We start from the raw sequence: 115343 nt of genomic DNA on the forward strand, positions 1-115343 counted from the left end.
AGCTTCACCGAGTTGACCGGGAGACCGGCGATGAGGCGGGCGGTCTTCAGGAAGCCGCTCCTGGTTTCGCCGGGGAAGCCGTAGATCAGATGGGTGCAGATCTCGAGGCCGCGTCCGGAGAGCCGCTCGACCGCGTCGAGGTACTCGGCCAGGGTGTGGCCGCGGTTGATCCGGGAGAGGATGGCGTCGTCCATGGACTGCAGGCCGAGCTCCACGCAGACGTAGTGCTCGCGGGCCAGGTCGGTCAGCAGTTCGACTGCGGCCGGGCTCAGCGAATCGGGGCGGGTCCCCACCGAGATGCCCAGGACGTCCGGGTGGGCCAGGGCGCGCCGGTACAGGTCCGCCAGCTTGTCCGCCGGGCCGTAGGTGTTGGTGTACTTCTGGAAGTAGACGATGAACTTCTCGCTCCCCAGCCGCTCGCGGTGGTAGGCCATCCCCGCCGCCATCTGCTCCTCGACCGGGATCAGGGCCTGGGTCTCCTTGGGAGAGAAGGAACTGTTGTCGCAGTAGATGCATCCGCCGGTGCCGCGGCTGCCGTCGCGGTTGGGGCAGGTGAAGCCGCCGTCCACGTTCACCTTGCTGACGCGGCAGCCGAAGCGGCGCCTTACGTACGAGCCGTAGGAATTGATGCGGAGTTCGCTATGGATCGGTTCGCCGAGTGTCATCTAGACGTGGTGCTCCTCGATTGGGGGAAGCAGGGCCAGAAGCCTCTTGGCAGCGTCGCGCGGGTCGGGCGCGGAGAGGATGGCGGAGATGAGGGCGATGCCGCGCGCCTCTCCGGCGATGACTTCGGCGCAGTTGTCCAGGTTCACCCCACCCAGGGCGAACACCGGGATCTGCAGCAGCTGCGCCACACTGTTCAGTTTCTCGACCCCCACCGGACCGCCGTACTCGGCCTTGCTGGGGGTGTAGTAGACCGGGCCGAAGGTGATGAAGTCGGCCCCCATTTCCTGGGCCGTGACCGCCTGGGTCTGGTTATGGCAGGAAACGCCGATCAGCTTGCGCTCGCCCAGAAGCCTCCTCACCTTGTACAGCGGCAGGCTGGAGCTGCCGATATGCACGCCGTCGGCATCGACCGCGAGCGCCACGTCCACCCGGTCGTTCACGAAGAGCTTTGCGCCGTAGCGGGAGGTGAGGCGGCGCAGTTCCTGGGCCGTCTCGTAGAGGTCCTTTGTGCTGGCGGCCCCCTTGTCCCTGAGTTGCACGGCGCGCACGCCCCCCCTCAGGGCCTCCTCGACCACGAACTCCAGGTTGCGCCCGAGGGTCTCGCCGCGCCCGGTGATCAGGTAGAGGTTGAAGTCAATCCAGGGGGAATCGAGGCCTTTCACGCGATCAGCCCCGCCAGCGGAGAGGATGCGGTGGCGTAGAGTTTCCTCGGGATGCGTCCCGCGCGGTAGGCGAGCCTGCCGGCGCGGACCGCGAGATTCATCGCCTCGGCCATGGCGACCGGGTCCTGGGCCCCGGCGATGGCGGTGTTCATGAGCACGCCGTCGCAGCCAAGCTCCATGGCGATGGCCGCGTCGGAGGCGGTGCCTACGCCGGCATCCACGATGACCGGGACCTTGACCGTCTCCAGGATGATCTGGATGTTGTACGGGTTGCGGATGCCCAGGCCGGAACCGATCGGCGCCCCCAGCGGCATCACCGCGGCGCACCCCATGTCCTCCAGCTTCTTGCAGATGATCGGGTCGTCGCTGGTGTAGGGGAGCACGGTGAACCCTTCGGCGATGAGGACCTTGGCGGCTTTGAGCAGTTCCTCGTTGTTGGGAAAGAGCGTCTTCTCGTCGCCGAGCACCTCGAGTTTCACGAAGTCGGAAAGCCCCGCCTCACGCGCGAGCCGGCAGGTGCGGATGGCATCCTCGGCGGTGTAGCAGCCGGCGGTGTTGGGAAGCAGGGTGTATTTCTTCAGGTCGATGTGGTCCAGCAGGGATTCCTTGCTCCGGTCCGAGATGTTCACCCTTCTCACCGCAACGGTGATGATCTGGGCGCCGGAGACCTCGATGGCGCGCACCATCTGCTGGAAATCGGCGTATTTGCCGGTTCCCACCATGAGGCGGGAGTCGAATTCGCGTCCTGCGATGATGAGCTTGTCGTTTGTTACGGGCATCACTGTTCTCCAATCGGTAGCGTCTTGTCAGAATAGGTCGGTTCGATCCGGCTGCCGCGGGGCGGCCAGGTGAGCGGGGGGCGGGCTTTGTCCGCTGCGGGGGTGCTAGCCGCGGCCGGCGCCCCCTCCCACGAAATGGACGATCTCCAGGGCATCCCCATCCTTCAGCAGGGTGGTCTCGTACTGCGCCTTGGGAAGGATGTCCATGTTCAGCTCGACCGCGACACGGCGCGGGTCGATGCCGAGGGAGACCAGGTACTGCTGAACCGTGAGGGGGTCGATCGATACGGCTTCGCCGTTGGTGGTGATGTTCACTGCGGCTCCGGTACTGCGTGACGTTGGGGCTGGCCAGACGGGCTGCGGCACGGCGCGAGCCGGGCGTGACCCGACCGTAAACTAACAATACGGCCCCACGCTGTCAATCGTTTTCTTCCGCGCAGTTGCGCCCGGTAGGGGCCGCCGGGAGGGGGCGGGGCGGCGGGAAACGCCGTCGCGTATACGGCTTACGCTTCTCCCGGTCGGGCATCGAGGTCGAAGCGCCCCGGGTCGGGAAGTCGGGGCGGCGGGGTGTCCTGCTGCGGGATGGGCAGAAAGATGGTGAAGCTGGTTCCCACCCCCTCCTCGCTTTGCACCTCGATGCGCCCGCCGTGCTCCTGGATGATGCCGTAGGAGACGGAGAGCCCGAGGCCGGTCCCCTTGTTGGACTTGGTGGTGAAGAACGGGTCGAAGATGCGGTGCAGGTTGGCTTCGGAGATGCCGCAGCCGTTGTCGCTTATCTTGATGAAGGCCTGCCCCTGCACCGGATCGATGCCGGTAACCACCATGACCATCCCCTCGCCGCGCAGCGCGTGCCCCGCGTTGACCAGCATGTTCACCAGCACCTGCTCGATCTGGTTCGGGTCGAGCAGCAGCGGCGGGATCCGGCCGGTGTAGTTGCGGGCGATGGTGACGTCCTGGAACAGGATCTGGTGCCGGACCAGTTCGAGCGCCGCGTCGGAGATGTCGTTGAGGGAGCATGGGGCCTTCTGCGGCGGTGCGCAGCGGGCGAACTCCAGGAGCCCCTTGACGATGCCTGCGCAGCGCTTGGTTTCCCTGAGCACCGTCTCGATGTCGCTTTTGAGGGCCGGGTCGAGCTTGGGGTTGCTCTGGATCAGGGAGGCGAACACCAGGATGCCGGTGAGCGGGTTGTTGATCTCGTGGGCGATGCCGGCCACCAGCTCCCCCAGCGAGGCGAGCTTCTCGGACCGGATCAGCTGCGCCTGCATCCGCGTGATCTCCTGGGTCCGCTGTTGCACTATCTGCTCGAGGTCGCGCCCCCACCCCTCCAGCTCCTGCCGCGCCTTCTTTAAGTTCAGGGTCATGGTGTTGAAGGAGTCGGCCAACTCCCCCAGCTCGTCGTTGGCGAAGCTGTGCACCAGCCCGTCCAGTTCGCCCCGCGCCAGCATCTGGGTGTGCTCCAAGAGTTCCCGGACCGGACGGTTGACCAGTTTTTGGGTGAAATAGGTGAGGCTCAACGAGGTGAGGGTGATGAGGAGCAGGGTCAGCAGCAGCATGCGGCTGCGGTAGGCGTCCAGCAGGGAGTGCATCCTGTCCAGCGGCACCACCACGTCCAGCACGCCCAGCACCTTGAACTGCTCCGGGTGGAAGTGGCAGCTCGCCGTGTAGCAGCTCTCCTCGTTGTAGATGGCGTTGGTGATGCCGAGGAACTCGGCGCCGGACTTGCCGTAGAAGCGGCGGCTGCGGTTTTTGGAGGGGGCGGTCAAAAGAAGCTCGGGGCCGCCGTGGCAGACCGCGCAGACCTCCGAGTGCTTCCCCAGCACCGTTCCGGTCTCCGCGTCGTCGGTGGAAAAGATGATGCGTCCGGTCTTGTTGATGAGCCGGATCCGCTCCACCCCCTGCTGGTTGCCGATTTCCTCGATGGTCTTGTAGAACAGGGGACGGTCGTCCCTGAGCATCTGGTTGTGGGTGGTGCGGATGATGGTCTCGGTGATGTGGTCGGCCTCGGAAATCGCCTCCTGCAGCAGCAGCCCCTTGAGGCTTCTCAGGTTCAGGTAGGCGAACAGGGCCATGGTGCATAAAAGCACCAGTCCGATGGCCAGGGCAAGCTTGGAAATCAGGTTGAGACGCACCATGGCTCTCCGCCGATTCGCCGGCGCCGATGCCCGGGCGCCAGCCTTCAAGTTCGCTGCGCGCGAACGTGTTGTCGCTTGACTTTTCTAGAACATAATTCTATATTTTGCGTGTATGACACTATCCGGCGCCGCATCGTGCCGACTTTACCCGTAGAAGCTGTTTTACCGCCCGCTCCATGAGAGGGGGATGGCAGGGGTACAGGTAGGGCGAGTTTAAACACATTAAAAGCGTTTATCAAGCGATTTATTTTCTTGACACGGCTTGTCAAATGGCCTAGTTAATATTGTTTGAAATTTTTTTCTGATATTTATAGGTGCAGCCAATGGCGAAAAAAGAGAAATCTGAGTACATCATTCAGGCCGTCTCCCACGCACTCGACCTCCTGGAACAGTTCCACGACGAGGTGGACGAACTGGGCGTTACCGAGCTGAGCAAGAGGCTGAAGCTTCACAAGAACAACGTTTTCCGTCTTCTGGCTACCCTGGAGTCGCGGAACTACATAGAGCAGAACAAGGTAACTGAAAACTACCGGCTGGGGCTCAAGACCCTGGAGCTGGGGCAGACCTTCATCAAGCAGATGGGTCTTTTGCGCCAGTCCCGCCCGGTGCTCGAGGCGCTGGTCAAGGAGTGCAACGAGACCACCTACGTTGCCATCCTCAAGGAGTTCCACATCGTCTACCTCGACGTGGTGGAGACCGACCTTACCGTCAGGGTGGTACCGCGCGTCGGCGCCCGCCTCCCGGCCTACTGCACCGCCGCCGGCAAGGTTCAGATCGCCTACATGACCGACGAGGAGCTGGAGAACTACCTCCCCACCAAGGAAATGAAGCGCTACACCCCGAAGACGGTCACCGACCGCGAGGAGCTCAAGAAGCACCTCAAGGTGATCGCCGAGCAGGGCTACGCCATCGACGACGAGGAGATGGATGTCGGCGTCAAGTGCGTGGGCGCCCCGATCCGCGACTACACCCGTCGCATCATCGGCGCGGTGAGCATCTCGGGCCCCTCGATGCGCTTCACCGACGAGCGGCTGGAGAAGGAACTGATCCCGCTGGTGATCCGCTCCGGCGAGGAGATCTCCCAGAAGCTTGGCTACCACAAATAGTAATGAAAAGGCCCCCGCCGCAAGCGGGGGCCTTTTTCGTTGTACCTTGTCTCCCGTCCCGGCTCATTCCCGCTGCCGGTCCGCTATCTCCTCGCGCCACAGCCTCAGTACCTGCGCCTCCAGTTCCTCCCTGCTGCCGCGGTTGTCGATGACGATCTGCCCCAGCTTCCTCTTTTCTTCCATGGGCATCTGCGACGCTATCCGCGAGAGCGCCGCCTCCCGCGAGAGGCCGTCGCGCGCCATCAGGCGTGCCAGCTGGGTCTCCTGGTCCAGGTAGACCACCCAGACCTCGTGGACCCGGGACACGATCCCCGCCTCGAAGAGAAGCGGAGCCACGTAGAAGGCGGTACCGGTGCCGGCGTCCCTGAGGCGCTGCAGCTTTTCCTCCGCCCTTTTCCTGATGGCGGGGTGGGTGATCCCCTCCAGCGTGCGCCGTGCCGACGCGTCCGCGAATACGATCTCCCCCAGGGCTGCGCGGTTCAGGGTGCCGTCGGGGTTGAGCACCTTGGCTCCGAAGGCCGCCACGATCTGCGCCAGGGCCTCCTCGCCCGGCTGCACCACCTCCCGCGCCAGCTGGTCGGCGTCGATCACCGCCGCCCCCAGTTTCTCGAAGAGGTGCGCCGCGCTGGTCTTGCCCGATGCGATCCCCCCGGTGAGTCCTATGATGCGCATGCCGCTCCCTTGTTTCAGTACGCTACCCCCTGTTCGCCCAGGGTGAAGGTCGGATTGGTGAGGTCCTCCTCGACGAGGAAGGTGCTGGAGCCGATCCTGATCTGCGCCCCCAGGAAGGCGTCGCGTTCCACCTCCACCCGGGCTTGGGCGTTGATCTCCAGACGTTTCTGCAGCCTTTTCTTCTCGCCGGTCAACTCCGCCAGCTCTCCCTGGCACTTGGTGTAGATGCGCTGCTTCAGATTCAAAAGCCCCGCCTCCATGCTGCCGGGGTTTTCCTTGACGTAGGCCAGGGTCTTGGTGAGCTCGTCCAGCTGCCGCTGCTTCTCGGCCAGGTTTTCCTGCACCATCTCGAGTTTGCGGTTCAGTGCCGGGTCGACGCCCACCTCGATGACGGTGGGGACTCCGGCGTGGGAGCCGATCACCACCGCGTGCACCAGGGAAACGGCACGGCAGACCCCCCCGATGATGTGCCCCTTGCGCCCACCTTTTTCGCCGACCAGGATGCTGCCGCCGGAGGTGAGCTCGCTTTGCATGGCGAGTTCGCGGATGACGATGTCGCCGCAAGCGCTGATGGCGGCATTTTCGGCGAACTGCACGGTCACTGTCCCTCCCGCCTCCAGTTGGGCCATTTCCTGCCGGCTCACCATCTTGCCGGGCTGAGTGGCATGGCCGTGGCCGATCACCCCCCCCTGAATCACGATGTTGCCTCCCGCCTTGACCCGGGCGGCCTCAACCACCCCGCCCACGGTGATGTCCTCGGTGGCGGTGACCTCCATCCCCTCGCTGACGTCGCCGGAAATCTCCAGCGACCCCTTGAAGTGCAGGTTCCCGGTTGAGAGGTCGACCCGTTTCAGCTTGAAGACCGGGTCGACGTTGACGCCACGCGGCACGATGGTCGGGTAGCCGGAGATGGCGGCGACCAGCAGATCGCAGTCTTTCAGGTCGCAGGCGATGCCGGTCAGGTTGTCGGCGAAGGGGAGGTCTGTCCCGTCCGTGGTGGGAAGCTCCACGCCGATAAGGTTCACTCCCGGGACCCCGACGGTCGGGTGGGTGCGCCGCAAAAGCGGGTCGCCGAGGCTTACGCTGACGATGTCGCCCAGGTTTCTGTAGTCGGCCGTGTCGTTGTCGGACAGTTGCGGCATCTGGGTCGCCATCTCGGGGATGAGGCTGATGAACTGACTGTCCTCACCCGGGATGGGAGGGGTTCCCTGGGCGATGACCACTTTGCCGGCCTCTCCGGCCTCCACTGCGGCCTTGATCTCGTCATAAAGGATGCCGCACACCACCCCCTCGCGGGCGAGCGCCTGCTCCACCTCTTCGAAGGTGATGCGGCGCCCGCCGTGGGCGGGTTGGATGGTCATGGTCGCCGTCATCATGTCGTCGGAGAGCTGCAGGACGAAGCTTGCGTCGCGCCGCTCGCCGATCTGCAGGGTGAAGCCGACCGGGGAAACGGCGCAGCGCTGCAGTAGCTGCTCCAGGGCGTCCTGGGAGATGAACAGCTCCCCGTACCCCAGCGCCGCAATCGCCTCGCGCAACTGCCCGGCATCCACCGCGCGCCGCTGGGTGACCGGGGTGTACTGCGCCTGCAGGGACTTCTGGTCCGGGCTCAGTTGCAGTTTGAGGCCGGTGCCGTCGAGAATGTCGGTCTCCATGACCCCCTCCGGTACGCCCACAGGATGTTCATGGGCGCTTCCAGATTAAGTATCGGCAGCACCAGCGAAAAGTTGAATTCATCTTTACCGGAGCGCCGGGCCGTGACGGGGCGATGTTAGGGCGTAACGGCGACAAAAACAACCATTAATTGCAGCTATGCGAAGGAGCGCCCGGCGCCGTGGTCGGCACCTGTTGTATACGCCCTACCACAGCGATAATCCGAATGATTTTTAGCTTGATTAGAGCCGAGTGATGTGGTAAAAACTGGATACTGTATACAATGTGCACCGGACAATTTACTTAATAAATGTAAATATTTAGCCGATAATGCGGCCAATTTTACAGCTATTTCGGAGGCCTAAGTGGCAGAGGTAGTTTTTTCCAGCTGGGGCAGAAACATAGTTGACAACCGCAAGGGGGGCGAGAAGAAGGATGTCTCCTTCAAACTGCCCGCCACCTACGACGGCGATCGGCCGCTTTCGGCTTTCATCGGCTGGGATGGCATCATTTTGTACAACAAGGATGTCGATATCCCTGCCATGGTCGCCGAGTACATGAAGCGGGTGCAGACCAAGTACGTCTGCGGGAAGTGCACCCCGGGCAAGAAGGGGACCCGTGTCATCATGGACGCCCTGGCCGGGATCATGGAGGGGCGCGGCAAGGAAGAGGACCTGGACTCGATCCTCGACGTGGGGAGCGTGCTGTCGCACTGCAAGTGCACCCTCTGTCCGAGCTCGGCGGTGCCGGTCATCGACGCCGTCACCCATTTCCGCGACGCCTTCGTGAACTACATTCGCGGCGCCAAGAGCCTCTCCTCGGAGTTCCGCTACATCGAGAAGTACACCGCTCCCTGCATGGACAAGTGCCCGGCCCACATAGACATTCCGGCGTACATCGAGGCGGTCAAGGACTACCGCTTCGGCGACTCCCTGGCCACCATCCGCGAGTCGATGCCGCTGCCGTCGGTCTGCGGCCGCGTCTGCCCGCACCCGTGCGAGACCGCCTGCCGCAGGAAGAACGTGGACGATTCCATCAACATCATGGTGCTCAAGCGCAGCGCCTCCGACTACGAGTGGCAGCACGGCCACCTGCCGCCCATGGCTCCCAAGGCGAAGCAGTCCAAGAAGATCGCCGTGGTGGGTGCCGGCCCGGCCGGTCTCGCCGCCGCTTACTACCTGGCCCTGGAAGGGTACCCGGTCACCATCTACGAGGCGCTTCCCTTGGGCGGCGGCATGGTTGCCGTGGGTATCCCTCCGTACCGCCAGCCGCGCCACCTGCTGCAGCGCGACATCGACATCATCCAGGAACTCGGCGTCGAGATCGTCTACAACACCCGGGTGGGCAAGGACATCACCCTCGACGAGCTGAGGAAGAAGTTCGACGCCGTGCTCCTCGCGCCGGGCGCGCACCGCTCCAAGCCGATGGGCGTCGAAGGTGAGGACAAGGGGTACAAGGGCTTCCTGACCGGCGGTATCGATTTTCTGAGAAACGTCTACCTCGGCCTTCCCACGGGGATGGGCAAGAAGGTATTCGTGGTCGGCGGCGGCAACACCGCCATCGACTGCGTCAGGGTGGCCTTGCGTGAGGGTGCCGAAGAGAGCGTGCTGGTCTACCGCCGCTCCCGTAACGAGATGCCTGCGGACGTCTGGGAGGTCGACGGGGCGGACGAGGAAGGGGTGCGCTTCGAGTTCCAGGTACTCCCGACCAAGGTCATCGCCAACGAGAACAACGAGGTCACCGGGGTCGAGTTGATCAGGATGGCTCTCGGCGAGCCGGATGCCTCCGGGCGCCGTCGTCCGGAACCGGTGCCGGGCTCCGAGTTCGTCATCGAGTGCGACACCATCATCCCGGCCATCGGCCAGGACGCCGACCTCTCCTTCATCCCGGCCGATGCCGGCATCGACACCACCAAATGGAGCACCATCGTCACCAAGTACGTGCCGCTCAAGGGGCACGACGGCAAGGACCTGAAGGACGGCATGGGCAACATGCTCTCCAGGAACCTGATCACCGACTGCGACGGCGTCTTCGCCTCCGGCGACGCCGAGATCGGCCCGCTCACCGTCGTCGCCTGCGTCGGCAACGGCCACCGCGCCGCCAAGGTGATCCAGCGCTACCTCGAAGGGAAGGGCGTCGAGCTCACCGACGACGAGCGGATGGAGGACATCCTCACCTACTTCGGCGTCTACGACAAGAACGAGAACGTGCAGTGGCTGGACAGCGCCGCCCGCGAGCACCAGAAAGAGGTGCACGGCAAGGAGAGGGCGAGCTACAAGAACTACTGCGAGGTGGAACTGGGCTACGCCAACAGCCAGGCGGTGCGGGAGGCCGAAAGGTGCCTGCGCTGCTACCGGGTCGCCATGGTGGCCGTCTAAGGGCAGCCGCACCCGGACCTATTGAATTCAATTACACCGAATACTGAGGTTTTTATATGGTCAGCTTAACCATTGATGGCAAAAGCGTGCAGGTCGAGAAAGGTACCACCATACTGGAGGCCGCAGCCACGGTAGGGATCACGATCCCGACGCTGTGCTGGCTCAAGAAGGTCTCCCCCACCGGCGCCTGTCGCGTCTGTGCGGTAGAGGTCGCGGGTGTGGAGCGTACCATGACCGCCTGCAACACGCCGGTCAAGGAGGGGATCGAGGTTACCACCGACACCCCGGCCCTCAGGGAGGCCCGCCGCAAGATCATGGAGCTCATGCTGGTGAACCACCCGCTGGACTGCCCGGTCTGCGACGCAGGCGGCGAGTGCGACCTGCAGGATTCCTGCTACGCGCTGAACGCGACCAAGCAGGATTACTCGGCGATCCTGGAGCGCAAGCAGATCCGCTACGACTGGCCGCTCATCGAAAGCGATCCCAACCGCTGCATCCTGTGCGAGAAGTGCGTCAAGGTGGATCACGAGATCGTCGGCTGCGACGCCATCGAGGTGGTCAACAAGGGCGAGGACGCCATCATCGACACGGTGGACGGCAAACCGCTCAACTGCGAGTTCTGCGGCAACTGCGTCGCGGCCTGCCCGACCGGCGCGCTGATCACCAAGCCCTTCAAGTTCAAGGGGCGCCCCTGGACCTTCAACCGCATCCCCAGCGTCTGCGCCTTCTGCGGCGCCGGCTGCCAGATCGAGTACCACGCCAAGGACGGGCTCGTCGAGCGCGTCACCAGCGAGGACAGCAGCTACAACAACGGCAACCTCTGCATCAACGGCCGCTTCGGCTACCGCTACCTGCACTCCGCCGAGCGCCTCGCCGATCCGCTTTTGCGCGGCGACTCCGGTGCCCTCGCCAAGACCGACTGGGATACCGCCCTGTCCGCCGCGGCAGCAAAACTGAAGGAAATCGTGGCGCGTGACGGCGGCAAGGCTGTGGCGGGTCTGGGATCCCCGAGGCTCACCAACGAGGAGAGCTTCCTGTTCCGCAAGCTCTTCAGCGATGCACTCGGCAGTTCCAACCTCGATTCCGAGGCAGGCTTGGGCTTCGCCCAGGCGCAGGCCCAGATGCAGCGGCGCTTCGGTTTCACCGGGGCCAGCAAACAACTCGATGCTCTCGACGAGGCCCAGGCGATCCTGGTCTTCGGATGCGACCTGAACGCCGAGGCTACCGGCGCCGAATACCGCGTCATCAAGGCGGCCACCAAGAAGGACGCCCGTCTGGTGCTGGTCAATATGCGCGACGTGAAACTCAGGAAATTCTCCAACGCGCAGCTGAAACACCTCCCCGGCGCCGAACTCCAGGTCATCTACGCCCTGATGAAGGGGCTGGTCGAGGCCGGAGTTGCTGTACCGGCCGGTGCCGAGAGCATCAAGGACGGACTTGCGCAGCTCTCCATGGACGAGCTCTGCAGCCAGGCCGGCATCACCGTAGCCGCAGTCGAGAACGCGGTGCGGCAGCTCACCGGCATGAGCCGCGTCGCCATCGTCTTCGGCGCCGACCTGGTGAGGAGCGCCGACGCCTCCACCAAGATCGCGGCCCTCGCCGACCTCGCCGTACTCACCGGCTCGGCGACGGAGCAGGGTGGCGGCATCTTCCCGATCGACGCTAAGAACAACACCGTGGGCATGCTGGACATGGGGGTCGCTCCTGGCGCCGACGGCAAGGACATCTGGGGCATCGTCGAGGGGATCGAGCAGGGGAGCATCAAGGCCCTCTACCTCCTGGGGTGCGACCTGTCCGGCCTGCCGGACAACCAGCGCATCCGCAAGGCGCTCGGCAAGCTGGAACTGCTGGTGGTCCAGGACGTCTTTCAGGGTGACTCCCTCGACTACGCCCATGTCGTGCTGCCGGCAGGCGCCGCAGCCGAGAAGAGCGGTTCCTTCACCTCGCTGGACAACCGTGTACAGGCCATCTTCAAGGCCGTGGATGCGCCGGGCCAGGCCAAGGAAGACTGGGCCATCCTGGCGGATCTCTACGGCAGGCTGACCGGCAGCACACAGGGGATCACCCCCGCGAGCCTCATGGCCGAGATCAAGGGCGCGGCGAAGGGGTACCAGCCCTTCGACGGTTCCCGCAACGGCGTCATCAAGGGAGGGAGCACGGCGCGCATCGACGCCCCGCTGGCGCCGATCGCCAAGCCCGCGGCACCCGCCCAGGCGAAGTTCCAGCTCCTGGTCGGCCCCATCGGGTTCCACAACGGCACCTCGACCACCCGCTCCGACGCCAACCTGGACGTGGCACCGGCCGGTTTCGTGGAACTGCACCCCGCTGATGCGGCAGCACTCGGCATCGCCGACGGGGGGAGCGTGAAAGTCAGCTCCGGCAACGGCGCCCTAACCGCAGCGGCGAAGATCAGCGCCAAGCTCCAGCCGGGGCTCCTCTTCGCCCCGTCGCACTTCCGCGACCTGAACGCCAACGCGCTCCTCAAGGGGAACTGCAACCTGGTCGAAGTGAAGGTTGAAAAAGCGTAATCCGCCGTGACGGCGTGACTGACGAAGAGGCCCCGTCCCATGACGGGGCCTTTTTTTTATGGCGGCCGGAAGCGGATGATGCTAGTCTTCTGGCTCAGCGGCGGTCCAATACCAGCTACTTCTCAACGGGAGATGCCATGGACGAAAAACTTGCGCAGATAGCGGCGCTGGCGGGAAAGAACGATAAGATCGCCGAAAAACTGGAGCAGATGCTCACCGGCCCCAACGACCGTGCCTACGTGGTCTGCAGCTTCGATGACTGCAAGTTGCACGAGAAGGGGCGCTGCACCATCTACACGGTGCTCGACGTGCCGCGCATGAAGACCGGTCAGCCCTGCAGCGGCTACGAAAAGGTGAGTGCGGCGGAGAACTGAGGCGGGAGGTCAGTCGTAGAGGGTGTCTTCGTCTTCCTCGGGAGGCATCCTGCCGTTTCGCTCCAGGAAGGCGAGCTGTTCGCTGCGCTTGCCGATCTGGTCGCTACAGAAGGTCCAGATGCGGTAGCTTTCCAGGCAGAGGATGGTGAAGCCGGCGCCGAAGACGGCCCAGTAGTTGTCCTGGAGCGCCTCCGCGAAATAGTAGAAGAGGTAGAAGCCGGCCAGGTAGCCGACATGGCAGAAGCTGCTTGGATGGCGCACCCCCCCCATCATGCGGGACAGGCTCAGTATGATGGCGGAGAAGGTGTAGAGCACCAGCACCAGGCTGATCATGAGCGGTTTGGGCGCCGCACCCAGCGCCGCCACCACCTCCTGCGGCCTGGGCAGAAACCAGAAGTCGCGCCAGGCGACGGTGCTCAAAAGCAGAAACAGGGAAAGCGCCCACAGTCCCCGGTTGGAGAACCGTCTCAGGCGCCCTATCTCATCCAGAAGTCCCTGGCGCAACTGTCCCTGCGCGTCGCGCGCCAGTCCCCCCACAGTCCCCGCCTTGTTGTTTTCCGCCTGCTCCATTGCTCGCTCGATTCTCTGAAGGGGACAGGCACCTGTGGAGCCGGTCCTCACTACGAAAAAGGTCACTTGTGCTGGCAGACGGGATCGTGCTCCGTCGCCTGGAAAGGCTTTTGCTCAATTTCGTTTAATTTGGCTCTGATAAAGTAGTAAGATTGTGCGATCTTGTCAAGCTCATAGGGGAGGTGCGGCGGCCGCGTTGTGCCGTTTCCTTCCTCGCTCCTCTCAGTGTACTCCTGCAGCTTCCTCATCGGAACCAGTACGATCATCTTTAATAGCGTGATGACGCCGGCGATGGTGAGGAACAGGGTCAGGATGGAGAAGATCAGCATCTGCATCTTGATCAGTGCGAGAGAGTGCAGCGTCGCTTCCTGTGACAGTCCGATGTCCAGCGTTCCCAGCACCCGCTGCTCGACGGGGTGGAAGTGGCAGGCGGCGTTGGCGCAGTCCGGCTCGTTGTAGATCGGCGCCGTGATGGCCAGAATCTCGTCCCCGGCGGCATTCTTGAAGGTGCGCGCCTTCTGCATGGTCCCGAGCGTGGTAATGGGCGCCGCCTTCTCGTGGCAGACCACGCACCCCTCCGCCTTCTTGTCCACCTGGCGGTTCACCTCTTCGGGTTTGGAGGAAAAGGCGACCACTCCCTTCTTGTTGAAGATGCGCACGTGCTGGACGCCGTTTTGGGCGCTGATGTTGCGGATGATGGCGCTGTTGAGCTCCGAGTCCGACTTCATCATGGCGTAACGGGTCGACTTCAGCACGATGCCGGCCAGGTTGTTTGCCTGCGTGATGGAATCCCGGATCACCACCTGCTTGATGGCCGCGTAGAGGAGCACGAAGCAGACCACCAGAAATCCGGTAACCACTATCCCTACGGGAACCAAGGCCCTTCCTGCGATCTTGTCGAACATGGCTCCATCTCCAATCTGGGTTGCCGGTCTTTAGCCGCCGTCAGCCCCGCTGTGCTGCACGTGCCTCTTTGCAACCATCCCCTACTGAAGGGGACTGGCTCCGCCAGGTGCCTGTCCCCCTTCAAGGCCTAACCGAACACTCTTCCCAGGTGCGCCGGCCCTGCGGCCGGCGCCCATCAGACTTCCTTTCACTATCAATCCAGCTTGGTCATGCTGCTGTAGCTCGCCACCGGTACGCTGCTCGCTTCGCGCCGTCCCAGCGCCGGTACCGGCACCGCCTCGGGCACGGTCTCTTCCTGTTCCTGCCGGCGCCATTTGAACAGGATCGGCAGCCGGTACAGGATGAAGCGGTAGACCACGATGTAGGTGGCGAAGATGGTCAGGCTGATGATCACCTCGCGCCAGGGCGGGATCTCGCGGTGCGGCAGTTTCCAGTTGAAGGTGATCATGGCGGTGTTGACCCGGTTCAGCACCACGCCGAACACGGTCATGAAGGCGCCCAGGCGTACGATGGCCATCTTCCTCGTGTGCACGCCGTAGGTCATCAGGGTGAGCGGCAGCATGAAGCCCACGATGATCTCGAACATGAACCACTGACCCCAGCCGCTGTCCAGGTAGGCCCACTTGTTGTCATGGGCGATGGCGATCAGCTTGATGGTGATGTAGGTGGCTATCCCCATGCAGGCGCCTTTCGCGAGCGACACGGTGACCTTGTCCAGCTTTTCGTGGAAGCGGGTGTCGCCGCGCCATGCCATGGTCTTGGCCGCGATGGTGCTTACCGTGATCACCATGCAGAGGCCGCCCGGCAGCGAGGAGACGAAGAAGTGCAGCCACTGGAAGGAGGAGGAGTACCAAAGCGGGTGCACCTTGCCCGGCGCGTAGGTGAACAGCGCGCCCAGCGCTCCCTGGTGCAGGGTCGACAGGATGATGCCCGAAACGGTGAGCCCCAGGGTGATCTTGCGGACCCCCCTCTTGCCGGCCGGGAACCCGATCCACTCGAAGAAGGCAGTGGAGACCTCGGCGACCTGCACCGAAAGGTAGGTGGCGACGTGCCAGGCGACCAGGAAGAGTACCGCGGCGGGGCCGAAGGAGACCACCATCGGGTAGGGGAGGCGCCAGGGCTGCCCCAGGTCGGCCAGGAGGTACATGACCGCGAAGAAGTAGCCCAAGAGGCCGTTCAAGAGCGCCAGCCGCTCGATCGGCTCCAGGTCGTGCCTGCCGAAGATCTCGCAGGCGGTGCCCAGTTGGAAGCCCGAGGAGGAGAGCGGCACCATGGCGAAGAGACCGAAACCAAGGAACAGCCCCCAGGGGTAGTCGTTGGAACCACTGGTGGCCCAGGCCAACCCGAAGAAGAACCGGCCGATCAGGATGGGGATGCCGATGGCGAAGATGGCAGCCAAGATCCAGTTGAACGGGTTCCGGAAGGCCTGCAGCAGGTACTGGCTCGGGGTGAGCCCCAAGAGGAGCTTGTTGACCAGCGTGCGCTTCTTGCCGTCCTCGTCGTAGGGTGAGTCCACTATTGCCAAACCGTGCTGGATCATTTTTTTCATGGCTTGGTATCCTCCTGGTTGGAATCGGTATCATGCCCATGCCCGTCCTGCTCCTCGTGCTTGCACAGCAGGTGGATGCCGGAGAAGAGCGCCGGCCAGATGGAAAGCACCATCGGCACCATGCCGAGGAAATCCTTCACGTTGGAGATGATCGGGTCGTTGGAGAGCGTCGTGTCGAAGCCCAGCTTGTCGAACCCCACCGGTGCGAGGTAGAGCCAACTGGTCCCGCCGACCTCCTTTTCGCCGTAGACGTGGTCGACGTAGCGCTCGGGGGTGGCGCGGATGCGCTCGTGGGCCAGCTTGATCAGGTCGGCGCGGTGCCCGAAGGTGAGCGCCTCCTGGGGACAGATCTCGACGCATGCCGGCGGCTTGCCGTACTTGAGCCTGGTGTCGTAGCACAGGATGCACTTCTTGACGATCGGGTTGGTCGCGCTGTCGTAGTCGTAGCCCGGCACGTTGAACGGGCAGGCGATCATGCAGTTGCGGCAGCCGACGCAGACCTTGGAGTTGTAAATGACCGCCCCTTCCTGGGTCTTCGTATAGGCGTTCACGAAGCAGGAGGTGAGACAGGCGGGCTCGTTGCAGTGGTTGCACTGCACCTTCCGGTACACGGGGCCCGACGGCTGCTCCTTCTGGTAGCGGTTCACCACCGTGTATGCCTTCGAGGTAGGGCGCCGTTCGTGTTCGAACACCGACGGATCGTCGAAAGAGGTGTCCGGTTCCGGCAGTTTCTGTTCCTTGTTGCAGGCAGCTTCGCAGCTGCGGCAGCCGATGCAGCGGGTGGTGTCGACCAGGACGCCCATCGCTTCGGGGTATCCCTCAAAGGAACCGCTGGCCCAACCCTTGTTGGTCTTGCCCAGCGCTATGGTGGTCCCGCCTATCAGGCACGCCTTCAGGAAGTTTCTTCGTTTCATCAGCGTTCCTCCTCAATTCATGATGAGCTGCTGTAGTTGGTGCATCTCATTCCTCTTCTGCATGGGCGGGTTTGGCTCCCTTGCGGTTCGTGCTGTAGAAGGCTGCGCCTTGCTGAGTGCGCGGATGGCAGTCCTGGCACCCGGTCGGGCCGTTGCCCACCTTGGTATGGCAGCCGATGCAGTTTTGGTGCATGGCCCCCTTGAGCCCCATCTTGTCCAGGTGGTAGCGCTGCTTGTCGGCGCGCTTGGCGGCCAGGGTCTCCGGTGAGAACGGGGTGGCCGAGTGGCATCCCTTGCAGGAGACGACGGCGGTCGGGCTCGAGTTCTGGTGGCAGCGGGCGCAGTTGGGATCAAGTACCAGGGTGCCGGTGGTGTGGTGGTGGCAGTCGGCGCACTCCTTGATTGACTGGATGTGCTTGGCGTGGTTGAAGGTGAACGGGCTGAACAGCTTGCCGTTCGGGTTCAAGGTGATGGAGTCCGGCACCGGTGCGCACTGCAGCGCAGCAGGGGAGGACACCGATATGGCGCCTATGGAAAGCGCGGCAACTATAAGATGTTTGTAAGAGGACATGTCATGTTCTCCTGGCTCTGTAGTAGTGGGGAGGCTCACTCCCTTGCTGCTTTTTCCGATGCTAGTGACGCGCCGCTTCCTTGGTTTCCTGCTCCCTTTTGTGCAGGTAGCGGTAGAACATGGGGAACCCGATGAAGAAGGCAACGCAGATCAGGTACTCCACCCCTTTGATGTACTGGTAGAAATCAACCAGCGTGAAAACTTCCTTTATCTGTCCTACGGCGTCCAGTGTCATGGCTTGGCTCCTTTGCGATCAGGTTGAATTCCGTCGCCCCTAGTGGCTCTTGACGCGGGAGGGGGACTTTTCCTGCTCCTTGCCGATCCCCTTCAGCATGCCGTAGAGGGTGATCAGGGCCGGGATCAGCTGGACCACCAGCACCAGGGCGCAGAAGCCGAGGAAAAGCAGGATGCCGAGCTTGCTGACGAAGACCTTGCTGGTCGAGGCGGCGAAAGCGTTGGCTGTCGTCATGAGAAAGACAATGGCGGTGTTCACTAAAGCTGGCAGACGCATCTTGGTTTTCATAACTTCCTCCTTTTGACGCTTTGATGTGAAAGACTCGTTCTTTTTATCTTCGGGGCTTTAATAGCGCCGGTCACCCAGGCATTAGGGGGACAGGCACCTGGCGGAGCCAGTCCCCTCCCCTTTGTTACGGTTACGCCATCTGCAACTTGAGGCTTTCGAAGGCACACTGCACTGCCTGTCTGATCTCGGCTCGGTCCTCTGCGTTCACCGGCTTGAGCGCATGGTAGAAGATCCCCTCGCTCCTTAGTTTCCTGGAGAGCGGCAGCGAGGTGCCGGCCGCTATGAGAATGATGGAGAGCTTGCGGTTGCATTGTTTCAACAGCGGGATGATCTCTGAGGCCGAAAACTCGTCGAACTTGGTCCCCAGGAGCACCACCTGAGCCGTTCTTTTAAGGATCCCTGAAACTGCGCTTTCTATGGAGTTGGTGACGATCACGTTGTAGCCGGACTCTATGAACATCTCGGCCATCTGTTTTCTGCAGTCCATGTCTTCGTCCACGATGAGAAGTCCTTGCATAGCTTTACCCTCACACGGCTGGGAGCATCGGTTCCGCTGTACGTTGGGCTCGCGCCGCCGACACCGGGGGGCGCACCGGCGGAAGATCCGCCCGCCAGCCGGCCAGCGGTCATAGGCTGGTCCTGTTGTTCTTGGCAACCTCTTTCGCGCGCTGCTCGGCTTCGGTGGAAAAGATCCCTTTCAACATGCGGAGGAACATGGTGAGGCCCGGTACCAGCTGAAACAGGATCACCATGGCTATAAAGGTGATAAAGATGATCGCAGCCAAGCCGAGCCCCCCGTTTCCCGTTGCGGCGGGAGATGCCATAGCCTGGGTTCCGTCCATCACCAGCGAGGCTGTCGTTGCGGATAGAACCTTCATGATAGTCTCCTTTCCTTTGGTGTGTCTGCGAACCTGGGGCAGCTTACCTGTCTGCTGACTTTCCATAGCATCCAGCGTGCCATTCGCGGTCAAAAGTTTTAAGTGCCTGATACTGCATGTATTTTTTGACGCATGTGCGGCCGTATCGGGGCGGCCTGACAGCCGAATGTATAGTGACCCTATACATGCCGCGGAGCGCTTAGAAGGGGGTGTATAGGGGTGGTAAGGAAAAACGTAATCATTCCAGGCTCTAAGCCTGGTCGGCGCGGTGTATTGTTCCGCCATACACCAATAATTTCGAGGAAATCTGCCGGGTTGCCTGCACACCCTGACAGCAGCTAGGGGCGAAACAGCCGCTCTGTCACAGTTGGTGCGGTGAAAGTATTTTCATGTCTTTCTGTTGACAGAGGCATGTTTGTGGGCTATTGATACAGCGGACGGACTCCGTGGAATGCGCCTCACAAAGACAGAGGGGGACGCGTGAGGCCGTCCTGCTTCAGCGGGCTCGAATAACCGATAGGCACGGTGCATCTATAGCTGGATATAACATGGTGATTCTATGCATATTCTAGTGGTCGATGATGAGTCTGTTATCAGGGAAGGCCTGGCACGTATTCTCGAAGGAGATTCCTTCACCGTAGATGCCGCCAAGAACGGGCACGCTGCCATAGAGCTTTTGCAGCAGAAACAGTTCGACCTGATCATCACCGATCTGAAGATGCCTGGCATGAGCGGCTTTGAGGTGCTGAACGCGGTCAAGATACTGCAACCGGACACCCCGGTGATCATGATTACCGGCTTCGCCACCGTGGAGACCGCCGTCGAGGCCATGAAGAACGGCACCGTCGATTACATCGTCAAGCCTTTCACCCCGGAGCAGATCCTGGAGAAGGTGCACCTGGCGCTGGAGCAGAAGAAGACTACGGTAGAAGATATCGTGGTGAAGAAGGAGATCGACTGCCACCACGGCTTCGACGAGTTCGTCGGGGAAAGCCGGGAGATGCAGAAGGTCTACCGCCGCATCATCCAGGTCGCCGCCACCGACAGCACCGTCCTTATCACCGGCGAGAGCGGCACCGGCAAGGAAGTCGCCGCCCGCGCCATCCACAAGCACAGCTCCAGGCGCGACCAGCCCTTCGTCGCCGTCGACTGCACCGCCCTCGCCGAGAACCTCCTGGAGAGTGAACTTTTCGGCCACGTGAAAGGTTCCTTCACCGGCGCGATGCAGACCAAGATGGGCCTTCTGATGGTCGCCGACGGCGGGACGCTCTTCCTCGACGAGGTCTCCAATATCAGCCTCTCCACCCAGGCGAAGCTTCTGCGCGTGCTGCAGGAGCGCCAGGTCACCCCGATCGGCGGCACCCAGCCGGTCTCCTTCAACATCCACCTCGTCGCTGCCACCAATCGCAGCCTGAAGGCCATGGTGGCCGAGGGGAAATTCCGGGAAGACCTCTTCTTCCGCCTCAACATCATCCCGCTGGAACTCCCACCCCTGCGCGAGCGCAAGGGGGACATCCCGCTCCTGATCCGCCACTTCATGAACAAGTTCGTGGAGGAGGTCGGTAAGGACGTGCGCGGCATCTCTCCGGAGGCGATGCACTTTCTGGAGAACTACGCCTACCCCGGCAACGTCCGCGAACTGGTCAACACCATCGAGCGCGCCGTGGTCCTGTGCGAGGGGGACGTGATCCAGAAGGAAAATCTCGAGTTGGGCGAAGCGGCCGAGGTGTGCAGCACCGGGTTTGACGGTTTCGTCCCCACCAACGCCGAGGCCCTCAAGGAGATGAAGCGCCACATCCGCGACCGGTCGGTCGAAAACGTGGAGAAGGCGTTCGTGATCCAAGCCCTGAAGCGCAACAACTGGAACATCTCCCGCGCCGCCGAGGAAACCGGCATGCTGCGCCCCAACTTCCAGACCATGTTGAAGCGCCTGGGCATTTCCGTTAAGGACTACTTCGGCCGGTAAGCCCCCCGCAGCACTCCCCCCGCTGCAGAGCCGGCTCCCTTCCGACAGCTGCCACCGCGGCCGATACTGTCTCTGCGCCACAACCTCATCTCTCTTTCCTCACAGCCGTCTCTCTTTAATTATGCACCGGCTCATGGCGAGCTTTTTCCAATGTGTTAAACTCAATGCGTGTTTCTCTTAGCGGCCGTCACCGGCAGGGGAGAGCGTGCATGAAACAGATCAACAGTGAAAGAAAGCTGACCCCCCTCAATATCTCGATCGTCTATGCCGTAGTCGGTGTCCTCTGGGGCGCCGCGTCCTGTCTGTTCCCCGCAGTGCTGGCACATAAAACCTCCATGTACCTCTCCGTGGAAACCCTGAACCACGCCTTCTTCATACTTGCCACGGCTGCGCTGCTTTACCTTTTGATCAGCCGCAGCGAGGGGGATGTGGTGCGCGGCAGGGAGTCGCTGTTCAGGGTGAACCGGGCGCTGAAGACCTTCAGCGGCTGCAACCAGGCTCTGGTGCGGGCTACCGAGGAGCTGCAGCTGATGAAGGACATCTGTCGCACCATAGTCGAGACCGGGGGCTACCGGCTGGCCTGGGTGGGGATGGCCGAGCATGACGACTGGAAGACGGTGCGCCCCGTGGCGCAGTGGGGCGACCAGGGAGGGTACCTTACCAAGCTGGACATGAGTTGGGCGGATATCGACCGGGGCCGCGGGCCCACCGGCACCGCCATCAGGACCGGCACTACGCGTATTGTCCAGAATATCCGCTACGATGCCAGCTGGGCGCTGTGGCGGGAGGAGGCCTTGAAGCACGGCTTCGCCGCCTCTATTTCACTGCCGCTGGTGAACGAAGGGCGCCCGCTGGGCGCACTGGTGATCTTTGCGGGGGAAAAGCGGGCCTTCGGCAAGCAGGAAGTGAAGCTCCTGGAACAGTTGGCGGATGATCTCTCCTTCGGCATCGCCACCTTGCGCATCGACGCGGAGCGCAAGAAGGCGGAACAGGAGATCATGCTGCTTGCCTCGGTGATCGAACAGTCCAAGGAAGGGCTCATCCTCTTCGACAGCGATGGCACCATAAAGTACGTGAATCCGGCCATAGAGACCATAACCGGACACGACGCACAGTCCGCGGTCGGCCGCAACGTCGCCGCCCTTGGCGACGGCGAAGGCGGTGCCGAGCTCTACCGCTCCGTATGGGACGACCTCACCAAGGGGGAGCGCCGGACGGGCGGGCATTTCATCCAGAAGGGAAAAGAGGGCGACTATTACGAAATCGACATCGCTTTCTGGTCCATCTCCGATGCCGACGGCGCGGTGAAGAACTACGCCGCTTTGGTCCGCGACGTCACCCACGAGCTGCAACTGGAGCGGCAACTGCGACAGGCCCAGAGGATGGAGGCGATCGCGACCCTGGCCGGCGGCATCGCCCACGACTTCAACAACAACCTCGCCTCCATCATCACCTGCACCGAGATGGCGCGGGACGACGTGCCGCCGGAAAGCCCGCTGCGCGAGCTATTGGACGTGGTGCTGAAATCGAGCTACCGGGGGCGCAAACTGGTCAAGCAGATCCTCACCTTCTGCTGCAAAGGGGAGCAGGAACGGCAACCGGTGCAGGTCGAGTCCATCATGAACGAGTGCCTGAACCTGATGCGCCCTTCGATGCCTTCCTCGATAACGGTCCACGCCGAGTTGGAACCGGATCTCGGCATGATCATGGCCGACCCGACCCAGATCCACCAGATCATCATGAACCTCGTGACCAACGCAAGCCATGCCATGCGGGTAAAGGGAGGAACCCTTGATCTCGCTCTGGAAAACATCTCTCTCGACGCCGATTCTCTCGGGGCGCCGGATCTGCCTCCCGGTCCGTACCTCAAGTTGACGGTCAAGGACTCCGGCCACGGCATGGATCAAAAGACCATGGAGCAGATCTTCGACCCCTTCTTCACCACCAAGGGGCACAACGAGGGGACCGGGCTCGGGCTTTCCGTGGTGCACGGCATCGTCAGGAACCACGGCGGGGGGATCACGGTGAGCAGCAGGCAGGGCCTCGGGTCGACCTTCGAGGTCTTCCTCCCCCGCATCGGAGCGGTGCAGAAAGACACCCTGCTGCAAACGGAAGCCCCCTCCTTGCCGGGGAGCGGCAGGATCCTCTTCGTCGATGACGAGGAGGACGTCGTCTTTGCCGGCAAGAAGATGCTGGAGAGGCTTGGGTACCAGGTGGTCACCGGACGGGACGGCGTGGAAGCGCTGGAAATCTTCCGCACCGACCCCGCTGCCGTCGACCTGGTGATCACGGACCAGACCATGCCGCGCATGACCGGTATCGAGTTGTCTCGGGAGCTCGTTGCGGTCCGTTCCGACTTGCCGGTCATACTCTGCACCGGTTTGGGATCGGGCGTGGACCGTACCGCACAGCGCGAGGAGGCGGAGCAGGCAGGGGTCCGGGAAGTCGCCTACAAGCCGCTGGACCGCGAGGAGATGACGGCGATGATACGGCGGGTAATGACCCCGGCCGGGGAGGCGTGAGGGGATGGCGAAAATCCTGATCATCGATGACGAGGAAACCGTGTGCCAGTCGATGTCGCTGGTGGGCAAGCGTGCGGGGCACGAAACGGCTTGTGCCAGGACGCTGGCTGCCGGTTGCCGGATGGCGGCCGACGAGGCGTTCGACCTGGTGTTTCTCGACGTGCGGCTCCCGGACGGCAACGGGCTTGAGATGCTGCCGCGCCTGGCGCAGGCCCCGTCCCATCCCGAGATCGTCATCATGACCGGATACGGAGACCCCGCCGGCGCCGAGCTCGCCATCACCAGCGGCGCCTGGGATTACATCGAAAAGGGGTCCTCGGTCAAGGACATCACCCTTTCCCTGGTGCGAGCCCTGGAGTACCGCAAGCAGAAGCTCTCCCTGTCGGGCCGCCAGGAGGTGATCGCCCTGAAGCGGGAAAACATCATCGGCAACAGCCCGGCCTTGAAAGCCTGCCTCGATGCGGTGGCGCGCGCCGCGGTGAGCGATGCGGGGGTTCTGATCCTGGGAGAAACGGGATCGGGCAAGGAGCTGTTCGCCCGGGCGGTGCACCAGAACAGCAGGCGCTGCGACAAACCCTTCGTCGTGGTGGATTGCGCCAGCCTTCCCGAGACGCTGGTGGAAAGCCTGCTGTTCGGACACGAGAAGGGGGCTTTCACCGGCGCCGAAAAGGCCCGCGACGGACTGGTCAGCCAGGCCCATGGCGGGACCCTTTTCCTGGACGAAGTGGGCGAGCTTCCCTTCACCGCTCAAAAGTCCTTCCTGCGCGTGCTGCAGGAGAAGCGGTACCGTCCGGTGGGGGGCGCGCGAGAGGTGGAGAGCGATTTCCGGCTGGTGGCGGCGACCAACCGCAATCTGAACCAGATGGTGGAGGCCGGGACCTTCCGCGGCGACCTCCTCTTCAGGTTGAGCACCTTTGTTATCGAGCTCCCACCGCTGCGCGAGCGCAAAGAGGACATCAAGGAGCTCGCGCGCTATTACATGGACAAGTTCTGCGAGGACAACGGCCTCTCGCCCAAGGGAAGCTGCCCGGAATTCATGGAGACGCTGCAGGCGTACAGCTGGCCCGGCAACGTGCGCGAGTTCATCAACACCATCGAGCGCACGGTGCTGACCGCACGGGAGCAGCCGGTCCTTTTCGCGCAGCACCTGCCGACGCAGATCCGGGTACAGGTCACTCAGAGTGCGGTGAACCATCATGAAACTGCAGCCGCGCCCCCTTTTCAACTGTCGCCGCCTGCCCAGCTCCCCAAGTTGAATGACTTCCGTGACAGCGTCTATACCCAGGCCGAAAAGCAGTACCTCTGCGACCTGATGGCACTGGCTCAAAACGATATCACTACCGCCTGCAACCTCTCCGGACTTTCCCAGTCCCGCCTGTACGCCCTGCTGAAAATCCACGACCTGCACCGTTCGGCCTAGCCGCCCCGCATTTCCTTCACCCCGCCTGATTCTTTACTGCCGCACAAGAATGTTCCTGCGCCGCAGGAAATCGCCGTCTCTCCCCAGTTGGCCTCTTGGCTTGTCTAAGTGGCCGTGTTGACAGACCTTATTTCCAGGTGCCGTCCTCGAAGCCGCTTTTGCCGATCACTCCCCTCTTTTTAGCTGCTTCGGTGTAAGTGCCCGTCATTAAACGGTTTTCGGTGTTGTTGACCTTTGGGCATTGCGGTTGCTAAGCATGGGTAACCCTTCGGGGAATAATGCGGGAAAAGGAGAGGGCCATGACAAAGGAAATGAAAGAATCATTGTCCGGGAAAGTGACAAGTTGGTCGATCATCGGGGTGGTCGTGGCCGGGACGCTGCTCATCTCCGGCATTGCCGACGTCTCCGAGGGGAGCGGCGTAATGGCTAAGATCTTCCTTCTCTTCATCGGCGCCATCATCGTCGTGCAGGTCATCCCTGGCATCATGCTCTTCAGCGCCATGCTCAAGGGCATCTACAGCCTGTTTGGCAAAAAGGTTAAGGTTCCTCTGGAACAGGACAAAAAGTAGCTGTCGCGAGACGCGAGGTGGCTTATGGACGAACGGGGAATCATCATTGCGGACCGAGACGCGGAATTCCGCAGCCAGGTAGCCGAATACTTCCGCAAGGCGGGGTACGAGGTGGAGACCACTGATTCAACGGTCCACGTGCTCTGCAGCATCCTGCAGAAGAAGACACCGGTGCTGTTGTTGGGAAGTGACTTCGACCAGAAGGTTTCATCGTCGGACCTGATTCACCTTTTGAAGAAGTGCAACCGCCACCTGAACGTCATCATGGTCTCCGACGATCTTCCCCTGGACCAGGCGAGGCAGGTGCGCAAGGCGGGGATCTTTTACCAAGCCATGAAACCGGCGGAAACCGGAGATACCGAGGAGCTTGGTCTGGCCGTGGAATGCGCCTTCAAGACCTATCGCGCCAACCGGCAGCAGGAGCGCATGGAGGCCGCGATGAGGCGGCGAGCCAACCGCCGCGAGTCGGTGAAAAAGCAACCGGTTCCTGCCTCCAGGCGCTTCTCCTGGCTGATAGCCCTCGCCGTGCTCATCTTCGGGACCAGCTTTTTGGCACTGTCGGCGGCGGAGAGCGTCCAGAGGGGGGGCAACCTCGGGATCTGGCTTTTCCTCGGGTTCTGCGCGCTGCTGGTGGTAGCGCAGTTCTTCCCAGTGTTCAGGATCAAGCTGTCGCAGCGCGTGATGGCGCAGCACGCTGCCAAAGAACAGGCGGCCTCATCCGAGAAGAAATCATCCTAAGGACGCGTTCCTAAAAGGAGGGATACGTGAAACCAGCCGACCTACAAAAGATGAGTTTGCTCGCGAAGCTGGCGTTCTGCGCCTGGGCCCTCGCCGGCCTGATCGCGCAAGCCAACGCCTGGGGATTTTCTTATGGAGATCAGACCGGCAGCAACCAGGCCTGTCTGTCCTGTCACGGTAAAACCGGCGAGGTGCCCAAGGGCACCTTCATCGACCCGCAGCGCTTCACCCAGACCGCCCATGCCAACCTCGGGTGTGAAGCCTGTCACGCGACCGTCCCTGCCAACCATCCGGACGGCAACAAGGTGCCCAAGGCCGACTGCCGCGAATGCCACTCGGGCATCAGCGCAGAGTACGACAAAGGGCTGCATGCATCCAAGACAGCCTGCAACGGCTGCCATAACCCGCACCTGGTGCAGAACCCCAAAGACGTCTCCGGGCAGGAGATCAACATGATCTGCTCCAACTGCCACAACTCTTTGGAGATGACGGCGAAGCACGGCGAGTGGCTGCCTCAATCGGAACTGCACCTGCGCATGCTGCCGTGCATCACCTGCCATACCGGTGCCAAGGACTATTACATCAGCATGTACATCGTCAAGAGCAAGGGGGACAGCCGGTTCGGCAAGCAGGAAGTGGCCGAGTACGCCGATCTGAAAGCCATGGCCGGTAACCGCCCCATCGTCTCCCTCATCGATACCAACCGGGACAACTACGTCTCCCTCGAGGAACTGCGCGTGTTCAACCGCACCCAGAAGTCGCTCCGTCTTTACGGGATGATGACCCCCTCGACGGTGTCGCACAAGTTCGAGATCCTGGACAGCCGGCGCAACTGCAGTTTCTGCCACACCTCAGGCTCCGGACTCATGCAGACCAGCTTCATAGCCGTGCCTGACGAGCAAGGGAACTTCCAGAGGGTGCCGGTAGAGAAGGGGGCGGTCCTCGATGCCCTTTACGCCGCTCCGGACTTCTACATGATGGGGTCCACCAAGAACGCCAAGTTGAACAACATCGGGCTCGCCATCATCTGCTGCGGACTCATCATGCCGGTCGGACACGGTTTTGTCCGGTTCCTGACTCGGAAGAACAGGAAACATAAGGAGCACCAGTCATGAGCGAGAAAACAAGAATCTACCTGCAGCCCTGGCCGATACGCATCTGGCACTGGATCAACGCCTCCGGCATCATCATCCTGATTCTGTCCGGCGCCCAGATCCGGTTTCCCGAGACTCTGAGCATCTTCAGCAGCTACAAGAACGCCATCGAGGTGCACAACACAGCCGGGATCATCGTTTCCATCTCCTTCTCGTTCTGGTTCTTCTACTACAAGATGGTGAAGAACACGCTGGACAAGCTGTACATCCCGGACGAGGAGGACATCAAGCACGGCCTGGTACGCCAGCTCCTTTACTACTGCTTCTGGTACTTCCTGGGGCGGCCGAGCCCCTACCATGCCACGCCGGATCACAAGTTCAACCCGATGCAGAAATCGGCGTATCTGGCGGTGATGTTCGTGCTGATGCCGCTGGTGGGGCTCACGGGAATCCTGCTGCTGAACGTTACACCGCTGCGCGTGCTGGTTCTCATGTGGGGCGGGATCAAGTTCATCGTCGCGCTTCATTTCCTCCTGGCGTGCTCGCTGCTCGCTTTCCTCTGCACGCACGTCTACCTGGCGACCCTGGGGGACTACATCAAGCCGATGCTGGTCGGGTGGGAGGACGTGGAAGAACACGAGGAGCCGGAGGCGGCCCCGGGAGTGGCCATTCCCGGCTACCGGCCGGTGCGTCACTATCCGGAGTACGAGCAGGCACTTCTGGAGCAGCGCCACAGCTGATGGGACGGGTTGTTAATTCCGGGAAAGGAGAACGGCCATGTCAGGACATCATCTCATCGAGCATTTGAAGGCGAGACCGATACGGGAAACGGCCCAGGTCGCGACGGGGAACGAGCTTTGCTGGAGCCGGGAACAGGTAACCAAGAACATCGCGCAGCTGCATGTCCTTTCCCGGCGTGGGTTGTGGGGGCTGTTGCTCTTCCTGGGAATGAGCGCCGCGGCCCTCGCTTTGAGCCAGGTAAACGTGTCGTCGGTTGCCCAGGCGGAGCTGGAGGGTGTCATTGGCCCTCTGCCTTCGATCGATTTGCTCAACCTTGTCCTCGGCATCTCGTGGCTGTCCGCAGTGGTGCTGATCGTGGGGCGCAGGGGGAGCGACGGCAGGCCGGGGTACAGCTGGCACAACGTCGGACTTCCCGCGGTTTTCTACCCGCTCTACGCCTTCTGTGACACGACCGGCACCTACTTCCCGATGGTGTTCCTTGCCGGCCTCGTCTTACTACTTTTGGAACACGGCTTCGTGGTCTGCTACACCGCCAAGGCGATCAAGGAGGAAACGGCCCGCCTGGAGCGCCTGCGCGATTGATCTTTCTGTGCAGGAACGGCCCTCCATGCACAACCGGCCACTCGAGTTTCGAGTGGCCGGTTTTTTTGTTTCCAGAGATGGAACAGGAGCCTTGCTAGCCGTGCTGATGGCAGGAGTCGCAGTTGCCGTTCACGGTGAAGGCTGACTTGCCGTCGTGGCAGGCGCCGCACGACTTGGCCTTTTTCATCTCGTCCATGGAGACCGGCCTGCCGCCGCGTTTGGTCGGGAAGGTGCCGCTGTGGCAGTCCTTGCATTTGTACATGCCCAGGTGGTTACTGTGGCTGAACTTGACGTCCCCGACGTCGGCAACCTTAAACTTGATCTCCTGGACCGGGTGGCACTTTTCGCATTGCGAAACGGCGAAGGCGTCCTTGGCGTTGTGGCAGGCGCCGCACGATTTCCCTTTCTCCATGGCTGCCATGGTGACGGGTTTTCCGGAGCCGAGCGGGAACACCTTGGTGTGGCAGGAACTGCAGCTGTAGATCTCAACATGTTTGCTGTGGCTGAAAACGGTCGGGCCGGTCTCCTTCACCTTGAAGACGACCTGCTTGGGTGAGGGGTGGCAGCCGTCGCACTTTGCGACGCTGAACGCCTTCTTGCCGTTGTGGCAGGCGCCGCACGATTTCCCCTTTTCCATCTCGGCCATGGTCACCTGCTTGTTCGGGCCGGTCTTGTAGAGGGAGTTGTGGCAGGCGTTGCACTGCATGGTTTTCAGGTGCTTGTTGTGACTGAAGAGCACCGGGCCGGTCTCTTTGACCTTGAAGGTGACGTTCTTGACCTTGTGGCACGCGGTGCATTTGGCAACGCTGAATGCCTTCTTACCGTTATGGCACTTGCCGCACGATTTCCCTTTGTCCATGTCGGCCATGGTGTACTTGACCTTGGCGGCGCGGGGATTTTCGTGGCACACCTTGCAACTCACGTTCGGGCTTTTCTCCGCTTTCTTCTTCAGGTGCTTGTTGTGGCTGAAGACCACCTTGCCCCCACCATCGGTCTGGTAGGTGATGTCCTTCAGCTCGATGGCGTATGCTGCGGAAGCTGCTACGGCTAGCGCGGCCAGGACAATGAAAGCCGATGTGAATCTCATGGTTTCCTCCTTTGACGGTGTAGTGGATTGGCGTGCTTATAGTTCCTCTCTACGAGATTGGCTGCGGGGAGCGGCAGGACACCAGCCGCCGTGCTGCTACAGCAAGGGATAAACCGGCACGAGTTCTCTTTAGCATTAGCCGTGCCTGATTTTTGAGTGGAGCGTAACGTGCTGTAATTGCAGGGTACTTTCGCGGCGGGGGCGGCGAGCGCGGTGCATGGCTGTATAAAGAAGCTATACACCGGATCAATCCAGGTGATGCCAAGTTGCCGGAATCGAATACGTTTTTTCGGGGTGGCCGGAGCCTCACGCCGGCGGCTGCTGTATAGCAAAGATATACGAAGATGGTCGGTCAGCGGTCTACGGCACTAAAAAAGAAGAGGGCCGCGGCATTGAGCGCGCGGCCCTCATTTTCGGCACCGGGGGGGGGAGGTCATAGCTGGCCGGTGGCGACGAGGATGATGTGCACCAGGATGATCTTCCCGATGGTGGCGAAGGGGAACACGCAGGCGTAGCCCTGGTCGGAGAGGTCGTTCCCGGTCTGCTCCTTGATGTAGCCCAGGCCGGGCGTGGAGGTGTGCATCCCCGCCACGATGCCGACCGCCAGTGTCATCGGGAGCTTCATGATCTTGTGGGCGATGAACAGGCCGAGAAAAGCCGTGACCGAGGTGACGCAGACGCCGGTGATGAAGATGCTGCCGCCCCCCCCGTGGCTCAAGGTGGTAAGCAGGCTGTAGCCGGAACGGGTGCCGATACCGGCCAGAAACAGCACCAGCCCCACCTGCTTCAGCACCATGCTGGCGCTGTAGGGGAGGCTCCAGACCATCTTGCCGGTCCTGCCGAAGGTCCCCAGCAGGATGCCGACGATGAGCGGCCCCCCGGCAAAACCAAGCTGCATGCTCCCTCCGCCGGGGAAGGGGAAGGGGATCAGCCCCAGCACCAACCCGATCACGAGCCCGAGGCTGAAGGTCATCACGTCCACCTCGCTCACCCTGCGATAGGAGTTGCCGAAGAAGGCGGTCACCTCGTCCATGCAGGTCTTGTGAGCCAGCACCCTGACCACGTCGCCGAGCTCCAGGATCATCTCGGCCTCGGGGAGATATTCGTTGTCCCCCCGGCGCACCAGCGTGATCACCTCCCCGAAACGCTGCTCCTGATGCAACTCACCGATGGTGCGCCCGATCGCCATGGGGCTGGAGACGAAGATCCTGCGGTACTCGTATTCGGTGCGGTCCAGTCCCAGGCGCTCCTTGCTTCTCCTCTCCCCGAGCACCGTCGCTATCTTCTCGATCTCGTGCGGCGCCCCTGCCACCATCGCGAGGTCGCCCTGCTGCAGCACGGTGCCTGGACCGGCGTAGAAGAACTCGTCATCCCGCTTGATCCGGCTGAAGATCACCTCGCAGTTGTTGGATTCGTTCAGCTTGGCGACGGTCAGGTCGGGCGGGTCCACCTTCTGAACTTTAATGGTGCAGTGCACCAGCGAGTTGCGGTCCTCGGGCTTGCGCAGCACCTTGAACTCCGCCTGGTAGTCCACCTTCCACATCTTCTGGCAGACGTTGATGGTCAGCATCAGCCCGATGACGCCGATCGGGTAGGCGACGGAGAAGCCGACCACCGGCTCGGCGAGCATCGTTTCCAAAAGATCGGGCGGCGCGGTCTGGCGGATCGATTCCAAGGCGCCACCGAGGGCCGGCGAGGCGGTCATGCTGCCGCAGAAGATGCCGGCGGCGATGCCCGGCTGGATGGCGAAATACTTCTGCAGCGCGACGCAGAGAGCCGCCGAGGCGCACAGGACACCTCCGGCGAGCAGGTTGTTCATGACCCCGTTTCTGCGGAAGGTCGAGATGAAGGAGGGGCCGGCGGAGAGGCCGACGGTGTAGACGAAGAGCGCCTGCCCCATGATGTACACGATGGCCGGGGCCTTCATGTCGGGATGGAGCATGCCGAAGGCGAGCCCGACGAAGAGCACGGCGCCGACGCCTAAGGTGATGCCGTAGACCTTGATCTTGCCTAAGGGATAGCCTAGTGCTGCGACCATGAGCAGAAGCATCAACGGGTTCTCGAGGAGAATCTTGATCATGATTGCCACCTCTGTCGCTGGCGGGACCATCCCCCGCCCTGATAAACCTCACGCTGCCGTTGCTATTCGCTCAGCTTGAACTGCCCCACGAGCTTTTGCTGCTCCTCGGCCAACTGTGACAAAAGCAGTGCCGAGGATGCAGACTCCTGTGCGTTCTTCGCCGTGTCCTGCACCACCTCGTTGATGGACTGGATGTTGTTGCTGATCTCGACGGTGGTGGCGGTCTGCTCCTCCGCCGCCGTGGCGATCTGGTTTACCTGCAGGGTCACCGACCCGATCTGCTGCAGGATCTCCTCCAGGGCGGCACCGGACCTGGCGGCCTCGACGGTTCCCTCCTCCACCCGGTTCACGCCTGATTGCATCACGGCGATGGCGCCTTTGGTCTGCTGCTGCACCGCCTTGATCATCTCTCCGATTTCCCGCGTGGCGCTGGTGGTCCGTTGCGCCAGTGCGCGCACCTCGTCGGCCACCACGGCAAAGCCGCGCCCCTGTTCTCCCGCGCGGGCGGCCTCGATGGCGGCGTTCAGGGCGAGCAGGTTGGTCTGGTCGGCGATGTCGTTGATGGTGTTGACGATGGCGCCTATAAGCTCCGACTTCTGCCCCAGGTCGCCGACGGTGACCGCCGAGGCGCGTACCTGTTCGGCGATCTGGTTCATCCCCCGCACCGTCTCCTTGACGACGTCGGCGCCGGTGACTGCCGCGTCGTTGGCCTGCTTGGAACCGGCCGCAGCCTGCGTGCAGCTCACCGCTATGTCGTGGGAGGTGGCCGCCATCTCCTCGCTGGCCGTCGCTACCGTGGCTGCCTGTCCGGCGACCCGTGCCGCACCGGCGGCCATCTGCTCGGCGGCGCAAGAGAGCTGGGTCGAGGTCGAGGCGACCTGGGTGGTGTTGTGCGACACCCGCGAGATCACCTCGTGGAAGTGCACCACGATGTTGTTGATGCTGTTGCAGATGTCTCCGATCTCGTCGTTCGAGCCGGTCTTGATCCGCCTGGTGAGGTTGCCGTCCGCGATCTCGGCGGTCACCACCTTGGCGTGGGAGAGTGGCCTGGTGATGGAGGCGATGATGCGCAGGCTGATGATCAGTGAGATCGCGACGACGGCGATGGAAACGACGATCATGACGTAGGAGAGGAGGGTGGCGTTGTCCACCGCGCTGCGCACGCCGGTCAGGATCTGTTGCTGGTTTTCACCGATGCTCTTCACCTGTTCCTCGCTTCTTTGCGCCTGCTCGCGCGAGATCCCGCGCGCGGACTCAAGCGCCCTCTGCATGGCGGCGTTGCTCCTGATCACCCCGAGCTTGGTGCTTTCTATTTTCTGGATCGAGGATGCGGCGCGGCGCACGGTTGCCGAGACGTCGGAGATCTTCTGGGCCAATTCCTTCTGCCCCGAATCGAGCAGCACCTTTCTTGCCAGGGCGATGTTCGCCTCGATCCTCTTGCGGCTTTGCGCCAGTGTGCCGACGAGCCTCCCCACCTCGGCGTCCGTGGAGCTCAGCATGATCTGGCGCACGCCGGAGCTGAGCTCCTTGACGTCGACGCTGATGTTGCTCCCGGCCTCCATGACGCTGTTGGCCGAATTTTGGAACCCCAGCGAGGAGACCACCTTGTTGCGGTCCTTTACGATCTGCAGCTCCAGGGTGTCGATGGTGTTGAAGATCTTCTGGCTGTTCTCTTCCAGGGGCTTCGTGATGTCGCGGGCCTTATTCGCGTAGCGCTCGGCGTCCGCCTTCTCGGGGTTGTTCAGCATCTCCAGCTTGAGGGATATCAGTCCTCCCTCCTCGGCACCGATCTGGTTCAGGAGGTCGGTGGCCACCCCCTTGACCTCCTTGATGGCCGGGTTGTCCCCCTGGTCGACCTCGATGTTGCGAGTCAGCTCGACCGTGTTCTTCAGGCGCTCCCGAAGGGGGGCCACCTTGAACCTGTTCTTGACCAGTTCCAGGTCGCTCAGAATGATGTTGATATCCTTGAGCCGGCTTTGCAGGGTGAGGAGCTTCTTGATGGAGCTGTTCACCTGGAGGTTGGCGGCCTGCGAGGAGTTGATGTTGGAAAGGGCGCTGCTTCCCATCTGGCTGATCTGTCTGCGCAGCCCCGCGACGCTTTCCTCAGCCTTTTGCAACTCAAAGTTCACCGTGGCGATCTCGTTCTTGAACAGGGTCATGTCCTTGAGCCGCTGGGAGGCGACCTGCACCACGGTCTTCTCGATGTTGCGCAAGACGGCCGTATCCACGCCGCTGGAGGCGGCGCCCCCTTTGAGGATCTCGTCGTTCAGTTCCTCCATTCTCTTGATGCGGGTGGTGATCGTCCCCGAGAGCTGGGTGACCTCGGCGGGCTCGGTGGTCATCTCGAGCCGCATGAAGTCGGCGGAGACCTTTTCCACCGTCTGCTGCAGTTCCAGCATCTTCAGGTGCAGCGGTGTCGATTTGCCGGTCAGTATCTCGATGCTGGACTTGACCTTGGCGATGGAAAAGAGCCCGATGCCGGACAAGACGGAAATCCCGACGATGGTCAGCGCGATGTTGCCCAAAAGCTTGCTTTTGACGGTCATTGCCACCCCCGCACTAGGTCAGTACCAATAAAACCGGCGCCGCGCAGCACACGGCACCGGTTCTCCGCTCTTCACGGCCCCCCTTCGCCTACTTGAGGGAAATGAGCTTGTCGCCCTTCACCACCTGCAGGTAGACGTTGTCCTGCCCCTGGTGGTTGTCCTGGGAGAAGGTCAGCTCGATCCCCCCCATGTCCGCCCCCTTCATGCTCTCGTAGGCCTGGATGAAGGCGGCCTGGGTGGGCGGGTTGCCCGCTTTCTCCAGGGCCATGACCATCGACTTGGCGGCCATGCACCCCTCCATGCTCACCGAGTTGAAGCCGACGTCCTCCGGGTTCTTCTCGATGGCTTCCTTGCACTCCCTGGTGATGGGGAGCGACAGGTCGTCCAGTTCCGGCACCACCTGGCTCATGATGATCCCCTCGGAGGCGCCAGGCCCCACCGCCTTGACCAGGTTCATCCCGCCGGCAAAGGAGCCGGCGGCCAGGAAGGCGGTGACCCCTTCCTTGCGCAAAAGCTTGATGAACTCCGCTCCCGGCTTGTACACCGCACCGACGATGATGGCGTCGGGCTTACCGGCCAGGATGCTGGCCAGCCCGGTGGTTACCGCCACGGTGTTCCTCTCGAAGGAGCCCTTGGAGACCAGACTCAGGCCCTGGCGCTTGACGGCATTCTCCGTCGAGGCGAGGATGTCGGTGCCCAGGCCATCGTTTTGGTAGAAGACGGCGAAGCGCTTCGCCCCCTGTTTGACCAGTTGGTCTACGATGCGGTCCACTTCCTGCTGGTAGCTCGCCCTGACGTGGAAGACCTCCCTCACCACCGGCGTGCGCAGTTCCGTCGCGCCGGTCCTCGGGTTGATGTAGGGGAGCTTGTATTCCTTGACCACGGGGAGGCTGGCGACGCAGTTGGAGGTGCCCACGGAGCCGACCACCGCGAACACCTTCTGCTCGTCGGCGAGCTTTAGCAGGCAGTCGATGGTCTTGTCGGTCACCATCTGGTCGTCCAGTGAGACCAGCTCGACCTTGCGGCCGTTGATGCCGCCCTTCGCGTTCACCGCCTTGAAATAGGCTTCCACGCCTACCTTCATCCCCCGTCCGGACCCCTTGTTGGCGCCGGTCTGGTCGTTCACCATGCCGATCTTGATCACGTCGCCCACCGGCCCCGCTGCACGTGCCGTCGGAGCAATCATCATCAGCACCACGGTCAGTAACATCACCTTTCTCATGACATCCTCCTTTGTTCGGGTAGGGCCTGCAGGGGGGGCGCGGAAGCGAGCGGCCGGCGGCGAAAAATTCTCCAGCAGGTCTGCGCTCTTATCCGCGGGGGACCCCTGGCCGGGTCCATATTAAAAAAAGCTAAAAAATAATATCCGCTAATGATTGAAAGGCAAGCCGTTCTCTTAGATGGGGTGGGGCATTTTCTTTCCGGTACGATCCGTCGGAGGGGGCGCACCGGGTGCCGGGAGGGAAACAGAAGAGGCGGAAAAAGAAACGGGCCTCATGGATGAGGCCCGGGGCGGTACGGAAACGAGCAGGAGCAGGAAGAGGGGGTCAGCCGAAGATGCGCTTGAAGAGTCCCTTCTTCTCGGCCTCGCGGCGCTCCCTGATGAGGCGCATCCCGCCTTGGGCGTGCGGCTGGTGCGGGTTCAGCTTGATGGCTTTCTGGAATTCACCCTCGGCCAGACCGTCCCTCCCCTCGTCCAAGAGCATCCAGCCGCGGAAGGCGAAGGCATCGGCGTTGCGCTCGGCCTGCAGGCTCTTGGAGAGGAGCATGCGGCATTTCTCCAGGGCCCCCTGCGAGCGCTGGTTGCCGGGGTTCTTATAGATGGACCAGGCGAGGTAGGCGCTGGTCTGGGCGTCGTTGGGGTCGAGGGTATAAGCGTCCTGCAGCGCGCGCTCGGCGTTGGCGAAATCCTCCATCTCCAGGAACACCTTGCCCGACTGGAACTGGATGCGGGCCTGCAGCTCGTCCTCGCGCTTGCCACCCAGGCCGACGGTGTCGGCGTTCAGCATCTCGTCGTAGCGCTCCTTGGCGATGACGCTGGAGAGGGTGTTGTAGGCGTTGGCATAGTGGGAGAGTACGTCCTGGGCGCGTCCCAGCGTGTCACCGGCGAGCTGCATGAACTTCTCGGGTGAGTATTCCCGGGTCTTGGCGAAGTAGGCCTCTTTGAGGGTGGCGAAGCTGAAGGTGCCGGGCGTCATCCCGAAGATCTCGTAGTAGTTCTTGTTCTGGATGGCGGCGTAGTCCCGCTGCACCTCCTGCTCAAAGTCGATCTCGGTGGACGACAGCGGTGCCGCCATCCCCTTTTTGCCGACCACGAGCTCGATCGACTCCGATACCTCGTCCACCAGGTCCTTGAAATTGACTGCATCGGCCCGCCGCTCCGCGACTTCCTCGATGGGGCGGTTGAAGAGGAGCTTTTGCGGGAAATCGGGCTGCTGGTCGGCAACCGGTGCCGAAGACAACGACAGCATGCCCATGCGCACCATGAGGTCGAGCAGGGCCGCGCCCCGGGCCGGGCTGTCGCAGTCGGAGAGGATGCCCTGCACGCTCTTGCCCTGGCCGAGCTGCTGCAACAGGTCGACCTCTTCCGGCCCCATGTTGAGCAGGTTCGCCAGGCGGAAGTATTCCGCCGTGCGCACCGGCAACAGTGAACCGCGGCAGGCGAGGTACGGGGCGAGGTCGAAGTTCGCGGTCCCGGCGGCCTGGTGCAGCAGGCGCGGCAGTGACAGGGGGGTGAGGGGAAGCTCGATCCCTTCGATGACCGGAGTGAACCGGGGGGACTGGTTCTGCAGCAGCGCCTCCACGAGGGAGCGGGACAGGAACAGGCGGGAGTGCTCCAGCAGGTCGTCGTAGCCGATGAGACCCGCTTCCACCAGCGGCAGGCGTCCCGGGCGGGCCGGAGGGAACTGCTCCAGGTCGGAGCGCTGCAGGTGGTTTCCGGAGGCCAGGAACGGGACGAAGCTCGGCGAGGAGAAACTGGCGGGCTCGCCGCCCACCACGAAGATCCTGGTGCCGCCGCGCAGCTCCAGCATGCCGCTTTGACCGCTGCGGTACAGCTCCAGGAGCAGCCGCGAGATCTCCTTGCCTGCCGGCCCGTGGTCCAGGGCGCCCTGGACGGCCTTGAGGAAGTCGTCTTTGCCGAAGGGCTTCTCCAGGTAGGCCTCGACGCCCAGTTTCGCCGCGGCGCGGGCGTACTCTTCGCCGCGGAAGACCCCGGTCATGATCACCACCGGGAGCTCCTTCAAGGCGGCGCTGCGGCGCACCCGCTGCAGTAGCTCCACACCGTTCATCCCCGGCAGCTTCAGGTCCAGTACCAGCAGGTCGAAGCGCTGCCCCTGCAGCAGGGCGAGGGCGGCGTCGCCGCTGGCGGCGCTCTTCACCTGGTGCCCGCGCCCCTCCAGTACGGTGCGCAGCATCGCGGCGAGCTTTTCGTTGTCCTCCACCAGCAGAATGCTGCCCGTCATCTAGCTTCCCCCTTGCGAGGCCGCGGCAGGCGCCTTCAGGTACTTTTGCACCGCCTGGTTGTGGGACGAGAGGTCCTTGGAGAACTGGTGGCTGCCGTCACCGCGCCCCACGAAGTAGAGGTAGGGGACCGCCGCGGGATTGAGCACCGCCTCGATGGCGTCCTTGCCCGGGTTCCCGATCGGCCCCGGCGGGAGGGCGGGGATCAGGTAGGTGTTGTACGGGGTCGGCTTCAGGATATCCTCCCGCCTCACCTTTCCGGCAAACGCCCGTACCCCGTACAGGGCGGTGGGGTCGCTCTGCAGCCGCATGCCGAGTTTCAGGCGGTTTTGAAAGACGGCGGCGATGAGCGGCTTCTCCGCGGGCAGCACAGCCTCCTTCTCCACCATGGAGGCCACGGTCAAAAGCTTCTGCACCGAGACCCCCTTGGCCCGGGCGCGGCCGTCCACCGATTGCTTCAGGTAGGCCTGCTGCCGCTGCACCATCTCGCGGACGACCTCAAGCTCCGTCTTGCCCGGCAGGATGTTGTAGCTCCCGGGGAAGAGGTACCCCTCGGCGCTGGCGGCATCGATGCCGAGCTCCTTGAGCAGCGCCGCGTCGCGGCAGGCGGCCAGGAAGCTTTCCTTGCCGAAGATGCCGCGCTTCTCGAGCATCTCCGCCACCTGGTAACTGGAATATCCCTCGGGGAGGGCGAATATGCGCTGATACACGTCGCCGCTGATCATCTTGGCGAGGATCTGGCTGGGGCGCATGCCGTCGTCGAACTGGTAGTAACCCGCCTTGAGCCGGGCGTCACCACCTTTGATGCGCGCATACAGGGTGAAGAGGCGGGCGCTGGAGAGGATGCGGCGCGCCTCCAAGTCGGCAGCCAACGCTTTGAGCGGGCGCCCTTTGCCTAGCTCGACGATCTCCGAGCGCTTCCCCTCGCCGGCGGGAAACAGCAGGAACCTCGAGAAACGGGTGATGGGTACCAGGGTGACTATCAGCAGCAGGACGAGGCAGAGTTTGCGCTGCCGCCGGAACATATCTTTTAGGCTGGAAGCTAAGATGGCACTATCCTATGCAAAACCGTGCTTTTGCTAACTCAGCACTAGGTTTAGGTGAAATCGGCAACTGTGTCAAGGCCAAATGCCCTGAGCAGAAGGGGGAATGATTGGTAGTTGACTATGTTTAATAATAATTTTTTTAAAGACAGTGGGGCGTTTCCAATGTATCATATCTAGCCGTGCCGCTCGGCCCGGAGCGGTCCACCACTACAGTAGGGCTGACGAGGTGCTTGATGAAGCAGAGGTTTATTAACTCGGACTATTTCCCGTTTCAGATCCAGATCTCCGCCGCTTGCGGCGACCGGATCGCCCTGCGCAGCATGCTCGAGGAGCTGGGCGACGTGCCCGGCATCATCTACGCGCGCCGGGTGGCCACCAAGCTGAACAAGCAGCTGGCGCCGCACGAGGCCGCCATCATGCCGGGCCTGTTACATCTTTATTCCATCCTGAGCCGGGTCTACCGTTACGTGATGGGGCAGTACTGCGCCAACCAGCAGCCCGGCGTGCTGGCCGCGCTCATGGCCCAGGCGGGGTATCCCGACTTCGGCGGTGATGCCGGGAGCGCGCTGCAGCGCTTCATGGAGCTGTTCCCGTCGCAGCAGATGGTGCTCGGCAACGACACGCCGCAAGGGTTCCTCTCCGGTGACGATGAGGAGCGGAACCGTCGCCAGGCGCTCTCGGCGGAACTGCTGCTCATGCTGTTAAACGGCGAGAACCGTGCCCTGGACCAGTTCCGCCGGCTTTTCGACGCCTCGCAACTGGCGGACTCCTCCCCCTACCTCGAGGTCACCTCGGAGCTGGACCGGCGCCTGGCCCAAGCCCCCCCCTTCGAGCCGATGGGCGTTTCCCTGCCGGAGCTGCTGCGGGCGCCGATGAAGGCCTCGCCCGACTCGCTTTCCGGGCAGATCGCCTACATCCGGGAGCATTGGGCTTCCATCCTCCCCTCGGAGCTTCTTACCGAGCTGGTGACCGCGCTGGACATCGTTTCCCAGGAGGGGCGCGCCTTCTTCGGCGGCCCCGGCGAGCCCAAGGTGCTCCGCTTCGGCCGGGGCGCCCGCGGCGGCGACGACTACCCCGAGTACGAGCGCTTTTCCCAGGACGCGGACTGGATGGCCAACGTGGTCATGATCGCCAAGATGGTGTACGTCTGGCTGGGGCAGCTCGCCAAGACCTACCAGACCGAGGTGCGCACCCTGGACCAGATCCCGGACGCGGAGCTGGACCGGCTGGCCGGCTTCGGCTTCAGTGCGCTGTGGCTGATCGGCGTGTGGGAGCGCTCCCCGTCGTCGCAGCAGATCAAGCGCATCGCCGGCAACCAGGAGGCGATTTCCTCGGCGTACTCGCTCTACGACTACATCATCGCCCACGACCTCGGCGGCGAAGGGGCGCTGGACAACCTGCGTCAGCGCTGCGCCGCCCGCGGCATCCGCCTGGCAAGCGACATGGTCCCCAACCACACCGGCCTCTATTCCAAGTGGACCGTCGAGCACCCGGACTGGTTCATCCAGCTTGATTACCCGCCGTACCCCGACTACCAGTTCAACGGCCCCGACCTCTCCCCCGACGGGCGCATCGGCCTGTTCATCGAGGACGGCTACTGGGACAAGCGCGACGCGGCGGTGGTGTTCAAACACCTCGACCGCGGCAACGGGCGGGTGCGCTACATCTACCACGGCAACGACGGCACCTCCACCCCCTGGAACGACACTGCGCAGCTGAACTACCTGATCCCCGAGGTGCGCGAGGCGGTCATCGGCACCATCCTCCACGTGGCGCGCCAGTTCCCCATCATACGCTTCGACGCCGCCATGACCCTGGCCAAGAAGCACTACCAGCGCCTGTGGTACCCGCTGCCGGGCCACGGCTCCGGGGTCCCATCGCGCGCCGAGCACGGCATGGACCGGGCCAGCTTCGACGAGGTCTTCCCCGTCGAATTCTGGCGCGAGGTGGTGGACCGGGTGGCGGTGGAGGCACCGGACACGCTCCTTCTGGCCGAGGCCTTCTGGCTCATGGAAGGGTACTTCGTCAGGACCCTCGGCATGCACCGCGTCTACAACTCCGCCTTCATGAACATGCTGAAGATGGAGGAGAACGCCAAGTATCGGCAGACGGTGAAGAACGTGCTCGAGTTCGAACCGGAGATCCTGAAGCGCTTCGTGAACTTCATGAACAACCCGGACGAGCGCACCGCCGTGGAGCAGTTCGGCAAGGAGGGGAAATACTTCGGCGCCACCGTGCTCCTGGTCACCATGCCCGGTCTCCCCATGTTCGGCCACGGGCAGATCGAGGGGTTCCACGAGAAGTACGGCATGGAGTACCGGCGTGCCTATTGGGACGAACCGGTGGACCAGCATCTGGTGGCCCGCCACGAAAGCGACATCTTCCCGCTCATGCGGCGGCGCCATATCTTCTCTGGTAGCGAGCAGTTCACCCTGTACGACTTCTACGCCGGGCACAGCGTCAACGAAAACGTGTTCGCCTACTCCAACCGCAATGACGGCGACCGCGGCCTGATCCTGTTCCATAACGCCTACGCCTCCACCGCCGGGTGGATCCGCACCTCCTGCGCCGTATTGAGGAAAAACGCCTCGGGGGGGACCTCGCTGGCGCAGACGACCCTGGGGGAGTCGCTGGGGTTCAAGGGCGACGGGCGCCACTACTACAGTTTCCGCGACTACGCCTCAGGGCTTTCCTTCCTGAGAAACGGCCGCGACCTCTGCGACCAGGGCCTCTACGTCGAGATGGGGGCCTACGAGTACCATGCCTTCCTCGACTTCCGGGAACTCTACGATGACGACTACGGCACCTGGGGCGCGCTCTGCTACCGGCTGAACGGCGCCGGGGTCGAGAACCTGGACGACGAGGTCAAGAAGGTGCGTTACGCCGCCGTTCATGAGTCCCTCAGGTTGTTCCTTGCCAAGGCCGCCGCGGTGCTGCAGGAGCCGGGAGTCGCACCGCAGGCACGCATCGCGCCCCTGGAGCCGCTGCTCGCCTCCTTCTACAGGACGTTGGCGCAGGAGGCTCCGGAACAGGAACAGCGCGCCCTGCTCGGGAGTTTCGGGACGGAGGTCCTGCGGGCCCTGCAATCGGCGCAGGAAGGAGAGCTCCTGCCGGCGGAACGGCTTCTTTTGTGCGCTTTCCTGGCGCTGCACCGGACCGGCAGCCTGAAAGAGGCGGAGAGCGCGCAGCTCTTCGAGGAACTGGGACTGGTGCACCCGGTGGTGCAGGTCTTCCAGGGGCTGCCCCCGGCGGACCCCGAGCAGGTGATCGACCTGCCGCCGCGCAGCTTCGGGAAGCTGCTTGGGCTTTTGCTGCAGCACGAAGACTTTTTCTCCACCTGCCGCGCCATCGGGGTGACCCGCTGCAGTACCGCCCTCTTCTCCGAGCCGGCGGTGGCCCGGTTCCTGTTCCTGCACGAAAGCGGCGGGGCGCAGTGGTTCAACAAGGAGCGCTTCGAGTTGCTGGTGGACTGGCTGGCACAGGTGGAGCCGTACGCCGAGGGGGCGGACGCCGGGAAGGCGAAGGCCGGGGGCGAAAAAGCAGGCGCACTCCCGGGCAAGGCCCTGGCAACACTCCTTAAGGAGAGCGCAGCGGCGGCCGGCTACCGGCTCGACCAGCTAATGAACGTTTTGCAGACCGGCTTCTGATTTTTCCGCGTTACCTGTTAGAATCAGAGCTGGCGCTTGATCATCCGGAGCGCCCTTATCTATCGCATAATGAAAGAGAGGGGAGAGCAATGGCGGTCATCAATACGGCACTGCAAGACAACGTAGGGACCATCACCTTCAACGACCCCGAGCACCGCAACATGCTAAGCGGTGCGCTCATCGACGAGATGCTGCAGTCGATCGGCGCTCTGCAGAAGGGGAGGATGAGGGTGCTGGTGATCCGGGCACCCAAGGGGTCGAAAGTCTGGTCGGCCGGGCACGACGTGCACGAGCTGCCGCTGCCGGGGCGCGACCCGCTTTCGTATCACGATCCGCTGGTGACAGTGCTGCGCTCCATCCAGAGCCTTCCCATCCCGGTCATCGCCATGATCGAGGGGAGCGTCTGGGGGGGCGCCTGCGACCTTGCCCTTTCCTGCGACATCCTGATCGGCGCTCCCAGCGCCTCGTTCTGCATGACCCCGGCGAAGATCGGTGTCCCCTACAACGTCTCGGGGATCCTGCACTTCATGAACATCATGGGGGTAAACTTCGCCAAGGAGATGTTCTTCACGGCGGAGCCGCTTTCCGCGGAGCAGGCGAGCAAGGCCGGTCTTTTGAACCACCTGGTCGAGGCGGATGAGCTCGAAGAGTTCACCTACAACATGGCGCACAAGATCACCAGGAACAGCCCGCTCTCCATCGGGGTGATCAAGGAGCAGATCCGGCTTCTGGCCAGCGCCCACCCCCTCTCCCCGCTCACCTTCGAGCGTGTGCAGGGTCTGCGGCGCACCGTCTACGACAGCAAGGATTACGCTGAAGGGATCAAGGCGTTTCTGGAGAAGCGGCCGCCGGTCTTTACCGGTGATTAGTGGCACATCACTTCGCTCACCTCCCCCTCCCGCAAGGGGAGGGGGGACAAAGGCTCTCGGCATGAACAAAAAAAAAGCCCGACCGGTGACACCCGGTCGGGCTTTTCATTTGATCCTGTAGGGGCGAATGATCATTCGCCCTTTTGCAACGCACGGCCTCCGTTATTCCTCAGCCTTCTCGAAGTTCCCCTTCTCCTGGCACTGCGGGCACTTCTGGGGCTTGCAACGACCTTCCTTGGTGTATCCGCAGCTCTTGCACTTCCACGTAGCCATAACTTCCTCCTATTTGTTGTTGTTCAGCTTGATTTCCTGCACCTTTCCGAAGATGGAAAGCGGCTGGTCGAACTTCTTCTCATCCCCCACCACCACGAGTTTCATCGCGTCGGGACGGAGGTATTTCTTGGCCACCCGCAGCACGTCGGCACGGGTGACGCGGGCGATGTTGTCGCGGTAGTTTTCCAGGTATCCCTTGGGATAGCCGTAGAACTCCAGGCGGGCCTGCTGGGCCACCACCGCGCTGGGCCGCTCGAAGGCGAAGATGAAGGAGTTGATGATGGAGTCCTTGGCGAGCTGCAGCTCGGCCTCGGAAACCTCCGCCTGGGTCATGCCGGTGATGATCGATTCCAGGAGCTTGATGGTGCGTGCGGTGGACTCCACCTTGGTCTCGGTCTCCGCGATGAAGGGCCCCTTGAAGCGGCGCCCCGGATCGAAGTAGGCGTCCACGTTGTAGGCGAGCCCCTGGTTGGAGCGGATCTCCTGGGTGAGCCGGGAGGTGAAGCCTCCGCCGAGTATGTAGTCCATCACCTTGATGGCGTAGAGGTCCGGGTTGTTCTTGTCGATGCCGAGGTGCCCCATGCGGATCACCGACTGGTTCACCTCTTTCTGCACGTGCAGCACCGCCGGGGCCATCTCCTCGCTCGGCTTCGGCACCACCGGGAAGGCGGCGCTCTGGTTGGGCCAGTCGCCGAAGAGCCGCTCCAGGCTCTTGAGCAGTTGGTCGCGGTCGAAATCTCCGGACACCGCCAGGATCATGTTGCCCGGGTAGAAGTAGCGCTTGTGGAAGGCGATCAGGTCGTCGCGGGTGATGGCGTTCACGGTGGCGACGGTCGGGATGCGCCCCAGCGGATGACCGGCGTAGATGGCGCGGGTGAGCTCACGCCCCGCCACCCCTTTCGGGTCGTCGTTCTGGCGCCTGATCCCTTCGATGGCGTGGCTTTTGGCCAGCTCGAAGCGGGCAGGATCGAAAGCGGGTTCCTTGACCACCTCGGCAAAAAGGTCGAGGGTGCGCCCCAGGTTTTTGGAGAGCGTCGAGAAGGCGACCGTGGCGTTGTCGGCGTTCATGCTCGACTCGATGGAGGAGGCCATGAACTCGAGTTCGCGGTCCAGTTTGTCGGGCGCGGTCTTCAGGGTGCCGCCGCTTCTCAGGGTGGCGCCGGTGAGGGAGGCGAGGCCGACCTTGTCATCCGGCTCGTAGAGGCTGCCGACGTTCAGGTAGCTGGTCAGGTTCACTATCGGCAGCTCGCGGTCCTGAAGCAGGTAGACCACCATGCCGTTTTTGAGCTGCACGCGCTCCGTCTTGGGGAACTGGAACTTGAGCGGCGGGAAGGTCATGGTGCGCGGGTTGGCCGGGGCGGCTGCCTGTACCCCCGAGACCGCGTCGAGCTTGGCTTCGGCTATGGCGCTGGATCTGAAAGCACCGGCTTCGGGAATGGCGAATGCGAGCAGGAACGCGAAGGCGGCCAGGCGGGCCAGGGTTTTCTTGCTGAACAAGCGATTGCTGATCGAATGCATTAGTTACTGTCCCCCTTCAGCCTTGGTAAGGTAGCCGACGTTGCGGTTTTGGCGCGTGAAGTACTGCTTCGCCACGCGCATCACGTCCTCGGGCGTGATCTTGGCCACCTTCTCGCGGTGTTCGATCAGGTAGCGCCAGGTGCCGGCAATGGCCTCGTACTCGGTGAGGTTACGGGCCAGTCCGCCGTTGGAGGCCATCTGGCGGGACTCCTCGAACTCGAGCTGGTTCAGGATCTGCTGCAGTTCCTCCTTGGTCATCGGCTCGGTCTTCAGGCGCTCCAGTTCCTGATAGATCGCCTCTTCCACTTCGGCCACGGTGTGCGGCGCGCGCGGCGTCGCGTTGATGATGAAGAGGTTGGGGTAGCGGCTCCCTGGCGCCCCGAACGAAGAAACGGAGGTAACCAGTTTCTTCTCCAGCACGAGCTTTTTGTAGAGCCGGGAGGTGCGGCCGTTGGTGAGCAGCATGTCGATCACGTCGAAGACGTAGTCATCGGGCGCGGGGAGGGTCGGCTTGTGGTAGCCGATCATCAGTTCCGGCTCGGCGTCGCCGATCACTTCGGTCCGCTTCTCGCCGGCCTGCTCAGGTTCGGTGACCGCCACCGGCGGCACGGGAGTGCCCGGCTTGATGTCGCCGAAGTACCGCTCCACCAGGGCGATGGTCCGCTTGGGATCGATGTCACCGACGATGGCCACGATGGCGTTGTTGGGGGCGTAGTACTTGTGCAGGAAGTTCTCCGCCTTGGTCCGGGTCAGGTTCTCGATGTCGGACATCCAGCCGATGGTGGGCTGGCCGTTTGGGTGCGCGTTGAAGGCATCGGCCAGGAAGGTCTCCCAGAGTTTCCCTTCCGGCTCCGCGTCATAGGAGCGGCGCCGCTCCTCCATGACCACGTTCCGCTCCGTGTAGAACTCCCTGAGCACCGCGTTCTGCATCCGGTCCGACTCGATGGACGCCCAGAGCTCCAGCTTGTTGGCGGGGATGTTGATCAGGTAGGTGGTGCCGTCCTTGCTGGTGAAGGCGTTGTAGCCGGAGCCGCCGTTTCGGGAGTAGATGTCGGCGAATTCCTCCTTGACCACGTACTTCTCGGCCTCCTTCTCCAGGGTGCCCAGTTCCGCGGTCAGTTTCTCGACCAGCTTCGGATCCGCCTGGTCGCGCTTGGCTTTCTCGGCCATCAGTTGCTGGGCCGTTGCCTCGATCTTGTCGAGGATCGGCTTCTCTGCCGCGTAGTTCCTGGTCCCCAGGGTCTTGGTCCCCTTGAAGAGCATGTGTTCCAGGAGATGGGCGAGACCGCGCTCGTCGCTGCGCTCGTCCACGCTTCCCACCTTGAAGCGGATCCAGGCCGCCACCGTGGGGGAGTTGTGCCGCTCGACCATCAAAAGCTTCATCCCGTTTTTCAGGGTGTGCTCCTGCACCCGCTCGGCAAGCCCCTGCCCAAAGCAGGCGGCGGCGTTGACGAGGATGGCAAGGGCGACCACGCATCTTGCTACTGACTTCATGACTACCTCGACTTGGTGGTTTTAATGTGAAGCGAGAAAAAAGATAACATTTGTCCTTTTGAAGCGCAAGGGGCTAAGAGACGAAGAAATCCCGCGGGAGGTGTTCCCGCGGGATTGGGGGATGCGGCATCCGGAGGCAACTGGCGCGATGCGCCTATTTCACTGCCTGGATGAGGGGGACTGGCTCCGCCAGGTGCCTGTCCCCTTAGGCCGCCTACTTGAGGGCCTGGGCGAACACCTCGCGGATGTCTTCTACGAAGAAGAACTGCAGCTCCTCTTTCACGTTGTCGGGGATGTCCTCCAGGTCCTTCTTGTTCTTGGCAGGCGCCAGTACCTTTTTCACCCCCGCGCGCCGCGCCGCGAGCACCTTTTCCTTCAGCCCGCCGATCGCCAGCACCCGCCCGGTCAGGCTCATCTCGCCGGTCATGGCCACGTCGCGCTTGGCCGGACGTCCGGAGAAGAGCGAAACGATGGTGGTGGCCATGGTGATCCCGGCGGAGGGGCCGTCCTTGGGGATGCTGCCGGCCGGGACGTGGATGTGCAGCGTGGTGTCGTCGAACGCCTTCTTCTCGATGCCGAGCTCGGTGCAGTTGGCCTTGACGAATGAGAGGGCGGCGCGGGCCGATTCTTTCATCACCTCGCCCAGCGACCCGGTCAGGATCAGGTCTTCCTTCCCTTTCATCTTGGTGGCTTCCACGAAGATGATGTCGCCGCCGCTCTCGGTCCAGGCAAGGCCGGTGGCGACGCCGATCCGGTCCTTTTCTGAGGCAACCTCGTCGAAGAACTTGGGCGGTCCCAGGAGCTCCGCCACCGTGGCCGGATCGACCAGCGTGCGCAGCGGTTTCTCCTGGGCCACTTCCTTCGCGATCTTGCGGCAGATGGAGGCGATGTTGCGCTGCAGGTTCCTCACTCCGGCCTCGCGGGTGTAATCGTGGGTGACCCGGTAGATCGCCTCGTCGGTGAATTCGGGCACCATGTCGGCCAACCCGTTCTCCTCGACCTCGCGGGCGATCAGGTACTTCTTGGCGATGTTCAGCTTTTCCTCGTCGGTATAGCCGGAGAGGGTGATCACCTCCATGCGGTCCTTCAAGGGGGCCGGGATCGGGTCGAGCTGGTTCGCCGTGGTGATGAACATCACGTTGGTCAGGTCGAAGGGGACGTCGAGGTAGTGGTCAGTGAAGGAGAAGTTCTGCTCCGGGTCCAGCACCTCCAAAAGGGCGCTGGCCGGGTCACCGCGGAAGTCGGCGCCGATCTTGTCCACTTCGTCCAGCATGAAGACGGGATTGTTGGAGCCGGCGCGGTTGATCTCCTGGATGATGCGGCCGGGGAGGGCGCCGATGTAGGTGCGCCGGTGACCGCGGATCTCCGCCTCGTCCCTCATGCCGCCCAGCGAGATGCGGATGAACTTCCGCCCAAGCGTCCTGGCGATGGATTTGCCCAGGCTGGTCTTGCCGACCCCCGGAGGGCCGACGAAGCAGAGGATCGGTCCCTTCATCTTGTCTTTCAGGGCCCGCACCGCCAGGTACTCGAGGATCCTCTCCTTCACCTTCTTGAGGTCGTAATGGTCCTCGTTGAGGACCGCTTCGGCCTGGTTGATGTCCTTGTTGTCCGGGGTGCTGGTCTGCCACGGGATCGTGGTCAGGTAGTCGAGGTAGGTGCGGGAGACCGTGTACTCGGGGGAAGCGGGATTGATCCGCTCCAGTCGCCTCATCTCCTTCTCGGCGATCTTGCGGACGTCCTCCGGCATGTTGGCGCTTTCGATTTTGCTCCTGAGCTCGTTGGTCTCGCCCTGGCGCGAATCTTCTTCGCCCAACTCCTCCTGGATCTGTTTCATCTGCTCGCGCAGCAGGAATTCCTTCTGGCTCTTGCCGACCTTCTTGGTGACCTCGGCCTGCACCTCACCCTTTATCTGCAGCCGCTGCACCTCGTTGGTCAGGTGCATGTAGACCTTCTTCAGCCGTTCCAGCGGATCGATGGTCTCCAGGAGCTTTTGCAGTTCGTCGATGGGAAGGTTCAGGTAGAGCGCCACCAGGTCCGAGAGCCGCGCGGGGTTGTCGATGAAGTCGATCATCTTCATGACATCGTCGGGAAGGGGACGGCCGTACGAGAGAGCGATTTTGAGAAGGGCGTTGAGGCTGCCGACCAGGGCCTCCGAGACCATGGACTTCTCGGCGAACTCGCGCACCGGCTCGAGGCGCGACAACGCCACCGGGGTCTGCTGCACGATCGCCAGCACCCGGACCCGGATCACCCCCTCGAGGACGACCTTGGCGCCGCCGGCAAGCTTGTTGATCTGGACCACCTTGCACAGCGTCCCGATCTCGTGCAGCGCCGAGTGCAACTCCCCGGTCGGCTCCTGTTTCAGCTTCACCAGGGCCACCAGGTTGTTGAACAGCACCGCCTCCTCGAAGGGGGGCATGTCTTCCTGTTTCAGGAAGATGGTGAAGACCATGTAGGGGAACGCAATGATCTCCCGCAGGGGATACAGCGGGACGATCTCCGGCATGTTGATGGTGATATTCTCTGTCATGGCAGTATTTCCAGATACTTGGGTTGAGGGCGCGAACTGTTAAAGATTACTGGAGAAGCGTCCCCTGTCAACCCGGAGCTGCCTGTTTAGATAGCCTCCCACGCTTCGTACAGTGCGGCGATTTCTGCGCTCAGTTGAGCGTGACGTTCCCCGGCGACACGGGCCGCCTCATGATCGGCGAAGAACTCAGGCGCGGCCATTTCCTCTTCGAGTTTGGCGAGCTCCCCCTCCTTCACTCCGATCTTATCCTCTATTTCCGACAGCTTGCGCTCCCGGGCGCGCTCTTCCTTCTGGCGCTGCTTGTCCAACTCGCGCTGCTGCTGGCGGGACAGGCGCTGATCCGGTTGCTCCTCCGCCGCTGGCGCCGGGTTCTCCTCACCTTTTGCGGGGGTAAGCCGCCCCAGGCCGTCCTGCCCTGGCGCCCCGGCCGCTCCGGCGGTCTTTTCCAGGTAGTACTCGTAGTCGCCGTAGAAGCTTTCCAGCTTGCCGCCGCCGACCTCGACCACGCGGGTGGCCAGACCGTCGATGAAGTGGCGGTCGTGGGAGACGAAGACCACGGTCCCGCCGAAATGCTTGAGCGCCTCGAGAAGCACGTCCTTGCTGAACAGGTCGAGGTGGTTGGTCGGCTCGTCCATCAAAAGGAGGTTGGTGGGGCGCAGCAACAGCTTGGCGAGCGCCAGGCGGTTTCTTTCGCCACCGGAGAGGACGCCGACTTTCTTGTGTATGTCGTCGCCGGAGAAAAGGAAAGCACCGAGTATGTCGCGCAGCTGCGGCACCATGTCGTAGGGCGCATCGGCCAGGAGTTCGTCGTAGACCGAGCGGGATGCGTCCAGCTCCTGGGCCTGGTCCTGGGCGAAGTAGTCCTTGATCACGTTGTGGCCGTCCTTCACCGTGCCGGAGGTGACGTCGGCGTTGGCCAGGACGCGCATCAGTGTCGATTTTCCCGCGCCGTTATGTCCCACCAGCGCGATCCTCTCGCCGCTCTCCACGGTCAGATCGACCTGGTTCAGCACCACGTTGCTGCCGTAGGCCTTGACCACGCCGGTGAGTTCCATCACCGTCTTGCCGCTTTTGGGCGCGGAGGGGAAGCGGAAGTGGATCTTCTTGCGCTCAGGAGGGAGGACGATGCGCTCGATCTTCTCCAGCTGCTTGATGCGCGACTGCACCATGGCGGCCTTGTCGGCCTTGTAGCGGAAGCGGGAGATGAAATCTTCCATCTTCTCAACTTCCTCGTCCTGACGCCGCTTGGCGTCGCGCAGGGCGGAAACCCGCTCCTCGCGCTGCACCAGGTAATTGCTGTAGTTGCAATGGTAGTCGGTGATGGCGTGATTCCAGACCTCGGCGATCCGGGAGCAGACCTGGTCCAGGAAGAAGCGGTCGTGGGATACCAGCATCACGGAGTAGGGGTAGCCCTGCAGGTATCCTTCCAGCCAGTTGCGCGCCTCGATGTCCAGGTGGTTGGTCGGCTCGTCCAGAAGGAGCACGTTCGGTTTCTTAAGGAGAAGCTTGGCGAGGGCTATGCGCATCTGCCACCCCCCCGAGAACTCGCCGCACTCCTTTTCCCAGTCGGCGGGGGAGAAGCCCAGACCGGTGAGGACGTTGCCGACCTCGCTCTCCATGGCGTAGCCACCCTTGAGGCGGAACTCTTCCTGGAGGTGGCCGAAGCGGTCCAGGAGCTGGTCGTGTCCCGGCGCGTCGTGCGGCTCGTGCTCCAGGCGGGCCGTCAGCTCCGCGATCTCCCGCTCGATATCCTGCAGCTCGGACAGTGCCGTCATCACCTCCGCGAAGAGCGGCTGCCCTTTGGCCACGATGCCGTCCTGGGGGAGGTAGCCGACCGTGCCGCCGCGGGTGATCTGGATCTCGCCGCTGCTGCTCTCGACCTCGCCCGCGATGATGCGCATGAGCGTCGACTTGCCGGCGCCGTTTTCGCCGACGAGGCCCACGCGCTCGCCCTTTTTGAGGTGCCAATTGATCTCGGTGAAAAGCGGTTTGCCCGCGAAATCCTTGGAGAGTTTCTTCAGGTGCAACATGAATTTTTCCTTCCTTCTATTGGTTATGCAATCAAAACCAAAACCATTGGCCACGGAGAAAATCTGAGAAAATCAGAGAACTACTAAAAGGTTTTGATTCTCTCAGATGTCCTCAGATTTTCTCCGTGGCAAAAGGTTCTGTCTTATTTTTTGTCTTTGCCTTCGAGATAGTCCGCGAGGATGGTGCGGCTGTGCTCGTCATCGTGGCAGTAGACACAGAGGTTTTCCCAGTTGCTGCCGTCGGGCGGGTTGTAGTTGTGGTTGCCATCCTTGTGGTGCACGGTCAAAAGATGCAGGTTGGCGAGTTCGAACTCCCGTCCGCACTTGGCGCAGATCCAGCCATGCATCTTGAGAGACTTCTCCCGGTAGTTCTCGGGGCGCTGCTGCTCGCCGCGCATCTTGCGCACCAGTTCGTCGATCTCTTCGGCGCTTTTCGGCGGGACGTTCCGCGGCCCGCGTGGGCGGAAAGCTGACATGGGTGATCCTCCTGTATATCTGCGTCGTTGTCCATCTCCTCCCCCCGGAGGGGGGAGGTTGGGAGGGGGGCAGGGAGCGGGCAGAAGGCAAAGCCCCCCTCCCTGTCCCTCCCCCTCCGGGGGAGGGGACGCATGAGATGAGGTGCAGTCTCCTGTTGCGTCTAGAGGTTCCCCTTGAGCCCTATAGCTTCGGCCTCGGTCTTCATCCCCTCGATGGTGTCCGCGATCAAGTCGTTCAACTCCACTCCCATCATGGCGGCGCCCTTTTCGATGATGGAACGGTCGGCGCCGGCGGCGAACGCCTTGTCCTTCCACTTTTTCGTGACGCTCTTCACAGGTAGATCCAGGATGCTCTTGGAGGGACGCACCAGCGCGGACGCGGCAACGAGGCCGGTCAACTCGTCGATGGTGAAGAGGGTCTTCTCCAGGTTGCTGAGCGGCTCGACGTCGCTGCAGATCCCCCAGCCGTGGGAAACCACCGCGCGGATGTAATCCTCAGGCCACCCCGCATTCTTAAGGATCTCCGGCGCCTTGTGACAGTGCTCTTCCGGATGGCGCTCGTAGTCGATGTCATGCGCCAGGCCGATCACGCCCCACATGTCTTCATCTTCGCCATACTTCTTCGCCATGTGGCGCATCACCGCTTCCACCGCGAGGGAGTGTCTTCTCATCTGGTCGCTGGGCAGGTATTCCTCGATCAGTTTCCAGGTTGCTTCCCTGGTCGGTTTGCTACTCATAAACGTGCCTCCCACGTGATTTGTACAGCGTTGGATCGTAGTCAAAACGGCAAACGATGTCAATTAGCTAAGCCTTAGGCTCCAGCCGGGCGATTTTGGGCTCGTGCCCCTTCTTGTACACCATCAGCGTCCGCTTGAAGTTGATCACGATGTCGCCGTTCTGGGTGAAGCCGGTGGTCTTCACCGTGACGATGCCCAGGTTCGGCCGCGACTTCGATTCCCGCTTGGCCAGCACTTCGGACTGGGAATACAGGGTGTCCCCCTCGAAGAGCGGGTTGGGAAGGGTGACCTCGTCCCAGCCGAGGTTGGCGAAGACGTTCTGGGAAATGTCGGTGACGCTCTGGCCGGTGACGATGGCCAAGGTGAGGGTGGAGTCGACCAGCGGCTTGCCGAATTCGGTTTGCGCCGAGTAGTGCTGGTCGAAGTGGATCGGGGCCGTGTTCTGGGTCAGCAGCGTGAACCAGATGTTGTCGGTCTTGGTGATGGTCCGCCCCAGCGGGTGTGGGTACACGTCGCCTACTTCAAAATCCTCGAAGAACCTGCCGCGCCAACCTTCCTTGATTGCCATTTCGACCTCCGGTTTCTTGGTAGTAGGAGCGGCGTTCGCCGCTATTTATGTCTCACTCAGCTACCGTCTGTGACCTGACGTAGAGGATCAGCCCGACCAGCGACAGCGCGACGCCGACCATCCCGGCTCCGCCAGGCCAGGCCCCGCCCAGGAACAGGATCTCCCCCAGCAATGAAAAGATCACCTCGGTGGACTGGGTGGCGTCGACGGCGGAGAGCTCGAAAGGGGTCTTCGCCAGATGGCGCGCCTTGTAGAACAAAGTGGTGGCTATGACGCCCGAGAAGACGGCGACCACCGCGGTGTTGATCAATTGCCCTCCCGAAGGGAGCGGCGGCTGCACGCAGAGCGTCAGCACGATCCAGAACGGGATCGAGCCGAGCACCATGATCAGTACCCGGGCCACGCTGTCGTCGAGAACGGCTGCGCTGCTTTCGGGGAGGCGGGCGATCTTGCCGTGGCGCGCCTCCCAGATGAGCTGGTTCCCCAAGGGATAGGCAAAAGCGGCCACCAGTACGGGGACGACGCCCAGGAGGGTCGCCCTGATCGATGCCGCTGACGCCTGCTCGCCGGTCACCAGCACGATGCCGATGAAAATGAGTGCGGTGAAGACGATCCCCCGCATCGGGACGCGCTTGCCGAACAGCAGCAGGACCAGCGGTGTCGCCAGGATGGTCGATTGCCAGGTAGTCGCCACAACCCAACCGGGTGCGAAGGACGAACTGAAGGTAAGAAGGGAATAGAACACGCCGAACCCGATGCTGCCGGCCAGGGTCCAGAAGCACCAGTTGTTGCGAAAGGCACAGAAGACGCCCTTGAGCAGGCGCGACTTTCCGGCGAGTACCAGCCAAAGGCTCAGCATGAAGAACATGTAGAAGTAGCGCAGGCTGGCAGTCCAGATCCAGTGCCCGCCCTGCAGGCTCATGGCGCGGTTCAGGACGAAGGTGCTGCTGAAGAAGAGGGCTGAACAGATGCCGATAACGATAAGACGTGTCATAGTACCCGGGCTTGATGGAATATGCCTGCTTTGGCGCGGCTAGATCTCTGTAGCCGAAATCGCATTGCAGGTAAAGCGAAAACGCTTCAACTCAAAGTACGTCGGCGCTCGCTCACTGTCTTGCCATCCACTCTTCGTTCCCCTCCCGTAAACGTCTCCAAAGTACTGCAAACACAGGTTTGACACGGATTCGGGCAGGGGGCATTCTGCGTTGACAATAGTTGTCTATGATGATACTTTCCGACACGTTCAACGCTTTATACCTTATGCCCGGAAAGGTTCATCACGTGCATCTTTATAAGATTTTCCGTGCCTCATTCTCGAAAATTCCAGTAGTCCTGCTCCTCATAGCGCTTCTTCTGCCCGCGCCCGCCTTTTCTCTTGATTCTGACGATTCGCAGATCTTTATCACCGGATTCAATGCCTATCAGAAAAGAGACTATAAAGCCGCGATCGACAACATGTCGGGGCTGCTCAAGAAGTACCCGGATACGCCGCTCAAGGACATGGCGATCTTCTGGCTGGCCAGGGCGCACTACAAGGTGGGCAACAACGCAGAAGCCGGCAAGTACATGGCTCAGTTCCTCCACGACTATCCCGAGAGCCCGCTGAAAGCGACCGTCGAGGATGAGCTGCTCCAGCTCGCCGACAAATATCAGAAGGGGCAGCCGATCACCGCTGCGCCGAAGACCGCTGCACAGCCTGTCATAGACAAGGCTGCCGCTGAGAAGGCTGCCGCTGAGAAGGCTGCCGCTGAGAAGGCTGCCGCTGAGAAGGCTGCCGCTGAAAAGGCCGCCGCTGAGAAGACCGCTGCTGAGAAGGCCGCTGCTGAGAAGGCCGCTGCTGAGAAGGTTGCCGCCGACAAGATTGCCGCCGACAAGGCTGCTGCTGAGAAAGCTGCCGCTGAGAAAGCTGCCGCTGAGAAGGCTGCCGCTGAGAAGGCTGCCGCTGAGAAAACTGCCGCTCTGAAGGCCGAGGCAAAGAAGACCGCCAAGGCCAAAAAGCCGGTTGCTGAAAAGGGTAAATCGCCCGCCCTTCGTAAGAAGGCAATTGCTGCTTACAAGGGTGTCATCGATCGTTATCCCGGCACCGCGGCCGCGTCCAACGCATCGGCAAAACTGCTGCAGATGGGAATCCAGTATCCTGCCATCAAGAGCGTGGGCACGACTGCAGCCCCGGGCGAAGTGACGCAGGTCTTTGAAATCGAAGTGGCCCAGTTTGCCGACGTCGATGTGGACCTCGGTGCAGCCGCCGAGTCGTTGGAGGCTGGTAAAGCATTTGCGATCCCGATGGTTATCGCCAACACGGGGAACGGCAGCGACAGCTTCTCCCTCGAATCCGGATTCCCGCCGGAGTATGGCTTCCATTTCGCCGCGGCAGCCAACCCGGGTGTTGCCATTACCAAAACCCCGACTCTCGCTGTGGGCGAGAAGTTCAGGGTGGTCGGAGTCGGCACCATGCCGCGCGGCAACATCGACGGACAGAAGAACAGCTACCCCGTCAAGGTCACCTCCTCCTTTGCCAAAGAGGCTTCGCAGACCAGGGAAATCGCCCTGGTAACCTCGGCGCCGCTGCTCAGGGGCGTGGTGAAGACGGAGAAGACCAAGCTGTTGCCCGGCGAAAAGGTCTCCTACCGTATCTCCCTGCTCAACATAGGCAGCGCACCGGCCCGCGCTGTCACGTTCCGGCTCAACTATCCGCCGCAGTACGAACCGGTCGGGTTGCCTTCCGCAGCCAAGCAGGAGGCGGGCGCCCTGGTCATGAGCGGTATGAGGCTCAAGTCGGGCGAGAGCCAGGACATCAACGTCACCTTCCGCCTCAAAGATGAGGCGCTGGCAGACCAGGAGCTGTTCGTTAGGGCAGATATCCTCAACGGCGATCTGGACAAGAAGGAATCCTTCGTGTCGGCCACCTCGGTCGTCCAGAGGGTGAGCGGGGTGACCGCCAGGACCACCGCCGGGAAAGTGGTCGTGATCCCGGGGCAGACCGTCTCCGTCCCGCTTATCGTGACCAACACCGGCAACGTCAGGGAAGTCTTCTCCATCAAGGCCACCGTGCCAGCCGATGCAGCGTACAAGTTCTACGAAGACGTGAACCGGGACGGCAAACGGCAGAGCAGCGAACCGATCATCAACCACGTCGGATCGCTCTCGCCCAGGGAAGAGGCGTACGTCATCTTCGAAATAGAGACCCCGGCAACTGCGACCGATGGCGCTGCTGCTTCCGCCTCGGTCCGGTTCGAGTCCGAGAATGCACCGGATCGCTCCGCCGCCGTCAACCTGCAGATGGCCTACTCCCGTCCTGTGCTGGAGTTGAGCCTGGCAGCACGCGGCGGCAAGCTCAAACCGGGTGAGGTCTCCTCGCTGGAGCTCAACTGCGTCAACCGCGGCTCCAACCTGGCCAAGCAGGTCACCCTGCAGAGTGTCCTCCCGGCACAGCTCGAGCTGGTCGCTGCGGATCCTTCCTTCAGCAGGGTCGACAACGGGGTGTACCTCTGGCGCTTCGACGAGCTCGGCGCTGGCGAAAAGCGAAACATCAAGGTAACCTATCGTGTCAAGCCTGGTATCGCCGTCGGCACCAGCGTGCAGATGAAGAATTCGCTGACTTACCAGGACCTTCTCGGGAACAGGTACTGAGATGGCAAAACACCGCATCGTCACCCTCGGCAGCCTCGTGCTGCTTGCCTGCGGCAGCGCCGGGCATGCAGAAGAGATGCTGCTCTACACGCCCAAGCAGGCCACGGGCACAGAGGCGCCGGCGTCACCGAAGGACGGGGTCCTGGTCCGGACGGTGACGGTGAAGCGCGGCGACACGCTTGCCAAACTTTCCCGAAAGCATATCGGGGTGTCCGACTACTTCCCCCAGATGCTCGTCTTCAACAGGATCAAGAACCCTGACCTGATTCATCCCGGGGACAAGCTGCTGGTCCCGGTGCCGCCGGGTCAGACGGCAAAGACGGAATCCAAGGGGAACCATCCCGTGCGCCGGCCGGCTGCTCCGAAAAAGGCCGCCTCACTCGAGAGAGTGCCGGTCAAGCCCGGCGAGCAGGAGCTGTTTCAACGGGCGCAGCGGGTGTACCTGGAGCATGATTACCGGGAAGCACTGGCTCGCCTGACCGACTTTTTAAGCAAGTTTCCTCGTTCGAGGTTCGCCGCGGATGCCTCCCTGTACCGCGCGGACTGTTTCCTGCACCTGTCCGGGGAGTAAATAGCCGCCTCTTCCGCCCGCTTCCAGACCTACACCAGAACCGCAACCACCGCGGGGGCACCTGTTGCTGAAGCACCACGCTGCGCCACAGATCCTGCTGGTAGAGCTGCGACTAGCGCGAGAGATAGCCTATTGTTGTGTAATGATATGTATTTATGAGGTTTTTTGAATGGGAGGGTTTGAACAAATGCAAGAAGCGATGGCGTTCCGTGTTGCGGCAGATGCCGGCCAGGTTTTGGGTGTGTGCGAGAAGGCTGAATTCGCCTGCGCCGAGCTCTACCACTATTTCGCCAACCTCTTCAAGGACGAGCGGGAGATTTTTTATATCTGGCTGAAGAGCGCACTGGAGCGGGAAAACCGGGCCAGGCTTCTGACTCTGGTCGGCAAGCTCGCGCTGGACGATGTGATAGTGGGGGTGCATCTGGAACTGGCGGAGGCGGAAGAGATCCTCGCCAAGGTCCGCGCGTCTCTGGAGCTGGCAAAGGCAGAGCCCCCCGAGGTCCGGGAGGCTCTGCAGCTAGCCATGGATTTGGAACGCACCCTGGATCGCATCACCATGGAAAAGGTGGTGCAGTTCACGGAGTCGTATCAACAGTGGTTCCTGGCCATCATGAACCGTGACCAGATGGAACTTTTGCAGAACGCCTACAAACAGCACGGCCGGGACTAGCCCGGCCGGTGGGATTTGCATAAAATATCGAGATCGTCTTCCAGCGGCTACCGGATTTCCTGGCGGTAGCCGTTTAATTTTGCCAGTTCCTGCACCAGCGGATCGACCTTGCGATCCGTGATGAAGATCCTCCCCCCTTTGGCGTCGTTGAGCATCACGCCAGGCATGCGCACCCCGTACCCATTCTCCCAAAGCGACCACAGTTCCTGCTCACCGTAGCGCCCGGCGACATCCATCCGGTTCAGCAGCTTGTCGGACAGGCTCTGCAGATCGTCGTGATCCTGGATCTGGATCACCTGGTAACCCTTGCCTTCCAGCAGGTTGGTGAGCGACTCGCCGAGCGGATTGCCCTGGAAACGTGCCAACACGTAACGCCTGCCGTTCTTCTCGAAGTAGCGATACACCGGGATCTCCAGCCGGACTCCGTTGTTGTCGCCGGCGTAGAGGTCGATACTCTTGTCGGCCTGGAACCGGATGCCCAGCGCCTCCAGGAGCGCGTCCGCAATGCTCCTCGGGTCCTTCTCCGGGATCTGGTACAACACGCTGTCGTCCGGCCTGCCGGTGATGATGGGGGCGGTCGAGGGGGTCTCCACCAGCTTGAAGCCGTGCGTGGCCAGGAGACGGACCAGCGCCTGCGGTGTGGCGGGACGCTTGCCCGGGACCTTGAGCAGGGTGATGTCCTGGCGCAGCAGGCTGTCCTGGCTCTTCTCTATCTTGAAGTCCGCCTGGACGATCACCTTGCAGTCGGTGCCGAAATCGACCAGGAAGTCCTCCTCGAAGGAGTAGAACCGGGCGGCGGTCAGCAGGGCGCGGTAAAAGGCGCGGGGATTGTCGGGGCGCTCGGAAATCACGGTCAACTGCGGGTTCTTCTCCTGGAGCAGCGACTTTACCAGCGGCGGGAGGCTCGCGCCCGAGTCGACGAGGATGGTGCCGCCGTCCTGGGCCGCCAGCACCGGGTAGCGCTGCGGATCGAGTGACAGTGAGAAGGCACTGGAGAGGTAATCGAGCTGGGCCTTGCTGGAGGGAGCGTTCGGTACCAGCTGCGGCCAGACCTGCGCCGCGTCCTGCACCGTTACGGGGGGGGCGACCGGCTCCTGCGGGCCTGCCGGGTGCGCCGCGGGGGCTTTGAAGAACATCATGGTGGCGCCCTTCACCTGGGGCGGTGCGATCCTGTCCGGTTTGGCGGCGACCTTCACGGCGCGATGCGACTTCGGCCGGGCCGCGTGCTCGGTCGCATCGATTGGTATCAGCAGTATCGTCCCCACCCGCAACCTGCGGACGTCGGCGAGATGGTTGGCCGACTGAACCCTGCGGGCCACCGCATCGGCCCGGTCACCGGTGATACCGTATTCCCTGGCCAGCACCCGGTACAGGAAGTCGCCGGGTTTCACCTTGTAGCTCACCGTCCCCGCTGTCTTGGGGACCGCCTTGGTTTTCGGGGGCGGAGTCGGCATGGGGTACTTCTTGGCCAGCGCCGCAGGTTCGATCTCGAACTTCTTGTCGATGGAGTAGGAGGTTAACGGAAAAGCGCCCAGCAGGATCAGGGCCAGGCCCAGTTGCTTCTTGTCGAGACTAACCAGCATGCAAACTCCCGAAGATAATGGTTAACACGGTATGCGACACAATGACTGAAACTGAAATCGGTGATGGAGTGTTGTGGTGGTGCCTCATTGGTGCCCCTTTTCGGGGAGCTGCAGCACGAGCCCCCGGATGCGCCGATTGGCCTTCTCGCGGTAGATCGCGATTTCGGCGCCGTCCTTGATCTTCCTGGTCTCGATAGCCAAGCCGTCCTGCTCCCTCGTCGCTCCCTTACCCGGGAGGTCGGTCCCGGTCGCTTCCTTGAAGTAGCTCCCCATCACGCTTTCATGGAGCGAAGCCTCCCCGTCGGCAACCACCTGGATAGCACGGATCTTCCCCTGCTCCCGGTAGATCCTGAACTGTTTCCCGTCGGCACGGTACAGCTCCCATCCCGGATGGGAGGCAGCGTATCCGGCGTCGGCGGGAACCTTGGGCACGAAACCGGGGAGCTTGCCTGCCGCCTGTTCGGTTGCCGGAGCGGGTGCGACCGCTGCCGGGGCGGGCACCACTGCTGCCGGGGCTGGTGACGTGCGCGGCGCAGGTGGCGCCGGTTCCTGCTTGGAACGTGGCCAGAAAACCACCCCCAGGGCGACTACCAGTACCCCGAGCACCGCCACGCCCGCAGGTTTGCGCCTGCTCGCGCCGCTGCCGGCGTCGAAGGCCGGTGCCGTGTCATCCTCTTCCGTGCTTTCCCCGCACAACTCGGGCGGTTTGCGGTAGATCTGGGCGGGGGTGGGGTACAGACTCTTAGCCGATGACGGGGCTTTCTCCGGTCGGGGCGGCGGCGCCTCGGGTGCCGGGGCGGACTCTTCCACCACCGGAGCAGCGGGCGCTGCCGGTACGAACACATCGGCCGTCGGGGTAACCGGCGCTGTGGATCTCTGCTCCTGCTGGGAGGGACGGAGGGATGACGGCTCCGGTTCGGACACGAAAAAACCGATCTCTTCGGCGGGGAAGGTTGCCAACTCTTCGGCTGCAGAGAGCGGCATTTCCGTCTCCATCACGGATTGCGGGTCCCTGTCGGGCTGCTCCGGCCACAGCGGGGCGAGGTGCGGTTCGAAGGCCGCATCGTCCAGGTCGGGTACCTCGAATTCGGGCGTGTCGTCGAGAACGAAAAGGTCGGGAAGGTCGGCTAGGGAGGAGAGGTCGGAAAAATCGGACGGGGGGGTGGCAGTAAGCCCGGAAATAACTTCGCTGCTGAGCAGCTGCATCACCTCGCCGCTCAGGCGCGCGGTGGGGAGGGCGAGGCTCAAGGAGTAGTCGAAGCCGATGGCGGGTTCGCCGGGCGACTCGCCTTCCTCTAGCAGGATCAGCTGCACGGCCGGGTCCGCGACCAGGGCCCTGGTCTGGGAGGCGATCTCCTCTGCGGGAATGCCATCCAGTTCGCTCTGGATGAAGACGTAGCGCGGCTGCTCCTTGGGCAACCTCCTGATGGCACTGGGCAGGTCGGTTTCGAAGGTTAGGCTTTTCGGAGACTGGATGCGCAGGCTCTCGATAAGATCGAGTGCACGTTCATCACTGGCTATAAAGAAGATTTCAGCCATTTGATACCCATCATATCTGAATGAGGTGAGTACATCGTGTCCGGAAATTTGGTTGTAGCCGTACCGCGTGAACCTGAAGTGTAGGATGTCGTTTGTTTTTAATATAAAAAACAGTAAACGTCAAAATTATTTTAGGTTAATCCCCTGGGAAAGTCCTGGAATCTCCGGAGTTTTGTCTCGATCGGGGTCTGTAATACTTAATGGCGTTTCCGCAAAGTACCTTGCGTGCCAGATCGAGGTCGAGGGTGTCGAGGATAAGACGCAGGTCCTGGTCCTGGTAGGGGCGGGGCGCGCGTGTCGAGGGGAGGTCGGTGCCGAACATGAGTGCGTCGGGATTGGCGCGGCAAATGTCGCGGACCGCGCCGGCCACGTCGAAATCGACCCTGCCGAAGCCGGTTGCTTTCACGCGGACACCCCGTTCCACCAGCGCCAGCAGGGAGGGAAGACCGCTCGCCGAGAGCCCGAGGTGGTCGATGCTGACTGCGGGTAGCCGGAGCAGGGTGGGGGCGAGCTCAGGAAGCTCGCGGGAGTCGACGTACAGCTCAACGTGCCACCCTGCCAGTTCATGGACCCTGCGCGCCATCCGGTCCAGGTGCTCCACCTTTTCCGAGCCGCCGCGCTTGATGTTGAAGCGGACCGCACGCACGCCCAGCCCGTCCAGGCGCAGCACCTCGTCGTCGTCCACCCCGATGGGAAGCTGGGTTACCCCGACGAAGTCGGGTCCGAGGGTGGCGAGGGCGTCCTCGAGGTAGGACTGGTCCAAGGCCTGGAAGGAGCCCGAGACGATGGCGCCTCCGGCGAGGTTCAGGCCGGCGGTGCGCTGCAGGTAGTCGCGGCAGGTGAAGTCGTCGGGGAGGAATCCCTGGTTTTCCACGAGCGGGAAACGGCGGTCGATGATGTGGAAATGGCTGTCGAAGACGGGGACGGTGGCGGCGAGGTCAGGTGTCATCTGCTACCTCCTTGGCGCCCTCAGTGGCGCCGGGTGTCGTCCTGGTTGGGGCCTATCTGGAGGCTCGCCTTGGCGATGAAGATTTCCCGCAGGAAGCAGATCAGTCCGGACACCATGAGGATCATGCCGAGGATGAAGAGCAACGCGACCGGCAGCGAGATGTCATAGCGCAGGTAATCGCCTATGAAGAGCATGGCGATGACGGTGCAGACCAGGACGGCGGTGGCGGTGCACAAAAAGATCGCGTGTCCGATCAGGTCGGCGCGACGCTTGAGTACGGCGAGGGCTGTGTGCAGCCGGGGGACCGCTTCGGGAACGGCGTTTTCCAGTTTCGCCTCGTGGAAACGGGCGCGGTCGATGACGCGTGCCAGCCGGTTGGTCATCACGCTCAGCATGGTGCCGATCGCGGTGAGCAGGAAGACGGGGGCCACCGAGAGCTGGATGACGTGGGCCATGGTGCCGACTGTCTGGGTATCGCGCAGCATCTATCTGTTCTCCTTGTGGATCCTTCTCAGGTCTCGAAGCGTTGTTCCAGTTCCGTCCTGAACTGGTCCATGTCGATCCCCTTCAACCTGATCAGGTCCTTCATGACGGGATCGAGCATGGTATTGGCGGTATGGAGCGCCGCCCGGTTGACCCTGATCTCCCCGAGTGCCTTTTCGCGTCCTTCGTGGGTCAGCAGCAGGTCGGACCGCTCGTTGTAGAAGCGGTGGATCAGGAAGTTCCTCGCCTTGAGCGCCTTTCTGAGCGCGCGCACCGAGTCGTCGGTGAAGCCGACCTTCTGCTTGATCTCCTCCATGAGGCGTCCCATGGTCTGGGCGCCCAGCGACTCCATGGTGCCCCGGAATTCCTGCTCGGACAGGTCGCCGTCGCTCAGGTCGATCAGGAGCGTCACGATGAAGGAGATGTAAAGCTCGATGCGCTGACAGTCCTGGACCGCCGCTCCCATTTCCAGGTAAATGGGGTTCAGTGCTGTGAGGTCGATTCTGGTTTCCTGCATGGCGGCACCTTCAGGTGTGCTCCGGCCGGTAGCGGTCGGGTGATGGAATCAAATAGCATAATTCTTGACCGCCATAAACAGGTAATTTTGCCCCACGCCCTCCCCGTTCACAAAGAGAGACAGAGGGGATTTGTCGTATCTGGTGCGATTATATACGTCGGCCCAACGTTCCGCGGCCGGTGGCAGGCGCCAGTGACCGCGCCGGGGTAACCGCGTGTACCTGCGCGATATTTCATGTGTATTGCCGCAGGTGCATCCTCATGTGCAGCGTTGCGTGACGGTGGAGACGGGGCGGGAGGAACGCCGGCGTCGGACAATACCGCGTGGTCACTATGCTTTTTTATGGTGCGGGAGAAAAAAACTCTGCTATAATCACTCGGTTTTCATTAATCTTGCCAGCCCCGCTCGCTTAATCGGGGATGCATATAGAGAAGAAACGACCGGCCCAGCCGGCGTGACAAACAACTGGGCGCGACGGTGCCGTGGTCCTCACGCGACCGGCTCCCGCGGCCTCTAAAGGAAAGGGAACAAAGAATTTATGTCAAAGAAGATGCTTATCAATGCGCTGCACGCTGAAGAGGCGCGAGTGGCGATCGTCGAGGACGGACGCCTGGTGGACCTGGATGTCGAGATCGCCGGCAACGAACAGACGCGCGGCAATATCTACAAGGGGGTGGTGGTCCGCGTCGAGCCGGGACTGCAGGCCGCCTTCGTGGACATCGGCCTGAAAAAGCTGGGCTTTTTGCAGATGGGCGAGCTGCACCCGGAGAACTGGAAATGGCGTGACGACATCCCCGAGGAGCAGCGCCACCGCCGTCCGCGCATCCAGGAGGTGCTGAGAAGGGGGCAGGAGTTGATTGTCCAGGTGGAGAAGGGGGAGCGCGACAACAAGGGCTCGGCTCTCACCACCTACATCTCGCTGCCGGGGCGCTACATGGTGCTGATGCCGGGCAGCGACTCCGCCGGCATCTCCCGCAAGGTCGAGGCCGAGGGGGAGCGCAAGAAACTCAAGGAAATCATCGCCGAGATGACCATCCCGCAAGGGTACGGCTACATCATCCGCACAGAGGCCATGGGGCGCACCCGTGACGAGTTGCAAAAGGACCTGGACAACCTGATCGCCCTGTACGAGGGGATCAGGGAGAGAGGGACCGGGATGAAGGGGGCCGGCATGGCCTACCAGGAGTCCGCGCTGATCATCCGGACCATCCGCGACTACTTCTCCGCCGACATCGACGAGGTCCTGGTCGACAGCAAGGACGTGTTCAAGGACGTGCGCGACGCATTGAAGGAGATCGACCCCGCCTTCGAGAAGCTGGTCAAGATGCACCAGGAGAAGCGTCCCATCTTCTCCCGTTACCAGTTGGAGGAGCAGATCGACCTGATCTACGAGAAGAAGGTGCCGCTCAAGTCGGGGGGCTCCATCTTCATCGAGCCGACCGAGGCGCTGGTCTCCATCGACGTCAACTCCGGCAAGTCCACCGGCGAGAAGGGGGTCGAGGACACCGCGTTCAAGACCAACCTTGAGGCCGCCGAGGAGGCGGCACGCCAGTTGCGGCTGCGCGACCTGGGGGGGCTCATCGTCATCGACTTCATCGACATGCGTGACCGCAAGCACAACGCGGAGGTGGAGAAGACCCTGAAGAACGCGCTCAAGGCGGACAAGGCCAGGGTGAACGTGGCGCGCATCTCCGAGTTCGGACTCCTGGAGATGTCCCGCCAGCGCATCCGCCAGACCCTGAACCAGGCCAGCACCCTCGAGTGTCCCCACTGCGACGGCAGGGGAAAGGTGAAATCGGTCGAGGCGATGGCGCTCTCCTTCCTGAGGAAGGTGCACGCGGCCGCCGCCAAGGGGACCATCGGCGAGGTGGTGGGGAGCCTGCCGCTGGAAGTCGCCTACTACCTGCTGAACCGCAAGCGTCACGAACTCTCCCAGATCGAGAACGACTACGACATCGAGGTGACGGTGAAGGGGAAACCCTCTTACCTGCTGAACCAGATGGAGCTCGAGCTGATCAAGCGGGAGAAGCTGCCGCAGGAGGAGCTGCCGCAGGAAAAAACGCTCCAGGGGAAGGCCCCGGTCAAGGAGGAGCACCCCGCAGCCGAGCCCGCCGACGGTCGCAAGAAAAAGAAGAAAGGGAAGAAGGCCCAGGAACCGGAGGCTGCGCTGCACGCCGAGGCCGCGCTGCACGCCGAGGCGGTGCCCGTTGCGCTCATCGAGGAGCCTACCGGCGCGGAGCACGTGCTGACGCTGGAGGCCGAGCCGGAAGAACACAAGAAGAAGCGTCGCAGAAAGCGCAAGCGCGGCAAGGGTGGGGCTGCCGAGGGGGGCGCCGAGCATGCGGCCACCTCCGGCGAGGCGATGGTCGAGGCTCCCGAAGGAGCCCCCGCAGAGATTCCCGAGCCGGGGGCGGTGGTGGAGCCGGCCGCGGCGCAAGGCGCCGAGCAGGCGCACCATGAAGCGGGTGAAGAGGTGAAGAAGAAACGCCGTCGCAAGAGACGGCGCGGCAAGGGTGGCCACGAAGCTCTCCCGGGCGGCGAACAGAAGCCGGGCGAAAACCAGCCGGGCGTCAGCGAGGCTTCGGCAGCCGCCGCTCCGGTGGAGGCCGTGCCCGTCGCCGAGGCCGCTGCTCCTGCCGGAGAGGTGAGCGAGAAGAAGCCGGCGCGCAAGAGAAGGGGCCGGGGCAAGGGGGCGGCAGCTGAGGGCGCTCTCGAGGCCGTGGTCGCCGGCGTGGCGGTCATGAGCGCACCGGCAGAGGCACCTGCCCTGGCGACCCCGCAGGCGAACGAACCCGCGCCGGCCGCAGCCGCCAAGCCTGAGAAGAAAACCCGCGCCCCTCGCAAGGCGAAGGTCGCTGCCGAGTCCGCCGCGCCTGCGGCGACGCCTGCTGCCGAGGCTGCCGCATCGCAGGAAAAGCCGGCGCAGGCGAAAAAGGGGAGCAGAGCCAAGGGCGCAGCAACCGAGGCGCCGACAGCGGCTCCTGCCGCGGCAGCAGCCGAAGCACCGGCTGCGAAGCCCAAGGCTGCCAAGGGTGCCGGAAGGCCCAAGCAAGCCCGGGAAGCTGCCGAGCCCAAGGAAGCGCCGGCACCGAAACAGGCGAGCGAGCCCAAAGCGGCCAAGGAGTCTGCGGAGCCTAAAAAAGCCAAGGCGACCAAAGAGCCGAAGCAGGCCAAAGAGCCGAAGCAGGGGAAGGCCGCCAAGGCGCCCAAGGAGTCCGGTGCCGGTGCCCCCGCTGCCGAGACCAAGCCGGCGGAAGCGGCTCCGGCCAAGGAGAAGGCTCCCGCCAAGCGCGCGAAGAAGACGGCTGAGCCTGCCGCCGCTGAGGAAAAGCCCAAGAAACCGCGGGCGCCGCGCAAGAAGAAGGAAGAAAGCCCTGCCTGATCAAGAGGACGCAATGAGGACACTTCTGGCCGCCGTCATCGTCCTTAGCTGTGCCCTGCCTGCTACGGCGGGAACGCTGGAAGAGCTGACGCCGTATTTTTCCACGCAGTATTTCACCTGGCAGGAGCACATCAACGGCAGGAGGCTTCTCAAGGAAGAGGGCGCCCTCTTCTCCGCGGGCGCCCGGGCCGGTGCCGTCATCGATTCCTCCTTCACCCTGAGGGGTAAGGGGGAACTTTTCGGTTCCGAGGTCGGTTATCGCGGCGAGACGCAGGCGCCGGACTCCGTTCCGGTTCATACCCGGGTCACCTACCTCGGCACCAACGCCGAACTCGATCTCGGCTACCGCGTGAGCCCGGCGCCCGTCGTCGTCGAACCCTTCGGCGGCATCGGGTATCGCTACTGGCTCCGGGACCTGCAGGACACCACTACCCCGGACGGCACCCGGGTCTACGGCTACACCGAGGCCTGGTCCGTGGGCTACTGCCGTCTGGGTGCCCGCGCCGCCACCTCCGCGGGAGGGGCCCGGCTCACTGCCGCAGGCGGCGCGAAGTACCCGTTCTACGTCGGCAATACCGTGGACTTCGCCGGCAGCGGCGACACCACTTTCCACCCGAAGGGAAGGGTGAGCGGGTTCGCCGAGGCCGGCGTCAGCTATCGCTCCCTTTCTTTGGCCCTGCTCTACGAGGGGTTCCGTTTCCGCCAGTCCGATACCAAGACGGTGCAGGGGACCGCGTACCTGCAGCCCGATTCCTCGTCCGACATCTTCGGGCTCAGGCTCGGCTGGACTTTCTGATTTTCGCTACGGTTTATCCATGGAGCAGGTACTCTACATAGCCCTCCTGGGCGCACTAGGCTGTCTGTCACGCTATTTTCTCTCCGGTTTCGTGTACCGGGTCTGCGGCAACGCCTTTCCTTATGGCACCCTTGCCGTCAATGTCATCGGGGCCTTCCTGATCGGGCTCATCATGGAGTTCTCCATCAGGAGCGCCCTCGTCCCCCCCACGCTGCGCTTTGCCCTCACCGTAGGTTTTCTCGGCGGGCTCACCACCTTCTCCACCTTCAGCCTGGAGACCTTCCGGTTGATCGAGGAGGGCGCGCTGCTGCTTGCCTTTGCCAACATCATGCTGAGCGTCGTATCCTGCCTTGCCTGCACCTGGCTGGGGATCATGGTGGCGCGCTGGCTGTAGAAGCCAAACTTTTCTCCCAAGGAGCGACATATGAAGGACAGGGACATGAGCCTGGAGACGGACCGAAAGGGGATGCTCGGTGAGCAGGTGCTGCTCAGGATCTTCATTGGAGAGCGCGACAAGTACAAACACATCCCGCTTTACGAGGCGCTGGTGGAACTGTTCCGCACCCAGGGCTTTGCCGGCGCCACGGTGCTGCGGGGCGTGGCCGGGTTCGGCGCGCACAGCATGTACCACACGGACCGCCTGCTGCGGCTCTCCACCGACCTTCCCATGGTGATCGAGGTGGTCGACGAGAGGACCCGGGTGGAGGCGGTCCTGCCGACCGTGGAGGAGATGATGGACGGCGGCATGATCACCCTGGAGAAGGTGCAGGTCTGGCGCTACGCCAAAAAACGCTCGGCTTGAAACGACGAACCCATCTGCTACACTCTCACCTTGTTCATGAAAAGGAGCGGATAGATGGGCATATTAGAAAACCTGACCCCCCAGTGGATCGAGAGCCAGTACCAGTTGTGGAAACAGGACCCGCAGCAGCTCTCCGAGGAGTGGCGCGCTTTCTTCACCGGCTTCGAACTGGCCGAGGGGCGTCCCGCCGGCGCCGAGGCCCCCACGGGGGATGAGGCGCTCAAGCAGTCCGCAGTACAATCACTCATTTACCGTTACCGGGACATCGGCCACCTGCTGGCCTGTACCGACCCCCTTTCCCCCTGCCAGATCGAGCATCCCCTGCTCTCCCTTTCCGCCTTCGGGCTGGAGCCTGCCGACCTCGACACGACCTTCGTCACCAGGCGCTTCATGCGACGCAGCGCGACCCTGAAGGAGATCCTGCAGGTGCTGCGCAGCACCTACTGCGGCTCGGTCGGCGTCGAATTCATGCACCTGCAGGACCCGGACGAGCGCCAGTGGCTCATCGACCGCATGGAGCCGGGAGGGAACCGCGGCTTCTTAACCCCGGAGCAGCGGCTCTTACTGCTCCAGAAACTCAAGGAAGCCGCCCTGTTCGAGCGGGAGCTGCACAAGAGGTTCCCGGGGCAGACCAGGTTCTCCCTGGAGGGGGGCGACGTCCTCATTCCGCTGCTCGATGCCGCCGTCACCAAGGCCGCCTCGCTCGGCGTCACCGACGTCGTGTTCGGGATGCCGCACCGCGGCCGCCTGAACGTCCTCTGCAACATCTTCGGCATGCCCTACGAGAACATGTTCGCCGAGTTCGCGGATAACGCCGAGTACGGCGTGGTAGGCGAGGGGGACGTCAAGTACCACAAGGGATTCTCGGTCGACCTCCCCGTTGAAGGGGGCGGTTCCGTGCATCTCACCCTCACCTCGAACCCGAGCCACCTGGAAGCGATCGACCCGGTGGTGCAGGGGAAATGCCGCGCCCGTCAGGACCGCATCGGCGAGGAAGGGGAGACCCGTGTGCTGCCGCTTTTGATCCACGGCGATGCCGCCTTCTCCGGTCAGGGTGTGGTTGCCGAGACGCTGAACCTGTCGCAACTGGCCGGATACCGGACCGGAGGCACCCTCCACATCGTCGTCAACAACCAGATCGGCTTCACCACCAGCGCCGCCGATGCCCGCTCCAGCCACTACGCCACCGACGTGGCCAAGATGGTCCAGGCCCCGGTGTTCCACGTCTACGGCGACGACGCCGAGGCGGTGGTGCACGTCACCGAACTGGCGGTCGCCTACCGCGATCGCTACCGCAAGGACGTGGTGGTCGAGGTGATCTGCTACCGCAGGCACGGGCACAACGAAGGAGACGAGCCCTACTTCACCCAGCCGCTCATGTACCAGCAGATCAAGCTCCGTCCGCAGCTGCACACCCTCTACGAAATGGAGCTCCTCGGAGAAGGTTTCCAAGAGGAGGACCTGAAGGCGATCGAGAACGAGGTGGTGCAGCGTCTGGCGCAGGCGGGCGAGCGGCAGGCCGCGCCGGTCGAGTCGGCGTTTCTGGCCCGCTGGAGCGGGATGAAACCGGGCGTCGCCAAGGTCGCCGTCCCCACCGCGGTTGCCGCCGACACCCTCCAGGAGCTCTCCGAGCGACTGGCCCGTCTCCCCGAGGGGTTCCACCCGCATCCTAAAGTCGCCGCCGTGCTGCAGAAACGACGCGACGCCGTCATCAAGGGGGGACCGCTGGACTGGGGCAACGTGGAAACCCTCGCCTATGCCTCGCTCCTCTCCTCGGGCGTTTCCGTCCGGTTGTCCGGACAGGACGTCCGTCGCGGCACCTTCAGCCACCGTCACTCCTCGCTGTTCGACCAGGAGACCGGCGAGAATTACCTGCCGCTTTGCAGTGTTTTGGACAAGGGGGCGCACTTCTGCGCCTTTGACAGCATGCTGGCCGAATTCTCCGTGCTCGGTTTCGAGTACGGTTATTCGCTGGAGGCCCCCGACGCACTCACCATCTGGGAGGCGCAGTACGGCGATTTCGCCAACGGCGCCCAGGTCATCATCGACCAGTTCCTGGTCAGCGGCGAGGCGAAGTGGGAGCGCTCCAGCGGGTTGGTGCTGATGCTGCCGCACGGCTACGAGGGGCAGGGGGCGGAACACTCCAGCGCCCGGATCGAGCGTTTCCTTGAGCTTGCTGCGGCGGGGAACATCCAGGTGGTTTATCCCACCACGCCGGCGCAGCTCTTTCACGTGCTGCGTCGTCAGATGCTGCAACCCTTCCGAAAACCGCTGGTCCTGTTCACCCCGAAGAGCCTGTTGCGTCATCCGGACTGCGTGTCGCGGCTGGAGGAGTTGAGTTCCGGCAGTTTCCGCGAGGTGATCGCCGAGCCCGCCGTGGGAGAGTCGGTGCGTCAGGTGCTCATCTGCAGCGGCAAGATCTACTACGACCTCTTGGGGCGCATCAGGAAGGACCAGTTGCAGGGGCATGCGCTGCTGCGGATCGAGCAGCTCTATCCGCTTCCCGTCGAGCAGTTGCGTGACGAACTGCAGCGTTATCCCTCCGGCGCCCGGTTCACCTGGGTGCAGGAGGAGCCGCGCAACATGGGAGCGTGGCGTTTCATTCACGAGCCCCTCACCGAGCTTTTGGGGACCGTGCCGAGGTACGTAGGTCGTCCCGATGCCGCGGCACCCGCCTCAGGCTCGCATCGCCTGGACCGCGTCGAGCAGGAGCGGATCGTGGACGAAGCTGTGAAGATCTGAAAACACGTTCATCTGAAACAAGTTCTACGTTCTATGTTCTACGTTCTACGTTCACCCCACAACCAGTCATAGAAACAGTTTCATAAAGACACGAAGTACAGAGCGCAGAACGTGTAACGAGTAGTTAAAGCCGTTAACGTAGAACATATAACGTGAACGTAGAACGGCTTTTAAGAGTAGTTAAAGCCGTTAACGTAGAACATAGAACGTAGAACGTAGAACGGCTTTTAAGATAAGGGAGAACCGCATGGATATCAAGGTGCCCGCGGTGGGCGAGTCGGTGTACGAGGCGGTGATCGCCCGGTGGCTCAAGAAAAATGGCGACGTCGTCTCCAAGGACGAGGCCCTCTGCGAGATCGAGACCGACAAGATCACCCTCGAAGTCACCTCCGAGGCGGACGGCGTGCTCAGTATCACGGTGCCGGAAGGCGAGACGGTGAAGATCGGTGCCGTCATCGGCAGCATCGACGCGCGCGGCCCGGTGGCCGAAGCGCAGGGAGCAGCCGACAGCGCCGCTGCCGCCAAACCTGCCGGAAAGCCTGCCGCCAAGCCCGAGGCTAAGCCGGGAACTGCGGCTCCCATGTCCCCCTCGGGAAGGAAACTGGCGCGCGAGTTGGGAGTCGAGCCGGGTGCCGTCCAGGGGAGCGGGCGCGGCGGCCGCATCACCAACGAGGATCTGCTCAAGGCCCAGGGGGCACGGGCGGAGGTTGCCGAGCCCCCCAAAGCTCCGACGAAACCGGTTGCTCCGGCTGCGCCCGCCGCTGTTGCCAAACCGGCCGCGCCGCCTGAACCGGCCCAGCAGCCCAAGGCTGCCGCGCCGCCCGCAGACCAATCCGGGCGCGTGGTGCGCAAACCGATGTCGCAGATCAGAAAGCGCATCGCCGAGCGCCTGGTCTCGGTGCGCCAGCACACCGCCATGCTCACCACCTTCAACGAGGTGGACATGAGCGAGGTCATGAAACTCAGGAAAAAGCACGGCGAGCATTTCCAGAAGCGCCACAACGTGAAGCTGGGCTTCATGTCCCTTTTCGTGCGCGCCTGCTGTGCCGCTTTGCAGGAATTTCCGGAGGTGAACGGCAGCATCGAGGGTGACGACATCGTCTACCACAACTACTGCGACATCGGCATCGCGGTCGGCAGCGAGCGCGGACTGGTGGTGCCGGTACTGCGGGGCGCCGAGAAGCTGAGCCTGGCACAGATCGAGCAGAATATCGCCGACTTCGCGGAGAAAGTGCGCAGCAACCGGATCGCCCTCTCCGACCTCGAGGGGGGGACCTTCACCATCTCCAACGGCGGCATCTACGGCTCCATGCTCTCCACCCCCATCCTCAACCCGCCCCAGTCCGGCGTGCTCGGCATGCACAACATCCAGGAGCGGGCGGTGGTGGTCGATGGCCAGGTCGTGGTCCGTCCCATGATGTACCTGGCCCTTTCTTACGATCACCGCATCGTGGACGGCAAGGGCGCCGTCGGTTTCCTGAAGCGGGTCAAGGAATACATCGAGGATCCGGAGGAGATGCTGCTGGAGTGCTGACCGGCATTAGCCGCGGCCCCCTCCCCACCCCTCCCCCTCCGGGGGCGGGAGCCGTTCTCTAGTCTGCGAAGACGGCGGGTCCATTCTCTCCTCCCCACGGAGGGGGGAGGCCGGGAGGGGGGCTCCCATGCAAACCTACGCCGCACGTAAGCTTTTGGAGGGAAAAGATGTCTGAAGAAACTTTCGATCTCATCGTCATCGGCGCCGGTCCCGGCGGTTACGTCGCCGCCATCAGGGGGGCGCAGCTCGGTATGAAGGTCGCCGTCGTGGAAAAGCGCGGCTCCATGGGCGGCGTCTGCCTGAACGAAGGGTGCATCCCCAGCAAGGCGCTCCTCGACTCCAGCGAACTCTACCACCTGGCCAAGGACCGCTTCGCCGTCCACGGCATCGAGGTGCAGCCGCCGACCCTCAACCTCGGCCAGATGATGGCGCGCAAGGATGACGTGGTCAAAAAGCTCACCGACGGCATCGCCTTCCTCTTCAAGAAGAACAAGATCGTCAGCTTCCTCGGCACCGCGACCATGCTCTCCCCCGAAAACGGCACGCACCGCGTGGAAGTGAAAGGCGAGGAGACCAAGGTTATCAGCGCCAAGAAGGTCATCCTCGCTACCGGCAGTGAAGCTGTGCAGATCCCGACCATTCCCTTCGACGGCGAATCGGTGGTGAGCGCCCGCGAGGCGCTCTCGTTCCCCTCGGTTCCGGAGCACCTGCTGGTGGTGGGTGGCGGGTATATCGGCCTCGAGCTCGGCTCGGTCTGGTTGCGCCTGGGCGCCAAGGTGACGGTGGTGGAACTCCTTCCAAGGCTTGTGGCCGGCAGCGACGGCCAGGTGGCCGAAGCTCTGCTCCGTTCCCTGAAGAAACAGGGGATGACCTTCATGCTCGGGGCCAAGGTGGCCGGTGCGGAAAAGAAGGACGGCAAGCTCGTGGCGCGTGTCGAGACCGAGGGGGAGGCCAAGGAGATCTCCTGCGACAAAATCCTCGTGGCGGTGGGGCGCAGGCCGCTCACGGCAGGGCTGAATCTCGAAGGCCTGGGCATCGCCATGGACGGCAGCCGCATCCGCGTCGACGCCGACTACGCCACCAACGTCGCCGGCATCTACGCCATCGGCGACCTGATCGCCGGTCCCATGCTGGCGCATAAGGCGATGGAGGAGGGGGCGGTCTGCGTGGAAAGGATGCACGGCGAACCGAGCCAGGTCGATTACGGCTGCATCCCAGGCGTCTGCTACACCTGGCCCGAGGCGGCCTCGGTGGGGAAGACCGAGGAGACCCTCAAGGAAGAGGGGATCGCCTACAAGGTGGGCAAGTTCAGCTTCATCGCCAACGGCCGCGCCAAGTGCATGGATGAGACCGAAGGATTCGTGAAGCTCCTCACCGAGGCGGAAGGGGGACGGCTGCTCGGCGTGCATATCCTGGGGCCACGCGCCTCGGACATGATCGCCGAGGCGGTCACCGTGATGGCGTTCGGCGGCAGCGGCGAGGATATCGCCCTCACCGTGCACGGCCATCCCACCCTCTCCGAGGTGATGAAGGAGGCGGCGCTCGACCTGGACAAACGCGCCATCCACGGCTGACATGGTGGTCCGCGACGTCGGCTGCATCGAGTACCGGGAGGCGCTCGCGCTGCAGGAGAGCCTGGTTCTCGAGGTACGAAATGGGGGCGCGGAGACGCTGCTCCTTCTGGAACACCATCCCGTCTATACCATCGGCGCCGGAGGCGACTCCGGCAACCTGCTCGACCCGGCGATAGAGGCGCACCGCGTCAACCGCGGCGGCGACGTCACCTACCACGGGCCGGGGCAACTGGTGGGATATCCCATTCTCGACCTGGGGCGGCGCGGGCGCGACCTGCACCGCTACCTTCGTTTTTTGGAGCAGTTCCTGGTGGAACTCTGCGGCAGCTTCGGCGTCGCCGGCTTCACCGTCCCGGGCAAGACCGGCGTCTGGACGTCCCGCGGCAAGATCGCCGCCATCGGCGTCGGCGTCAGGCAGTGGGTCTCCATGCACGGATTCTCGCTCAACGCGGCGGCCGACGTATCGCCTTTTGGCAGCATCAACCCCTGCGGCATGCCCGAGTGCCGCATCACCTCGCTCACCCTTGAGCGTCGGCAGGATATCACCGTACAGGAAGTGAAAGCCTTGGCCGGAGAACGATTCGAAGCGCTGCTCGAATCGAGCCTGCCACGCAGTTAACCGTTGCCGTTGCTCGCAAGGAGGCTCCCATGTCCGAAACCGATTGCCGAGTCCCCGTAGAGAAGCTCCGCTGGGTCTGCGATCCCGCCCTGTTCAATTTCAAGACCACCGAAGAGATAGCCAACCTGGAGGGGAACATCACCCAGGACCGGGCCCTGGCCGCCATCGAGTTCGGCCTGGGGATGTCCAACAACGGCTTCAACATCTACCTGGCCGGCGAGCCCGGCACCGGCAGGACCTCCACCATCCGGCAGATGCTGAAGAAGTTCGTCAAGGACACCTGCCCCCCCAGCGACTGGTGCTACGTCAACAATTTCCACACCCCGGACGCGCCCCTGGCCATTGCCCTCCCCGCCGGAATGGGGCGCGCTTTCGCCGCGGACATGCGCGAGCTTTTGGACTACATGCGCGCCAACGTCCCCACTGCGCTGGAGAGCAAGGAGTACGAGACCAACCGCGTCTCCATCATCGAGCGCTTCCAGGAGCGAAACGGCGAGATCTTTTCCGACCTGGAGCAGGAGGCGGGGGAGAAGGGCTTCGCCCTGCAGCGCACCGTCTCCGGCCTGGTGATCGTGCCGCAGAAGGAGGGGCGCAACTTCACCCAGGAGGAGTACGAGGCGCTCGAGAAGGATGAGCGGGAAAAGCTGGATACGGTGGGGCGCGAGCTGACCGAGAAGCTGAACGACGCGCTGCGCCAGGTACGCGAGAACGAGAAGGCGCTCAGGGACGCCCTGGCGCAGCTGGACCGCGAGCTGGGGCTCTCAGCGGTCGGGCACCACCTGAACCCGCTCAAGGAGAAGTACCAGGGATTCGGGAAGGTTCAGCAGTACCTGGAAGACGTCCAGGAGGATCTGCTTCTGAACCTGGAGGACTTCAAGCCGCAGGTCGCCCCGCCGCAGATCCCGGGGCTCAAGATCCCCAAGCAGGAGCCCACCTTCGAGCGCTACGAGGTGAACGTCCTGGTGGAGAACAACCCGGACAACGGCGCGCCTGTCATCTTCGAGTCCAACCCGACCTACAACAACCTCTTCGGGCGCATCGAGAACATCATGCAGATGGGAGGAATGGCGACCACCAACTTCACCCTGATCAAGCCGGGTGCCCTGCACCGGGCCAACGGCGGCTACCTCATCCTGGATGCGCGCGAGGTGCTGATCAACCCCTTCGCCTGGGAATCGCTCAAACGCTGCATCAGGAACATGGAGATCAAGATCGAGGACGTCCTGGAGCAGTACCGCTTCATGACCGTGGTCTCGCTCAAGCCCGAGCCGGTCCCGCTCAACGCCAAGATCATCATGATCGGCTCGCTCTGGATCTATTACCTGCTCTACTACCTGGAGCCCGACTACAGAAAGTTCTTCAAGGTGAAGGCCGACTTCGACAGCCAGATCAACCGCACCCCCGAGGTGATGCAGGATTACGCCCTGTTCGTCGCCGCCCACTGCTGCAAGGAGGGGCTGCTCCCCTTCGACCCCACCGGCGTCGCCGCACTCCTGGAGCACGCCTCGCGCCTGGTTGAGGACCAGGACCGGCTCTCCTCCCAGTTCATGGAGCTCTCCGACCTGATCCGCGAGTCGAGCTACTGGGCCAAGCGCGGCGGCGCGCAGGTGGTCGACCGCAGCTGGGTCAAGAGGGCGATTCACGAGAAGACCTACCGTTCCAACCGTATCGAGGAGAGGATCCAAGAGTACCTGGCCCAGGGGATCATCCTGTGCGACACCAAGGGGAGCGTCGTCGGGCAGATCAACGGCCTTTCCGTGATCACCATGGGCGATTACACCTTCGGCCGCCCCTCGCGTCTCACCATCCGCGTTTCCCAAGGGCGCTCCGGCATGGTCAACATCGAGCGCGAGGTGAAGCTCTCCGGCCCGATCCACGACAAGGGCGTGCTGATCCTCACCGGGTACCTGGCCGGCAAGTTCGGGCAGGAACAGCCGCTCTCCTACTCCGCCCACATCTGTTTCGAGCAGTCCTACGAGGGGATCGAGGGGGACAGCGCCTCCTCGGCCGAGCTCTACGGGCTCCTTTCCGCGTTCTCCGGTCTCCCCGTGAAGCAGGGGATCGCCGTCACCGGCAGCGTCAATCAGCACGGGCAGATCCAGCCCATCGGCGGGGCGAACTACAAGATCGAGGGGTTCTTCGCCGTCTGCAAGGCGAAAGGGCTGACCGGTGAGCAGGGGGTGATCGTCCCGAAGATCAACGAACACAACCTGATGCTGAGCGACGAGGTGGTGCAGGCCGTCTCCGACGGGATGTTCCACATCTGGAGCGTTTCCCAGGTGGAAGAGGGGATCGAGATCCTGACGGGTGTTCCCGCCGGCAAGGTCGGCGAGGACGGCGGCTATCCCGAGGGGACCGTCAACTTCCTGGTGCAGAAGAAGCTCAAGACCATGCTGGACAACATGCGCAAGCTGCAGCTCCAGGACAAGGAGGGGAAGGACGAGCCGGTGAAACTGCTGGAGTAGGCAGGCGGCTTATGCTCCTCCCCCCGGAGGGGGGAGGTTGGGAGGGGGGAAGCCTGCTGGACCGAGGTTGGATCCCCCTCCCTGGCCCTCCCCCTCCGGGGAGGGGACGAGGCTAAAACTGTTGTAACCTTTTCATCTTTTTGCTACCTTCCGAGGGCCGCGACCGCGGCCCTTGCCATTTCGCTAGCACGCCGCAAAGAGGTGACCTCTTGTCCAGACGCTGTTTCCTGATCGTGAACCCCACCTCGGGGACCTACTCCCAGCAGAAAGTCGATAGCATCATGAAGGGGCTTACCGAGCGCGGCCTCGCGCCCGAACTCCTCCCCACCCAAAGCGCCGCCGACCCGGCCCGCTTCGCCGCCCGCATCTGCCGGGAAGAGAGCGATCCGCTCATCGTGGTGGCCGGGGGGGACGGCACTATCAACGGCGTGCTGAACGGCCTCGTTCCGGGAGCGGCCACGCTCGGCGTGGTCCCCTTGGGGACGTCGAACGTGCTCGCGCGCGAACTGGAGATACACTCCGTCGACGACGCGCTGGACCGCCTCGCCCGAGGCGAAACGCGCCCCATATCGGTCGGAGAGATAGTATGCGGCGGAGAACGCAGACGCTTCGTCCTCATGGCGGGGGTCGGCTTCGACGGAGCTGTGGTGCGCGACGTGCGCCTGTCCGAGAAAAGGGCGCTGGGGAAGGGGGCCTACGTGCTGTCCGCGCTGCGCGCCCTGTGGAATTGGGACGCCTCGCAATTGACCGTGACGGCAGGAGAGAAAAGCGTCGCCTGCCACGGCGTGATCGTCTGCAACGCCGCCAAGTACGGGGGAAACTTCAGACTGGCGCCCGAGGCCGACCTCTTCACCCCCGGGTTCCAGGTGCTCTGCATCAGCGGCGGTCGCCTCGCCTACCTGGGGCTCGCACTGGGGCTCTTGAACGGCACCGCGGTCTTCAGCAGCCATGTCACCTGCTTCACGGGGGAAGCCCTCGAGATCTCCGGTGAGAAGGCCGTGCAACTCGACGGCGACTACGTCTGCCCCACCCCGATTGCCGTCCGGACCGTCCCGGACTTGGTCCGGCTGGTGGTCTGAGATAGCCGAGTTTTTTGGTTGACAAAGCCAGGGCGATATTGATTAATGTGCGGGTACGACCCGTTCGGCATCATCCCGCGTGAACCGTCTTTCAATACCAGAGTGGGGGAGTGGCGTGGCTAAACCTAAGATCCTGTTGGTCGACGATACCAGATTGATTCTTGAGCTGGAGAAGAGCTTTCTCAAAGCCTCCCATGTCGATGTCCTCACCGCCGGCGACGGTGTCGAGGCGCTGGAACTGGTCCGTAAGGACGCTCCCGACCTGATCTTCATGGACGTGAACATGCCGCTCATGGACGGCATAACCTGCTGCAGGCTCTTGAAGAGCGATCCCTTCCTTTCCGCCATCCCCGTCGTCATGCTTACCACCGCCGGCAACGATGAGGACCGCGAGCGCGCACAGCAGGCGGGCTGCAACGACTTCCTCACCAAGCCCATCGACCGCCGCCTCTTCCTCGACATGGCCCGCAGGTACACCGACGCCGTGGACCGGCGCGAGGTGCGCATCCCCTGTCACATCCCGGTACTGTTCCTCCTGCACGGCAGCCCCGTCGGCGCCAATGCCCTCGACATCGGTGACGGCGGCCTGTTCCTCGCCAGCCGCGAAGAGGTCCTCGTCAACCAGGAACTGCGGCTCGCCCTTTTTCTGGAGACGGAGCAGAGGCCGCTATTGGAACTGAAGGGGAGGGTGGCCTGGGTGAACCAGGAGGGGAAACGGGTGCATGCCGGCCTCCCCACCGGATTCGGGGTCGAGTTACTGGAGCCGGCGCAGTGGCAAAAGGACGAGCTGAAGAATTTTGTCGAGGCGGTGCGCACCCCTCAACCTTAGCCTCAACCTGCTTCTCTACGGCGCAGCGAGGAGCGTCAGCCGGAACCAGAGCCAGGTCAGGAGGGCGGCACCCAGGTCGCCCCCCTTGTTGTCGATGAGCCGCCCCAGGAGGCGGTCGTAAAGGTCCAGGAACCTCCCCCCCCTCCCTTCTTCCTTAATCCCGCCGGTCAAAACATCCAGAAAGAAAGCGATCTGCCAGGCGTTCCCCCGCACATAGGCTCCGGTGCGGCACCATAACCGGCGCCGTTCATGCGCCTCGAGCTCGGCCATGGCCTGCTGCAGCGGCTCCAGGAAGGGCTTGAGCTGCAGGCGCGCGGTGGCGTCCTGGCTGCGGTAACTCGTCTGCAGGCACCGGACCAGAGAAAGATGGCCGATATGGGCCAGGTTCATCAGGATGGCGTTGAGCGTCTGCCTGGGGAGAAGCCCCTCGGTCTGGAAGCGCCGCGGCGAGGTGGTGATGGCGGCGGGGAGGAGGAGCCAGCGTCCCTCCCGCCGCACCCGCTCGGCGAGGAAGGTGTCTTCCATGAGCGGAAGCGACGTGTCGTAGGGGCCGACCTGCGCGAAGAAGTCGCGACGGATCAGAAACCCCTGGTCGCCGTGGGTGCATCCGGGGCGGTCCAGGGCGGCCTTGGCGCCGTAGAAGCGGTAGGGGAACGGGGTGGTGCCGGGGAAGCCGAAACGGAGGGCGAAGCGGCCGGCGACGCTTGCTCCGGAGCGAAGGGCCTCCCCGAGGGAATCAAGCGCCTTCCTGAGGGCGAGCGGGTCTTCGAAGCTGGAATCGATGTGCAGGAAGAGGAGGGTTTCGGCGCGGGCCGCGTCGGCGCCCCGGTTCAACTGTCTCCCTCGTCCCTTGGTCCCTTGGACCAGGGAGAGCGGGAAGGGGAGCCCGTCATGCAGCTTCTGCGCGATGGCAAGGGTGCGGTCGCTGGAAGCGCCGTCGGAGAGGATGACCTCCAGGCGTACCCCCTGCTGCCGGGCGAGTGCCGTGAGGAAGGAAGCCACGTTCCCCTCCTCGTTATAGACCGGCACTACGACCGACAGTTCGGGGCACGACTCATAGGGCAAGGGTATCCGCCTTCTGCACCAGGTTGGGGAGGTCCGGCTTGGTGAGGATGTCGCTCGCCCCCAGGTTGCGCCATTTCATCTTGTTGTCCTCGCTGGCCAGCGACGAGAATATTACCACGGGGAGCCCGTCCAGGTCAGACTCCTTCCGGATCAGGGCGGTAAGGTGCAGTCCGTCCATGCGGGGCATTTCGATGTCGGTGATCACGAGGCTCAGTACCTCCTTCAGCGGCTGCTTGCTCTCCGCGCATTTCTGACGTATCGCCTGCACGTGTTCCCAGGCCTCCTCGCCGTTTTCCGCCTCGACTACCTGGTACCCCGCTTCACGCAGCGACCCGCACATGGTCCTCCTGATGAAGGCCGAGTCGTCGGCGACCAGGATGGTCCTGGCGCCGCGGTTCGCCACGGAGTGGGCCAGCATCAGGTCTTCCCCCGGTGTGGCCAGGGCCATGGTCGAGGAGAGTTCCCCGATGATCTTTTCGAAGTCGAGGATGAGGATGATCCGGTCCTCCATCTTCACCACGCCGGTGATGTTGGCGTCGTGGATCGCTTTCACCGGCGGCTCCACGTTTTCCCAGGAAATGCGATAGATGCGGGAGACCGAGTGCACCTGGATGCCGACCACGATCCTGTTGAACTCGAGCACGATGACCCGGTCCGCGGGTATCCCTTCCGTGTTCTTGTTCAGCGAGCGGGAGAGGTCGATCAGGGTGATCACCTGGTCGCGCAGTTTGATCATGCCGCTCACGCAGGGGTTGGCGTTCACCACCTTGCGCGTCTCCGGCAGTCTGATGATCTCGCGGACCTTGGCTACGTTAACGCCGAAATAGCAGGGGATGACGTTCCCCTTGCCGTCCACCTCGTCGATCCTGAATTCGACTATTTCCAGTTCGTTGGTGCCGCTTTCGAGCAGAATCTTGTTGTTCGGTTCCATACGCCCCCCGATTGTGTAGTGCCGTTGCTCCTCATTACATCGGCAGCCGGAGGGAAATCATGAGACAAAAACTGCGCAGCGGAGACCCGGACCTTCCCCTTACGCCTCTGCGGCTCCGGGGGGAGAGCCTCTGATTACAGACTTAACGCAAAGGCGCCAAGGTGCGAAGACGCAAAGAGATTTTTTACTGAAACGTACTGGATCTTGCCTAACGCTTTTTCTTCGCGTCTCCGCGGCTCCGCGTCTTTGCGTTAAAGCTTTTGTTTGTCATATACCTTCCCGCACATCCACCCTGTTGTCGTAGAAGGTGCTCCCGCCCCCCCGGTCGGTCAGGCGCTGCGAGGTCAAAGCGTTCACCGAGCGCGCACCCGGCGCATGGGCGAGCCACCATACCCCCTCGGCGACCACCACTCCCCGAGGCACCTTGGGCGTGACCTGCAGCCGGAAGGTCACCTCCCCCAGCTCGTTCCAGGCGACCACCTCCGCGCCGTCGGCGAGCCCCTTGCCCGCCGCGTCATCCGGGTTCATCTTGAGCTGCATCCCCCCCTGGCTCTCCCGCAGTTCCTCCCGCTCGTAGAAGGTCGCGTTCAGCGCGAAAGGGGTGGGCGCGGTCATCAGCCGGAAGGGGAGCTTCCCCTGTTCCTCGTGGGTGGGGAGGTAGCGCGGCAGCTTCTCCTCGAGCCGCTCGTTCAGGATCTCGATCTTCCCCGAGGGGGTCACGATCCCTCCCGGTCTTGCCGCCAGGGTCACCGGGCGCCCCTCGGCGAGAGCCTCCTCGTCGATTCCCGCCCGCAGCGGCTTGGGCACCGCGAGCAGCCGGTCGATCATCTGGTCAGCGGTGAGGGTGAAGATCTCCTCCTCGAATCCCATCGCCTGCGCCAGCAGGGAGAACACCTCCCAGTTGGACTTGCTCTCCCCCACCGGGTCGACCACCGCCTGGGCGCGCTGGATGCAGTAGGTGCCGTAGGAGCGGTAGATGTCGCTGTGCTCAAGCGACGAGGTGGCGGGAAGCACGATGTCGGCGTAGCGCGCGGTGTCGGTCAGGAAACGCTCGTGCACCACGGTGAAGAGGTCGTCGCGGGAGAGCCCCTTCAGCACCGCGTTCTGGTCCGGCGTCACCGCGGCGGGGTTCGAGTGGTACACGTAGAGCCCCATGACCCGCGGGGCGTCGAGCTGGTTCAGCGCGCTCCCCAACTGGTTCATGTTGATGAGCCGTGTCTGCCCCGGGATCAGGTCCTCCCTGGTCAGTATCTCCATGGGGAAGGCGGCGCCGGTCGCGGTATCCGGGAAACACCCACCCCCCTCCCTGCCGTAGGCCCCGACCAGCGCCGGCAGGCAGCAGATCGAGCGCACCGTCATGGACCCGTTGCCGTAGCGCGACAGCCCGCTCCCGAGCCGGATGAAGGGGGCCCTGGCCGCCGCGTAGGCGCGCGCCATCTCCTCGATCACCTCCGGCGCGAGGCCGGTGATCTCCGCGCAACGCTGCGGCGTCATCTCCGGAAGCACCTCGGCCGCCAGCTCCTCGAACCCCAGCACCTGTTGCGCAAGAAACTCGGCGTCTGTCAGCCCCTCGCGGGCGATCACGTGCATCATCCCCAGGGCGAGCGCCCCGTCGCTTCCCGGACGCACCAGGAAGGTGCGGTCCGCGGCGGACGCGGTCGGTGTCTCGTAGGTATCGATCAGCCAGATCCGCCCTCCACCTTGCCGCACCTCGTGCGCCTGGTTCAGGAAGTGGATGCTGGTCGCCGCCGCGTTGATCCCCCACAGGATCAGGAGATCGCTTTTGCCGGCCGATTCAGGCGGCGGGGTCGCAGTCTTCCCCATTACCGCCTCCCACCCCGCCCCCTTGGCCGGGGAGCAGATGGTGCGGTCCAGCCGGGAGGCACCCATGCGGTGGAAGAAGGGGTGCCCCGCGTTGCGCTGCACGATTCCCATCGTTCCGGCGTAGGAGTAGGGGAGGATGGCCTCCCCGCCGTGGCCGGCGATGATGGCGCGCCAGCGCTCGGCTATGGTGGCGATCGCCTCGTCCCAGGTGATGGCGGTGAACTCGCCGCTACCTTTGGCGCCGGTTCTCTTGAGCGGCGTGGTGAGGCGCAGCGGCGAATGCACGCTTTTCTCGTAGTGGCGCATCTTCGGGCAGAGGGTGCCGCGGCTGAAGGGGTGGAGGGGGTCGCCCTGCACCGCGACGGCCTTGCCGTTTTCCACCTCGACCAGCATGCTGCAGGTGTCCGGGCAGTCGAATGGGCAGACCGATCTCCTGGTGACGACGTTCATCTGTAACTCCTCGTGTGGGCGGCTGGCGATGGGCGTCCCAGCAGCTCTGCGCGCTGATCCGGGACTGCCGCGAGCTCCTGGTGCGGCTGTTTCTTTTTATGTTTTTTCGGGGACTAGATCAACAGAAAAGGAAGGGGGGGAAGCGGCAGGCTGCGCCCCGGGATGGAGCGCAGCCAAAATGCGGTATCGCTACTTCTTGTGGCACTTGGCGCAGTTGCCGGCGGGCTTGAACGCCTTCTTGCCGTTGTGGCACTCGCCGCAGTATTTACCGGCGTTGATGTCGGCCATCTTCATCTGGGTGGACCCCTTCTTCATCTTGAAGATCTTGGTGTGACACTCGTTGCACTTGAGACCTTTGCCGGCATGGTCGTCACCCTTGAAGGTCACCTTGCCCATCGAAGTCGGCCATTCCACCGTTTTGCCGGCCGAAACCGCCATCGCCTGTGCCGCCATCATCACCACCGCCATCGCCGCCGCTGCCATCGCAATACGTTTCATATTCACTCCCCTATTCATTAGTAAAAAAGCCCTTACTGTGATAGCACAGCTACCGGCGATGTCAAGGAACCCCGGCGTAGTGCCTCGGTAAATCGGTAACCGGTTCTTTCGTAGTCGACCGCTTGCAAATTGCCGCGGTTGCAGTTTAATGTGATAGTTCGCTCATTCTCTTATTAAAAGATTATCCGGATTCGACATGGAAGACGAGTACAGCGAATACCGCGCGGTCCTCGCACCGGGGATGCGCATCGAGATCGGCATCCCGCTGTCGGGCGGCGGCGTGTTCCGGGACTGGGGCGTCATCAGCGAGTCGGGAGGGGACCTGCTGCTGCTTCAGATCTCCCGCGACGTCCTGCCGGCCAACGTGCGGGTGGACGTCGGCTTCATCCTCGATGTCAGCGTCTGGCTGGGCAAGGACAGCTATACCTGCAGCGGCATCGTCACCGCCCGGCTCAGCGAATTGGTGCTGCAGGTACGGCTCTTCGGCAGGTTCACCCTGCGCGAACGGCGCCAGTTCTTCAGGACCGACATGGCCTTGAAGGTTCGCTACGACATCGTCGACGAGTCCAGCCGCAAAGAGGTGGAACGGGACTGGGAGGTGCGCAAGGAGCGCGAGCAGATGAAGTTCCAGGGGTACGACGACTTCGTCATTGCTGCCCAGATGGCGCGCTTCCAACCGGCCAAGGACATCGTATGGCGGGACCTGCTGCGCGCCCAGTTGAACCTGGGCGGGGGCGGCATCTGCCTGCGCATGCCGACCACTGCGCGCCCCGACCAGTTGGTGAACCTGGAGCTGTACCTTCCTTTGGAGCCGCCGCGGCTGGTGCACGCGGTCGGACAGGTGATACACGTCAAGCCCCCCCTTACGCTGCGCGACGGTTCCAGCCGCTACGACGTCGGCATGGAATTTCTCTTCCTGGACGAGCGGGACCGCGACCTGATCTTCAAGCAGATCTCCTCGGTCCAGATCGCGAACCTGCGCAAGATTTCCGACAAACGCGACATGGACGAGCTCGGCGACGACGTCGCCCCTTCGCTGGCCCCTCGGCAGTACCTGATGCGGGCTCTCTGGGTGTTGTTGTTCCTGTTTGCCGCCTACGGCCTGGGCCGCTACCTCATTGCCTACCGTCAAGCCCCCCCTGAAAACGAGATCCAGAAGACCTACGAAGAATCGATCCGCAAGTACCGCCACATGGACAGGCAGCCCTGACCCGGCTGCTATCGTATTGCCTTGCAGCCCAAACTCTACTATGATGCCCCGTCCGCGGCAGCCTGCCGTCGGCACGGACGCATGCAAGGGAGTAGAGATGACCAACATGATCAGCGCCGAAGGGCGCAAGAAGTTACAGGAACGCTACGACTTTCTCTGGGAAACCGAGCGGCCGCGCATGGTGAAGAACATGGCCGATGCCGCCGCCGAAGGGGACCGCTCCGAGAACGCCGAGTACATCTACTCGAAGAAGAGGCTGCGCGAGATCGATCGCGAGCTGAAGCACCTGGGTGACCGCCTCAAGGTGCTCAAGGTGGTCTACGCGCCGCTGAACCCGACCTCGGTCAGCTTCGGCTGCTGGGTCACCTACGAGGACGAGGAGGGGGAAGAGCGCTGTTACCAACTGGTCGGGCCGGACGAGTTCGACGTGAGCCAGGGCAAGATCAGCATCGATTCCCCGGTCGGCAAGGCGCTGCTGGGCAAGAAGGTCGACGACGAGGTGACCATCAAGAGACCTGCCGGCGACCTGACCGTCACCGTGCTTGCGGTAACGTCGAGGAAACCGGAGTAGCGTTCGCAGGCTGCCACAGTCACAGCGCAGTCACCGAAAACAGTTTGACCTTCTTTGGGGAGCGGTTATAGTGTAGCAGGCCTCTCTCCGAAGCAATCTCCATTGTGTCAAGGACCGTTCCAAGCATACATGTCAGACATCAAGATCCTGATAGTGGTAAAAGATGAAGAGGCCGGTCTCGCCTATGCGCAAGCCGTAGCGGAGATCGGCGTGGCCTGTGACGTGGCATGCTCCTTTGCAGAGATGTCGCAGCTCGCCACGGACAACCGCTATAACGGCTTCCTGGTCGACATACTGACTCTGGTGCGTTGCAGCAAGGAAGAGAAGGTGATCGCCTATGAGTGCATCAACCTTTTTCCGGTGCTGCGGGTGAAGTGGGAGGCACGGCAGAAGAAGATAAAGCTGAGCCCGCTGGAACAGAGTTTCTCCCCCGATACCGGTTCGGCGCTGCGCTTTTTCATCGAAAACCGCTGCAGGAACTTCCCCGCACGCTCGTTGCGCCGGTCGCCGCGCCGGTCGATCAACCTGAACCTTTACTACAGCACCGATCCCGATTTCCCGGCCGAGAGCACCCACAAGTCCTTCACCATCAACCTCGGCAGACACGGTCTGTTCCTGCACACCATGCAGGAATTTCTGCAGGGGGACACCATCTGGATCCGTTTCCTCGAATTCACCGACCAGACCCCGATCCGGGCCAACGTGCGCTGGTCCCAGCACTGGGGGGTGACCCGCTGCATCCCCGGGGCAGGGGTGATGTTCGAATCTTTGACCAAGAAACAGGAGCAGGAGATCGCCAAGCTGCTCGATCTGTGATCCTCTTTTCCAGGAAATCCGCATGTGCACGCTGTTACTCGCCTACCGGTTCCATCCCGCCTACCGTCTCGTCGTTGCCGCCAATCGCGATGAATACTACCAGCGCCCGACGCAGCCCGCCCACTTCTGGGAGGATGCCCCGCACGTCTTCGCCGGGCGCGACCTGGTGCACGGCGGCACCTGGCTTGGTGTCACCGCGACCGGCCGGATCGCCGCGCTCACCAACTACCGCGATCCCAGCGACCTGCACCGGCACGGCCCTTCGTCACGGGGACAACTGGTGAGCGGCTTTCTCACGGAGGATGCGGGTGCCGAGGAGTACCTGGCGCGGCTGCGGGATTCCGGCATCTCCTATGGCGGTTACAACCTCCTGGTCGGGGACAGCGAGCGGCTTTTCTGCTACTCCAACAAGAGCGACCGGGTGCTCCCCATCGAACCGGGGATCCACGGCCTGAGCAACCACCTGCTGGACACCCCCTGGCCGAAGGTGTGCCGCGGCAAAGACGGGCTGGACCGGATCCTGGCGCGGCAAGATTTTGCAGTGGAAGAACTGTTTGCGCTCCTGGCCGACCACACGCACCCCCCGGACCAGGAGTTGCCGGACACTGGCGTGGGGCTTGAGCTGGAGCGGATGCTGTCGCCCATCTTCATCACGAGCGCGCAGTACGGCACCCGTTGTTCCACCGTGCTGCTGGTTGATCATTCGGGGAAGGCGACCTTCATCGAGCGCAGTTTCGAGGGGGGAGCGGCCACCGAGCGGCAGACCGAGTTCCAGTGGTAAGACGGCCCCTTGCCCTCCGAGAGAGGGCCGGGGGGAGGGCGTTTGTGCGATGGTGTGAAGTAACTGCAAAAAGCGAAAGGGGCGAACCATGATGGTTCGCCCCTTTTTTTATTGATACGTGGAGGGTTGGTTTCCGTAGGGGCGAATAATCATTCGCCCTGACTTCACCTCTCCGGCAACCCCGCTTACTGGTACTGGATGTACAGCGGTTTCGGGTTCAGCATGAGCACCTCTTTCGGGGTGAGCAGCGCATCGCCCTTCTTCGTGTCGTTGTGGTAGAAGAGCTTGAACCCGGTGAACTCGACCGGCTCGGCCACGACGTAATCCTTGTAGGAGTCGCGTTTGAGCCAGGGGGCGCCCCAGCCGTCCATGTTCATCACGATCTGCACCTCGGGGCGCAGCTGGATGTTCTTCGCGTTGGTCACGCCGTTTCTGGTGAAGCGGTGCACGATGAACACCTTCGGCGGGAGGTTGTACTTCTTCACCAGCTCCTTCAGGTAGTTCGAGGCGTAGTTGATGTCGGCCGCGTCGTAGGTGCCGATCTTGGTGCCCGGCTTCTTGCCGCTCTTGATCAGGTTGAACTCCGGGTCGATGCCCAGGTGCACGTCGGGGTTCTTGAGGATCCACTCGAAGCGCGGCAGCACGTTGCGGATGTTGTCGTGCCCGGTCTGGATGTCGATGAACATGATGGCGTTGATCGACTTGGCCCAGCTGTACACGTCGTTGATGATCTTGTCGGGCATCACCATGCGGTAGAGCCCTGCCTTGCCCGGTTCCCCCTGGGCCACGACGGCGATCAGGTGCAGCGCGGGCTGTACCGGGTGGGAAGGATCGGCCGCCTGCCATTTTGCCGCTTCACGCTTCAGACGCTGCAGCATGTCATCCTTCTGGTACTCGCCCAGCGCCCCCATCCTTTTGGAGAGCGGGTTGCCGTAGTAGGCTACGATCCGCTTCTGGGGCAGGATCGAACCCGGCAGCGGTGCGGGAGATTTCACCGGCCAACCCTTCTTGGCGGCGAAATCCGGGTCCTCGCCGGCGCGGTAGGTGACCTTGGGTGCGGCGGCCTCTTTCCCCTTGGCGCCTTTCACCTTTTTCCCGGCACTTGAGTGCGCGTCGAACTTGGCGGGGACTGCTGCCGGTGCCGCTTCGGTTGCCGGCGCGGCGGGCGCGGTCGGGACAGCGGTGGCCGGGGCAGGAGCCGCCGGGACGGCCTTGGCCGAGGTGGCTTGCCCTTGTTGCATGGCGCCGGCGCTGGTCGTGGTGGCCGAGGCCTTCTTATCCTTGCATCCGGCTACTGCCAGCGGCAGGGCCAGCAGGGCGATCAGCAGGAGGGCAGAGCGGTGGTTCTGGTACAGGTGCTTCACGAAGTTCTCCTTATGGTGGTGCAGCGGACCGGCCTTGGCCTATGCGTGGATCTGGTGTGACGGCGCCGGGCGTGCTTATTTATTCTGGTGGTGCGGAGTCTGGTTTTGGCGGCTACTGGGGAGATATCTGGGCGGGCGTTTCGTGCCTTACACCTGTGACAAAACCGACAAGCTCGTCCGTACTTATACCCTTTTTGCATTTGCGGTGTCAACAACTGTGACCGGTTTTGGTGAGAATCATCTTAAGTTGTGGCAAGGTTTGCTCTTTTGAGTCCATTTTTTTTGGTTTCTTCGAGGAATCGTTCCCATTTACCGCCACTATGGCGTTGACGATAGCTCTTTCCCAATGGTATGCTCGGCGGTCGAAAATAGGTCCGACCTTTTCACCGGTCGTGGCGATAGTTACTGATTCCCTTGGCAGTACCAGCAGCAGAAATTCAATTCAATGTAAACCGGAGGTATCTGTGCGCAAGAAGATCGGTATTCTGTTGGCTCTCGCTTTGTCGCTGTCGTCTGCGGCAACCGTTTTCGCGGCGGCTCCCGCCAAGCCCGTGACGATCGGCATCTCCAAGATCGTCTCCCACCCGGCGCTGGATGCGGTCGTCAAAGGGATCCAGGATGAACTCAAGGACTCCAAGATCAACGCAACCTTCGACGTGCAGAACGCCAACGGCGACATCAACACCGCGGCGTCCATCGCCACCAAGTTCCAGAGCCAGAAGGTCAACCTCGCCGTCGGCGTCGCCACCCCGACCGCGCAGGCGCTGGTGAACACCCTGAAAGGCATCCCGATCGTTTTCTCCGCCGTTACCGACCCGGTCAAGGCGGGCCTGGTTCCCTCCCTCGCCAAGGGTGGCAAGAACGTCACCGGCGTTTCCGACATGACCCCTGTGAAGCAGCAGATCGAGATGCTGCTCAAGATCAAGCCCAAGACCAAGCGTATCGGTCACATCTACACCAGCTCCGAAGAGAACGCGGTCGTCCTGGCCGGCATGGTGAAGCAGGTCTGTAAAGAGAAGCACCTCGAGTTTGTTGAGACCACCGTCACCAAATCCGCAGAGGTGAAGCAGGCCGCCCAGACCATCGCCAACCGCGTTGACGCCATCTACATCTCCACCGACAACACCGTCGTCTCCGCCATGAGCGCCGTCGCCGAGGTTGCCGCCAAGGCAAAGATCCCGGTCATGTCCGCAGACCCGAGCTCCTCCGAGACCTACGACGTCCTCGCCGCCTGGGGCTTCGACTACTACAAGATGGGCCGCGCCACCGGCAAGATGATCATCGAGATCCTGAAAGGCAAGAAGCCCGAGCAGATCCCGACCCGCTTCATGACCAAGGCTTCCGACGTCGACCTGCTGATCAACCTCGACGTAGCCAAGAAGCTCGGCCTGACTGTCCCGGCCGACATCGTCAAAGCCGCCAAGACTGTCCGTCAGAACGGCAAGATCACCAAAAAGTAAGTAAAAGCAGTAAACCATTGGCCACGGAGAAAATCTGAGCAAATCTGAGAGAACCTGAAAGCCTGAATGTTTTAAACCAGACTATGGTTTTAGCCTTTCTCCGAAGTTCTCAGATTTTCTCCGTGGCCAATGGTTTTGACTTTTCGTTTTAAGAAGGGTGTTATGATCGAAGGTATTTTTGTCGAAGGGTTGATCTATGGCATCATGGTCCTGGGCGTGTTCATCTCGTTCAGGATTCTTGATTTTCCGGACCTGACGGTTGACGGGTCCTTCCCCTTGGGGGCCGCACTCATGGTGCAGTGCCTCCTTTCCGGCATGAACGGCTGGCTCGCCCTCCTCGTTGCCTTTGCCGGCGGCGTGCTGGCTGGCGTGGCCACCGCCCTCATCCATAACCACCTGAGAGTACCGAACCTCCTGGCCGGTATCCTCACCATGACCATGCTCTACTCGGTCAACATCCGCATCCTGGGCAACCGCGCCAACGTCCCCATCCTGGATCAGCCGACCATCCTGAAGGAGGTCACCGAGAAATTCACCGGCGTCATCCCCGACGAGTACATCCTCCTCGTGTTCTTCCTGATCGTCGCCCTGGTGGTCAAGGTGCTGCTCGACCTCTTCTTCCGCACCGACCTCGGCATGACTCTGGGCGCCATGGGGAACAACGAGCAGATGGTCATCTCGCAGGGGGTGAACCCCAAGACCCTGAAGACCATCGGCGTCGGCCTCTCCAACGGCCTGGTCGCCATCTCCGGCGCCTTCGCCGCCCAGTACTTGGGCTTTGCCGACGTGGGGCTCGGGCAGGGGATCATCGTCTCCGGCCTCGCCTCCGTGATGATCGGGGAATTCCTGATGCTCAAGAGCAACCGCATCGGCGTCCTCACCTTCTGTGCGCTTGCCGGTTCAGTCTGCTTCTACGCGGTCATGTACGTCGGGCGCTTCTACGGCTACGTGATCCACATGACCCCGAGCGATTTGAACCTGATCAAGGGCGTGCTGATCATCGTCCTGCTCATCATGACACAGGCAAAGAAACTGAAGGTCCCGTTTAAGGTGGCGAAATGATAGAGATTAAGAACGTTTCCATCGTATTTGGCCAGGGGACCGTCAACGAGAACAAGGCCCTGAAGAACATCAACCTCAAGGTGAAAGAAGGCGACTTCATCACCATCATCGGCTCCAACGGCGCCGGCAAATCGACCCTTTTCAACACCATCGCCGGGACCTACCTCCCCAGCGAAGGGCAGATCTTTGCCAACGACAAGAACGTGACCAGGGATCCGGAGTACAAGAGGGCGAAGTACATCGGCAGGATCTTTCAGAATCCGCTGCTCGGCACCGCCGGCAACATGAGTCTGGAAGACAACATGACCATCACCCATAAAAAGGGGATGAAGTGGTTGCGCCGCAGTCTCAACAACAAGACCCGAGAGATCTTCAGGCAGGAGCTGGTGCAGCTCAGGATGGGCCTCGAGCACCGCATGAAGGAGAACCTGGTCATGTTCTCTGGCGGCCAGCGCCAGGCGCTCACCCTGCTCATGATGGTCCTCTCCAAGCCGTCGCTGATCCTTCTCGATGAGCACACCGCCGCGCTGGACCCGAAGAACGCCGAGATCGTGCTGGAGTTGACCAACAAGTTCATCAGCGAGTACAACCTGACCGGCATGATGATCACCCACAACATGACCCACGCCATCGAGTTCGGCAACCGTCTGCTCATGATGGACGGCGGCGAGATTATCTTCGACATCGAAGGCGAAGCGAAGAAGGCGCTCACCGTCGAGAAGCTGATCCAGAAGTTCCACGAACTGCGTCACAAGACCTTCGAGAACGACAGGACCCTCCTCGCCGAAGAATAGTAGGCGGGAAAGAGAAGAGACACCTAAAGGCCCGGCGGACAGATCCGCCGGGCCTTTTTGTTTAAAGACTAAAGACTCTAACGCAAAGGCGCGGAGCCGCAGAGACGCAGGGGAAGGCGAATCGAAGTCTTGCGGGTTTTCCCTCTAAAGCTTTTCTTAGCGCCTTTGCGGCTTGGCGTCTTTGCGTTAAAGCCTTTTCCTTTTGTGTGGTTTTTGGTTTTTGCCGTAAGGGTTTCTTAGTGTCTCTGCGGCTTTGCGTTAATATCCGGTTCTTGCCTTGTTTCGTCTACATAATCATTGACACAACTCGCGCTGGGGGTGTATTAAAAGACACTTTTTTATCACTAAACGCAGTAGAAGGACTGAGAGAAGCCATGATAAAGATCGATTTCGAGAAGATGGGTGGACTGATCCCTGCTGTTATCCAGGACAACGAAAGCGGGGAAGTTTTGATGGTCGCGTTCATGGACGAGAAGACCCTGAACCTGACCCTGGAAACCGGCAAGACCTGGTTCTTCAGCCGCACCAGGAACAAGTACTGGATGAAGGGCGAGGAGTCCGGCAACACCCAGGAAGTCATCGAGGTGCTGACCGACTGCGATGCCGACACCGTGGTGATCAAGGTGAAGCAGAACGGCCCCGCCGCCTGCCACACCGGGAACCGGAGCTGCTTCTACGTGAAGTACGAGAACGGGACCTGGGTCGAACACTCCAATCCGCTCTTCGATCCCAACACCGTCTACAAGAAATAGCCTGAAAAGCCACGGAGCCAACGCTCACGTGGCTTTTTTTATTTCTCCCCTCTCCCTCCGGGAGAGGGTGGCCGAAGGCCGGGTGAGGGCGCTGCCACGAAGATAACCATTCCCTCAGCCGGGCTCTCATTCCTTTTTTGCATGACCTTATCTTTATCCTAATCTGAATTTTGAGCCTGGAGGAATCATGGAAAAGTTGAAGCTCGGCATCCCGAAGGGGAGCCTTGAAAACGCCACCGTCGACCTGTTCAAGAAAGCCGGCTGGCAGATATCGATCTCGTCACGCAGCTACTTCCCCGGTATCGACGACGATGAGATAAAGTGCTCCCTGATCCGTCCGCAGGAGATGGGCAAGTACGTCGAGCGCGGCACCATCGACGTCGGCATCGCCGGCCGCGACTGGATCCGCGAGAACGAGTCCGACGTCATCGAAGTCTGCGAGATGGTCTACTCCAAAGTTTCCCGCCGCCCGGCCCGCTGGGTGCTGGTGGTGAACGGCAATTCCAAGATCCAGGGCCCCGAAGACCTGCATGGCGCCACCATCTCCACCGAACTGGTCGGCTTCACCAAGCGCTACTTCGCCGAGCGGAACATCCCGGTCAACGTCGAGTTCTCCTGGGGCGCCACCGAGGCGAAGGTGGTCGAAGGGCTGTGCGACGCCATCGTCGAAGTTACCGAGACCGGTTCCACCATCAAGGCCAACGGTCTGAAGATCATCACCGAGTTGATGGAGTCCGTCCCTGTCATGGTCGTCAACAAGGCTGCGTGGGAAGATCCCTGGAAGCGCGCCAAGATCGAGCAGATCGCGACCCTGTTGCAGTCCTCTCTGAGGGCCGAGGGGATGGTTGGTCTCAAGATGAACGCGCCGAAAGAGAAAGTGGCCGAAATCACCGCCGTCATCCCGAGTCTGAAGAGCCCGACCGTCGCCAACCATTATAATTCCGACTGGGTTTCCATCGAGAGCATCATGCCCGAGCAGGAAGTCCGCCGCATCGTCCCCGAGCTCATCAAACTCGGCGCCGAAGGCATCGTGGAGTATTCGCTCAATAAGATCATTTAGCCACAGAAGTCCCTGCTAAAGAAAATGCCCGGTCCACTTCATGTGTGGCCGGGCATTTTGTGCGCTGCACACCATGTCGGGTCACGAATGGTTGCGCACCAGCCTGATCTCCAATTTGCAATCGACGGCGGCGGCATACTTGCGGAGCATCTCCAGAGAGGGCGAATGGCGGTGTGAGCCAAGTGAACCTTCCACTCTTGCCAGCGAAGGCTGGGAAATCCCATCCTGTTCGCCACTTCTTCATGCGTCAATCCTGCCTGCTTTCCTGTCGACATTCCATATTATGCCCAAGGGGGGCAATCGACGGCGCTGCCGATTTATTGCAGGGGCAGGAGATTGAATCGAAGGTGCTGCGGATTTGCTGCCGGGGCTGGAGATTGAATCGACGGTGCTGGTGATTTATCGCCGGGGCTGGAGATTGAATCGACGGTGCTGGTGATTTATCGCCGAGGCTGGAGATTGAACCGACAGCGCTGAGGATTTATCGCCGGGGCTGGAGATTGAATCGACGGCGCTGACGATTTATCGCCGGGGCTGGAGGTTGAATCGACGGCGCTGACGATTTATCGCCGGGGCTGGAGGTTGAATCGACGGCGCTGCCGATTTATCGCCGAGGCTGGAGATTGAATCGACGGCGCTGGCGATTTATCGCCGAGGCTGGAGATTGAATCGGCGGCGCTGGCGATTTATCGCCGAGGCTGGAGATTGAATCGACGGTGCTGCGGATTTATTGCCGAGGCTGGAGATTGAATCGACGGTGCTGGGGATTTATTGCCGAGACTGGAGGTTGAATCGACGGCGCTGCCGATTATCGCCGAGGCTGGAGGTTGAATCGACGGCGCAGCCGATTTATCGCCGCGGCTGGAGATTGAATCGATGGCGCTGACGATTAATCGGCGAGGCTGGAGATTGAATCGACGGCGCTGACGATTCATCGCCGAGACCCAACATGCAATAGACAATGCTCACGCAGTCGAGGTGGGGGAGGGAGACAAAGGAGACTGTTGCGTGGGGGGGCTGGCGGGAAGTGCGGCTGCGGCACTGAAGCCGCAGCCGCGTACGTTAATGATCAGCTCAAGACGATATCGGTGACCGCAGACCACGGCCCGTAGCCTGTGTTGTTGTGGTACCTGACCCTGATGTAGTACCGTTTCACCAGATCAAGTTTCAACTCTATCTTGCACAGGTAGGATCTCTCCACGCTTGTCCAAGAGGCTTCATCGCTCGGATTTTCCGTGTACTGAGCCTCAATGCTCCCCATTCCCGCAATTTTACTGACGATAATCCAGAAGATACCGGAGCCTTTCGGACCGGGTCTCAGGTCGACTTTGTCCGGCTGGCCAGGAAGGGTGCTGCTGGCCGGTTTGGCAGGATAGGTCCGGTGGCTTAACTGGTAGCCTATATCCATCAGCGATGGGTCTTTTTCGTGCGTTGCCACCATTACTGAGTGCTGGCAGGCGAAAATAAAGGCGGTGATGATTTCGTCGCGGGTGTTGTCTCTTTCTTCGGCTTTGAGTTTGTCGCCGTACCGCGCTGCTTCCGACGTTATCCCCAGTTTCGTTGCCAATTCGGTGAGGCGGTCGGGCCCGGGGACATGCTTCTGCAGGTCCTGGAAAGCGCGATGGGCTCTTATGCGCTCGGCAAACCTCAACGTTTCCTGAATCAGATCACCATCCGATAACTTCGTTAGCTCTGAAATGTCGTGCTTTGGAACCAGCATAGGCGGCCTCCATGCGTTGGCGTTTATACATATGGCAAGTATTATTAAAATAAATTAAAAAATGTCAAGATTCGAGGTGCGTTTTATTCTGCTCCCGAACATTTCGCCGGCCGACTTGAGGTGGGGATGGATCTGGCGATTTATCGCCGAGACCGTTAACATATCAGGTGAGCTGCGCAGATTAAAACGGAAGGAGGCGGGCTATGACCAACACTATCATTCTTCATCGCGTTTTTCGAGCGGCACCCGAGAAGATCTATCGAGCATTCCTTGACCCGGACGCCCTGGTGAAGTGGCTGCCGCCGAACGGATTCACCGCAAAGGTCCATCAGATGGACGCAAAGGTCGGTGGGACCTACAAGATGTCGTTCACCAATTTCTCCACGGGGCAGACCCATTCCTTCGGAGGCACCTACTTGGAACTGGTGCCGCACGAACGGATACGCTACACGGACGCTTTCGACGATCCGAATCTATCTGGAGAGATACAGACGACGACAACTCTGCGCCGGGTGTCGTGCGGAACTGAATTGAAGATCGTGCAGGAGGGTGTTCCTGAAGCCATTCCTGCCGAAGCTTGCTATCTCGGCTGGCAGGAGTCGCTGGCCCTGCTGAAGATGCTTGTTGAGGCGGATGTTTCTTAACGCATGAGAGGGGAGGGGGCGGTAGCCGCGCCATGCCGGCTGCCGCCCCGCCACAAGGTGTGACTATCTTCTTCTTTCGTGTGCCTTCTTCCCGTGCACCCGCTCGTAGGCGCGGCAGAAGGGGCAGACGTCTTCCTCGATGCGGGTGACGAAGTCGTAGACGAGCCCCTTCTGATGATAACGGGCATGAAGGCATACCGGACAGAGCTCGCAAACGGTTGCCATGGCTTTGTCCAGTGCGGTCGGTTTCTCGGTGGGTGGCATGATCACTTCCTTATCTATTAGTTTCTGCGGAACCGGGGCTGGTCGTTAATCCGGAATGAGGATGGTGGAGCCGGTAGTCTGGCGCGCCTCCAACTCCCGGTGAGCCTGGGCCGCGTCCTGTAACGGGAAGCTCCTGTTGATCTCGATCTTCACCTTACCGGAGGTTACCATCTCGAAGAGCTCGGCGGATGCCTCTTCCAACTCGGAACGCTTGGCGATGTAGGTGGCGAGCCCGGTACGGGTCAGGTACAGGGATCCCTGTTGCGACAGGAGCAGCAGGTCGACCGGCGGGACCGGACCGGAAGCGTTGCCAAAGCTCACCATGAGACCCCGGGGGCGCAGGCACTTGAGCGAGGTCTCGAAGGTGTCCTTGCCCACGGAATCGTACACCACCGCAGCGCCTTCACCGCCGGTGATCTCCTTCAGCCGCTCCAGGATGTTTTCCGTGCGGTAGTTGACGCAGTAGTCGGCGCCGTGCTTGCGCGCCAGCTCGCACTTTTCTTCCGTGCCGGCGGTGCCTATCACCTTGGCGCCCAAGGCACGCAGCCACTGGCAGGCGATGGTTCCGACGCCGCCTGCGGCGGCATGGAACACCACGGTTTCTCCTGCCTGCACCCGGTAGGTTCTCCTGACCAGGTACTGTACGGTCAGCCCCTTGAGCATCATCCCGGCTGCCTGCTCGAATGAGACGGCATCAGGGAGCAGGCAGAGCCGATCCGCCTTGATGACGCGGGATTCGCAGTAGCCGCCGCCGGAAGTCCCCGCGTAAGCGACGCGGTCGCCGACCTTGAACAGCGTAACTCCCTCGCCGACGGCCTCGACCACGCCGGCTCCTTCATTGCCGGCGATTGCCGGCAGCGGCATCTTGTACAGTCCGCTGCGCTGGTACACGTCGACGAAGTTCACTCCGACCGCCTTGTGCCGGATGAGCACCTCCCCCGGTCCCGGTTCCGGTACATCGACCTCCATCCACTTCAGCACTTCCGGCCCGCCAAACTGTTCAAAGCAGATTGCTTTAGACATGGTGCACTCCTATAACGAAGATGTCAGAACCGTCTCCGGCCGTCACTAAAGGTTCCCTGGGTGTCTACGCGGCGATTGTAATCATCAATTGCCTCTTTGTTCTCCTCGTTCCAATGCAGGTAATAGTCCTCTCTGACAGTAATCAACTTTTGGGGAGCATTGGGGCCAAACAGATTCACTGGCATGCGGATGCCTCCTGCGATTTGCGATCCGTATAACATACCCCATTCGTGTCATTCTTGAAAGTTTCAACAAGAAAGGCCGCCCTTCATTTGGACGGCCTCTCTATCCTCTTTATGCTTGCTGCCACGGAGGCAGCGGGAGTTGGCGACGGTTTCGCGGTCCTGCCCGCTGCCCCCGTGACAATGCGTTACGCAATCATCTCGCAGTCGTCTTCGGGCCAGCTGTCCAGGCTGCCGTCGGGGAGCTCCACCTGCACGGTGTCACCTTCGATGGTGCAGCCGTAACTCAGCCCGATCTCGCCGGTCTTCACGTTCTTCACCTGTACCCGCTGCTCTTTCCTCTCCGTGGTGTCACATATCTCTGAATGTACCCGTTTCATGGTAACCTCCTGAGTCCTGCGTTAATGATAGCAGCGTGGCTTCGCAGTGCAACTACAGAACGGAGGCGATCTCCGGCGCTGCCGTCTCCTTGAACTGGCCGAAGTTGTGGCGGAACATCTCCACGAGCTTCTGGGCAGTGGCATCGTAGGCGGCCTTGTCGCTCCAGGCGTTTCTCGCGTTGAGGATTTCGGTCGGCACTCCGGGGCAGGCGGTGGGGATGTTCAGGCCGAAGACCGGGTCCTTTACGAAGGTGCCTGCGCTCAGCGTCCCGTCCAGGGCCGCGTTCACCAGGGCGCGCGAGTAGGCGATCTTCATCCTCGCCCCCACGCCGGGACCGCCGCCGCTCCAGCCGGTGTTCACCAGCCAGCAGTCGACCTTGTTCGCGGCGATCATCTTGCCGAGGAGGTCGGCGTACAGCGACGGCCTGAGAGCCATGAAGGGGGCGCCGAAACAGGCCGAGAAGGTCGCCTGCGGCTCGGTGACGCCCGCCTCGGTCCCGGCCACTTTGGCGGTGTAACCCGACAGGAAATGGTACATCGCCTGCGCCGCGGTGAGACGGGCGATCGGCGGCAGCACACCGAAGGCGTCGCAGGTGAGCATGATCACGTTGCTGGGGTGGCCGCCTACCCCCGACGGGACGATGTTGGGGATGTGGGTGATCGGGTAGGAGGCCCGGGTGTTCTCGGTGAAGGAGGCGTCGTCGAGATCGATGCGGCGCGAGATGGTGTCGATGGCGACGTTCTCCAGGATGGTGCCGAACCTCCGGGTGCACTGGTAGATCTCGGGCTCGCTCTCGGCCGAAAGGTTGATCACCTTGGCGTAACACCCTCCCTCGAAGTTGAAGACCCCCTCTTCGTCCCAGCCGTGCTCGTCGTCGCCGATCAGGAGGCGGTTGGGTGCTGCTGAGAGCGTCGTCTTCCCGGTGCCGGAAAGGCCGAAGAAGATGGCCACGTCGCCGCCGGGCCCGGTGTTGGCAGAGCAGTGCATCGACATCACGTTCTTTTGCGGCAGCAGGTAGTTGAGCACGGTGAAGATCGACTTCTTGATCTCGCCGGCGTAGCTGGTGCCGCCGATGATGACCATCTTCCTGGCGAAGTTGATGATGATGAAGGCCTCGGAGTTGGTGCCGTCGACGCTGGGCTGGGCATGGAAGGCGGGGAGGTCGATGACGGTGAACTCAGTCTTGTGGGAGAGCAGTTCCTCCTGGGTTGCGCGCAGGAACATGTTGCGCGCGAACAGTGAATGCCAGGCCCGCTCGGTTATGATGCGCACCGGGATGCGATGGGCGGGGCTTGCCCCGGCGAAGCAGTCCTGGACGAACAGGTCGCGTCCCTGCATGTAGTTGCACATCTTCCGGTAGAGCGCGTCGAACTTCTCCGGCGGGAAGGGGCGATTAACCTTGCCCCAGTTGATGTGGCTGCTCGAGGAGGGCTCATCCACGATGAACTTGTCGTTCGCCGCGCGCCCGGTGTAGTGCCCGGTCTTGACCGCGAGCGCCCCCAGGTGTGAGATGAGCCCCTCGCCGCGGCGGACCACCTGCTCGTAGAGAACGGAGGTCGGGGAGGTCCAGTAGATAAGGTTCGCGTTGTGGATGCCATGTTGCTCGAGTCCATTGCCCCTGGTGATATCGTTTAATCTCACTGCTGGCTCCCCCTCTCATTGGATCTGCGCCAAGCTTAAAAGATATCAGGGGCAGGTAGCTTTGCAACCGGCGCGGCAACGCAAAAGGGCCCCGGTCATTAAGACCGGGGCCCTTGCTTGTTTCATTGTACTTCAGCGACTTGTTAGTCGTTGAACCCTTCGGCGGAGGCCGGGTTGTACTGCTCCCAGTGCTCCGGCGAACGCCACAGCCCGGAAAGGATCATCTCGCGGATGTGGAGGAATTCTTTCGGGAGACGGTCGTACATCTTCACGAACAGCTCCTCGTGGGAGAGGATCTCCTCCTTCCAGACGTCGCGGTCGATGGACATGAGCTCCTGGTACTGCTCGCGGGAGACCTCGTTCAGGCCGGTCCAATCCAGGTCCTCGTAGCGCGGCATCCACCCCAGCGGGCTCTCGACGGAGGCACCGCGGCCGTTGGCGCGGTCGGCGATCCACTTGAGAACGCGCATGTTCTCGCCGAAGCCCGGCCAGAGGAACTTGCCGTTGGCGTCTTTACGGAACCAGTTGACCGAGAAGATGCGCGGCGGGTTCGGGGTGGTGCGCCCGACCTGCAGCCAGTGGTTGAAGTAGTCCGCCACGTGGTAGCCGGTGAAGGGGAGCATCGCGAACGGGTCGCGACGGACGTTGCCGATGGCGCCCACGGCGGCCGCGGTGGTCTCGCTCCCCATGGTGGCGGCGAGGTACACGCCGTAGCTCCAGTTGAAGGACTGGTACACCAGCGGGATCACGTTGTTGCGGCGGCCGCCGAACACGAACGCCTTCATGGGCACGCCCTTCGGGTCTTCCCAGGCCGGGTCGATGGAGGGGCACTGCGAAGCCGGGGAGGTGAAGCGGGAGTTCGGGTGCGCGGCGTTCCTGCCGCAGCCCGGGGTCCACTCGTTGCCCTGCCAGTCGGTCAGCTTCGCCGGAAGCTCGTCGGTCATCCCCTCCCACCAGACGTCGCCGTCCGGGGTGAGCGCCACGTTGGTGAAGATGGTGTTCTTGGCGCAGGAGTGCATCGCGTTCGGGTTGGACTTGAACGAGGTGCCCGGGGCCACGCCGAAGAAGCCTGCTTCCGGGTTGATGGCGTAGAGCTGGCCGTCGGGACCGGGCTTGATCCAGGCGATGTCGTCGCCCACGGTGGAGATCTTGTAGCCGCTCTTGGCGAAGTGGTCGGGCGGGACCAGCATGGAGAGGTTGGTCTTGCCGCAGGCGCTCGGGAAGGCGGCGCCCAGGTAGGTCTTCTCACCTTCCGGGGTCTCGATGCCGAGGATCAGCATGTGCTCGGCCAGCCACCCCTCGTCCTTGGCGATCTTGGAAGCGATCCTGAGGGCGAGGCACTTCTTGCCCAGCAGGGCGTTGCCGCCGTAGCCGGAGCCGAAGGACCAGATGGAGCGCTCCTCCGGGAAGTGGACGATGTACTTCTCCTTGTTGCACGGCCAGGGCACGTCTTTCTGCCCGGCGGCGAGCGGTGCGCCGACCGAATGCAGGCAGGGGACGAACTCGCCGTTTTCACCGAGGATGTCGATGACCTTCTTGCCCATGCGGGTCATGATCTTCATGTTGACCGCGACGTAGGGGGAGTCGGAGATCTCGACGCCGATCTTGGCGATGTTGGAGCCCAGCGGACCCATGGAGAAGGGGATGACGTACATGGTGCGCCCCTTCATGCAGCCGGTGAAGAGGCCGGTCAGGGTCTTCTTCATCTCCTTGGGGTGCACCCAGTTGTTGGTCGGGCCGGCATCCTGCTTGGCGATGGAGCAGATGAAGGTGCGGTCCTCGACGCGGGCGACGTCGCCGGGATCGGACAGGGCCAGGTAGCTGTTCGGGCGCTTCTCCGGGTTCAGCTTACGGAAGGTGCCGCCTTTGACCAGCAGTTCGCACAGGCTGTCGTACTCCGCCTCGGTCCCGTCGCACCAGTGGATCTGGTCCGGTTGGCACATCTCGGCGACTTCCTTGACCCAGGCCAAGAGCTGCTTGTTCTTAACTTCGTAATTCATGGATATTCCCTCCTTTGGGTATTGCTTCATCGCATTTTTAGAAGAGACCAAACCCTCCGCGGTGCTGCTAATCTCACAGGTTTCCATAGTTGTCCTCTCTGCCGTTATGGCGGTGGACCGCAAACGACCAAAAGTGACCAGTGCTTGGGCCGCCGATGGCAATTCCGGCCTACGGTTGATGTTTCGTTAGCGTCGGTTAGTTGGGTTTATGGTACCGAGTGTTGGGATTTATGGACGTCGAATGCGGGGTGCTGGGAAGTGAGGCCCTCGCCCTGACTGACGATTCGCTCTGTGAGATCGTGGCGTTTGTTCCTTGAGAGACATGCACCAACTGATGTCATCGAACGACTGTCCGCTCTCCTCTCTGAGTCATAATTTTAATTATTATAAAGTAACACAACAGCTTTCAAAAGCAAGCGCAAATGTATACAAGAGGTCAATTGACACGCACTCTCAGTCTGTTAGACTTTTGCCGGGCTTGAGGCTGTGTCTGGTTCCTGTCCATTCAGTCCCGAGCTAACATTAGAGAGTTGAGACCTTTCGCCGACCCGAAACGGCCGGCCTCACCATGAAACACTGGGGGTATTCAATGGAGCCTTACATCTGCACCGTCTGCCAATACGTCTACGACCCCTATCTGGGCGACCCTGATAACGGGGTGCCGCCCGGAACCCCCTTCGCCGACCTTCCCGACGACTGGGTCTGTCCCATCTGCGGGGTCGGCAAGGAGGCCTTCGAGCCGGAGTAGGACACGTAAAAAGGGGGGGAGCTGAACTGCTCCCCCCCCCTTCGACTTTAGAGACCCTGCAGCAGTCCCTCCAATTCGTTTGTGATCTGTTTGAGATCTTCCAGTTTCATGTCGCCCATGTGGGCTACGCGGAAGGTCTTCCCTTTCAGCTTCCCGTACCCGTCGTCGAACGCAATGCCGCGCTCACCCAGCTGTTTCTTCACCAGGCCCAGGTCGACGCCACGGTCGTTGGTCGCGCAGGTGAGGGTGACGGAACGGTACGGTTCGGCCGGCAGGATGCCGAAGCCGTGCTGCGCCACCCAGCCCCGCATGAACGCCGCCATCTCCTGGTGGCGCTGCCAGCGCTGCTCCAGTCCCTCCGCGAAGATGCGCTCCAGCTGAAGGTTCATCGCGTAGATGAGCGAGATGCACGGGGTTGACGGCGTGTTGTCCTTCTCGTCGGCGGCGAGGAACTCGAGGAAGTCGAAGTAGTAGCCGCGGCCGGGGACGGTCTTGGCGCGCTCCAGGGCCCTTTCGCTGGCGGTGAAGACGGCGAGGCCCGGCGGCAGCGCGAAGGCCTTCTGCACGCCGAAGACGCAGCAGTCGATGCCCAACTCGTCGATGGGGATGTTGAGCGCGCTCATCGAGGAGACGGTGTCTATGATGGAAACCACGTCCGGGTACTTCTTGAGCACCGCCCCGATCTCGGGAAGCGGGCTCATGGTGCCGGTGGAGGTCTCGTTGTGGATCAGGGTGATGGCGTCGTACTTGCCGGTGGAGAGTGCCGCGTCCACCATCTCGGGGGTGATGGGCTGGCCCCACTCGGCCTTGAAGGCGTCGGCTTCCTTGCCGCAGGAGAGGGTGACCTTGTGCCACTTGTCGGAAAAGGCGCCGTTGCAGAAGTTGGCGCAGCGCTTGCCGACCAGGTTCCGTACCGCCCCTTCCATGGCGCCGAAGGCGCTCGATGTGGAGAGGAAGACCTTCTCCTTGGTGGACATGAGCTGCTTCAGCTTGTCGGTAACGCCCTTGTGCAGGCGCGCGTACTCCGGCATGCGGTGGCCGATCATCGGCGTTGCCATGGCCTCGAGGATTTCCGGGCTCACTTCGATCGGTCCGGGGATGTACAGCTTCTTATGCATGTAGGCTCCGTAACAAGCTTATTTTTGCCGGCAGCGTGCGGCTGGGAAGGGGGTGGGGAAGGGCGCGGCGCCAAGGTGCGAGCGGTCCGCGAGCCTGCTGCAGGCGGATCGTCAACCTAGCAGATTACGCCGCCGATGTCAATTCTCGCGTCCTGATTTGTAACACAAAAAACGGCGGGTCACGCGGTAGGAGGACGCTGTGCGCCGGGGGGGGCATTGTCATTGGGGAAGGGTAAGTAGCCGCTCGCTGCGCCATACCCTCACGATGCGGACGGCCTTCTTGTCGAGGCGGTAGATGATGCGAAAAGGAGGAAGGACAACTTCCCTGAGATAGGTGAGGCCGAACTCTTTGACGATGCGTCCGCTGTTTGGATAGAAGGCAAGTCGTTCCACTGAGCGGATAACTTCACGGATAAGCTTTTCCCCGATCTCCGGGACATGCTGGTCGCAGTACCATCTGCGGATCTCCTCCAGGTCCTCGACTGCCGAGATGGCGAAAGAGATGGAGAGTTTTCCGGCCATGTCACACAAGCCCGAGTCGCTTCTTCACCTCATCGAGATCCAGTTCCCGCCCCTGTTCCAGGTCCATGAGGCCTTGCACGACCCCGCGCAGAAAGGCGCGCTCCTCCGTCCCTGCCTCATAATCTTCCAGGGATTGGACCACAGCCACACCGCGCCCCCTGCTGGTTAATAGGATTGGGCGGTGGGTCTTGTCGGCCTGGCTGATGACCCTGCCGGGATTTACCTTCAGGTCGCTAAGCGGAACAACGTCTTCTGAAAACTTGATGCCAGACATGCGTGTCCTCCCGTCGTTTACTTCCGGGCCGATAATAGCACCGGTTAAAGGTACTTTCAAGGAGGCGGTCCCTGCAGGTGCATGAGGCAAAATAGCGGGTCAGGCGGCGCGGGAGAAGGGGCGGACTTCCGTTTCCAGGCGGCCCTGCAACGCCTCCAGCGCCACTTCCATGTCGTAGTGGTTCTGCAGGTTGAGCCAGAACTGGGCCTCCATGGCGAAGAAACGGCCGAGCCGCAGTGCGGTGTCGGCAGTGATGGAGCGCCTGCCGTGGACGATCTCGTTGATGCGGCGAGGCGTGACTCCTATGTCTTTGGCCAGCCTGTATTGCGTGATGCCCATCGGCTCGAGAAATTCGGCCAACAGTATTTGGCAGGGGTGAATGGGTGGAAAATCCCTTTTCGCCATCTGCTGGCCTCCTAGTGGTAGTCGACTATCTCCACCTCGCAGGCATTGCCATCGTGCCAGGTGAAGCAGATACGCCACCCGGATGCTGTGCTGGCCCGCCCGATCGCCCCGCAGCGCTTCCAGATTATTGGAAGGAGGGGCCCGCAGTGTCTCCAGCAAGGTGGCCGCATGCAGCATCGCAAGTTTCATCGCCGCAGTGCGCTGAATCGACTGCGGAAGCTTGCTGGAGAATCGGCCATGGAACAGCTTCTCGTTCTCTTTGTCCTTGAAGGACGTTATCATAGGTGTCATATCCTGTCGAGACAATAGCCGCCGGAACCATTGCCCCACTGCTGCGTCGATCTGCGACAACCTCCGGTGCTCCCGCCTCAAAATCCCGCCTATATTGTATATGTTGCGTATTGCTCGGCAAAATGTTACAAATATCGGTTAGCTGTCAAATACATTAAAACGGAAAGCTGCGCCATTTTAGTCGTTTAGGGATTGGCCCCCTTTCTGCTGGAAAATCATGAAACCTATTATTGCCATCGTCGGACGCCCCAACGTGGGAAAGTCCACCCTTTTCAACAGGCTGGTCGGGCGCCGTAAGGCGATGGTCGACGACATGCCCGGGGTGACCCGGGACAGAAACTACGCCGAGGTGAACCGCTTCGACATCCCCTTCATCCTGGTCGACACCGGCGGCTTCGAACCGGAAACCTCGGACAGGCTCTTGCAGCAGATGCGCGAGCAGTCCCGTTTCGCCATGGACGAGGCGGACCTGATCCTTTTCGTCATGGACGCCCGCGGCGGGCTCACCCCCGCCGACCGCGACGTCGTGGAGATGCTCAGGCGCATCAACAAGCCGGTCTTCTACATCATCAACAAGGTGGACGGCGAGAAGCAGGAGGCTGAGGCGGGCGACTTCTACTCGCTGGGGGTGGATCATGTCCACACCATCTCCGCCGAGCATAACCGCGGCGTGGGCGACCTCATGGACGAGGTGCTGGCCGCGCTTCCCTACAACCGCGACAAGGACGAGGACGAGGAGATCACCAAGATCGCCGTGGTCGGTCGCCCCAACGTGGGCAAATCCACCCTGGTGAACCGCCTGTTGGGCTACGAGCGCGTGGTGGCGAATCCCACCGCCGGCACCACCCGGGACGCGGTCGACACCCGCTTCACCGTGAACAAGAAGCCGTATCTGCTGATCGATACCGCCGGCATCCGCAGGAAGGGGAAGACGGTCCAGAAGATCGAGAAATACTCGGTGGTGGACGCCTTGCGCTCCATCGACCGTGCCGACGTGGTGCTCATCGTTTTGAACGCCGAGGACGGGGTCACCGAGCAGGACACCAAGATCGCCGGCTACGCCTACGAGGCGGGGCGCGGCTGCATCTTCGTCGTGAACAAGTGGGACACGGTGCAAAAGGACAACTCCACCATGGGGAAGTTCACCGAGGAAATCCGCCGCAACTTCAAGTACCTTCCCTTCGCGCCGATCCTGTTCGTGTCGGCCCAGAGCGGGCAGCGCACCGGCAAGATCGTCGCCGAGGTGGACCTGGTGATGGAACAGTACTGCAAGAGGGTGAGCACCGGCGAGTTGAACCGCATCTTCAACCAGGCGGTGGATGAGAACCACGCACCGCTGGACGGCGGCAGGCGGGTGAAATTCTACTATGCGACGCAGGTGGGAGTGAAACCTCCTTCCTTTGTTGTCTTCACCAATCGCCCCGAGGGCATTCATTTTTCCTATGAGCGGTACATCATGAACCGTTTTAGAGAGGCATTCGGCTTCAGTGGCACTCCTTTAAAGCTTATTTTCCGCGGCAGAGACAAGAAAGATACCTAAATCATTCTTTACTTAGCCGATACGATGGTTTAGTATGATGCCTATTTTTAACCCACCCCCTAACAACAGCGAGCGGCATCAATGAGTCTAGTCGGCAATTTGGAAGATCTCGGCTTAGGCGAGATTCTGCAGATCGTGAGCCTCAGCAGGAGGTCCGGCGTGCTCGCCCTGGAAAGCAGGGGGCGGGAGGCGCGGGTGATCTTCCGCAACGGGCAGGTGATCCGCGCCACATCCTCGACCTTCCAGCAGAACCTGGGCGAGGTGCTGATCCAGCAGGGGGTCATCGACCTCGGGATCCTGAAGCGCGCGCTCAGCATCCAGGCCGACGAAGGGTACACCCAGCTTCTGGGCGTGATCATGGTGGAGCGCTTCGGGGTGAGCGCCGACGCCATCGAGGCCGTGGTGCGCGAGCAGATCGAGAACGTGGTCTACTCGCTGTTCGCCTGGGCCGAAGGGACCTTCGAATTCGAACTGCAGGAGGTGAGCGACGGCGACAACGCCAGGCTGGACCCGGTGCAGTTCATGCTGAAGCAGGGGCTGAACCCGCAGTACCTGGCCATGGAAGGCTCCCGCATCATCGACGAGCAGCGCCACCGCGGCGAAGGGGGCGATGAGCAGGGAGGCCACCACGACGAATCGGTCGACTTCGCTTTCGACCTCCTGCAGGAGCCGTCCGCTGCTGCTCCAGCCACTCCCTCCCCCACACCCGATGTTTCCTTACCCCCCGTCCAAGCGCAACCCCAGGGAGCTTCCATCCCGGCCGCCGCGACCACCCCGCCTGCAGGCAACAACGGGGAGGGGAAGCCGCTGGTGCTGGTGGACGACGATCCGGCGACGCTCACGGTGCTCACCTCGCTCCTTGCACAGCAGGGGTACCGGGTGGAGCCCATGGAGCGCGGCGAAGACGCACTGATCCGGGTTGACTCCCTGTACCGTGACGGCGTGCGCCCCACGGTGCTGGTCGATCTGATCATGCCGCGCATGGACGGCACGGGGATCTTGGGCGGTCTGGAGCTCATGGAGCTGGTACGCAACAATTTCGCGGAACTGCCGCTACTGGGGCTCTCGGACTTCGAAAACGAAGAGGCGCAGCGCAAGATGCGCGGCCTGGGGATTCCGCTGTTGATGAAGCCGCTGAAGAGCGAGGTCGAGGAAACGCTCGACGTCTTCGCACCGCGGCTCATGGCGGCACTGGAGAGTCTTAGCAGTCGCGCGGAGCAGGGCTTCACCAGCGTCAACATCGGCGACGAGCTGAGGCTGGAGATGGGCGAGGAACCCGCCCTGTACGCCCCGCAGCTGCACCAGAGCACCGGGCTGTCGCAGTTGCGCGGCATGCTCGAGGAACTGAACAATCCCCAACTTGGCGGCGGCATCATCCTTTTGGTGCTCCGCTTCGCCGCCGAGTTCGTAAACCGCGCGGTGGTGCTGCTGGTCAAGAAGGAAAGCATTCAGGGGCTGGGGCAGTTCGGCTTGCAGGACGGGGACGGCAGCGCGGACTCGCGGGTACGTAACCTCGGCATTCCCAGGGGGGAGCCGTCGCTTTTCTCGGAGGTTCTCGAGACCCGGTTCCCGATGAAGGCGGAGGTCGATGCCTCCGTGTGGACTCACTACTTCCTCGAGCAGTTGGGCGGCGGGCGTCCCGCCGAGTACTTCGTGGGACCGATAGTGAGCGAAGGGAAGGTGGTCGCGGTCCTTTACGGTGACAACCTGCCCGAAGACAAGCCGATCGGCGACACCGATTCACTGGAGATTTTCCTGTGTCAGGCCGGCATAGCTATGGAAAAAGCCCTGTTGCAGCGCAGGCTGCAGGAACAGGGACGGGGAGAAATGTGACGTGAAGAGGATACTGATAGCGGAAGATTCGAACACCATGCGTTCCATGCTGGTTTCGACCATAGACGAGCTGGAAAAATACACGATTGTGGAGGCCGCCAGCGGCTTCGAGGCGTTGCGTCTTTTGCCGCGCGAGCAGGTCGACCTGATCATCACCGACATCAACATGCCCGACATCAACGGACTCGAGCTGATCAGCTACGTGCGCAACAACCCCAACTACCAGTCCATCCCGCTGTTCATCGTCTCCACCGAGAGCGGCGAGAAGGATCTCGAGAAGGGGCTTGCGCTGGGCGCCAACGAGTACCTGGTGAAACCCTTCGACCCGGTGAAGCTGCAGGAACTGGTCTGCAAGTATTTGGGGGACTAAACGGCCCAACGGCCGTTCAAGGTTCAACGTTCGACGTTGAGCTGAGCCTTGGCAGCACCGGCGCAGTGACGGCGCGGTCACCAATGAACTGATTCGAGAAATGCCGTAGCAAAACGTTGAACATTGAACATTGAACGTCTTTTGCCTTTTGAAAGAGAGTCTATGAGCGTTGAGGATAACATTGGGAAAGCGTTGAAGGACTTCCTGGCCGAGGCCGAGGAGATCCTGGACCAGTTGAGCCTTGACCTGGTCTCGTTGAGTGACTGCGCCGACGGCGGGGAGTGCAGCCCCGATCTGGTCAACTCGGTATTCCGCGGGGCGCACTCCCTCAAGGGGCTGGCCGGGATGTTCGGGCTCTCCGATATCGCGGAACTTGGGCACCATCTGGAAAACCTGCTCGATGCCCTGCGGCTGGGCAAGGTGGAATTGGACCAGGCCGTGGTGAGCACCCTGTTCGAGTCGACGGAACTCCTGGCGCAGCTGGTACGCAGCGCCGGCGAGACCGGCGGCGAGGGCGCCGACCTTTCCGGCGCCATGCAGCGCATCAACGACTGTCTGACCCGCGGCCCCAAGGCGAGCAAGGACTCCCCGCTGGCGCGCTTGAACATCCCCGAGCGGGTGCTGTCCTCGATGACCGAGTACGAGGAACACCGCCTGCTGGAAAACGTGAAGAAGGGGCGCCACATCCACTCGATCCGGGTGTCGCTCCTTTTGGCGAGTTTCGACTCCGACCTCATGGAGCTCACCGATGCCCTGAAGCAGGCGGGCGAGGTGATCAGCACCCTTCCCTCGGCCTCCAGCGGGCTGGACGCGGGCATCGACTTCGAGATCCTGTTCGGCTCCGAGCTCTCGGCCGGCGCGCTCATGCCCATCATCGACCGCGAGCACCTGAGCATCACCACCTTCGGTGAGCAGGCCCAGGAGTCGGCGTCTGGCGGGGCGGATGCCGCGGCGCCCGCCGCCGAAGCAGGCGGTGCGGAAGGCGAGTTCCAGGCGCCGGTTCCCGGCGACGGCGGCGCCATCAGCGCCAAGAGCATGAGCCGGACCGTACGCGTCGACATCGGCAAACTCGACCTGTTGATGAACATCGTGGGCGAGCTGGTGCTCTCCCACTCGATGATCGCCGACGTCGCCGCCCGCATGCGCCGCGACGGCCTCATTGTCCCGTCCCAGGAGTTGAACAAGGCGGCCAAGGGGCTCGAGAAAAAACTCTCGGAACTGCAGAAAGGGGTCATGGAGATCAGGATGATCCCGGTCGGGCAGCTCTTCGACAAGATGACCCGGATCATCCGCAAGATCGCCCGCGAGCAGGGGAAGAAGGTCGAGCTGAAACTCTACGGCGCCGATACGGAGCTCGACAAGCTGATCATCGAGGACATCTCCGACCCGGTCATGCACATCGTGCGAAACAGCATCGACCACGGCATCGAGACCCCCGAGGCGCGTCTGGCCGCGGGCAAGGACGAGAAGGGGACCATCACGCTTTCCTCCTACCAGAAGGGGAACCACGTGGTGATCCAGATCGACGACGACGGCGGCGGCATCGACGTGGCACGGGTGAAGCAGAAGGCGGTGAAGCTCGGCATCATCTCTTCCGCCGACGAGGTGAGCGACCGCGACGCGCTCGATTTCATCTTCCGCCCCGGCTTCTCCACCACCGAGACGGTGAGCGAGATCTCCGGCCGCGGCGTGGGCATGGACGTGGTGCGCACCAACATCGCAGCGCTCTCCGGCCTCATCGATGTGGAAAACTTCCCGGGGCAGGGGGCGCGTTTCGTCATCACCCTCCCGATCACGCTGGCCATCATCAAGGCGCTGATCATCTCCACCGCGGGGCGCACCTATGCGCTCCCCATCACCTCGGTGCTCGAGAGCATCATCGTGGAGCAGAAGGAGATCAAGACCGTCGAGCGCAAGGAAGTGATCCAGCTGCGCGAAACGACCCTGCCCCTGTTGCGCCTCTCCGATCTCTTCGAGCTGAAGAGCGCGCAGGCCGCGCCGGAGAGTTGCTACGTGGTCGTGGTCGGGGTCGCCGAGAAGCGGCTGGGTCTCGTGGTCGATGACCTCTTGGGGCAGCAGGATATCGTCATCAAGTCCATCGGCGACACCTTCGCCGGGTTCCGGGGCATCTCCGGCGCCGCGGATCTCGGCGACCAGCGCACCATCCTGGTGCTCGACGTCGGCAGCGTCATCGCCGAGGCCACTCGGGGGAGTGCCTGATGTACAAGGAATTTTACGGCCTCACCGAGAAGCCCTTCAGCAAGACCCCCGATCCCCGCTTCCTGTACATGAGCTCGGGGCACCAGGAGGCGCTGGCGCGGCTTGAGTACGCGGTTGAGGAGAGCGAGATCGCCCTGCTGACCGGCGACATCGGCTGCGGCAAGACCACCATCTCGCGTGCCCTCATGGACCGGATGGGGGATCGTTACCACTTCATGTTCGTGTTCAACCCGCGCCTGACCGCCGATGAACTGTTGCGGGTGATCGCCTCCGGGCTGCAGGTGAACGAGCCGTCGCTGCAGAAGGACCAGCTCCTGAAGGAGATCACCACCGCGCTGTACCGGCTGCACGGCGAGGGGCGGGTGCCGGTGGTGGTGATCGACGAGGCGCAGATGATCCCGGACCGGGAGCTCTTCGACGAGCTGCGCCTTCTGACCAATTTCCAGCTCGACGACCGCAACCTGGTGAGCGTGATCATCATGGGGCAGCCGGAGCTGCGCGAGATGCTGGCCTCCCCGGTGTACGAGCCGTTCCGTCAGCGCATCTCGCTCAACTTCCACCTGGCCCCCCTGGGGCTGGAGGAGACGCTGGAGTACCTCGACTTCAGGATCGTGGCGGCCGGCGGCGAGCCGGGGCTCTTCTCCCCGGATGCCGTGCAGAGGATCTACGAGCTTTCCGGCGGGGTGCCGCGCCGCATCAACGCCGTGGCCACCAACGCGCTTTTGATCGGCTACGGCAGGGACGCCGCCTGGATCGATGCCGCCATAATCGAAGAAACCGCGGCGGAGCTGCTGGCTTAACCCCCGTTAGGGGCGGTTCAACGTTCAATGTTCGACCGCTTGGCCCTCTCCGTCATCCTCACGGTGGCGGCCTGTCCTGCCGCTACAGGCGGAGCAGTAAAAGCATTACGTGCTGCCAGGAATACTGGGGCTGTCGGCATGGGACGTCTATCGAACGTTGAACGTTGAACGTTGAACGGCTTTTCAAGTTTTGAGGTTTCGATGAATCTTGCAGAGATCAGAAAGAAGGCTTCCCGCGGAGAGGCACAGGAGGCAACGGCACGCGAAGCGGCGCCGCAGCAGGGGTGGCAGGCGCCCCGGGCCGAGCCCGTGCCTGCGCCGGCGGCGACGGAGCCGCAGCCCGAAGTGGCGGTAGCCCTCGAGGAGTTTTCCGTCCCGGAGCCCTTCGTGCCTGAACCCGTGGATCCCGACCCGCTGCCGCGCGCCTCTGCCCCGGCCTGGCAGGCCGAGCAGTTCGACCCGCCCTACCAGTACCAGGACGAGCCCGACGAGTTCGACCCGGTCGCCGTCATCCTCAAGGGGCGCGAGTCCGCTTCCTTCGAGAGCGAAACCCTGCAGCAGGAGGTCGTGGACGCGGCCAGTGTCGAGCTGCTCTGTTTCCGGGTGGCGAGCGAGGAATACGCCATCAGCATCATGGACATCAAGGAGATCATCAAGCCCCGCGAGGTGACCGAGGTCCCCCGGGTGCCGTCCTTTGTGCGCGGCATCCTGTCGCTGCGCGGCAACATCATCCCCGTCTTCGACATGAAGAACCGGCTGGGGCTGTCCGACGGGGCGGTCTCGGACCGCGAACGGATCGTGGTGGTCAAGCGTCAGGGGGGCTACGCGGGCGTGCTGGTCGACGAGGTGGTGCAGGTGGTCCGCATCGCGGAAGGGGGGATCGAACCTCCGCCGGTGGTGCTGGAAGGGATCGATCGCGAGTTCGTGCAGGGAATCGGCCGGGTCGGCGGCAGGATGCTGATCCTGCTCGACATGGAAAAGGTCTTGGATGTGGGTCTCTTGTAGAGCCGTGGTGCAGGGGGGATGAGCATGGAGAAGAACAGGATCCTCGTGGTCGAGGATGAAGAGAGCCTGCTGAAGCTGGAGAGTATCCTCTTCACCTCGAAGGGGTACCAGGTCACCGGGGTGCGCGGCGGCAACGACGCCCTGAAGGCGATCGCGCAGGACGCGCCGGACCTCGTGGTTCTCGACCTGATGCTGCCGGACATGGACGGCTTCGAGGTCTGCCGCAGCATCAAGGAAAATCCCGCCACCAGCGCCATCCCGGTGGTGATGCTGACGGCTAAGAAGAGCAGCCGCGACCTGGAGCACGGCAGGCAGGTCGGCGCCGACGCCTACATCACCAAGCCCTTCAAGTCGGTCAAGGTGCTCGAGGTGATCGAAGGGCTGTTGGGCAACGAAGGTGCAGCAAAGGGGGACGCTGTCTGATGACGGAGGAACTGCAGGAAATTCAGGTGGCCTGCCTGCGCATGGATGACGGGCTCTACGCCGTCGACATCATGCGCATCAGGGAGATCATCAGGGTGCCGAAGCTCGCCCCGCTGCCCCGTGCACTCCCCTTCGTGGAGGGGGTGATCAACCTGCGCGGTTCCGTGATACCGGTGGTGGATCTGAGGAAGCGTTTCGGACTTACCGCTGCCGAGAACAAGGACAGCGCGCGTCTGCTGATCCTTTCCATCTCGGGGCAGCCGCTGGCGTTGATGGTGGACGAGGTGACCGAGATGATCACCATCCCGCTCAGGGACCTCAAGGCGCCGCCGCGCGGCGTGCGGATCGTGGGCGGCGAGTACATGGTGGGGCTGTGCCTGGTGCGTGACGTCCCGGTGATGCTGCTCAACATCGACGCCCTGCTCACCTTCCAGGAGAAGGCCCAGCTGGGCTACCTTACCCCCAAGGGGGAGACCACTTCCACGACGAAAAAGAGCACAGCATGCTGATAGTCTGTCCTAACTGCAAGAAACGTTTCAATATCACCGTTAGCAGCTCCGACGAGCCGAAGAAGCTGCGCTGCTCGAGCTGCAAGGCCGTGTTCCGGCTGGTGCGCAAGAGCGAGCGCCCGGCTGCGCCGCAGGGCAAGGTAAAGGTCGTCGTCGCCAACGAGAGCGCCGCCTTCTGCAAGGCGGTGGAAAAGGTCCTTGCGGCAGAGCCGTTCGAACTGTTCCTCTGCACCGACGGCAAGGAGGCGCTGGAGACCGTGCAGCGTGTGCAGCCCAACGTGCTGCTGCTGGACGTGGCGTTGCCCACCATGTTCGGGTTCGAGGTCTGCGAGCGGGTGCGCCAGGATCCGGCCCTTGCCAAGGTCAAGATCGTGCTGATCGCCTCGATCTACGACAAGACCCGCTACAAGCGCTCCCCCAATTCGCTGTACGGAGCCGACGACTACATCGAGAAGCACCATATCCCGGACTCGCTGGTCTCCATGGTCTACCGCCTCACCTCCGGCGACATTCCTCCCGTGGTGCGTCCGACCGAAAGCGAACTGGCGGCTCAGGAGGAGAGCCGCAGCGAGATCAGGCAGATGGAGGTCGAGGAGACCTCGATGCCGCAGGCCGCTGCAGCGCCGGCACCCGAACCGCCCGTGGCGGCGCCCCCCGCGGCACCGGTCATGACGGCAGCCGAGACACCGGCACCGGTCATGGCGGCTGCGGAGACACCGGCGCCGGTCGTGACGGCACCGGACGCTTTCGTTGCCGATGTCGTCGAGCCCCCCGTCGTTGCGGCACCCGAGGCACCGGTTGCGGTACCCGAACTACCCATCGTTGCTGCACCCGAGCCCCCGGCCGCCCCGGCCGTCGAGGCCCCGGCGGCAGCCGTTGCGGCTCCCAGCGCTCCGGCAGCTCCCGCTGCGCCCGCTCAAGCGGCTCAGGCGCAGCTCCCCGAGGAGCAGGTCAAAGCAAGACGGCTGGCAAGGATCATCGTCTCCGACATCGTCCTGTACAACCAGGCGAAGGTGGAGCAGGGGGTCCGCGAAGGGAACTTCTACGAGGTCCTCGCAGACGACATCCGCGAGGGGGAATATCTGTACCAGCAGAGGGTATCCCAGCAGGTGCGCGATACGACTTCCTTCCTCAAAGATGCCTTCGAAGAGCTGATCGCGAAAAAACGCGCTGAACTGAGTATTTAGGAGAGTTACCCTGTCCGACGATCTGCTGGAAATCTCAGAGAGACTTGAAGCTGCCGATGAGGAGCAACGGCGCTTTGCCGTCATGTCCCTGCGCCGCCGCCCCTTCCCCGAGGTGATGGACCTGCTGTTCCGTGCCATGGGGGATGACAGCTGGCGCGTGCGCAAGGAGGCGGTCAGCGTGCTCCTGCAGGCGCAACCGCTGCAGGCGGTCGAGATCGAGGCCCTGATCGCGCTGCTGCGTTCCGCCGACAACGCGGGGTTGCGCAACTCCGCGGTCGAGTCGCTGGAGCGGATCGGCGAGCCCGCCGTGGAACAGCTCTGCGGGCACCTGGGCGATCCGGATCACGACCTGCGCAAGTTCATCATCGACATCCTGGGCAACATCCGCTGCGCCACCTGCCTCCCCTTGCTGGTGCAGGCATTGGAGGACGAGGACATGAACGTCCGCGTCGCCGCGGCCGAGAACCTCGGCAAAATCGGTGACGGGCGCGCGTTGCCCCACCTCCTGAAGGTGCTGGACGGAGGCGAGGTCTGGCTGAAGTTCACCGTGCTGGACGCCCTGGCCCTGATAGGTGCTCCGGTACCGCTTGCCAAGCTGGAGCCGCTGCTGCAGGAAGGGCTCCTGCGCCGGGCCACCTACGACTGCCTGGGCGTGCTGGGTGACAAGAAATGCTTCCCCCTGCTGCTGGAGGGGCTGCACGACAAGGCCAAGAATGCGCGTGAGGCCGCCACCATAGCGCTGATGCGTTTGCGGGGGCGCCTGACTCCGCAGGAGCAGGAAGAACTGGTGGATCGTCCGCTCAAGGACCTTGCCGGGAGCGCCACGGCGAAAAAGCTGATCGACTCGCTGCACGGCGAGGAGCCGGTGATGATCTCGGCACTGGCGCAGGCATGCGGCATCATGGGAGACGAGCGTGCCGCACTTCCCCTGGTGCGCGTGGCACGGGCCGAGCGCCTGAGGGGGGTCTGCCTGGAGGCGCTGCGCCGC

At 62.4% G+C, this 115343-nt stretch carries 101 protein-coding genes and 1 pseudogene (2 of these 102 cut by a window edge); 49 read left to right on the forward strand and 53 right to left on the reverse strand.

The features are described 5' to 3' along the window. From mnmL to KP004_RS02550, 5 genes are all read right to left on the reverse strand, one after another. Nucleotides 1-665, reverse strand: partial view of a tRNA modification radical SAM protein MnmL/YtqA gene (gene mnmL, locus KP004_RS02530; RefSeq protein WP_216800812.1) — the 5' portion only. It extends 289 nt beyond the left edge of the window; 665 of the gene's 954 nt are visible here — the first part of the coding sequence; the start codon lies at nt 663-665; the stop codon falls past the left edge of the window. Beyond that, complete coding sequence (gene thiE / locus KP004_RS02535; protein ID WP_216800813.1) at nt 666-1328, reverse strand: thiamine phosphate synthase; 663 nt, start codon at nt 1326-1328, stop codon at nt 666-668. After that, entirely contained in the window at nt 1325-2107 is a 783-nt protein-coding gene (locus KP004_RS02540) for a thiazole synthase (RefSeq protein WP_216800814.1), read from the reverse strand. The genes thiE and KP004_RS02540 overlap by 4 nt, the downstream gene beginning before the upstream one ends. Before the next feature lie 105 nt (nt 2108-2212). Continuing rightward, nucleotides 2213-2422, reverse strand: a complete 210-nt coding sequence (thiS, locus tag KP004_RS02545) for a sulfur carrier protein ThiS (RefSeq protein WP_216800815.1) — start codon at nt 2420-2422, stop codon at nt 2213-2215. A gap of 188 nt (nt 2423-2610) precedes the next feature. Continuing rightward, a complete protein-coding gene (locus KP004_RS02550) occupies nt 2611-4239 on the reverse strand; it encodes a sensor histidine kinase (RefSeq protein WP_239026908.1) in 1629 nt (542 codons plus the stop codon). A 323-nt stretch (nt 4240-4562) separates the two neighbouring features. Between KP004_RS02550 and KP004_RS02555 the strand changes: the two genes are divergently transcribed. Beyond that, a complete protein-coding gene (locus tag KP004_RS02555) occupies nt 4563-5345 on the forward strand; it encodes an IclR family transcriptional regulator (protein WP_085813870.1) in 783 nt (260 codons plus the stop codon). Nucleotides 5346-5408: 63 nt separating this feature from the next. Here the strand turns inward: KP004_RS02555 and coaE are convergent, their stop codons facing one another. Together coaE and KP004_RS02565 are read right to left on the reverse strand one after the other, a co-directional pair. Next, a complete protein-coding gene (gene coaE, locus KP004_RS02560) occupies nt 5409-6017 on the reverse strand; it encodes a dephospho-CoA kinase (protein WP_216800816.1) in 609 nt (202 codons plus the stop codon). Nucleotides 6018-6031: 14 nt separating this feature from the next. After that, complete coding sequence (locus tag KP004_RS02565; RefSeq protein ID WP_216800817.1) at nt 6032-7669, reverse strand: flagellar assembly protein A; 1638 nt, start codon at nt 7667-7669, stop codon at nt 6032-6034. 363 nt (nt 7670-8032) lie between these two features. Here KP004_RS02565 and KP004_RS02570 point away from each other — a divergent pair, with 363 nt between their 5' ends. From KP004_RS02570 to KP004_RS02580, 3 genes are all read left to right on the forward strand, one after another. After that, entirely contained in the window at nt 8033-10045 is a 2013-nt protein-coding gene (locus KP004_RS02570; protein ID WP_216800818.1) for an FAD-dependent oxidoreductase, read from the forward strand. A 56-nt stretch (nt 10046-10101) separates the two neighbouring features. Further along, entirely contained in the window at nt 10102-12573 is a 2472-nt protein-coding gene (locus tag KP004_RS02575) for a molybdopterin-dependent oxidoreductase (protein ID WP_216800819.1), read from the forward strand. 137 nt (nt 12574-12710) lie between these two features. Beyond that, nucleotides 12711-12947 carry a hypothetical protein gene (locus KP004_RS02580; protein WP_216800820.1) on the forward strand — a complete coding sequence of 79 codons (237 nt, stop codon included), beginning with the start codon at nt 12711-12713 and terminating at the stop codon, nt 12945-12947. Nucleotides 12948-12956: 9 nt separating this feature from the next. Here the strand turns inward: KP004_RS02580 and KP004_RS02585 are convergent, their stop codons facing one another. The 9 genes from KP004_RS02585 to KP004_RS02625 form a co-directional block, all read right to left on the reverse strand. Continuing rightward, a complete protein-coding gene (locus KP004_RS02585) occupies nt 12957-13517 on the reverse strand; it encodes a menaquinol oxidoreductase (RefSeq protein ID WP_216800821.1) in 561 nt (186 codons plus the stop codon). Nucleotides 13518-13579: 62 nt separating this feature from the next. Continuing rightward, on the reverse strand, nt 13580-14422 hold the full coding sequence (locus tag KP004_RS02590; RefSeq protein WP_216800822.1) for a cytochrome C: 843 nt from the start codon (nt 14420-14422) through the stop codon (nt 13580-13582). Nucleotides 14423-14616: 194 nt separating this feature from the next. Next, a complete protein-coding gene (locus KP004_RS02595; RefSeq protein WP_216800823.1) occupies nt 14617-15972 on the reverse strand; it encodes a polysulfide reductase NrfD family protein in 1356 nt (451 codons plus the stop codon). Next, nucleotides 15969-16886: a 4Fe-4S dicluster domain-containing protein gene (locus tag KP004_RS02600; RefSeq protein ID WP_216800824.1), complete on the reverse strand. Its 918-nt coding sequence runs from the start codon at nt 16884-16886 to the stop codon at nt 15969-15971. Before KP004_RS02600 ends, KP004_RS02595 begins: the two co-directional genes overlap by 4 nt. Nucleotides 16887-16932: 46 nt before the next feature. After that, nucleotides 16933-17457, reverse strand: coding sequence for a cytochrome c3 family protein (locus KP004_RS02605; protein ID WP_216800825.1), 525 nt, complete (start codon nt 17455-17457; stop codon nt 16933-16935). 61 nt (nt 17458-17518) lie between these two features. Beyond that, a complete protein-coding gene (locus KP004_RS02610) occupies nt 17519-17692 on the reverse strand; it encodes a hypothetical protein (protein ID WP_216800826.1) in 174 nt (57 codons plus the stop codon). A gap of 39 nt (nt 17693-17731) precedes the next feature. After that, on the reverse strand, nt 17732-17980 hold the full coding sequence (locus KP004_RS02615) for a hypothetical protein (protein WP_199389356.1): 249 nt from the start codon (nt 17978-17980) through the stop codon (nt 17732-17734). Nucleotides 17981-18110: 130 nt separating this feature from the next. After that, nucleotides 18111-18497 (reverse strand): response regulator, encoded by a 387-nt coding sequence (locus KP004_RS02620; RefSeq protein WP_183345652.1) that lies wholly within the window; start codon nt 18495-18497, stop codon nt 18111-18113. Between the two features lie 109 nt (nt 18498-18606). Next, nucleotides 18607-18858 carry a hypothetical protein gene (locus KP004_RS02625; RefSeq protein WP_216800827.1) on the reverse strand — a complete coding sequence of 84 codons (252 nt, stop codon included), beginning with the start codon at nt 18856-18858 and terminating at the stop codon, nt 18607-18609. Nucleotides 18859-19417: 559 nt separating this feature from the next. On the opposite strand from KP004_RS02625, the gene KP004_RS02630 reads away from it, so the two are divergent. The 8 genes from KP004_RS02630 to KP004_RS02665 all read left to right on the forward strand — a co-directional run bounded on the left by KP004_RS02630 (nt 19418) and on the right by KP004_RS02665 (nt 28490). Beyond that, nucleotides 19418-20824 (forward strand): sigma-54-dependent transcriptional regulator, encoded by a 1407-nt coding sequence (locus KP004_RS02630; protein ID WP_216800828.1) that lies wholly within the window; start codon nt 19418-19420, stop codon nt 20822-20824. 209 nt (nt 20825-21033) lie between these two features. Beyond that, on the forward strand, nt 21034-23346 hold the full coding sequence (locus KP004_RS02635; RefSeq protein WP_216800829.1) for a hybrid sensor histidine kinase/response regulator: 2313 nt from the start codon (nt 21034-21036) through the stop codon (nt 23344-23346). 4 nt (nt 23347-23350) lie between these two features. After that, nucleotides 23351-24766 carry a sigma-54-dependent transcriptional regulator gene (locus KP004_RS02640; RefSeq protein WP_216800830.1) on the forward strand — a complete coding sequence of 472 codons (1416 nt, stop codon included), beginning with the start codon at nt 23351-23353 and terminating at the stop codon, nt 24764-24766. Between the two features lie 299 nt (nt 24767-25065). After that, nucleotides 25066-25335 (forward strand): hypothetical protein, encoded by a 270-nt coding sequence (locus KP004_RS02645; protein WP_216800831.1) that lies wholly within the window; start codon nt 25066-25068, stop codon nt 25333-25335. A gap of 24 nt (nt 25336-25359) precedes the next feature. Then, on the forward strand, nt 25360-26073 hold the full coding sequence (locus KP004_RS02650; RefSeq protein WP_216800832.1) for a DNA-binding transcriptional response regulator: 714 nt from the start codon (nt 25360-25362) through the stop codon (nt 26071-26073). A 26-nt stretch (nt 26074-26099) separates the two neighbouring features. Continuing rightward, the gene (locus tag KP004_RS02655; RefSeq protein WP_239026909.1) at nt 26100-27188 is read left to right on the forward strand and encodes a multiheme c-type cytochrome; all 1089 of its coding nucleotides are present in this window, start codon (nt 26100-26102) and stop codon (nt 27186-27188) included. Then, nucleotides 27185-27907 (forward strand): cytochrome b/b6 domain-containing protein, encoded by a 723-nt coding sequence (locus KP004_RS02660; RefSeq protein ID WP_216800833.1) that lies wholly within the window; start codon nt 27185-27187, stop codon nt 27905-27907. The genes KP004_RS02655 and KP004_RS02660 overlap by 4 nt, the downstream gene beginning before the upstream one ends. Before the next feature lie 37 nt (nt 27908-27944). After that, the gene (locus KP004_RS02665; RefSeq protein ID WP_216800834.1) at nt 27945-28490 is read left to right on the forward strand and encodes a hypothetical protein; all 546 of its coding nucleotides are present in this window, start codon (nt 27945-27947) and stop codon (nt 28488-28490) included. A 94-nt stretch (nt 28491-28584) separates the two neighbouring features. On the opposite strand, the gene KP004_RS02670 is transcribed toward KP004_RS02665, so the two are convergent. From KP004_RS02670 to mltG, 6 genes are all read right to left on the reverse strand, one after another. Then, nucleotides 28585-29577: a cytochrome c3 family protein gene (locus KP004_RS02670; RefSeq protein ID WP_216800835.1), complete on the reverse strand. Its 993-nt coding sequence runs from the start codon at nt 29575-29577 to the stop codon at nt 28585-28587. Nucleotides 29578-30010: 433 nt separating this feature from the next. Further along, nucleotides 30011-31657, reverse strand: coding sequence for an aspartate:alanine exchanger family transporter (locus KP004_RS02675; protein ID WP_216800836.1), 1647 nt, complete (start codon nt 31655-31657; stop codon nt 30011-30013). 62 nt (nt 31658-31719) lie between these two features. Beyond that, nucleotides 31720-34203 (reverse strand): methyl-accepting chemotaxis protein, encoded by a 2484-nt coding sequence (locus KP004_RS02680; RefSeq protein WP_216800837.1) that lies wholly within the window; start codon nt 34201-34203, stop codon nt 31720-31722. Nucleotides 34204-34291: 88 nt separating this feature from the next. After that, nucleotides 34292-35425 carry an ABC transporter substrate-binding protein gene (locus tag KP004_RS02685; RefSeq protein ID WP_216800838.1) on the reverse strand — a complete coding sequence of 378 codons (1134 nt, stop codon included), beginning with the start codon at nt 35423-35425 and terminating at the stop codon, nt 34292-34294. 325 nt (nt 35426-35750) lie between these two features. Further along, on the reverse strand, nt 35751-37667 hold the full coding sequence (locus KP004_RS02690; protein ID WP_216800839.1) for a response regulator: 1917 nt from the start codon (nt 37665-37667) through the stop codon (nt 35751-35753). Further along, nucleotides 37668-38690: an endolytic transglycosylase MltG gene (mltG, locus tag KP004_RS02695; protein WP_216800840.1), complete on the reverse strand. Its 1023-nt coding sequence runs from the start codon at nt 38688-38690 to the stop codon at nt 37668-37670. Nucleotides 38691-38944: 254 nt separating this feature from the next. Between mltG and KP004_RS02700 the strand changes: the two genes are divergently transcribed. Both KP004_RS02700 and scpB read left to right on the forward strand, forming a co-directional pair. After that, the gene (locus tag KP004_RS02700; protein WP_216800841.1) at nt 38945-42358 is read left to right on the forward strand and encodes an alpha-amylase family glycosyl hydrolase; all 3414 of its coding nucleotides are present in this window, start codon (nt 38945-38947) and stop codon (nt 42356-42358) included. A gap of 89 nt (nt 42359-42447) precedes the next feature. Then, nucleotides 42448-43227, forward strand: a complete 780-nt coding sequence (scpB, locus tag KP004_RS02705; RefSeq protein ID WP_216800842.1) for a methylmalonyl-CoA decarboxylase — start codon at nt 42448-42450, stop codon at nt 43225-43227. 162 nt (nt 43228-43389) lie between these two features. Here the strand turns inward: scpB and KP004_RS02710 are convergent, their stop codons facing one another. From KP004_RS02710 to KP004_RS02750, 9 genes are all read right to left on the reverse strand, one after another. After that, entirely contained in the window at nt 43390-43500 is a 111-nt protein-coding gene (locus tag KP004_RS02710) for an RCKP-type rubredoxin-like domain-containing protein (protein ID WP_216497284.1), read from the reverse strand. A gap of 9 nt (nt 43501-43509) precedes the next feature. Further along, nucleotides 43510-45018, reverse strand: a complete 1509-nt coding sequence (locus KP004_RS02715) for a M16 family metallopeptidase (protein ID WP_216800843.1) — start codon at nt 45016-45018, stop codon at nt 43510-43512. Nucleotides 45019-45021: 3 nt separating this feature from the next. Further along, nucleotides 45022-46512: a M16 family metallopeptidase gene (locus KP004_RS02720; RefSeq protein WP_216800844.1), complete on the reverse strand. Its 1491-nt coding sequence runs from the start codon at nt 46510-46512 to the stop codon at nt 45022-45024. A 214-nt stretch (nt 46513-46726) separates the two neighbouring features. Beyond that, nucleotides 46727-49042 (reverse strand): endopeptidase La, encoded by a 2316-nt coding sequence (gene lon / locus KP004_RS02725; RefSeq protein ID WP_216800845.1) that lies wholly within the window; start codon nt 49040-49042, stop codon nt 46727-46729. Nucleotides 49043-49128: 86 nt separating this feature from the next. After that, entirely contained in the window at nt 49129-51072 is a 1944-nt protein-coding gene (locus tag KP004_RS02730) for an ABC-F family ATP-binding cassette domain-containing protein (protein WP_216800846.1), read from the reverse strand. A gap of 143 nt (nt 51073-51215) precedes the next feature. Further along, nucleotides 51216-51548: a YajD family HNH nuclease gene (locus KP004_RS02735; protein WP_216800847.1), complete on the reverse strand. Its 333-nt coding sequence runs from the start codon at nt 51546-51548 to the stop codon at nt 51216-51218. Between the two features lie 161 nt (nt 51549-51709). Beyond that, nucleotides 51710-52285, reverse strand: a complete 576-nt coding sequence (locus tag KP004_RS02740; RefSeq protein WP_216800848.1) for an HDIG domain-containing metalloprotein — start codon at nt 52283-52285, stop codon at nt 51710-51712. Nucleotides 52286-52352: 67 nt separating this feature from the next. Beyond that, on the reverse strand, nt 52353-52853 hold the full coding sequence (locus KP004_RS02745) for a MaoC family dehydratase (protein ID WP_216800849.1): 501 nt from the start codon (nt 52851-52853) through the stop codon (nt 52353-52355). Between the two features lie 52 nt (nt 52854-52905). Continuing rightward, nucleotides 52906-53847, reverse strand: coding sequence for a DMT family transporter (locus KP004_RS02750; RefSeq protein WP_216800850.1), 942 nt, complete (start codon nt 53845-53847; stop codon nt 52906-52908). 266 nt (nt 53848-54113) lie between these two features. Here KP004_RS02750 and KP004_RS02755 point away from each other — a divergent pair, with 266 nt between their 5' ends. The 3 genes from KP004_RS02755 to KP004_RS02765 all read left to right on the forward strand — a co-directional run bounded on the left by KP004_RS02755 (nt 54114) and on the right by KP004_RS02765 (nt 57724). Next, a complete protein-coding gene (locus tag KP004_RS02755) occupies nt 54114-56483 on the forward strand; it encodes a histone H1-like repetitive region-containing protein (protein ID WP_437178140.1) in 2370 nt (789 codons plus the stop codon). 1 nt (nt 56484) lies between these two features. Next, nucleotides 56485-57054, forward strand: a complete 570-nt coding sequence (locus KP004_RS02760; RefSeq protein WP_216800852.1) for a LysM peptidoglycan-binding domain-containing protein — start codon at nt 56485-56487, stop codon at nt 57052-57054. Between the two features lie 187 nt (nt 57055-57241). After that, complete coding sequence (locus tag KP004_RS02765; RefSeq protein WP_216800853.1) at nt 57242-57724, forward strand: rubrerythrin; 483 nt, start codon at nt 57242-57244, stop codon at nt 57722-57724. 47 nt (nt 57725-57771) lie between these two features. Here KP004_RS02765 and KP004_RS02770 read toward each other — a convergent pair whose 3' ends face one another. The 5 genes from KP004_RS02770 to KP004_RS02790 all read right to left on the reverse strand — a co-directional run bounded on the left by KP004_RS02770 (nt 57772) and on the right by KP004_RS02790 (nt 62795). Further along, nucleotides 57772-59307: a LysM peptidoglycan-binding domain-containing protein gene (locus KP004_RS02770; protein ID WP_216800854.1), complete on the reverse strand. Its 1536-nt coding sequence runs from the start codon at nt 59305-59307 to the stop codon at nt 57772-57774. Between the two features lie 84 nt (nt 59308-59391). Then, on the reverse strand, nt 59392-60846 hold the full coding sequence (locus KP004_RS02775; protein WP_216800855.1) for a hypothetical protein: 1455 nt from the start codon (nt 60844-60846) through the stop codon (nt 59392-59394). A 136-nt stretch (nt 60847-60982) separates the two neighbouring features. Next, a complete protein-coding gene (locus KP004_RS02780; RefSeq protein ID WP_216800856.1) occupies nt 60983-61795 on the reverse strand; it encodes an amidohydrolase family protein in 813 nt (270 codons plus the stop codon). 20 nt (nt 61796-61815) lie between these two features. Then, nucleotides 61816-62280 (reverse strand): DUF2721 domain-containing protein, encoded by a 465-nt coding sequence (locus KP004_RS02785; RefSeq protein WP_216800857.1) that lies wholly within the window; start codon nt 62278-62280, stop codon nt 61816-61818. Nucleotides 62281-62306: 26 nt separating this feature from the next. Beyond that, nucleotides 62307-62795: a hypothetical protein gene (locus tag KP004_RS02790; RefSeq protein WP_216800858.1), complete on the reverse strand. Its 489-nt coding sequence runs from the start codon at nt 62793-62795 to the stop codon at nt 62307-62309. A 538-nt stretch (nt 62796-63333) separates the two neighbouring features. Here KP004_RS02790 and KP004_RS02795 point away from each other — a divergent pair. From KP004_RS02795 to KP004_RS02845, 11 genes are all read left to right on the forward strand, one after another. After that, on the forward strand, nt 63334-66177 hold the full coding sequence (locus KP004_RS02795; RefSeq protein ID WP_216800859.1) for an Rne/Rng family ribonuclease: 2844 nt from the start codon (nt 63334-63336) through the stop codon (nt 66175-66177). 13 nt (nt 66178-66190) lie between these two features. Continuing rightward, a complete protein-coding gene (locus tag KP004_RS02800) occupies nt 66191-66973 on the forward strand; it encodes a hypothetical protein (protein ID WP_216800860.1) in 783 nt (260 codons plus the stop codon). A 19-nt stretch (nt 66974-66992) separates the two neighbouring features. Continuing rightward, nucleotides 66993-67367 carry a fluoride efflux transporter CrcB gene (gene crcB / locus KP004_RS02805; protein ID WP_216800861.1) on the forward strand — a complete coding sequence of 125 codons (375 nt, stop codon included), beginning with the start codon at nt 66993-66995 and terminating at the stop codon, nt 67365-67367. A gap of 30 nt (nt 67368-67397) precedes the next feature. After that, a complete protein-coding gene (locus KP004_RS02810) occupies nt 67398-67775 on the forward strand; it encodes a DUF190 domain-containing protein (protein WP_216800862.1) in 378 nt (125 codons plus the stop codon). 54 nt (nt 67776-67829) lie between these two features. Next, nucleotides 67830-70517: a 2-oxoglutarate dehydrogenase E1 component gene (locus KP004_RS02815; protein ID WP_216800863.1), complete on the forward strand. Its 2688-nt coding sequence runs from the start codon at nt 67830-67832 to the stop codon at nt 70515-70517. A 247-nt stretch (nt 70518-70764) separates the two neighbouring features. After that, nucleotides 70765-72051 carry a 2-oxoglutarate dehydrogenase complex dihydrolipoyllysine-residue succinyltransferase gene (gene odhB / locus KP004_RS02820; protein WP_216800864.1) on the forward strand — a complete coding sequence of 429 codons (1287 nt, stop codon included), beginning with the start codon at nt 70765-70767 and terminating at the stop codon, nt 72049-72051. 167 nt (nt 72052-72218) lie between these two features. Continuing rightward, a complete protein-coding gene (gene lpdA / locus KP004_RS02825) occupies nt 72219-73625 on the forward strand; it encodes a dihydrolipoyl dehydrogenase (protein ID WP_216800865.1) in 1407 nt (468 codons plus the stop codon). 1 nt (nt 73626) lies between these two features. After that, the gene (gene lipB / locus KP004_RS02830; protein ID WP_216800866.1) at nt 73627-74244 is read left to right on the forward strand and encodes a lipoyl(octanoyl) transferase LipB; all 618 of its coding nucleotides are present in this window, start codon (nt 73627-73629) and stop codon (nt 74242-74244) included. A gap of 29 nt (nt 74245-74273) precedes the next feature. Further along, nucleotides 74274-76709: a Lon protease family protein gene (locus KP004_RS02835; RefSeq protein ID WP_216800867.1), complete on the forward strand. Its 2436-nt coding sequence runs from the start codon at nt 74274-74276 to the stop codon at nt 76707-76709. A 209-nt stretch (nt 76710-76918) separates the two neighbouring features. Then, nucleotides 76919-77788, forward strand: a complete 870-nt coding sequence (locus tag KP004_RS02840; protein WP_216800868.1) for a diacylglycerol/lipid kinase family protein — start codon at nt 76919-76921, stop codon at nt 77786-77788. Between the two features lie 115 nt (nt 77789-77903). Next, a complete protein-coding gene (locus KP004_RS02845) occupies nt 77904-78617 on the forward strand; it encodes a response regulator (protein ID WP_216800869.1) in 714 nt (237 codons plus the stop codon). Between the two features lie 15 nt (nt 78618-78632). Here KP004_RS02845 and KP004_RS02850 read toward each other — a convergent pair whose 3' ends face one another. The 4 genes from KP004_RS02850 to KP004_RS02865 form a co-directional block, all read right to left on the reverse strand. After that, on the reverse strand, nt 78633-79682 hold the full coding sequence (locus KP004_RS02850) for a TIGR04283 family arsenosugar biosynthesis glycosyltransferase (RefSeq protein ID WP_216800870.1): 1050 nt from the start codon (nt 79680-79682) through the stop codon (nt 78633-78635). Continuing rightward, nucleotides 79672-80613, reverse strand: a complete 942-nt coding sequence (locus tag KP004_RS02855) for a chemotaxis protein CheV (RefSeq protein ID WP_216800871.1) — start codon at nt 80611-80613, stop codon at nt 79672-79674. The genes KP004_RS02850 and KP004_RS02855 overlap by 11 nt, the downstream gene beginning before the upstream one ends. 267 nt (nt 80614-80880) lie before the next feature. Continuing rightward, entirely contained in the window at nt 80881-82887 is a 2007-nt protein-coding gene (locus KP004_RS02860) for a molybdopterin oxidoreductase family protein (RefSeq protein ID WP_216800872.1), read from the reverse strand. 189 nt (nt 82888-83076) lie between these two features. After that, nucleotides 83077-83385, reverse strand: a complete 309-nt coding sequence (locus tag KP004_RS02865; RefSeq protein ID WP_216800873.1) for a cytochrome c3 family protein — start codon at nt 83383-83385, stop codon at nt 83077-83079. A 196-nt stretch (nt 83386-83581) separates the two neighbouring features. On the opposite strand from KP004_RS02865, the gene KP004_RS02870 reads away from it, so the two are divergent. From KP004_RS02870 to KP004_RS02885, 4 genes are all read left to right on the forward strand, one after another. Further along, the gene (locus tag KP004_RS02870) at nt 83582-84595 is read left to right on the forward strand and encodes a PilZ-like domain-containing protein (RefSeq protein ID WP_216800874.1); all 1014 of its coding nucleotides are present in this window, start codon (nt 83582-83584) and stop codon (nt 84593-84595) included. Nucleotides 84596-84692: 97 nt separating this feature from the next. Continuing rightward, the gene (locus KP004_RS02875) at nt 84693-85166 is read left to right on the forward strand and encodes a GreA/GreB family elongation factor (RefSeq protein ID WP_216800875.1); all 474 of its coding nucleotides are present in this window, start codon (nt 84693-84695) and stop codon (nt 85164-85166) included. A gap of 129 nt (nt 85167-85295) precedes the next feature. Then, nucleotides 85296-85982, forward strand: coding sequence for a PilZ domain-containing protein (locus KP004_RS02880; RefSeq protein ID WP_216800876.1), 687 nt, complete (start codon nt 85296-85298; stop codon nt 85980-85982). A gap of 22 nt (nt 85983-86004) precedes the next feature. Continuing rightward, nucleotides 86005-86763 (forward strand): NRDE family protein, encoded by a 759-nt coding sequence (locus KP004_RS02885; protein ID WP_216800877.1) that lies wholly within the window; start codon nt 86005-86007, stop codon nt 86761-86763. A 185-nt stretch (nt 86764-86948) separates the two neighbouring features. Here the strand turns inward: KP004_RS02885 and KP004_RS02890 are convergent, their stop codons facing one another. Continuing rightward, the gene (locus tag KP004_RS02890) at nt 86949-88127 is read right to left on the reverse strand and encodes a hypothetical protein (RefSeq protein WP_216800878.1); all 1179 of its coding nucleotides are present in this window, start codon (nt 88125-88127) and stop codon (nt 86949-86951) included. A 464-nt stretch (nt 88128-88591) separates the two neighbouring features. Between KP004_RS02890 and KP004_RS02895 the strand changes: the two genes are divergently transcribed. The 5 genes from KP004_RS02895 (at nt 88592) to hisG (ending at nt 93255) form a co-directional block, all read left to right on the forward strand. Beyond that, a complete protein-coding gene (locus tag KP004_RS02895; protein ID WP_216800879.1) occupies nt 88592-89587 on the forward strand; it encodes an ABC transporter substrate-binding protein in 996 nt (331 codons plus the stop codon). Between the two features lie 162 nt (nt 89588-89749). Then, nucleotides 89750-90649, forward strand: a complete 900-nt coding sequence (locus tag KP004_RS02900) for an ABC transporter permease (RefSeq protein WP_216800880.1) — start codon at nt 89750-89752, stop codon at nt 90647-90649. Then, nucleotides 90646-91443 (forward strand): ABC transporter ATP-binding protein, encoded by a 798-nt coding sequence (locus tag KP004_RS02905; protein ID WP_216800881.1) that lies wholly within the window; start codon nt 90646-90648, stop codon nt 91441-91443. Before KP004_RS02900 ends, KP004_RS02905 begins: the two co-directional genes overlap by 4 nt. Before the next feature lie 374 nt (nt 91444-91817). Continuing rightward, the gene (gene hisI / locus KP004_RS02910) at nt 91818-92195 is read left to right on the forward strand and encodes a phosphoribosyl-AMP cyclohydrolase (RefSeq protein ID WP_135868296.1); all 378 of its coding nucleotides are present in this window, start codon (nt 91818-91820) and stop codon (nt 92193-92195) included. Nucleotides 92196-92382: 187 nt separating this feature from the next. After that, on the forward strand, nt 92383-93255 hold the full coding sequence (gene hisG, locus KP004_RS02915; protein WP_216800882.1) for an ATP phosphoribosyltransferase: 873 nt from the start codon (nt 92383-92385) through the stop codon (nt 93253-93255). Between the two features lie 1069 nt (nt 93256-94324). Here hisG and KP004_RS02920 read toward each other — a convergent pair. Beyond that, nucleotides 94325-94975 carry a hypothetical protein gene (locus KP004_RS02920; protein WP_216800883.1) on the reverse strand — a complete coding sequence of 217 codons (651 nt, stop codon included), beginning with the start codon at nt 94973-94975 and terminating at the stop codon, nt 94325-94327. Nucleotides 94976-95178: 203 nt separating this feature from the next. Here KP004_RS02920 and KP004_RS02925 point away from each other — a divergent pair, with 203 nt between their 5' ends. Further along, nucleotides 95179-95619 carry an SRPBCC family protein gene (locus KP004_RS02925; RefSeq protein ID WP_216800884.1) on the forward strand — a complete coding sequence of 147 codons (441 nt, stop codon included), beginning with the start codon at nt 95179-95181 and terminating at the stop codon, nt 95617-95619. A 63-nt stretch (nt 95620-95682) separates the two neighbouring features. Here KP004_RS02925 and KP004_RS02930 read toward each other — a convergent pair whose 3' ends face one another. From KP004_RS02930 to KP004_RS02955, 6 genes are all read right to left on the reverse strand, one after another. Then, nucleotides 95683-95883, reverse strand: a complete 201-nt coding sequence (locus KP004_RS02930; RefSeq protein WP_216800885.1) for a hypothetical protein — start codon at nt 95881-95883, stop codon at nt 95683-95685. A gap of 45 nt (nt 95884-95928) precedes the next feature. After that, complete coding sequence (locus KP004_RS02935; protein WP_216800886.1) at nt 95929-96906, reverse strand: quinone oxidoreductase family protein; 978 nt, start codon at nt 96904-96906, stop codon at nt 95929-95931. Between the two features lie 23 nt (nt 96907-96929). Then, the gene (locus KP004_RS02940) at nt 96930-97091 is read right to left on the reverse strand and encodes a type II toxin-antitoxin system CcdA family antitoxin (protein ID WP_216800887.1); all 162 of its coding nucleotides are present in this window, start codon (nt 97089-97091) and stop codon (nt 96930-96932) included. Between the two features lie 185 nt (nt 97092-97276). Then, nucleotides 97277-97468, reverse strand: a complete 192-nt coding sequence (locus tag KP004_RS02945; protein ID WP_216800888.1) for a hypothetical protein — start codon at nt 97466-97468, stop codon at nt 97277-97279. A gap of 52 nt (nt 97469-97520) precedes the next feature. Further along, nucleotides 97521-99110 carry a phosphoenolpyruvate carboxykinase (ATP) gene (pckA, locus tag KP004_RS02950; RefSeq protein ID WP_216800889.1) on the reverse strand — a complete coding sequence of 530 codons (1590 nt, stop codon included), beginning with the start codon at nt 99108-99110 and terminating at the stop codon, nt 97521-97523. A 143-nt stretch (nt 99111-99253) separates the two neighbouring features. Beyond that, entirely contained in the window at nt 99254-101110 is a 1857-nt protein-coding gene (locus tag KP004_RS02955; protein ID WP_239026910.1) for a phosphoenolpyruvate carboxykinase (GTP), read from the reverse strand. A 589-nt stretch (nt 101111-101699) separates the two neighbouring features. Here KP004_RS02955 and rd point away from each other — a divergent pair. Next, nucleotides 101700-101858, forward strand: coding sequence for a rubredoxin (gene rd / locus KP004_RS02960; RefSeq protein ID WP_216800891.1), 159 nt, complete (start codon nt 101700-101702; stop codon nt 101856-101858). Between the two features lie 47 nt (nt 101859-101905). Here rd and KP004_RS02965 read toward each other — a convergent pair whose 3' ends face one another. The 5 genes and pseudogenes from KP004_RS02965 to KP004_RS21550 form a co-directional block, all read right to left on the reverse strand. Further along, nucleotides 101906-102976, reverse strand: coding sequence for a pyridoxal-phosphate-dependent aminotransferase family protein (locus KP004_RS02965; RefSeq protein ID WP_216800892.1), 1071 nt, complete (start codon nt 102974-102976; stop codon nt 101906-101908). A gap of 219 nt (nt 102977-103195) precedes the next feature. Then, complete coding sequence (locus KP004_RS02970; protein ID WP_216800893.1) at nt 103196-103498, reverse strand: type II toxin-antitoxin system RelE/ParE family toxin; 303 nt, start codon at nt 103496-103498, stop codon at nt 103196-103198. A gap of 1 nt (nt 103499) precedes the next feature. Beyond that, nucleotides 103500-103772, reverse strand: a complete 273-nt coding sequence (locus tag KP004_RS02975) for a type II toxin-antitoxin system Phd/YefM family antitoxin (RefSeq protein ID WP_216800894.1) — start codon at nt 103770-103772, stop codon at nt 103500-103502. Nucleotides 103773-103871: 99 nt separating this feature from the next. Continuing rightward, on the reverse strand, nt 103872-104177 hold the full coding sequence (locus KP004_RS02980) for a HigA family addiction module antitoxin (protein WP_216800895.1): 306 nt from the start codon (nt 104175-104177) through the stop codon (nt 103872-103874). A gap of 132 nt (nt 104178-104309) precedes the next feature. After that, nucleotides 104310-104468, reverse strand: a pseudogene (locus KP004_RS21550) (type II toxin-antitoxin system RelE/ParE family toxin); the annotation flags it as partial. Between the two features lie 217 nt (nt 104469-104685). On the opposite strand from KP004_RS21550, the gene der reads away from it, so the two are divergent. The 10 genes from der to KP004_RS21225 all read left to right on the forward strand — a co-directional run. After that, nucleotides 104686-106008, forward strand: a complete 1323-nt coding sequence (gene der / locus KP004_RS02990; RefSeq protein WP_216800896.1) for a ribosome biogenesis GTPase Der — start codon at nt 104686-104688, stop codon at nt 106006-106008. Nucleotides 106009-106089: 81 nt separating this feature from the next. Further along, nucleotides 106090-107841, forward strand: coding sequence for a response regulator (locus KP004_RS02995; protein WP_216800897.1), 1752 nt, complete (start codon nt 106090-106092; stop codon nt 107839-107841). Nucleotide 107842: 1 nt separating this feature from the next. Continuing rightward, a complete protein-coding gene (locus KP004_RS03000) occupies nt 107843-108211 on the forward strand; it encodes a response regulator (protein WP_199389425.1) in 369 nt (122 codons plus the stop codon). 162 nt (nt 108212-108373) lie between these two features. Next, nucleotides 108374-110431, forward strand: coding sequence for a chemotaxis protein CheA (locus tag KP004_RS03005; RefSeq protein ID WP_216800898.1), 2058 nt, complete (start codon nt 108374-108376; stop codon nt 110429-110431). Then, nucleotides 110431-111231 (forward strand): ExeA family protein, encoded by an 801-nt coding sequence (locus KP004_RS03010; RefSeq protein ID WP_216800899.1) that lies wholly within the window; start codon nt 110431-110433, stop codon nt 111229-111231. Before KP004_RS03005 ends, KP004_RS03010 begins: the two co-directional genes overlap by 1 nt. 201 nt (nt 111232-111432) lie before the next feature. Beyond that, nucleotides 111433-112236, forward strand: a complete 804-nt coding sequence (locus KP004_RS03015; protein ID WP_216800900.1) for a chemotaxis protein CheW — start codon at nt 111433-111435, stop codon at nt 112234-112236. A 24-nt stretch (nt 112237-112260) separates the two neighbouring features. Beyond that, complete coding sequence (locus tag KP004_RS03020; protein WP_216800901.1) at nt 112261-112659, forward strand: response regulator transcription factor; 399 nt, start codon at nt 112261-112263, stop codon at nt 112657-112659. Next, complete coding sequence (locus KP004_RS03025) at nt 112659-113168, forward strand: chemotaxis protein CheW (protein ID WP_216800902.1); 510 nt, start codon at nt 112659-112661, stop codon at nt 113166-113168. The genes KP004_RS03020 and KP004_RS03025 overlap by 1 nt, the downstream gene beginning before the upstream one ends. Then, nucleotides 113162-114355, forward strand: a complete 1194-nt coding sequence (locus KP004_RS03030) for a response regulator (RefSeq protein ID WP_216800903.1) — start codon at nt 113162-113164, stop codon at nt 114353-114355. Before KP004_RS03025 ends, KP004_RS03030 begins: the two co-directional genes overlap by 7 nt. Nucleotides 114356-114437: 82 nt before the next feature. Further along, a protein-coding gene (locus KP004_RS21225) for a HEAT repeat domain-containing protein (protein WP_216800904.1) crosses the window boundary here: on the forward strand, nt 114438-115343 show its start. It continues 1032 nt past the right edge of the window; only the first 906 of its 1938 coding nucleotides appear in the window; its start codon is at nt 114438-114440; the stop codon falls past the right edge of the window.

Source organism: Geomonas oryzisoli (assembly GCF_018986915.1).
GTDB classification, from domain to species: Bacteria; Desulfobacterota; Desulfuromonadia; order Geobacterales; family Geobacteraceae; genus Geomonas; species Geomonas oryzisoli.

Coding starts and splice junctions, on each gene's coding strand:
- KP004_RS02540 (WP_216800814.1), bottom strand. CDS start 2,107: ATGCCCGTAACAAACGACAAGCTCATCATCGCAGGACGCGAATTCGAC.
- KP004_RS02550 (WP_239026908.1), bottom strand. CDS start 4,239: ATGGTGCGTCTCAACCTGATTTCCAAGCTTGCCCTGGCCATCGGACTG.
- KP004_RS02555 (WP_085813870.1), top strand. CDS start 4,563: ATGGCGAAAAAAGAGAAATCTGAGTACATCATTCAGGCCGTCTCCCAC.
- coaE (WP_216800816.1), bottom strand. CDS start 6,017: ATGCGCATCATAGGACTCACCGGGGGGATCGCATCGGGCAAGACCAGC.
- KP004_RS02565 (WP_216800817.1), bottom strand. CDS start 7,669: ATGGAGACCGACATTCTCGACGGCACCGGCCTCAAACTGCAACTGAGC.
- KP004_RS02575 (WP_216800819.1), top strand. CDS start 10,102: ATGGTCAGCTTAACCATTGATGGCAAAAGCGTGCAGGTCGAGAAAGGT.
- KP004_RS02580 (WP_216800820.1), top strand. CDS start 12,711: ATGGACGAAAAACTTGCGCAGATAGCGGCGCTGGCGGGAAAGAACGAT.
- KP004_RS02585 (WP_216800821.1), bottom strand. CDS start 13,517: ATGGAGCAGGCGGAAAACAACAAGGCGGGGACTGTGGGGGGACTGGCG.
- KP004_RS02590 (WP_216800822.1), bottom strand. CDS start 14,422: ATGTTCGACAAGATCGCAGGAAGGGCCTTGGTTCCCGTAGGGATAGTG.
- KP004_RS02595 (WP_216800823.1), bottom strand. CDS start 15,972: ATGAAAAAAATGATCCAGCACGGTTTGGCAATAGTGGACTCACCCTAC.
- KP004_RS02600 (WP_216800824.1), bottom strand. CDS start 16,886: ATGAAACGAAGAAACTTCCTGAAGGCGTGCCTGATAGGCGGGACCACC.
- KP004_RS02605 (WP_216800825.1), bottom strand. CDS start 17,457: ATGTCCTCTTACAAACATCTTATAGTTGCCGCGCTTTCCATAGGCGCC.
- KP004_RS02610 (WP_216800826.1), bottom strand. CDS start 17,692: ATGACACTGGACGCCGTAGGACAGATAAAGGAAGTTTTCACGCTGGTT.
- KP004_RS02615 (WP_199389356.1), bottom strand. CDS start 17,980: ATGAAAACCAAGATGCGTCTGCCAGCTTTAGTGAACACCGCCATTGTC.
- KP004_RS02620 (WP_183345652.1), bottom strand. CDS start 18,497: ATGCAAGGACTTCTCATCGTGGACGAAGACATGGACTGCAGAAAACAG.
- KP004_RS02625 (WP_216800827.1), bottom strand. CDS start 18,858: ATGAAGGTTCTATCCGCAACGACAGCCTCGCTGGTGATGGACGGAACC.
- KP004_RS02630 (WP_216800828.1), top strand. CDS start 19,418: ATGCATATTCTAGTGGTCGATGATGAGTCTGTTATCAGGGAAGGCCTG.
- KP004_RS02635 (WP_216800829.1), top strand. CDS start 21,034: ATGAAACAGATCAACAGTGAAAGAAAGCTGACCCCCCTCAATATCTCG.
- KP004_RS02640 (WP_216800830.1), top strand. CDS start 23,351: ATGGCGAAAATCCTGATCATCGATGACGAGGAAACCGTGTGCCAGTCG.
- KP004_RS02645 (WP_216800831.1), top strand. CDS start 25,066: ATGACAAAGGAAATGAAAGAATCATTGTCCGGGAAAGTGACAAGTTGG.
- KP004_RS02650 (WP_216800832.1), top strand. CDS start 25,360: ATGGACGAACGGGGAATCATCATTGCGGACCGAGACGCGGAATTCCGC.
- KP004_RS02660 (WP_216800833.1), top strand. CDS start 27,185: ATGAGCGAGAAAACAAGAATCTACCTGCAGCCCTGGCCGATACGCATC.
- KP004_RS02665 (WP_216800834.1), top strand. CDS start 27,945: ATGTCAGGACATCATCTCATCGAGCATTTGAAGGCGAGACCGATACGG.
- KP004_RS02670 (WP_216800835.1), bottom strand. CDS start 29,577: ATGAGATTCACATCGGCTTTCATTGTCCTGGCCGCGCTAGCCGTAGCA.
- KP004_RS02675 (WP_216800836.1), bottom strand. CDS start 31,657: ATGATCAAGATTCTCCTCGAGAACCCGTTGATGCTTCTGCTCATGGTC.
- KP004_RS02680 (WP_216800837.1), bottom strand. CDS start 34,203: ATGACCGTCAAAAGCAAGCTTTTGGGCAACATCGCGCTGACCATCGTC.
- KP004_RS02685 (WP_216800838.1), bottom strand. CDS start 35,425: ATGAGAAAGGTGATGTTACTGACCGTGGTGCTGATGATGATTGCTCCG.
- KP004_RS02690 (WP_216800839.1), bottom strand. CDS start 37,667: ATGACGGGCAGCATTCTGCTGGTGGAGGACAACGAAAAGCTCGCCGCG.
- mltG (WP_216800840.1), bottom strand. CDS start 38,690: ATGTTCCGGCGGCAGCGCAAACTCTGCCTCGTCCTGCTGCTGATAGTC.
- KP004_RS02700 (WP_216800841.1), top strand. CDS start 38,945: ATGAAGCAGAGGTTTATTAACTCGGACTATTTCCCGTTTCAGATCCAG.
- scpB (WP_216800842.1), top strand. CDS start 42,448: ATGGCGGTCATCAATACGGCACTGCAAGACAACGTAGGGACCATCACC.
- KP004_RS02710 (WP_216497284.1), bottom strand. CDS start 43,500: ATGGCTACGTGGAAGTGCAAGAGCTGCGGATACACCAAGGAAGGTCGT.
- KP004_RS02715 (WP_216800843.1), bottom strand. CDS start 45,018: ATGCATTCGATCAGCAATCGCTTGTTCAGCAAGAAAACCCTGGCCCGC.
- KP004_RS02720 (WP_216800844.1), bottom strand. CDS start 46,512: ATGAAGTCAGTAGCAAGATGCGTGGTCGCCCTTGCCATCCTCGTCAAC.
- lon (WP_216800845.1), bottom strand. CDS start 49,042: ATGACAGAGAATATCACCATCAACATGCCGGAGATCGTCCCGCTGTAT.
- KP004_RS02730 (WP_216800846.1), bottom strand. CDS start 51,072: ATGTTGCACCTGAAGAAACTCTCCAAGGATTTCGCGGGCAAACCGCTT.
- KP004_RS02735 (WP_216800847.1), bottom strand. CDS start 51,548: ATGTCAGCTTTCCGCCCACGCGGGCCGCGGAACGTCCCGCCGAAAAGC.
- KP004_RS02740 (WP_216800848.1), bottom strand. CDS start 52,285: ATGAGTAGCAAACCGACCAGGGAAGCAACCTGGAAACTGATCGAGGAA.
- KP004_RS02745 (WP_216800849.1), bottom strand. CDS start 52,853: ATGGCAATCAAGGAAGGTTGGCGCGGCAGGTTCTTCGAGGATTTTGAA.
- KP004_RS02750 (WP_216800850.1), bottom strand. CDS start 53,847: ATGACACGTCTTATCGTTATCGGCATCTGTTCAGCCCTCTTCTTCAGC.
- KP004_RS02755 (WP_437178140.1), top strand. CDS start 54,114: ATGCCCGGAAAGGTTCATCACGTGCATCTTTATAAGATTTTCCGTGCC.
- KP004_RS02760 (WP_216800852.1), top strand. CDS start 56,485: ATGGCAAAACACCGCATCGTCACCCTCGGCAGCCTCGTGCTGCTTGCC.
- KP004_RS02765 (WP_216800853.1), top strand. CDS start 57,242: ATGCAAGAAGCGATGGCGTTCCGTGTTGCGGCAGATGCCGGCCAGGTT.
- KP004_RS02770 (WP_216800854.1), bottom strand. CDS start 59,307: ATGCTGGTTAGTCTCGACAAGAAGCAACTGGGCCTGGCCCTGATCCTG.
- KP004_RS02775 (WP_216800855.1), bottom strand. CDS start 60,846: ATGGCTGAAATCTTCTTTATAGCCAGTGATGAACGTGCACTCGATCTT.
- KP004_RS02780 (WP_216800856.1), bottom strand. CDS start 61,795: ATGACACCTGACCTCGCCGCCACCGTCCCCGTCTTCGACAGCCATTTC.
- KP004_RS02785 (WP_216800857.1), bottom strand. CDS start 62,280: ATGCTGCGCGATACCCAGACAGTCGGCACCATGGCCCACGTCATCCAG.
- KP004_RS02790 (WP_216800858.1), bottom strand. CDS start 62,795: ATGCAGGAAACCAGAATCGACCTCACAGCACTGAACCCCATTTACCTG.
- KP004_RS02795 (WP_216800859.1), top strand. CDS start 63,334: ATGTCAAAGAAGATGCTTATCAATGCGCTGCACGCTGAAGAGGCGCGA.
- KP004_RS02800 (WP_216800860.1), top strand. CDS start 66,191: ATGAGGACACTTCTGGCCGCCGTCATCGTCCTTAGCTGTGCCCTGCCT.
- crcB (WP_216800861.1), top strand. CDS start 66,993: ATGGAGCAGGTACTCTACATAGCCCTCCTGGGCGCACTAGGCTGTCTG.
- KP004_RS02810 (WP_216800862.1), top strand. CDS start 67,398: ATGAAGGACAGGGACATGAGCCTGGAGACGGACCGAAAGGGGATGCTC.
- KP004_RS02815 (WP_216800863.1), top strand. CDS start 67,830: ATGGGCATATTAGAAAACCTGACCCCCCAGTGGATCGAGAGCCAGTAC.
- odhB (WP_216800864.1), top strand. CDS start 70,765: ATGGATATCAAGGTGCCCGCGGTGGGCGAGTCGGTGTACGAGGCGGTG.
- lpdA (WP_216800865.1), top strand. CDS start 72,219: ATGTCTGAAGAAACTTTCGATCTCATCGTCATCGGCGCCGGTCCCGGC.
- lipB (WP_216800866.1), top strand. CDS start 73,627: ATGGTGGTCCGCGACGTCGGCTGCATCGAGTACCGGGAGGCGCTCGCG.
- KP004_RS02835 (WP_216800867.1), top strand. CDS start 74,274: ATGTCCGAAACCGATTGCCGAGTCCCCGTAGAGAAGCTCCGCTGGGTC.
- KP004_RS02855 (WP_216800871.1), bottom strand. CDS start 80,613: ATGGAACCGAACAACAAGATTCTGCTCGAAAGCGGCACCAACGAACTG.
- KP004_RS02860 (WP_216800872.1), bottom strand. CDS start 82,887: ATGAACGTCGTCACCAGGAGATCGGTCTGCCCATTCGACTGCCCGGAC.
- KP004_RS02865 (WP_216800873.1), bottom strand. CDS start 83,385: ATGAAACGTATTGCGATGGCAGCGGCGGCGATGGCGGTGGTGATGATG.
- KP004_RS02870 (WP_216800874.1), top strand. CDS start 83,582: ATGGAAGACGAGTACAGCGAATACCGCGCGGTCCTCGCACCGGGGATG.
- KP004_RS02875 (WP_216800875.1), top strand. CDS start 84,693: ATGACCAACATGATCAGCGCCGAAGGGCGCAAGAAGTTACAGGAACGC.
- KP004_RS02880 (WP_216800876.1), top strand. CDS start 85,296: ATGTCAGACATCAAGATCCTGATAGTGGTAAAAGATGAAGAGGCCGGT.
- KP004_RS02885 (WP_216800877.1), top strand. CDS start 86,005: ATGTGCACGCTGTTACTCGCCTACCGGTTCCATCCCGCCTACCGTCTC.
- KP004_RS02900 (WP_216800880.1), top strand. CDS start 89,750: ATGATCGAAGGTATTTTTGTCGAAGGGTTGATCTATGGCATCATGGTC.
- KP004_RS02905 (WP_216800881.1), top strand. CDS start 90,646: ATGATAGAGATTAAGAACGTTTCCATCGTATTTGGCCAGGGGACCGTC.
- hisI (WP_135868296.1), top strand. CDS start 91,818: ATGATAAAGATCGATTTCGAGAAGATGGGTGGACTGATCCCTGCTGTT.
- hisG (WP_216800882.1), top strand. CDS start 92,383: ATGGAAAAGTTGAAGCTCGGCATCCCGAAGGGGAGCCTTGAAAACGCC.
- KP004_RS02920 (WP_216800883.1), bottom strand. CDS start 94,975: ATGCTGGTTCCAAAGCACGACATTTCAGAGCTAACGAAGTTATCGGAT.
- KP004_RS02925 (WP_216800884.1), top strand. CDS start 95,179: ATGACCAACACTATCATTCTTCATCGCGTTTTTCGAGCGGCACCCGAG.
- KP004_RS02930 (WP_216800885.1), bottom strand. CDS start 95,883: ATGCCACCCACCGAGAAACCGACCGCACTGGACAAAGCCATGGCAACC.
- KP004_RS02935 (WP_216800886.1), bottom strand. CDS start 96,906: ATGTCTAAAGCAATCTGCTTTGAACAGTTTGGCGGGCCGGAAGTGCTG.
- KP004_RS02940 (WP_216800887.1), bottom strand. CDS start 97,091: ATGCCAGTGAATCTGTTTGGCCCCAATGCTCCCCAAAAGTTGATTACT.
- KP004_RS02945 (WP_216800888.1), bottom strand. CDS start 97,468: ATGAAACGGGTACATTCAGAGATATGTGACACCACGGAGAGGAAAGAG.
- KP004_RS02955 (WP_239026910.1), bottom strand. CDS start 101,110: ATGAATTACGAAGTTAAGAACAAGCAGCTCTTGGCCTGGGTCAAGGAA.
- rd (WP_216800891.1), top strand. CDS start 101,700: ATGGAGCCTTACATCTGCACCGTCTGCCAATACGTCTACGACCCCTAT.
- KP004_RS02965 (WP_216800892.1), bottom strand. CDS start 102,976: ATGCATAAGAAGCTGTACATCCCCGGACCGATCGAAGTGAGCCCGGAA.
- KP004_RS02970 (WP_216800893.1), bottom strand. CDS start 103,498: ATGGCCGGAAAACTCTCCATCTCTTTCGCCATCTCGGCAGTCGAGGAC.
- KP004_RS02975 (WP_216800894.1), bottom strand. CDS start 103,772: ATGTCTGGCATCAAGTTTTCAGAAGACGTTGTTCCGCTTAGCGACCTG.
- KP004_RS02980 (WP_216800895.1), bottom strand. CDS start 104,177: ATGGCGAAAAGGGATTTTCCACCCATTCACCCCTGCCAAATACTGTTG.
- der (WP_216800896.1), top strand. CDS start 104,686: ATGAAACCTATTATTGCCATCGTCGGACGCCCCAACGTGGGAAAGTCC.
- KP004_RS02995 (WP_216800897.1), top strand. CDS start 106,090: ATGAGTCTAGTCGGCAATTTGGAAGATCTCGGCTTAGGCGAGATTCTG.
- KP004_RS03005 (WP_216800898.1), top strand. CDS start 108,374: ATGAGCGTTGAGGATAACATTGGGAAAGCGTTGAAGGACTTCCTGGCC.
- KP004_RS03010 (WP_216800899.1), top strand. CDS start 110,431: ATGTACAAGGAATTTTACGGCCTCACCGAGAAGCCCTTCAGCAAGACC.
- KP004_RS03015 (WP_216800900.1), top strand. CDS start 111,433: ATGAATCTTGCAGAGATCAGAAAGAAGGCTTCCCGCGGAGAGGCACAG.
- KP004_RS03020 (WP_216800901.1), top strand. CDS start 112,261: ATGGAGAAGAACAGGATCCTCGTGGTCGAGGATGAAGAGAGCCTGCTG.
- KP004_RS03025 (WP_216800902.1), top strand. CDS start 112,659: ATGACGGAGGAACTGCAGGAAATTCAGGTGGCCTGCCTGCGCATGGAT.
- KP004_RS03030 (WP_216800903.1), top strand. CDS start 113,162: ATGCTGATAGTCTGTCCTAACTGCAAGAAACGTTTCAATATCACCGTT.